The sequence below is a fragment of the Nocardioides sp. Z43_10 genome, from assembly GCF_059766615.1.
In genome coordinates, this window is the sequence record NZ_JCBAJY010000002.1 from 1 (window position 1) to 114,200 (window position 114,200).

General features: G+C 72.5%; 103 protein-coding genes. 42 read left to right on the top strand and 61 right to left on the bottom strand.

Annotated features, from left to right (window positions below; all coding sequences use genetic code 11):
* Positions 1–177: 177 nt before the first annotated feature.
* The 6 genes from purE to AC6EI4_RS03325 all read right to left on the bottom strand — a co-directional run bounded on the left by purE (position 178) and on the right by AC6EI4_RS03325 (position 4,643).
* A complete protein-coding gene (gene purE / locus AC6EI4_RS03300) occupies positions 178–801 on the bottom strand; it encodes a 5-(carboxyamino)imidazole ribonucleotide mutase (protein ID WP_498423527.1) in 624 nt (207 codons plus the stop codon).
* Positions 725–1,855, bottom strand: coding sequence for a 5-(carboxyamino)imidazole ribonucleotide synthase (locus tag AC6EI4_RS03305; RefSeq protein ID WP_498423529.1), 1,131 nt, complete (start codon positions 1,853–1,855; stop codon positions 725–727). Before AC6EI4_RS03305 ends, purE begins: the two co-directional genes overlap by 77 nt.
* A gap of 96 nt (positions 1,856–1,951) precedes the next feature.
* Positions 1,952–2,311: a winged helix-turn-helix domain-containing protein gene (locus AC6EI4_RS03310; protein ID WP_498423392.1), complete on the bottom strand. Its 360-nt coding sequence runs from the start codon at positions 2,309–2,311 to the stop codon at positions 1,952–1,954.
* 90 nt (positions 2,312–2,401) lie between these two features.
* Complete coding sequence (locus AC6EI4_RS03315; protein WP_498423394.1) at positions 2,402–3,385, bottom strand: adenylate/guanylate cyclase domain-containing protein; 984 nt, start codon at positions 3,383–3,385, stop codon at positions 2,402–2,404.
* Entirely contained in the window at positions 3,375–3,884 is a 510-nt protein-coding gene (locus AC6EI4_RS03320) for a PH domain-containing protein (RefSeq protein WP_498423396.1), read from the bottom strand. The genes AC6EI4_RS03315 and AC6EI4_RS03320 overlap by 11 nt, the downstream gene beginning before the upstream one ends.
* Before the next feature lie 12 nt (positions 3,885–3,896).
* The gene (locus AC6EI4_RS03325; protein WP_498450575.1) at positions 3,897–4,643 is read right to left on the bottom strand and encodes a biotin--[acetyl-CoA-carboxylase] ligase; all 747 of its coding nucleotides are present in this window, start codon (positions 4,641–4,643) and stop codon (positions 3,897–3,899) included.
* Between the two features lie 98 nt (positions 4,644–4,741).
* Between AC6EI4_RS03325 and AC6EI4_RS03330 the strand changes: the two genes are divergently transcribed.
* The 3 genes from AC6EI4_RS03330 to AC6EI4_RS03340 all read left to right on the top strand — a co-directional run bounded on the left by AC6EI4_RS03330 (position 4,742) and on the right by AC6EI4_RS03340 (position 7,273).
* The gene (locus AC6EI4_RS03330) at positions 4,742–6,349 is read left to right on the top strand and encodes an acyl-CoA carboxylase subunit beta (protein ID WP_498423400.1); all 1,608 of its coding nucleotides are present in this window, start codon (positions 4,742–4,744) and stop codon (positions 6,347–6,349) included.
* Positions 6,346–6,588 carry an acyl-CoA carboxylase subunit epsilon gene (locus AC6EI4_RS03335; protein ID WP_498450576.1) on the top strand — a complete coding sequence of 81 codons (243 nt, stop codon included), beginning with the start codon at positions 6,346–6,348 and terminating at the stop codon, positions 6,586–6,588. The genes AC6EI4_RS03330 and AC6EI4_RS03335 overlap by 4 nt, the downstream gene beginning before the upstream one ends.
* Before the next feature lie 85 nt (positions 6,589–6,673).
* A complete protein-coding gene (locus AC6EI4_RS03340; protein WP_498423403.1) occupies positions 6,674–7,273 on the top strand; it encodes a Maf family protein in 600 nt (199 codons plus the stop codon).
* Here AC6EI4_RS03340 and AC6EI4_RS03345 read toward each other — a convergent pair.
* Together AC6EI4_RS03345 and AC6EI4_RS03350 are read right to left on the bottom strand one after the other, a co-directional pair.
* Positions 7,203–7,775 carry a GtrA family protein gene (locus AC6EI4_RS03345; protein ID WP_498423404.1) on the bottom strand — a complete coding sequence of 191 codons (573 nt, stop codon included), beginning with the start codon at positions 7,773–7,775 and terminating at the stop codon, positions 7,203–7,205. The genes AC6EI4_RS03340 and AC6EI4_RS03345 overlap by 71 nt on opposite strands.
* Before the next feature lie 66 nt (positions 7,776–7,841).
* Positions 7,842–9,023, bottom strand: coding sequence for an acyl-CoA dehydrogenase family protein (locus AC6EI4_RS03350; protein ID WP_498423406.1), 1,182 nt, complete (start codon positions 9,021–9,023; stop codon positions 7,842–7,844).
* Positions 9,024–9,162: 139 nt separating this feature from the next.
* Here AC6EI4_RS03350 and AC6EI4_RS03355 point away from each other — a divergent pair, with 139 nt between their 5' ends.
* Entirely contained in the window at positions 9,163–9,549 is a 387-nt protein-coding gene (locus AC6EI4_RS03355; RefSeq protein WP_498450577.1) for a MerR family transcriptional regulator, read from the top strand.
* 13 nt (positions 9,550–9,562) lie between these two features.
* Here AC6EI4_RS03355 and AC6EI4_RS03360 read toward each other — a convergent pair whose 3' ends face one another.
* Positions 9,563–10,792: a glucose-1-phosphate adenylyltransferase family protein gene (locus AC6EI4_RS03360; protein WP_498450578.1), complete on the bottom strand. Its 1,230-nt coding sequence runs from the start codon at positions 10,790–10,792 to the stop codon at positions 9,563–9,565.
* A gap of 152 nt (positions 10,793–10,944) precedes the next feature.
* Between AC6EI4_RS03360 and AC6EI4_RS03365 the strand changes: the two genes are divergently transcribed.
* The 10 genes from AC6EI4_RS03365 (at position 10,945) to AC6EI4_RS03410 (ending at position 24,549) form a co-directional block, all read left to right on the top strand.
* The gene (locus tag AC6EI4_RS03365) at positions 10,945–13,212 is read left to right on the top strand and encodes a hypothetical protein (protein WP_498450579.1); all 2,268 of its coding nucleotides are present in this window, start codon (positions 10,945–10,947) and stop codon (positions 13,210–13,212) included.
* A 121-nt stretch (positions 13,213–13,333) separates the two neighbouring features.
* On the top strand, positions 13,334–15,118 hold the full coding sequence (locus tag AC6EI4_RS03370) for an acetyl/propionyl/methylcrotonyl-CoA carboxylase subunit alpha (protein WP_498450580.1): 1,785 nt from the start codon (positions 13,334–13,336) through the stop codon (positions 15,116–15,118).
* A 131-nt stretch (positions 15,119–15,249) separates the two neighbouring features.
* Positions 15,250–16,269 (top strand): hypothetical protein, encoded by a 1,020-nt coding sequence (locus AC6EI4_RS03375; protein ID WP_498450581.1) that lies wholly within the window; start codon positions 15,250–15,252, stop codon positions 16,267–16,269.
* Complete coding sequence (locus AC6EI4_RS03380; RefSeq protein WP_498450582.1) at positions 16,266–17,012, top strand: hypothetical protein; 747 nt, start codon at positions 16,266–16,268, stop codon at positions 17,010–17,012. The genes AC6EI4_RS03375 and AC6EI4_RS03380 overlap by 4 nt, the downstream gene beginning before the upstream one ends.
* Complete coding sequence (locus AC6EI4_RS03385) at positions 17,005–18,174, top strand: hypothetical protein (protein ID WP_498450583.1); 1,170 nt, start codon at positions 17,005–17,007, stop codon at positions 18,172–18,174. The genes AC6EI4_RS03380 and AC6EI4_RS03385 overlap by 8 nt, the downstream gene beginning before the upstream one ends.
* 204 nt (positions 18,175–18,378) lie before the next feature.
* On the top strand, positions 18,379–19,365 hold the full coding sequence (locus tag AC6EI4_RS03390; protein WP_498450584.1) for a TIGR03557 family F420-dependent LLM class oxidoreductase: 987 nt from the start codon (positions 18,379–18,381) through the stop codon (positions 19,363–19,365).
* Positions 19,366–19,402: 37 nt separating this feature from the next.
* On the top strand, positions 19,403–20,605 hold the full coding sequence (locus AC6EI4_RS03395; protein ID WP_498450585.1) for a hypothetical protein: 1,203 nt from the start codon (positions 19,403–19,405) through the stop codon (positions 20,603–20,605).
* On the top strand, positions 20,602–21,276 hold the full coding sequence (locus AC6EI4_RS03400; protein ID WP_498450586.1) for a hypothetical protein: 675 nt from the start codon (positions 20,602–20,604) through the stop codon (positions 21,274–21,276). Before AC6EI4_RS03395 ends, AC6EI4_RS03400 begins: the two co-directional genes overlap by 4 nt.
* A complete protein-coding gene (locus AC6EI4_RS03405) occupies positions 21,273–22,514 on the top strand; it encodes a hypothetical protein (RefSeq protein ID WP_498450587.1) in 1,242 nt (413 codons plus the stop codon). Before AC6EI4_RS03400 ends, AC6EI4_RS03405 begins: the two co-directional genes overlap by 4 nt.
* A 337-nt stretch (positions 22,515–22,851) precedes the next feature.
* Entirely contained in the window at positions 22,852–24,549 is a 1,698-nt protein-coding gene (locus tag AC6EI4_RS03410) for an FAD-binding dehydrogenase (protein ID WP_498450588.1), read from the top strand.
* Positions 24,550–24,556: 7 nt separating this feature from the next.
* Here AC6EI4_RS03410 and AC6EI4_RS03415 read toward each other — a convergent pair whose 3' ends face one another.
* Together AC6EI4_RS03415 and AC6EI4_RS03420 are read right to left on the bottom strand one after the other, a co-directional pair.
* Positions 24,557–25,168 carry a class I SAM-dependent methyltransferase gene (locus AC6EI4_RS03415; RefSeq protein ID WP_498423431.1) on the bottom strand — a complete coding sequence of 204 codons (612 nt, stop codon included), beginning with the start codon at positions 25,166–25,168 and terminating at the stop codon, positions 24,557–24,559.
* A gap of 62 nt (positions 25,169–25,230) precedes the next feature.
* Positions 25,231–26,241, bottom strand: a complete 1,011-nt coding sequence (locus AC6EI4_RS03420; RefSeq protein WP_498423433.1) for an SGNH/GDSL hydrolase family protein — start codon at positions 26,239–26,241, stop codon at positions 25,231–25,233.
* A gap of 88 nt (positions 26,242–26,329) precedes the next feature.
* Between AC6EI4_RS03420 and AC6EI4_RS03425 the strand changes: the two genes are divergently transcribed.
* The 5 genes from AC6EI4_RS03425 (at position 26,330) to AC6EI4_RS03445 (ending at position 33,556) form a co-directional block, all read left to right on the top strand.
* Complete coding sequence (locus AC6EI4_RS03425) at positions 26,330–29,707, top strand: pyruvate carboxylase (RefSeq protein WP_498423434.1); 3,378 nt, start codon at positions 26,330–26,332, stop codon at positions 29,705–29,707.
* Between the two features lie 44 nt (positions 29,708–29,751).
* Positions 29,752–31,845 (top strand): PAS domain-containing sensor histidine kinase, encoded by a 2,094-nt coding sequence (locus AC6EI4_RS03430; RefSeq protein ID WP_498423435.1) that lies wholly within the window; start codon positions 29,752–29,754, stop codon positions 31,843–31,845.
* Positions 31,846–31,956: 111 nt separating this feature from the next.
* Positions 31,957–32,463, top strand: coding sequence for a pyruvoyl-dependent arginine decarboxylase (locus AC6EI4_RS03435; protein WP_498423436.1), 507 nt, complete (start codon positions 31,957–31,959; stop codon positions 32,461–32,463).
* Positions 32,464–32,465: 2 nt separating this feature from the next.
* Entirely contained in the window at positions 32,466–33,080 is a 615-nt protein-coding gene (locus AC6EI4_RS03440) for a hypothetical protein (protein ID WP_498423437.1), read from the top strand.
* Positions 33,081–33,172: 92 nt separating this feature from the next.
* Positions 33,173–33,556, top strand: coding sequence for a response regulator (locus AC6EI4_RS03445; protein ID WP_498423438.1), 384 nt, complete (start codon positions 33,173–33,175; stop codon positions 33,554–33,556).
* A 1-nt stretch (position 33,557) separates the two neighbouring features.
* Here the strand turns inward: AC6EI4_RS03445 and AC6EI4_RS03450 are convergent, their stop codons facing one another.
* The 5 genes from AC6EI4_RS03450 to lpdA all read right to left on the bottom strand — a co-directional run bounded on the left by AC6EI4_RS03450 (position 33,558) and on the right by lpdA (position 39,144).
* Entirely contained in the window at positions 33,558–34,289 is a 732-nt protein-coding gene (locus tag AC6EI4_RS03450) for a hypothetical protein (protein WP_498423439.1), read from the bottom strand.
* On the bottom strand, positions 34,286–34,801 hold the full coding sequence (locus AC6EI4_RS03455) for a SigE family RNA polymerase sigma factor (protein WP_498423440.1): 516 nt from the start codon (positions 34,799–34,801) through the stop codon (positions 34,286–34,288). The genes AC6EI4_RS03450 and AC6EI4_RS03455 overlap by 4 nt, the downstream gene beginning before the upstream one ends.
* Before the next feature lie 86 nt (positions 34,802–34,887).
* Positions 34,888–36,162: a SpoIID/LytB domain-containing protein gene (locus AC6EI4_RS03460; RefSeq protein WP_498450589.1), complete on the bottom strand. Its 1,275-nt coding sequence runs from the start codon at positions 36,160–36,162 to the stop codon at positions 34,888–34,890.
* Positions 36,163–36,298: 136 nt separating this feature from the next.
* Positions 36,299–37,690, bottom strand: coding sequence for an NAD(P)H-quinone dehydrogenase (locus AC6EI4_RS03465; RefSeq protein ID WP_498423443.1), 1,392 nt, complete (start codon positions 37,688–37,690; stop codon positions 36,299–36,301).
* 56 nt (positions 37,691–37,746) lie between these two features.
* The gene (lpdA, locus tag AC6EI4_RS03470) at positions 37,747–39,144 is read right to left on the bottom strand and encodes a dihydrolipoyl dehydrogenase (protein ID WP_498423444.1); all 1,398 of its coding nucleotides are present in this window, start codon (positions 39,142–39,144) and stop codon (positions 37,747–37,749) included.
* 87 nt (positions 39,145–39,231) lie between these two features.
* On the opposite strand from lpdA, the gene AC6EI4_RS03475 reads away from it, so the two are divergent.
* A complete protein-coding gene (locus tag AC6EI4_RS03475; protein WP_498423445.1) occupies positions 39,232–39,684 on the top strand; it encodes a gamma-glutamylcyclotransferase family protein in 453 nt (150 codons plus the stop codon).
* Positions 39,685–40,089: 405 nt separating this feature from the next.
* Here the strand turns inward: AC6EI4_RS03475 and AC6EI4_RS03480 are convergent, their stop codons facing one another.
* On the bottom strand, positions 40,090–40,467 hold the full coding sequence (locus AC6EI4_RS03480) for a VOC family protein (protein ID WP_498423446.1): 378 nt from the start codon (positions 40,465–40,467) through the stop codon (positions 40,090–40,092).
* Positions 40,468–40,565: 98 nt separating this feature from the next.
* Here AC6EI4_RS03480 and AC6EI4_RS03485 point away from each other — a divergent pair, with 98 nt between their 5' ends.
* A complete protein-coding gene (locus AC6EI4_RS03485) occupies positions 40,566–41,360 on the top strand; it encodes a purine-nucleoside phosphorylase (protein WP_498423447.1) in 795 nt (264 codons plus the stop codon).
* Positions 41,361–41,371: 11 nt separating this feature from the next.
* The gene (locus AC6EI4_RS03490; RefSeq protein ID WP_498423448.1) at positions 41,372–41,938 is read left to right on the top strand and encodes a TetR/AcrR family transcriptional regulator; all 567 of its coding nucleotides are present in this window, start codon (positions 41,372–41,374) and stop codon (positions 41,936–41,938) included.
* 18 nt (positions 41,939–41,956) lie between these two features.
* Here AC6EI4_RS03490 and AC6EI4_RS03495 read toward each other — a convergent pair whose 3' ends face one another.
* The 6 genes from AC6EI4_RS03495 to AC6EI4_RS03520 are packed head-to-tail and all read right to left on the bottom strand — an operon-like array spanning position 41,957 to position 48,731.
* A complete protein-coding gene (locus AC6EI4_RS03495; protein WP_498450590.1) occupies positions 41,957–43,336 on the bottom strand; it encodes an HtaA domain-containing protein in 1,380 nt (459 codons plus the stop codon).
* Between the two features lie 39 nt (positions 43,337–43,375).
* A complete protein-coding gene (locus tag AC6EI4_RS03500; protein ID WP_498450591.1) occupies positions 43,376–44,662 on the bottom strand; it encodes a hypothetical protein in 1,287 nt (428 codons plus the stop codon).
* A complete protein-coding gene (locus AC6EI4_RS03505; protein ID WP_498450592.1) occupies positions 44,649–45,761 on the bottom strand; it encodes a hypothetical protein in 1,113 nt (370 codons plus the stop codon). The genes AC6EI4_RS03500 and AC6EI4_RS03505 overlap by 14 nt, the downstream gene beginning before the upstream one ends.
* Positions 45,758–46,570 carry a heme ABC transporter ATP-binding protein gene (locus tag AC6EI4_RS03510; protein WP_498450593.1) on the bottom strand — a complete coding sequence of 271 codons (813 nt, stop codon included), beginning with the start codon at positions 46,568–46,570 and terminating at the stop codon, positions 45,758–45,760. Before AC6EI4_RS03510 ends, AC6EI4_RS03505 begins: the two co-directional genes overlap by 4 nt.
* Entirely contained in the window at positions 46,567–47,607 is a 1,041-nt protein-coding gene (locus AC6EI4_RS03515; RefSeq protein WP_498423454.1) for a FecCD family ABC transporter permease, read from the bottom strand. The genes AC6EI4_RS03510 and AC6EI4_RS03515 overlap by 4 nt, the downstream gene beginning before the upstream one ends.
* A complete protein-coding gene (locus tag AC6EI4_RS03520; protein ID WP_498450594.1) occupies positions 47,604–48,731 on the bottom strand; it encodes a heme/hemin ABC transporter substrate-binding protein in 1,128 nt (375 codons plus the stop codon). Before AC6EI4_RS03520 ends, AC6EI4_RS03515 begins: the two co-directional genes overlap by 4 nt.
* A 176-nt stretch (positions 48,732–48,907) precedes the next feature.
* Here AC6EI4_RS03520 and AC6EI4_RS03525 point away from each other — a divergent pair, with 176 nt between their 5' ends.
* The 3 genes from AC6EI4_RS03525 to AC6EI4_RS03535 all read left to right on the top strand — a co-directional run bounded on the left by AC6EI4_RS03525 (position 48,908) and on the right by AC6EI4_RS03535 (position 51,463).
* The gene (locus tag AC6EI4_RS03525) at positions 48,908–49,564 is read left to right on the top strand and encodes a biliverdin-producing heme oxygenase (RefSeq protein ID WP_498450595.1); all 657 of its coding nucleotides are present in this window, start codon (positions 48,908–48,910) and stop codon (positions 49,562–49,564) included.
* Positions 49,565–49,592: 28 nt separating this feature from the next.
* On the top strand, positions 49,593–50,399 hold the full coding sequence (locus AC6EI4_RS03530; protein ID WP_498450596.1) for an NAD-dependent epimerase/dehydratase family protein: 807 nt from the start codon (positions 49,593–49,595) through the stop codon (positions 50,397–50,399).
* 65 nt (positions 50,400–50,464) lie between these two features.
* Positions 50,465–51,463 (top strand): aldo/keto reductase, encoded by a 999-nt coding sequence (locus AC6EI4_RS03535; protein ID WP_498450597.1) that lies wholly within the window; start codon positions 50,465–50,467, stop codon positions 51,461–51,463.
* On the opposite strand, the gene AC6EI4_RS03540 is transcribed toward AC6EI4_RS03535, so the two are convergent.
* Entirely contained in the window at positions 51,433–51,906 is a 474-nt protein-coding gene (locus AC6EI4_RS03540) for an SRPBCC family protein (RefSeq protein WP_498450598.1), read from the bottom strand. The two genes, AC6EI4_RS03535 and AC6EI4_RS03540, sit on opposite strands and share 31 nt — an antisense overlap.
* Before the next feature lie 51 nt (positions 51,907–51,957).
* Here AC6EI4_RS03540 and AC6EI4_RS03545 point away from each other — a divergent pair, with 51 nt between their 5' ends.
* From AC6EI4_RS03545 to AC6EI4_RS03570, 6 genes are all read left to right on the top strand, one after another.
* Positions 51,958–53,613: a phospho-sugar mutase gene (locus AC6EI4_RS03545; RefSeq protein WP_498450599.1), complete on the top strand. Its 1,656-nt coding sequence runs from the start codon at positions 51,958–51,960 to the stop codon at positions 53,611–53,613.
* A 52-nt stretch (positions 53,614–53,665) separates the two neighbouring features.
* Positions 53,666–54,655, top strand: coding sequence for a deoxyribose-phosphate aldolase (gene deoC / locus AC6EI4_RS03550; protein WP_498423463.1), 990 nt, complete (start codon positions 53,666–53,668; stop codon positions 54,653–54,655).
* Positions 54,656–54,660: 5 nt separating this feature from the next.
* Positions 54,661–56,103, top strand: a complete 1,443-nt coding sequence (locus AC6EI4_RS03555) for an aldehyde dehydrogenase family protein (RefSeq protein ID WP_498450600.1) — start codon at positions 54,661–54,663, stop codon at positions 56,101–56,103.
* On the top strand, positions 56,103–56,993 hold the full coding sequence (locus tag AC6EI4_RS03560) for an aldehyde dehydrogenase family protein (protein WP_498423465.1): 891 nt from the start codon (positions 56,103–56,105) through the stop codon (positions 56,991–56,993). The genes AC6EI4_RS03555 and AC6EI4_RS03560 overlap by 1 nt, the downstream gene beginning before the upstream one ends.
* Before the next feature lie 228 nt (positions 56,994–57,221).
* Entirely contained in the window at positions 57,222–57,821 is a 600-nt protein-coding gene (locus AC6EI4_RS03565) for a nucleoside/nucleotide kinase family protein (protein WP_498450601.1), read from the top strand.
* Between the two features lie 7 nt (positions 57,822–57,828).
* Positions 57,829–58,428 carry a hypothetical protein gene (locus tag AC6EI4_RS03570; RefSeq protein WP_498450602.1) on the top strand — a complete coding sequence of 200 codons (600 nt, stop codon included), beginning with the start codon at positions 57,829–57,831 and terminating at the stop codon, positions 58,426–58,428.
* On the opposite strand, the gene AC6EI4_RS03575 is transcribed toward AC6EI4_RS03570, so the two are convergent.
* Positions 58,400–59,506, bottom strand: coding sequence for an adenosine deaminase (locus tag AC6EI4_RS03575; RefSeq protein WP_498450603.1), 1,107 nt, complete (start codon positions 59,504–59,506; stop codon positions 58,400–58,402). The genes AC6EI4_RS03570 and AC6EI4_RS03575 overlap by 29 nt on opposite strands.
* A gap of 51 nt (positions 59,507–59,557) precedes the next feature.
* On the opposite strand from AC6EI4_RS03575, the gene AC6EI4_RS03580 reads away from it, so the two are divergent.
* Entirely contained in the window at positions 59,558–60,010 is a 453-nt protein-coding gene (locus tag AC6EI4_RS03580) for a MaoC family dehydratase (RefSeq protein WP_498423470.1), read from the top strand.
* Positions 60,011–60,092: 82 nt separating this feature from the next.
* Here the strand turns inward: AC6EI4_RS03580 and AC6EI4_RS03585 are convergent, their stop codons facing one another.
* The 10 genes from AC6EI4_RS03585 to AC6EI4_RS03630 form a co-directional block, all read right to left on the bottom strand.
* On the bottom strand, positions 60,093–61,376 hold the full coding sequence (locus AC6EI4_RS03585; protein ID WP_498450604.1) for a thymidine phosphorylase: 1,284 nt from the start codon (positions 61,374–61,376) through the stop codon (positions 60,093–60,095).
* Positions 61,373–61,804, bottom strand: coding sequence for a cytidine deaminase (locus AC6EI4_RS03590; RefSeq protein ID WP_498450605.1), 432 nt, complete (start codon positions 61,802–61,804; stop codon positions 61,373–61,375). Before AC6EI4_RS03590 ends, AC6EI4_RS03585 begins: the two co-directional genes overlap by 4 nt.
* Positions 61,801–63,075: an ABC transporter permease gene (locus tag AC6EI4_RS03595; protein ID WP_498423474.1), complete on the bottom strand. Its 1,275-nt coding sequence runs from the start codon at positions 63,073–63,075 to the stop codon at positions 61,801–61,803. Before AC6EI4_RS03595 ends, AC6EI4_RS03590 begins: the two co-directional genes overlap by 4 nt.
* Positions 63,072–64,163 carry an ABC transporter permease gene (locus AC6EI4_RS03600; protein WP_498423475.1) on the bottom strand — a complete coding sequence of 364 codons (1,092 nt, stop codon included), beginning with the start codon at positions 64,161–64,163 and terminating at the stop codon, positions 63,072–63,074. Before AC6EI4_RS03600 ends, AC6EI4_RS03595 begins: the two co-directional genes overlap by 4 nt.
* The gene (locus AC6EI4_RS03605; RefSeq protein WP_498450606.1) at positions 64,160–65,707 is read right to left on the bottom strand and encodes an ABC transporter ATP-binding protein; all 1,548 of its coding nucleotides are present in this window, start codon (positions 65,705–65,707) and stop codon (positions 64,160–64,162) included. The genes AC6EI4_RS03600 and AC6EI4_RS03605 overlap by 4 nt, the downstream gene beginning before the upstream one ends.
* A gap of 129 nt (positions 65,708–65,836) precedes the next feature.
* A complete protein-coding gene (locus tag AC6EI4_RS03610; protein WP_498423477.1) occupies positions 65,837–66,928 on the bottom strand; it encodes a BMP family lipoprotein in 1,092 nt (363 codons plus the stop codon).
* 171 nt (positions 66,929–67,099) lie between these two features.
* Positions 67,100–68,311, bottom strand: a complete 1,212-nt coding sequence (locus AC6EI4_RS03615; protein ID WP_498423479.1) for an amidohydrolase — start codon at positions 68,309–68,311, stop codon at positions 67,100–67,102.
* Positions 68,312–68,387: 76 nt separating this feature from the next.
* Complete coding sequence (meaB, locus tag AC6EI4_RS03620; RefSeq protein WP_498423480.1) at positions 68,388–69,389, bottom strand: methylmalonyl Co-A mutase-associated GTPase MeaB; 1,002 nt, start codon at positions 69,387–69,389, stop codon at positions 68,388–68,390.
* Positions 69,389–71,578 carry a methylmalonyl-CoA mutase gene (scpA, locus tag AC6EI4_RS03625; RefSeq protein WP_498423481.1) on the bottom strand — a complete coding sequence of 730 codons (2,190 nt, stop codon included), beginning with the start codon at positions 71,576–71,578 and terminating at the stop codon, positions 69,389–69,391. Before scpA ends, meaB begins: the two co-directional genes overlap by 1 nt.
* On the bottom strand, positions 71,575–73,392 hold the full coding sequence (locus AC6EI4_RS03630; RefSeq protein ID WP_498450607.1) for a methylmalonyl-CoA mutase family protein: 1,818 nt from the start codon (positions 73,390–73,392) through the stop codon (positions 71,575–71,577). The genes scpA and AC6EI4_RS03630 overlap by 4 nt, the downstream gene beginning before the upstream one ends.
* 144 nt (positions 73,393–73,536) lie before the next feature.
* Between AC6EI4_RS03630 and AC6EI4_RS03635 the strand changes: the two genes are divergently transcribed.
* From AC6EI4_RS03635 to AC6EI4_RS03645, 3 genes are read left to right on the top strand one after another with little or no spacing between them, the layout of a single operon-like run.
* The gene (locus AC6EI4_RS03635) at positions 73,537–74,232 is read left to right on the top strand and encodes a succinate dehydrogenase cytochrome b subunit (RefSeq protein ID WP_498450608.1); all 696 of its coding nucleotides are present in this window, start codon (positions 73,537–73,539) and stop codon (positions 74,230–74,232) included.
* Between the two features lie 14 nt (positions 74,233–74,246).
* On the top strand, positions 74,247–76,238 hold the full coding sequence (locus AC6EI4_RS03640; RefSeq protein WP_498423485.1) for a fumarate reductase/succinate dehydrogenase flavoprotein subunit: 1,992 nt from the start codon (positions 74,247–74,249) through the stop codon (positions 76,236–76,238).
* On the top strand, positions 76,235–76,978 hold the full coding sequence (locus tag AC6EI4_RS03645; RefSeq protein WP_498423487.1) for a succinate dehydrogenase/fumarate reductase iron-sulfur subunit: 744 nt from the start codon (positions 76,235–76,237) through the stop codon (positions 76,976–76,978). The genes AC6EI4_RS03640 and AC6EI4_RS03645 overlap by 4 nt, the downstream gene beginning before the upstream one ends.
* Before the next feature lie 74 nt (positions 76,979–77,052).
* Here AC6EI4_RS03645 and AC6EI4_RS03650 read toward each other — a convergent pair whose 3' ends face one another.
* The 7 genes from AC6EI4_RS03650 to AC6EI4_RS03680 form a co-directional block, all read right to left on the bottom strand.
* The gene (locus AC6EI4_RS03650; RefSeq protein WP_498423488.1) at positions 77,053–77,289 is read right to left on the bottom strand and encodes an SCO4848 family membrane protein; all 237 of its coding nucleotides are present in this window, start codon (positions 77,287–77,289) and stop codon (positions 77,053–77,055) included.
* Entirely contained in the window at positions 77,286–78,344 is a 1,059-nt protein-coding gene (locus AC6EI4_RS03655) for a YhjD/YihY/BrkB family envelope integrity protein (protein ID WP_498450609.1), read from the bottom strand. The genes AC6EI4_RS03650 and AC6EI4_RS03655 overlap by 4 nt, the downstream gene beginning before the upstream one ends.
* Before the next feature lie 16 nt (positions 78,345–78,360).
* Entirely contained in the window at positions 78,361–78,888 is a 528-nt protein-coding gene (locus tag AC6EI4_RS03660) for a 2'-5' RNA ligase family protein (RefSeq protein ID WP_498423492.1), read from the bottom strand.
* 10 nt (positions 78,889–78,898) lie between these two features.
* Entirely contained in the window at positions 78,899–79,978 is a 1,080-nt protein-coding gene (gene trpS / locus AC6EI4_RS03665; RefSeq protein WP_498423494.1) for a tryptophan--tRNA ligase, read from the bottom strand.
* 12 nt (positions 79,979–79,990) lie between these two features.
* The gene (locus AC6EI4_RS03670) at positions 79,991–80,674 is read right to left on the bottom strand and encodes a hypothetical protein (RefSeq protein WP_498450610.1); all 684 of its coding nucleotides are present in this window, start codon (positions 80,672–80,674) and stop codon (positions 79,991–79,993) included.
* A 62-nt stretch (positions 80,675–80,736) separates the two neighbouring features.
* Positions 80,737–81,987, bottom strand: coding sequence for an MFS transporter (locus AC6EI4_RS03675; RefSeq protein WP_498450611.1), 1,251 nt, complete (start codon positions 81,985–81,987; stop codon positions 80,737–80,739).
* Positions 81,988–82,098: 111 nt separating this feature from the next.
* On the bottom strand, positions 82,099–84,312 hold the full coding sequence (locus AC6EI4_RS03680; protein ID WP_498423499.1) for an NADP-dependent isocitrate dehydrogenase: 2,214 nt from the start codon (positions 84,310–84,312) through the stop codon (positions 82,099–82,101).
* 258 nt (positions 84,313–84,570) lie between these two features.
* On the opposite strand from AC6EI4_RS03680, the gene AC6EI4_RS03685 reads away from it, so the two are divergent.
* Positions 84,571–85,791 (top strand): MIP/aquaporin family protein, encoded by a 1,221-nt coding sequence (locus AC6EI4_RS03685; RefSeq protein WP_498450612.1) that lies wholly within the window; start codon positions 84,571–84,573, stop codon positions 85,789–85,791.
* Between the two features lie 36 nt (positions 85,792–85,827).
* Here AC6EI4_RS03685 and AC6EI4_RS03690 read toward each other — a convergent pair whose 3' ends face one another.
* The gene (locus tag AC6EI4_RS03690) at positions 85,828–86,544 is read right to left on the bottom strand and encodes a hypothetical protein (protein WP_498450613.1); all 717 of its coding nucleotides are present in this window, start codon (positions 86,542–86,544) and stop codon (positions 85,828–85,830) included.
* 139 nt (positions 86,545–86,683) lie between these two features.
* Here AC6EI4_RS03690 and AC6EI4_RS03695 point away from each other — a divergent pair, with 139 nt between their 5' ends.
* Positions 86,684–87,673, top strand: coding sequence for a malate dehydrogenase (locus AC6EI4_RS03695; protein WP_498423504.1), 990 nt, complete (start codon positions 86,684–86,686; stop codon positions 87,671–87,673).
* Between the two features lie 63 nt (positions 87,674–87,736).
* Here AC6EI4_RS03695 and AC6EI4_RS03700 read toward each other — a convergent pair whose 3' ends face one another.
* The 5 genes from AC6EI4_RS03700 to AC6EI4_RS03720 all read right to left on the bottom strand — a co-directional run bounded on the left by AC6EI4_RS03700 (position 87,737) and on the right by AC6EI4_RS03720 (position 92,602).
* Positions 87,737–88,162, bottom strand: coding sequence for a DUF3017 domain-containing protein (locus tag AC6EI4_RS03700; RefSeq protein WP_498450614.1), 426 nt, complete (start codon positions 88,160–88,162; stop codon positions 87,737–87,739).
* Complete coding sequence (locus AC6EI4_RS03705; RefSeq protein ID WP_498450615.1) at positions 88,159–89,016, bottom strand: bifunctional methylenetetrahydrofolate dehydrogenase/methenyltetrahydrofolate cyclohydrolase; 858 nt, start codon at positions 89,014–89,016, stop codon at positions 88,159–88,161. The genes AC6EI4_RS03700 and AC6EI4_RS03705 overlap by 4 nt, the downstream gene beginning before the upstream one ends.
* A 47-nt stretch (positions 89,017–89,063) precedes the next feature.
* The gene (gene purH, locus AC6EI4_RS03710; protein ID WP_498450616.1) at positions 89,064–90,680 is read right to left on the bottom strand and encodes a bifunctional phosphoribosylaminoimidazolecarboxamide formyltransferase/IMP cyclohydrolase; all 1,617 of its coding nucleotides are present in this window, start codon (positions 90,678–90,680) and stop codon (positions 89,064–89,066) included.
* Positions 90,673–91,299: a phosphoribosylglycinamide formyltransferase gene (purN, locus tag AC6EI4_RS03715; RefSeq protein WP_498423509.1), complete on the bottom strand. Its 627-nt coding sequence runs from the start codon at positions 91,297–91,299 to the stop codon at positions 90,673–90,675. Before purN ends, purH begins: the two co-directional genes overlap by 8 nt.
* Before the next feature lie 64 nt (positions 91,300–91,363).
* Positions 91,364–92,602 (bottom strand): cell division protein PerM, encoded by a 1,239-nt coding sequence (locus AC6EI4_RS03720; protein WP_498450617.1) that lies wholly within the window; start codon positions 92,600–92,602, stop codon positions 91,364–91,366.
* A gap of 125 nt (positions 92,603–92,727) precedes the next feature.
* Between AC6EI4_RS03720 and AC6EI4_RS03725 the strand changes: the two genes are divergently transcribed.
* Positions 92,728–94,581, top strand: coding sequence for a sigma factor-like helix-turn-helix DNA-binding protein (locus AC6EI4_RS03725; protein ID WP_498450618.1), 1,854 nt, complete (start codon positions 92,728–92,730; stop codon positions 94,579–94,581).
* A 274-nt stretch (positions 94,582–94,855) separates the two neighbouring features.
* Here AC6EI4_RS03725 and sucD read toward each other — a convergent pair whose 3' ends face one another.
* From sucD to AC6EI4_RS03740, 3 genes are all read right to left on the bottom strand, one after another.
* Positions 94,856–95,752: a succinate--CoA ligase subunit alpha gene (gene sucD / locus AC6EI4_RS03730; RefSeq protein ID WP_498423515.1), complete on the bottom strand. Its 897-nt coding sequence runs from the start codon at positions 95,750–95,752 to the stop codon at positions 94,856–94,858.
* Between the two features lie 10 nt (positions 95,753–95,762).
* The gene (gene sucC / locus AC6EI4_RS03735) at positions 95,763–96,923 is read right to left on the bottom strand and encodes an ADP-forming succinate--CoA ligase subunit beta (RefSeq protein ID WP_498450619.1); all 1,161 of its coding nucleotides are present in this window, start codon (positions 96,921–96,923) and stop codon (positions 95,763–95,765) included.
* A 181-nt stretch (positions 96,924–97,104) separates the two neighbouring features.
* Positions 97,105–97,494, bottom strand: coding sequence for a cobalamin B12-binding domain-containing protein (locus AC6EI4_RS03740; RefSeq protein ID WP_498424813.1), 390 nt, complete (start codon positions 97,492–97,494; stop codon positions 97,105–97,107).
* Between the two features lie 346 nt (positions 97,495–97,840).
* Here AC6EI4_RS03740 and AC6EI4_RS03745 point away from each other — a divergent pair, with 346 nt between their 5' ends.
* Positions 97,841–98,566 carry a M23 family metallopeptidase gene (locus AC6EI4_RS03745; RefSeq protein WP_498424815.1) on the top strand — a complete coding sequence of 242 codons (726 nt, stop codon included), beginning with the start codon at positions 97,841–97,843 and terminating at the stop codon, positions 98,564–98,566.
* Positions 98,567–98,651: 85 nt separating this feature from the next.
* Here AC6EI4_RS03745 and pcrA read toward each other — a convergent pair whose 3' ends face one another.
* The 9 genes from pcrA to AC6EI4_RS03790 form a co-directional block, all read right to left on the bottom strand.
* A complete protein-coding gene (pcrA, locus tag AC6EI4_RS03750; protein WP_498450620.1) occupies positions 98,652–101,138 on the bottom strand; it encodes a DNA helicase PcrA in 2,487 nt (828 codons plus the stop codon).
* A 46-nt stretch (positions 101,139–101,184) separates the two neighbouring features.
* The gene (betT, locus tag AC6EI4_RS03755) at positions 101,185–103,242 is read right to left on the bottom strand and encodes a choline BCCT transporter BetT (RefSeq protein WP_498450621.1); all 2,058 of its coding nucleotides are present in this window, start codon (positions 103,240–103,242) and stop codon (positions 101,185–101,187) included.
* Positions 103,239–105,017, bottom strand: a complete 1,779-nt coding sequence (gene betA / locus AC6EI4_RS03760; RefSeq protein WP_498450622.1) for a choline dehydrogenase — start codon at positions 105,015–105,017, stop codon at positions 103,239–103,241. Before betA ends, betT begins: the two co-directional genes overlap by 4 nt.
* Positions 105,014–106,543, bottom strand: a complete 1,530-nt coding sequence (locus AC6EI4_RS03765) for an aldehyde dehydrogenase family protein (RefSeq protein WP_498450623.1) — start codon at positions 106,541–106,543, stop codon at positions 105,014–105,016. The genes betA and AC6EI4_RS03765 overlap by 4 nt, the downstream gene beginning before the upstream one ends.
* Positions 106,544–106,658: 115 nt before the next feature.
* Positions 106,659–107,015 (bottom strand): hypothetical protein, encoded by a 357-nt coding sequence (locus AC6EI4_RS03770; protein WP_498450624.1) that lies wholly within the window; start codon positions 107,013–107,015, stop codon positions 106,659–106,661.
* 18 nt (positions 107,016–107,033) lie between these two features.
* A complete protein-coding gene (locus AC6EI4_RS03775; protein ID WP_498424825.1) occupies positions 107,034–107,516 on the bottom strand; it encodes a universal stress protein in 483 nt (160 codons plus the stop codon).
* A gap of 1 nt (position 107,517) precedes the next feature.
* Positions 107,518–108,975: an APC family permease gene (locus AC6EI4_RS03780; protein ID WP_498424826.1), complete on the bottom strand. Its 1,458-nt coding sequence runs from the start codon at positions 108,973–108,975 to the stop codon at positions 107,518–107,520.
* A gap of 68 nt (positions 108,976–109,043) precedes the next feature.
* On the bottom strand, positions 109,044–109,709 hold the full coding sequence (locus AC6EI4_RS03785; RefSeq protein ID WP_498450625.1) for a response regulator: 666 nt from the start codon (positions 109,707–109,709) through the stop codon (positions 109,044–109,046).
* Positions 109,690–111,060 carry an ATP-binding protein gene (locus AC6EI4_RS03790; protein ID WP_498450626.1) on the bottom strand — a complete coding sequence of 457 codons (1,371 nt, stop codon included), beginning with the start codon at positions 111,058–111,060 and terminating at the stop codon, positions 109,690–109,692. The genes AC6EI4_RS03785 and AC6EI4_RS03790 overlap by 20 nt, the downstream gene beginning before the upstream one ends.
* Before the next feature lie 165 nt (positions 111,061–111,225).
* Between AC6EI4_RS03790 and AC6EI4_RS03795 the strand changes: the two genes are divergently transcribed.
* The 3 genes from AC6EI4_RS03795 to AC6EI4_RS03805 all read left to right on the top strand — a co-directional run bounded on the left by AC6EI4_RS03795 (position 111,226) and on the right by AC6EI4_RS03805 (position 113,140).
* Positions 111,226–112,497: a PspC domain-containing protein gene (locus tag AC6EI4_RS03795; protein ID WP_498450627.1), complete on the top strand. Its 1,272-nt coding sequence runs from the start codon at positions 111,226–111,228 to the stop codon at positions 112,495–112,497.
* A 68-nt stretch (positions 112,498–112,565) separates the two neighbouring features.
* Positions 112,566–112,850: a hypothetical protein gene (locus AC6EI4_RS03800; RefSeq protein ID WP_498424832.1), complete on the top strand. Its 285-nt coding sequence runs from the start codon at positions 112,566–112,568 to the stop codon at positions 112,848–112,850.
* A complete protein-coding gene (locus AC6EI4_RS03805; RefSeq protein ID WP_498450628.1) occupies positions 112,847–113,140 on the top strand; it encodes a PspC domain-containing protein in 294 nt (97 codons plus the stop codon). The genes AC6EI4_RS03800 and AC6EI4_RS03805 overlap by 4 nt, the downstream gene beginning before the upstream one ends.
* Here AC6EI4_RS03805 and AC6EI4_RS03810 read toward each other — a convergent pair.
* A complete protein-coding gene (locus AC6EI4_RS03810; RefSeq protein WP_498450629.1) occupies positions 113,104–114,135 on the bottom strand; it encodes a glycerophosphodiester phosphodiesterase family protein in 1,032 nt (343 codons plus the stop codon). The genes AC6EI4_RS03805 and AC6EI4_RS03810 overlap by 37 nt on opposite strands.
* Positions 114,136–114,200 lie beyond the last annotated feature (65 nt).

Below are 114,200 nucleotides of genomic sequence, written 5' to 3' on the forward strand. Positions count from 1 at the left end.
CCTCGTAAGGCACGTACCGCTTCGCCATCCACAACACCACCATCAGTCAGCGTTGCTACGACCGATGGAGTCCGCGGTGATATTTCGCTGTGGCAGTGGGGGCATAACCCCGCGTTACAAGCGAGCGGGGGCGCAGGGCAGCGGCGCGGGACGGGCGCAGGGCGGGGCGGGGGCGGGTCAGAAGCCGAGGGGGCGGGAGGGGCGGGCCTCGCGGCGGACGGTCTCGCCCTTGGCCTGCGCGGACGACCGCAGCGACTCCTGGAACTCGACCATCCGCTGCTGCAGGGCCGGGTCGCCGGCCGCCAGGATGCGTACGGCGAGCAGCCCGGCGTTGCGGGCGTTGCCGATGGCGACCGTCGCGACGGGCACGCCGGCCGGCATCTGCACGATCGAGAGCAGCGAGTCCATCCCGTCCAGGTGCTTGAGCGGCACCGGCACCCCGATCACCGGGAGCGGGGTGAGCGCCGCCAGCATCCCCGGCAGGTGGGCCGCTCCCCCGGCGCCGGCGATGATCACCGACAACCCGCGGCCGGCGGCCTGCCGGCCGTAGTCCAGCATCTCCTCGGGCATCCGGTGCGCCGAGACCACGTCGGCCTCGTAGGCCACGTCGAACTCGGCCAGCGCGTCGGCGGCCGCCTTCATCACCGGCCAGTCGGAGTCGGAGCCCATCACGATGCCGACCCGCGGGCCGGTCCCCGGCCCGGTGGAGGGTGAAGTCACCTGGTCACTCACTTTCGTTGCCGAGTTCGCCGGCGAACCACGCGGCGGCGTGCCGCGCGCGCTCGAGGCAGTCGTCGAGATCGTCACCGTAGGCGTTCACGTGCCCGACCTTGCGGCCGGGGCGCAGGTCCTTGCCGTAGAGGTGGACCCGCAGCCGCGGGTCGCGCGCCATCGCGTGCGGGAACCCGTCGTAGAGCCGGCCGGCCTCGTGCGCGCCCCCGAGGATGTTCACCATCACCGTCCACCGCTCCCGCGGCGCCGGCGAGCCGAGCGGCAGGTCCATCACCGCGCGCAGGTGGTTCTCGAACTGCGAGGTGACCGCGCCGTCCTGGGTCCAGTGGCCGGTGTTGTGCGGGCGCATCGCCAGCTCGTTGACCAGGATCCGCCCGTCGACGGTCTCGAAGAGCTCGACCGCCAGGATGCCGGTCACGCCCAGCTCACCGGCCACCTGCAGCGCGATCCGCTGCGCCTGCCCGGCCAGCTCGGGGTCGAGGTCGGGCGCGGGCGCGACCACCTCCTTGCAGATGCCGTCGACCTGCGTCGAGGCGACCACCGGGTACGCCGCGGCCTGGCCGCTCGGGGACCGCGCCACCAGCGCGGAGAGCTCGCGGCGGAAGTCGACGAGCTCCTCGGCGAGGATCCGCACGCCGGCGGCCTCGGCCGCGGCGAACGGCTCGGCGCACTCCTGCGGCGCGGAGACCACCCACACGCCCTTGCCGTCGTACCCGCCGCGCGTCGTCTTCAGCACGCACGGGAAGCCGAACGCCTCCACCTCGGCGGCGCTGCTCACCACCGCGTGGCGGGGGCTGGGCACCCCCAGCTCGTCGAGGCGCGCGCGCATCACCGCCTTGTCCTGGGCGTGCACGAGGGCCTCGGGGCCGGGGCGCACGGCGTGGCCGGCGTCCTCGAGCGCGTGCAGGTGCTCGGTGGGGACGTGCTCGTGGTCGAAGGTGACCACCGCGCAGCCCTCGGTCACCGCCAGCAGGGTGTCGAGATCGCGGTAGTCGCCGACCTGCTGATCGGGGATGACCTGGGCCGCGGAGACCCCGGGGGCCTCGGCGAGCAGGCGCAGTGGCAGCCCGAGGGCGATCGCCGGCTGGGCCATCATCCGGGCCAGCTGGCCGCCGCCGATCACGGCGAGCGTCGGCGCACTCGCCTGGCCGGATCGGCTCGGCGCCCGCGCGGGGCTGGGGGCGGTGGAGGCAGCGGAGCGGGCGGACACGCGCTCAGACTAGCCGCGGGCGGCGGCGTCCTCGTGCTGGGCCGAGCCCGCGTGGACGGTGTCGGCGGGGTCGGAGGACTCGAAGCGCAGGCCCTTTCCCCGGTGCGTGCTGATCAACGCGGGATAGCGAGGGTCGTCGCCGAGCTTGCGCCGGACCCAGCCGAGGTGCACGTCGATGGTCTTCGACGAGGTGTAGAAGGAGGTCTGCCACACCTCGCGCATCAGCTCGTCGCGGGTGACGATCTGACCGGCCCGGGTGATCAGCGCGAGGACGAGCGCGAACTCCTTGCGGGAGAACACGATCTCCCGGTCGCCACGCCAGGCACGGCGGGCGACGGGGTCGACGTGGACGTCCTGAACGGTGATCACCCGGTCACGCTAGGCAACGAGTCGCCGCGTCCCCGGCGATGTGGCACTTCTGTGGCGGTGCTGTTCCTTAACCTTTTCCGGACCGCGCGCTCAGTGGCGTCGTACGGCGACCGGCTCGACCAGCCCGAAGCCGCGCACCGGCCGGGCCGGCAGCCGCCGAGTGTCGAAGGTGTCCGCCGGCAGCAGGGCGGCCGTCGCCGCGTCCACGATCACCCGGTTGCGCCGGGCGACCCCGGTCAGCCGGGCGGCCATGTTCACCGGCGGGCCGAACACGTCGCCGAGCCGCATCACCACCGAGCCGGTGGCGAGCCCCACCCGGACGTCGGGCATCCGCGGGTCACGCCCGATCACCGTGATGATCCCCTCGGCGATGTCGATCGCCTGGAGCGGCTCGTTGGCCACGAAGAGGACCGAGTCGCCGATGCTCTTGATGACCCGCCCGCGGTGGGTGGCCACGACGTCGTGGCAGCGCGACTCGAAGATCTCCACCATGTCGCCGATCCGGCTCTCGCCGATGTCGTTGGACAGCGCGGTGAAGGCCACGATGTCGGCGAAGCCCACGGTGATCTGCACGGTGTGCAGGTCGTCCTCCTCCGAGCCCAGCGCCTCGATCCGCGCCACCGCCGCGGCCAGGTGGCGACGCCAGGCGTAGACCATCAGCTGCTCGAACGGCGCGTTGAACTCCTGCACCAGCCGCAGCGCGGAGCCCAGCCGACTGCCGGTCGCCTCGTGGGAGGCCTCGAGCTCGTCCACCCGGGCCAGCAGCGTGCCGACCTCCCAGTCGGCGAGGCGGGCCATCGTCTGGCCCACCGCCCGGGTCAGGTTGAGGGCCGTCGGCAGGTCGAGCAGGCCCTCGGAGATCGCGGCGTTCAGGGTGGTCAGGGCCTCGAGGTCGCTCTCGGTGAAGATGACCTCGCTCTCGTTCTCGGGGAAGCCCAGCGAGCGCCACAGCCGCTTGGCCACCTCCAGGGGCACGCCTGCCTGCTGCGAGACCTGGCTCGAGTCGTAGGCGGGAGCGTCGTGCAGGATCGCGCGCTCGAGCTCCTCACGGGTGGTCGGCTGCTCAGCTGCCATCGTCGCCCTCGCGCACGCTGAGCCGATGCAGCTCGTCGGCGACCTGCAGCTGCACCTTCTCCACGTGCGGAATGTCGCGCAGCTCCACCCGGCCCTGCTCGCTGGCGTCGGAGACGACGAGCGTGCCGCAGCCGAGGAGCCGGTCGATCACGCCGATCTCGAAGTCCACGCCGCTGATCCGGTTGAGCGGGATCGTGCGTCCCGCCCGGGCGATCACCCCGGCGCGCTTGATGAAGCGGCGGTTCGTGAACGTGTAGCTGGTGGTCGCCCACAGCAGCAGCGGGCGCAGGAACCAGCCCACCACGACCACCGCGGCCAACACCCAGGCGCACCAGTGCAGGATCCGGGCGGCGTCACCGCTGCCGAGGGTGGAGACGAACGCGGCGACGGCCACGGCGAGCACCGCGACCAGCGTCGGCAGCAGCATCACCTTGGGGTGGGTGCGCGTAGACACCACGACCCGTTCGCCCTCGTTGAGGAGCTTCGCAGGAAAGGACACGGGGCGATCCTCTCATTGCCCCACCGGACGCACGTGAACCACGTCACCTGCGCTGACCGCCACCTCCCCGGTGCCGGTCGCCACCACCAGCCGTCCCTCGGCGTCCACGTCGCTCGCCTCACCCAGGAGGTCGGCACCCGAGGGGAGGTGCACCCGGACCGGCTGCCCGAGGGTGGCGCACGTGGCGGCGTACGCCTCACGCAGGCTCGCCGGGTCCGCCTGCCAGGTGGCGTACTGCGCGAACAGCGCCCGCAGGCAGGCCAGCAGCACCGCGGTCCGGTCCGGCTCCCGACCCAGGGCGATCGCCAGCGAGGTGGCGGTCTCGACGGGCAGCTCCTCGGGGCGGGTGGAGACGTTGAGGCCGATCCCGACCACCGCGGCCGCCCCGGCCGGCGACTCCACCCGCTCGGCCAGGATCCCGGCGATCTTCAGACCCCCGAGCAGCAGGTCGTTGGGCCACTTCACCTCCGCGGGCACTCCCTGTTCGCGCAGGCCGCGCGCCACGGCGTACCCGGTCAGCAGCGGCAGCCAGGGCCACGCCGAGACCGCCACCGTGGGCCGCAGCAGCACCGAGAAGGTGAGCGCCGCGCGGGGCGGTGTCTGCCAGCTGCGGTCCAGGCGTCCCCGGCCGGCGGTCTGGTGCTCGGCCACGACGACCAGCCCGGCGGGCTCCCCCGCCCGGGCCCGCGCGGCGACCAGCGCGTTCGTCGAGGGCGCCGCCTCGACGATCTCCACCCGCACCCCGGGGATGCCCGCCACCCCATCGACAAGACGAGTGTGGTCAAGTGGTGGGCGCGTCGCGTGGTCGTCGGTCACGGGCGATAGATTGCCGCACAGACCACGAGGAGGCCATACGCGTGAGCGCACATGTTGGCGAGGGGACCGAAGTCCCCACCGATATCAACATCCACACCACCGCGGGCAAGTTGCAGGACCTCGAGCGCCGGCTCGACGAGGCGGTCCATGCCGGCTCGGCCAAGGCGATCGAGAAGCAGCACGCCAAGGGACGCAAGACCGCCCGTGAGCGGATCGAGCTGCTCTTCGACGAGGGCTCCTTCGTCGAGCTCGACGAGCTCGCCCGGCACCGTTCGACGGCGTTCGGCCTGCAGGACAAGCGTCCCTACGGCGACGGCGTCATCACCGGCTACGGCACCATCGACGGCCGCCAGGTATGCGTGTTCTCCCAGGACTTCACCGTGTTCGGTGGGTCCCTGGGCGAGGTGTACGGCGAGAAGATCACCAAGGTGATGGACCTCGCGATCAAGACCGGCTGCCCGATCATCGGCATCAACGAGGGCGCCGGTGCCCGCATCCAGGAGGGTGTGGTCTCGCTCGGGCTCTACGGCGAGATCTTCCGGCGCAACGTGCACGCCTCGGGGGTGATCCCGCAGATCTCGATGATCATGGGCTCCTGCGCCGGCGGCCACGTCTACTCCCCGGCCGTCACCGACTTCACGATCATGGTCGACGGCACCTCCAACATGTTCATCACCGGCCCCGACGTGATCAAGACGGTCACCGGCGAGGACGTCACGATGGAGGAGCTGGGCGGCGCCCGGACCCACAACACCCGCTCGGGCAACGCGCACTACATGGCCTCCGACGAGGACGACGCCATCGAGTACGTCAAGGCGCTGCTGTCCTACCTGCCGCAGAACAACCACGACGAGCCGCCGGTCTTCCACGACCCGGCCGACCTCGACTTCTCCGAGCTCGACCTGGCCCTCGACACGCTGATCCCGGACAGCCCGAACCAGCCCTACGACATGCACACGGTCATCGAGACCGTGCTCGACGACGAGGAGTTCCTCGAGGTCCAGCCGCTGTTCGCGCCGAACATCCTGATCGGCTACGGCCGGGTCGAGGGCCGCCCGGTCGGGATCGTGGCCAACCAGCCGATGCAGTTCGCGGGCACCCTGGACATCGACGCCTCGGAGAAGGCCGCCCGCTTCGTGCGGACCTGCGACGCCTTCAACATCCCGGTGCTCACGTTCGTCGACGTGCCGGGGTTCCTGCCCGGCACCGACCAGGAGTACAACGGGATCATCCGCCGCGGCGCGAAGCTGATCTACGCCTACGCCGAGGCCACCGTCCCGCTGGTCACGATCATCACCCGCAAGGCCTACGGCGGCGCGTACGACGTGATGGGCTCCAAGCACCTCGGCGCCGACATCAACCTCGCGTGGCCGACCGCGCAGATCGCGGTGATGGGCGCGCAGGGCGCGGTCAACATCCTCTACCGCAACGAGCTCAAGGAGGCCGCCGACCCCGAGACGAGGCGCGCCGAGCTGATCTCGGAGTACGAGGACCACCTCGCCAACCCCTACATCGCCGCCGAGCGGGGGTACGTCGACGCGGTCATCACCCCGCACGAGACCCGGATGGAGATCGTGCGTGCGCTGCGCCTGCTGCAGTCGAAGCGGGAGACGCTGCCGCCCAAGAAGCACGGGAACATCCCGCTGTGAGCGACGGAGCCGAGCGAGGGACGAGCGAACAGTCCAGCGAGCCGCTGCTGCGGATCGCCCAGTCGGACGTCACGCCCGAGGAGGTCGCCGCCCTGGTGACGGTCTTCGGTGCGCTGGCTGCCGCGCAGGACGACCCGAACCCGCCGCCGAGCCCGGCCTGGAGCGCGCCGCACCGCAGGATCACGCCTGGGGTGCAGCACGGTCCCGGCGGCTGGCGAGCCAGCAGCCTGCCCAGCTGACCGGCCTCCCACAGGCCCAGCTCCACCGCCCGTCCGGGGTGGGGCTGGGCCTGTTCGGCGTTCGGGCGCCGTCTAGTCTCCTGCGGTGACCAGCTTCGTCCTCGCCTCCGCCTCCCCCGCCCGTCTCGCCACCCTGCGCTCGGCGGGCATCGACCCCGTCGTGATCGTCTCCGGCGTCGACGAGTCACAGCTCGACGGGCTCGCGCCGGCCGAGCTGGCCCACGGCCTGGCCCAGCTCAAGTGCCGGGCCGTGGTGGCCGGATCGCAGCTGCCGCCCGCGGCGCTCGTGCTGGGCTGCGACTCCGTGCTCGAGCTGGCGGGAGAGGCCCTGGGCAAGCCGGCCGACGCGGCGCAGGCCACCCGGCGCTGGCGCGAGATGCGGGGCCGCAGCGGCGTCCTGCACACCGGGCACCACCTCCATGACGTCGCCTCCGGCCGATCGCTCACCGCGACCGCCTCCACCACGGTGCACTTCGCCGAGGTGAGCGACGCCGAGATCGACGCCTACGTCGCGACCGGCGAGCCGTTGCACGTCGCCGGCGCCTTCACCGTGGACGGACTCGGCGGGGCGTTCGTGCGAGGCATCGAGGGCGACCACCACAACGTGGTGGGCGTCAGCCTCCCGCTCGTCCGTGAGCTGGCTGGCCGGCTCGGGCACGCGTGGCCCGATCTGTGGACCCGCTGAGCTCGACGGGGCCCTCCAGCCCGTCGATCTCCTCCGGCGCGTGGTGCAGGTGCAGCAGGTGCACCGGCCGGCGGAAGACGAAGCGCCGGAACAGGTAGAACCGGGCCCCCAGCCCCATCGACAGGCCGATCACGTTGGCCGAGATGTTGTCCGAGACCGGGTCGGCCAGCCCCAGCACTCCGCGACTGAAGGACAGGCACGCGATCGGCAGGGTCATCGTGACCACGTTGATGACGATGAACGCGGTGACGCCGCCGTCGGCGTGCACCGGCTCGCGCTCCTTGAACGCCCACTTCCGGCTGCCGCGGTAGCTGACGGCCATGCCCACCGTGTTGGCGATCACGTAGGCGAGGATCACCTGGTCGGCCAGCAGCGGCTCCGAGTCCGGGCGGTACCCGTGGACCAGGACGTTGAAGATGATCAGGGCCACCATGGTCGCGACGCCACCCACGGCGAGAAAGCGGCTGCCCTCGGTGAGGAGGCGCTGCCAGCGGGTACCCATGGCGGCAAGGCTAGACCCCCGCGGTCGGTACTCCCCCCTCGGGAGCACGCAGGGCCCGAAACCAGGCTACTCCACGGGCAGGCCGAGTCCGCGGGCGATCAGCATCCGCTGCACCTCCGAGGTGCCCTCGCCGATCTCGAGCACCTTCGCGTCGCGGTAGAAGCGGGCGACCGGGTACTCCTCCATGAAGCCGTAGCCGCCGAAGACCTGGGTGGCGATCCGGGTGGCCGTCACCGCCGACTCGGTGGCGTACAGCTTGGCCACCGAGGCGGCCTGCTTGAACTCGCGCACCGAGGCGCCGGCGTCCTTCATCGCCGCCGCACGGTAGGTGAGCAGGCGCGCGGCGTGCAGCATCACCTCGAGGTCGGCGATCTGGAAGGCCACGCCCTGCTTGCGCCCGATCGGGCCGCCGAAGGTCTGGCGCTCGCCGGCGTACTCCAGGCTCATCTCCAGGCAGGCCTGGATGCACCCGACGGCGAGGGCGGCGATGGCGACCCGGCCGTCGTCGAGGGTGGCCAGGAACTGCGCGTAGCCGCGCCCGCGCTCGCCGAGCAGGTTGGCCTCGGGGACCCGGACGTCCTCGAACGAGAGCGGGTGGGTGTCCGAGGCGTGCCAGCCCAGCTTGTCGTAGGCCTTCTCCGCGGTGAAGCCAGGCGTCCCGCTCGGCACCAGGATCGTGCTGATCTCGGCGGTGCCGTTCTCGCGGGTGCCGGTGCGCGCGGTGACGGTGACCAGCGAGGTGATCTGCGAGCCCGAGTTGGTGATGAACTGCTTGGACCCGTTGACGACCCACTGGCCCTCGGAGAGCTCGGCGCGGGTGCGCGTCGCGCCGGCGTCGGAGCCGGCGCCGGGCTCGGTCAGGCCGAACCCGGCGAGCCGCTCGCCGGCGACCAGGGCGGGCAGCCACTCCTGCTTCTGGGCCTCGGTGCCGTAGCTGAGGATCGGGTTGATGCCCAGCCCCACCGCGGCCTCGAGCGTGATCCCCATCGACTGGTCGACGCGGCCGATCTCCTCGATCGCCAGGCACAGCGAGGTGAAGCCGCCCTCCTCGCCGGCGAGCCCGGCGCCGCCGTACTCCTCGGGGGCGGTGAGGCCGAAGAGCCCGAGCTTGCCCATCTTGGCCACGACGTCGACGGGGAAGTGGTGCTCGCGGTCCCAGCGCGCGGCGTGCGGCTTGATCTCGGCCTCCGCGAACTCGCGGACGCTGCGTCGGAACTCCTCGTGCTCACGCGACAGCTCGAACGACATGCATCTCTCCTCGCGGTGACGGGCGGGGCGGACGGCACCCGCGGTTACGCTGACGTCAACGTAAGGCGCTTCCGTAGCGTCACCGCAAGCCCTCTCCCGACCCGAGCGAGCCGACCCGAGCGACCGATCCTGGAGCAGCATGGAACCGACCTGGTCGATCACCGAGCTGGCGCAGGAGTACGGCGTCACCCTGCGCACGATCCGCCACTACGAGGCGTTGGGGCTGCTGCATCCGCAGCGACGCGGCACCACCCGGGTGTTCCACCGGCGCGACCGGATCCGGCTCGAGCTGGTCCTGCGCGGGCGCCGGCTGGGCTTCGGGCTCGACGAGATCGCCCGCATCGTCGACATGTACGACGACCGCCCCGGCGAGGCGGGCCAACTGGAGTACCTGCTCGCGCAGATCGAGGTGCGCCGCGCCGACCTGGCCCGGATGAGCGCCGACCTCGCCCAGACCGAGCGAGACCTGGACGAGGTCGAGGCGCACTGCCGCGAGGCGCTGGGCGCCCTGCGCGAGGGCGGCTGAGGCGGGCGCGTGCTCAGGCAGTCGTGCCCGGTTCGAGACGGGCGCCCGGTTCGAGCCGGATCCCCTCCCCCACCGTCGAGGAGCGGCCCACCAGGATCACCAGGTCAGGGTCGGTGGTGGCGTCGACATCCGGGTCCCCGAGCACGGCGCCCGCGCCGATCACGCAGCCGGAGTCGACGACCGCCCCGTCCACGGTGGCGCCCGCTTGGATGACGCTGTCCCCGAACACGACGCTGTCGCGCACGACCGCGCCCTCCTCGACCACGGCGCCGGGACCGAGCACGCTGCGCAGCACGGTGCCCGACACCCGGCTGCCCGGGCTGAGCATGCTGTCGGCGACCTGGCCGCCGTCCAGCACGCGCGCGGGGGCGCGCGGCGGCTGGCGGGTGAGGATCGGCCACTCGGGCTGGGAGAGCACCCCGACGTCGTCGACGAGGACGTCGCGGTGCGCGCGCAGGTACTTGTGCGGCTGGCCCAGGTCGCACCAGTAGCCGCCGAGCGGGTGCACGTGCGCGCTGCCGCGCTCGACGAAGCGCGGGACCAGATGGTCCCCGAAGTCGCCCAGCCCGCTGTCGCCCTCCTCGCTGCCGGAGCTCAGCTCGCGGTGCAGCTGCTCCACGACCTCGATCAGCGCGTCCGGCTGGTAGGCGATCACCTCGGTGGCGACGGTGCCGCTGCTGGGGTCCTCCGGCTTGTAGGCGAACCCGGTCACCCGGCCGGACCCGTCGTGCTCGACGACGCCGTGGTCGCCGGCCTCCTCGATCGGCACGTCGGTCACCACCAGCGTGCACTCCGCGCCGGCCTCGCGGTGGGTGGCGACGAGGTCGCTGAAGTCGAGGCGGTAGACGTGGTCGGCGCTCAGCACGACCACCACGTCCGGGGCGAAGTCCCGGATCTGGTCACGGATGCGGAACAGCTCGTCGGCGTTGCCCTGGGCGAACCCGTCCTCCTCGTCGGTGCCGGTGCCCTCCTCGGGCATCAGCAACCGCAGACCGCCGCGGTTGCGGTCCAGGTCCCACGGGCGGCCGTTGGCGACCGGCTCCTCGAGCGTGGCCCCCTGGTACTGCAGCGAGAGCCAGACGTCGGAGATCCCGCTGTGGGCCAGGTTCGAGAGCGGGAAGTCGATCAGCTGGAAGACCCCGGCGAACGGCAGCGCCGGCTTCGCGCGCTCCCGGGTCAGGACGTCCATCCGACCGCCGGCGCCGCCGGCCTGGATGATGGCGAGGATGCGATCGCGAGGCATGCGATCGATCGTAGGCAGTGGGTGGTCGCTGGCGGGAGGTGGTGGTTTCCCCGGCCCCCGCCGGTACGGCGGGCCCGGGCCTCGACTCGGCGCGGAACTCGCCTGGCGGTTCCCCGGATCCGGGCGGATCTGCGTGGCACAATCCGCTGGCAATGACGACCGACACCTCGACTGGTGCCGCCTTCCGTGCCGGGGCAGCTCAGCTCGCCGCGCAGCTGCTCCCGCCCGCCGTCCTCGGCGGGGTGATGCTGCACGTGGCCACCCGGTTCGGCGTCTTCCCCGAGGAGCTCGGCCGGGCCCTGCTCGCCGTCGTGCTCGCGCAGGTGCTGCCGGGTGCGCTGATCTGGCGGCTCGTCCGGCCCGTGCACGGCTGGCTGCTGGAGGACCTGGTCCTCGGCCTCGCGATGGGCGCGGTGCTGTCCGTGCCCGCGCAGCTGCTCGCCGCCGCCACCGAGCTGCGGGCGCTGGCCTGGGGGGTGCCCGCCCTGGTCGCGGTCGGCATCCTCGCCGCACCGCGGTCCCGACGCCGGGTGCTGTCCCGGCGCTGGGACCCGCTGCCGTGGGGCTGGGCCGCGCTGGTCTGCACCGCCTGTCTGATCCCGCTGCTGCGGGTGCTCGAGATCTTCCGCCAGCCGGTGCGCTGGGACGGTTGGGCCACCTCGTACGTCGACGTGCACTTCCACATCTCCCTGGTCGGCGAGCTGCTCAACCGGTTCCCGCCGAACTACCCGCAGGTGGCGGGCGAGCCGCTCACCTATCACTGGTTCAGCTACGCCTGGGCGGCCCAGATCGCCGACCTCTCCGGCGCCGAGATCGACACGCTCCTGCTCCGCTTCGACCCAGTGCTGCTGCTCGTCGCGGTGCCCCTGGTCTCGGCGTTCGCGGGAGCGCGCGTGACCGGCTCGGTCTGGATCGGCGCCGGCGGCGCGGTCGCGGCGTTCCTGGTCCACGAGCTGCAGCCGTGGACCCTCGCCACACCCATCTCCACCCCGCTGCACGGGCCGCTCTCCCCCACCCAGCAGTTCGGCATGCTGGTGCTGATGCCCGCGGTGGCGCTGATCGGGCTGCGCTGGCGCGGCGAGGCGCCCCGCGGGACCGTCGTGCTGCTGGTCGCCGTGCTGGCGGCGGCGGGCGGCTCCAAGGGCAGCACCCTGCCGGTGGTCGTGGCGGGCCTGCTGCTGGCCTCGGTGATCGTCGTCCTGCTCCGAGCGGCCCCCGAGTTGCGCCGGATGGTCTGGACCGACACCGCCCTCGCCGGGCTCGTGCTGGTGGTCCTGCAGCGCACGATGTTCGGCGGCGGCGGCGGTGGCGTCGAGCTGCTGTCCCCCGAGGTGTACCTGTCCAGCCGCGTCGGGGTGACGACGGGAGGCGAGGTGGTCCTGGCGAGCCCGGCGGGGGTCGCGATGGCGGTGCTCGCGCTCTTCGCCCTGCTCTCGCCGTTCCTCGCGGTCGTGGTGCTCCTGATCAGCAGAGACGGCAGACGCGACCCGGCGGCGTGGCTGCTGACCGGGGCCGGGATCTCCGGCGTCTGCGCGCTGCTGCTGCTGGGCCACCCGGGCTCGAGCCAGTACTACTTCTACTTCTCCGCACTGGGCCCGGTGGGCATCGCGGTCGCCTGGGGGATCGCCACCGCGCTGCGGAGCGCGCCGGCACCGCGGGCCCGCCTCGTCCTCGGCGGCGTCGTCGGGATCGCCGCGATGCTGATCGCCCAGTGGCTCTTCGCGGTGGACGCCGACGAGCCGACCGACGTGGCGTCCGCGTACGTCGCCACCGGCGCCCTGCTGGGCCTGGCGCTGGCCGGGGCCCTCGCGATCGCGCTGGCGGAGCGGCGCCGGGCCACCTCGCCCCAGCCCCTGCTGCGCGCGGTGGCCCTGATCACCGTGATCGCCCTCGCCGGGGCCGGGCTGGTGCCCGACGCCCGGGCGCTGGCGAAGTGGAAGCCGCCCGCCAGCCCGGAGACCGCCGAGCAGATCCCCGGCCAGGTCCACTCCTCGCAGCTCGAGGCGCTGCGCTGGCTGCGCGACCACTCCGACCCCGACGACGTGGTGATCACCAACCGGCACTGCCGCGCCCAGGTCACCGAGGCCTGCGACTACCGCCGCTTCGCGGTCGCGGCCTACACCGAGCGCCGGGTCCTGCTGGAGGGCTGGGCCTACACCGACCGGGCCATCCGGGCCTGGGACCCCGACAGCGGCACACACTTCGCGGCCGCGCCGTTCTGGGACCCCGAGCTGCTGGAGCTCAACGACGGCTTCATCCGCGAGCCCACGGCCGAGGCGGCCGCGGACCTCTACGAGCTCGGGGTCCGCTGGGTGGTGGTCTTCGACCGGCCCCGTCACGCCCCGACCCTGGCGCCGTACGGCGTGCCCCGTCGTAGCGCGGTCGGCCTCACCATCTACTCGCTGTCCGCGCCGCAGTGAGCACGCCCGCCGGCACCGGCCGGGCGTGAGACCCGATCGAGGGGGCGCCGGCAGTGACGGTACGCTGCCGAGCGCAGAAGAACAGCACAGATCCTCCGAAGTTCAGAGCAGGAGTTACCGGGTGCCCCAGACACGTGCGTTGCAGAAGGTCCTCATCGCCAACCGAGGCGAGATCGCCGTCCGCGTGATCCGCGCGTGCCGCGACGCCGGCATCGGGAGCGTGGCGGTCTACGCCGAGCCCGACCGCGACGCGCTGCACGTGCGTCTGGCCGACGAGGCCCACTCGCTGGGAGGCAGCACCCCCGCCGACTCCTACCTGTCGATCGAGAAGATCATCGACGTGGCCAAGAAGACCGGGGCCGACTCCGTGCACCCCGGCTACGGCTTCCTCGCCGAGAACTCCGCCTTCGCCCAGGCCGTCATCGACGCCGGGCTGATCTGGATCGGTCCCCCGCCGGCCGCCATCGACGCCCTCGGCGACAAGGTGCAGGCCCGCCACATCGCCCAGAAGGTCGGCGCCCCCCTCGTCGCCGGCACCGCCGACCCGGTCGCGGACGCCGACGAGGTCCTCGCCTTCGCCCGCGAGCACGGGCTGCCGATCGCGATCAAGGCCGCCTTCGGCGGTGGCGGCCGCGGTCTCAAGGTGGCCCGCAAGGAGGAGGAGGTCGCCGACATGTTCGAGTCGGCGGTCCGCGAGGCCGTCGGCGCGTTCGGCCGCGGCGAGTGCTTCGTCGAGCGCTACCTGGACAAGCCGCGCCACGTCGAGACCCAGTGCCTGGCCGACCAGCACGGCAACGTCGTGGTGGTCTCCACCCGCGACTGCTCGCTGCAGCGCCGCCACCAGAAGCTCGTCGAGGAGGCGCCCGCGCCGTTCCTCACCCCCGAGCAGATGGAGACGCTCTACACCTCCTCCAAGGCGATCCTCAAGGAGGCCGGCTACGTCGGCGCGGGCACCTGCGAGTTCCTCGTCGGCCAGGACGGCGTGATCTCGTTCCTCGAGGTCAACACCCGCCTGCAGGTCGAGCACCCGGTCTCCGAGGAGGTCACCGGCATCGACCTGGTCCGCGAGATGTTCCGCATCGCCGCCGGCGAGGAGCTGGGCTACGACGACCCGCAGGTCGTCGGCCACTCGATCGAGTTCCGGATCAACGCCGAGGACGGCGGGCGCAACTTCATGCCCGCCCCCGGCACGCTCACCAAGTGGAACCCGCCGTCGGGTCCCGGCGTGCGCGTGGACGGCGGCTACGAGGCCGGCGAGACCATTCCCGGCGCGTTCGACTCGCTGGTCGCCAAGCTCGTCGTCACCGGTCGCGACCGCACCCAGGCCCTGGAGCGCTCGCGTCGCGCGCTGGGCGAGTTCAGCGTCGACGGCATGCCCACGGTGATCCCCTTCCACGAGGCGGTCGTGAACGACCCGGCCTACATCGGGGACGGCACCGGCTTCGGCGTCTACACCTCCTGGATCGAGACCGAGTTCGACAACCAGATCCAGCCCTACTCCGGCGAGCAGGGTGAGGGCGGGGAGCAGGGCGAGCGCCAGACGGTCACCGTCGAGGTCGGCGGCAAGCGCATCGAGGTCGTCCTGCCGGCCGGGCTCGGCGGCCTGGGCGGCGGGCTCGGACCGGTGACGACCTCCCCCACCGGCAAGCGGGTGCGCCGCGGCGCCAAGAAGTCCGGCGCCGCGGCGTCGGGCGACTCCGTCACCAGCCCGATGCAGGGCACGATCGTCAAGGTCTCCGTCGAGGAGGGCCAGAGCGTCGCCGAGGGCGACGTCATCATCGTCCTCGAGGCGATGAAGATGGAGCAGCCCCTCAAGGCCCACAAGGCCGGCACCGTCACCGGGCTCAAGGCCGAGGTCGGGGCCACGGTCACCAACGGTGCCGTGATCTGCGAGCTGAAGGACTGACCTCGCTGGAGGCCCTCCCCGGCCCCTCGACCGAGGAGTCCGGCCTGCAGGCCCGGACCGTCGCCGAGATCGCCGACGCTCTGGTCCAGGACTCCGTCCTGGTCCACCAGCTCCATGGCCAGGGCCGCACCGTGGACGTGGACGCCGACCTCACCGCTCTCGCGGCCGAGGTCGGCGTCCCCGTCTACGTCGCCCTGGTGGCTCACCCCGAGGACCTCTCGCCCGACCGGCCGGCCGACGAGCTGGTCCGCCTGCTGCACCTGGAGCTCGACGAGCCGGGGCTCTACCTGGCCGCGACCGACGCCCAGGACCTGAGCTGGGCGGTGTACGACGTCGAGATCGACGAGGACGCCCTCGGCATGGCCGTTCGCCTCGCCGAGGAGGAGCTGAGGGAGGGTGGGTGCTGCGTCACCCCCGCCGGTGAGGCGGCGCTGGCCCTGCACGGCGCGGACGACGGCGCCATCTCCGCGGGCGAGCTCGCCGAGGTCCGCGCCGAGACCTCCTTCGTCGCCGCACCCGACAACGACGAGTGGATCGCCTGGGAGCCCGACCCCTGGCAGCTCTACGCCTTCCCCGTCGCGCTGGCCCTGATCGCCGGGCTCGCGGCGTACGCCGCGGCGCGCAGCTGGCGCCGACCGAAGGCCCCGGCACCGAGGCTGGCGACCGCCACCGCGACACCGGCCCCGGGCGTGCAGCGCGCGGAGGTCCAGCGCGAGGTCAGGGCGCTGGCACGCAAGGTCGCCCGGGGCCGGGCCGACCGCCCCGGGCACACGCACGCGGCCGAGTGCCTGGCCCAGGCCGAGCGCCTGCTCGCCCAGCCGGACGACCTCTCCCAGGTGGGCGCGCTGACCCTGGCCCGCACCGGCACCCGCGCGCTCGTCGGCGGCGCGCCGTACCGGTGCTGCTTCTTCGACCCCCTGCACGGCGAGGCCACCGGCCGGGCCGCCTCGGCGGGGGTCTCGGTCCCCTGCTGCACCCGCTGCCGCAAGGACGCCGGCGCGGGCCGCTCTCCGGACTCGCTCACGGTGCCGCAAGGGTGGGGCAGGCGCCGCCCGTACTGGAAGCTGGACTCGGTGTGGTCGCGCACCGGCTTCGGCTGCCTGGTCGACGACTACGTCGATCAGGTCCGCGAAGCCCCGGTGCACACGTGAGCCGGCCGAGCCGGGGCGCCCAGCGCGGCGCGGATCGCGGCAAGGATCGCGGCGAGGAGCGAGTGCTCTCGCGGACCGCCGCGCTCGGCCTGGCCGTGGCGGCGGCGTCCCTCGGCGGCGCGGGCGGCTGGGGCATCGCCGTCCTGGGTGCCGACGACGGTGAGGCTCCCACGCTGGCCGCGAGCGACCGGGGCCGGGCCGCGGCTGAGGAGCTGCGCGAGGACCGGGTCTTCGTGACCGAGGAGGGCCGCCGGATGGTGTCCGTCGAGCAGGAGGCCCGGCTCGAGGCGGCCGTGGCCGCCGCCGACCCGGCCGTCCACCTCGTGGTGGGCCAGATGGCGCGGGTGGCCGGGATGCCGAGTCTGCACCCGACGGTCGAGGCGCTCGCCCACGACGTGGGCCGACCCGGCGTGTACGTCGTGTGGGAGGCCCCGACCGACGGCGTCGTGTGGGACCACGCCCTGAACATCCGCGGCGAGGTGAGCGAGGACTTCGTCGGCGACCCGACCACCCACCTGCTGGAGATGATCGCCCAGATCGAGGCCGCGGAGGTGGGACCCGACTACCGGGGCACCCCTGACATCGGCGCCGGCTGGGGCGTCGCCTACGGCATCATGGGCGGTCTCGCGATCGGGCTGCTGGCGATGCCGACGGCGGTGCTCGTCGCGAAGCTGATCCAGTGGCGCCTGGGCCGACGCAGGACGCGCGCGATCGACGCGCCAGGAGGGGGACACCGTGGGTGACGAGCTGGACCGGATCCAGGCCGACCTGGAGCAGGGCGGGGTCCACGTGCACCCCTCGGTGCGCCAGCACGTCGACGCGACCGAGCTGGCCGAGATCCAGGCCAACATCGCCGCCAGCGACGTGGCGATGTACGTCGTGGTCTACCCCTACGCCGCCGGCGACCCGTGGTCCGGCGAGCCCGAGGAGCTTCTGACCCGGCTGCACGATCGGTTCGGCGAGCCGGGACTCTACGTCTCGCACCGCGCGCTCGACGACGTCGAGGACTACGGCTACCAGCTCGCCATCCGCGACTACAGCGCCCCCGGATCGCGGACGGTCGATGCGTTCGAGGTGCAGCAGGCCCCCGAGGCGGAGCAGCCGGAGGACCTCGGGGCCGGGCTGGTCGCGCTGACCGAGATGGTCGCCACCGACACCGTCGCGGAGCGCTACGAGGCCACCGTGGACTCCACCGGCGCCGGCGGCGGCACGTCCTCGGCCCCCGACGAGGACGCGGCCATCGGCGGGGATCCTTCCGGCCTGCTGGTCGCCGGGCTGGTGTTCGCCCTGGTCGTCACCGCCGGCTGGGGCTGGTGGCGACGCAGGACCGGGGGCCGTCACGGCGGCGTGGTGCTGCCCGAGTCGACGCTGGACCGGATCCGCGACGCCCACGACCGCCAGCTCCTCCTGCGCGCCGAGCGCGAGGTCCTCGCGCTGGGCGAGGCGATCGACGCAGCCGACATCAGCCAGCACCACGACGCCGACGCCTGGCAGTCCGCGCTGGACCACTACGACGGAGCCAGACGCGTGCTGCGCCGCGGCACGCCCACTCCCGACGTGCTCGACGTGGTGGGCGCGATCGAGCTGGCCGGCCGGGGCGAGCTGACCCTCGCCGCCGCGCTCGCCGGCCGGACCCCGGAGCTGGCCCGCCCCTGCTTCCTCAACCCGCTGCACGGCCGAGCCACCGGGACCACCCCCGTTCAGCGCGGGGAGGCGACGGTCGAGGTCCCGCTGTGCAAGACCTGCCGGGCCGACCTCAAGGCCAAGCGCCGCCCCGACACCCTCGACGTACTGCGCCAGGGCCGGCCGGTGCACTACTTCGACACCTCCGACGAGCCCTGGGCCAGCACCGGGTACGGCGCCCTGGACCCCGACCTGCTGCCCCGCCTGCACGGCGCCCGCTGACCCCCCCGCCTCCCCGGTCGCCGTACCCGCCGCGACGGGCGCAGAGGGTCGCCGCGACGGGCGCGGAGGTCGCCGATTGGGCAGAGACGGGGGCCAGATCCCGGGATTCGCCGCCGTTGGGGACCAAACGGCAGCCTCCCGGCGCCCCGGCAGCCCCGGCAGCCCGCACGCATGGAACCCCACCGATCGGGACACCGTGCCCGCATGACCCGATTCGGCTACACCCTGATGACCGAGCAGAGCGGCCCCAAGGACCTCGTGCGCCACGCGGTGGCCGCGGAGCAGGTCGGCTTCGACTTCGAGGTCGCCAGCGACCACTACTTCCCCTGGCTCGAGGCGCAGGGCCACGCGCCGTACGTGTGGAGCGTGCTGGGCGCGGTCGCCCACGCCACCGAGCGCGTCGACCTGGCCACCTACGTGACCTGTCCGACGATGCGCTACCACCCGGCCGTGGTGGCGCAGAAGGCGGCGACGCTGCAGCTGCTCGCCGACGGCCGCTTCACCCTCGGCCTGGGCACCGGCGAGAACCTCAACGAGCACGTGATCGGCGAGGGCTGGCCGGCCGTCGATGTGCGCCAGGACATGCTGGTGGAGGCGATCGAGATCATCCGGCGGCTGCACTCCGGGGAGCTGGTCACCTGGGAGGGTCAGTACTTCCGCGTCGACTCGGCCCGCATCTGGGACCTGCCCGACGGCGGTGTCCCGCTGGCGGTGGCCGTCGGGGGCGAGAAGGCGATCGCGCGCTTCGCCCCGCTGGCCGACCACCTGGTCGCCACCGAGCCCTCCGCCGAGCTGATCCAGGCCTGGAACGCCACCGCCGGCGCGCCGACGATCGGCTCGCCGGCCAAGGCGCTGGGCCAGATCCCGATTTGCTGGGACCCCGACCAGGAGAGCGCCGTGCAGCGCGCGCACGAGCAGTTCCGCTGGTCCGCAGGGGGCTGGGCGGTCAACGCGGACCTGCCCACCACGGCCGGGTTCGCCGCCGCGACCAGCTTCGTTCGCCCCGAGGACATCGCCGCGCAGATCCCCTGCGGCCCCGACCTCGACGCGATCGTGGAGGCCGTCAGGCCGTTCTGGGAGGCAGGCTTCACCGACATCGCCCTGATCCAGGTCGGCGACGCCGGGATCGATCGGTTCCTGGCCGAGGCCGCCGAGCCGCTGCTGGCCAAGCTGCGCGCCGCCGCGGGCTGAGCCAGCCCCCGGCCTGCGGTTCGTCTAACCTGTGCCGGTGCCGACTGCTGCCCCGACCACGCGCGACGAGGCGCAGGCCCCCCGCACCGTGGACGAGATCCTCGACGCGCTGCGCGAGGACCCGGTGCTGGTCTCGAGCTCCATGGGCAACGGCGCCACCCCGGAGATCGACGCGGCGCTGACCGAGCTGGCCGCCGAGGCGAGCCAGGCCCACGGGCTGTCCACGTACGTCGTGCTGGTCGACCGGCCGCCGGGCCTCTCCGCGGACCAGCCCACCCGAGACCTGGCCCAGGTGCTGCACGCCCGGATGGAGCAGGCCGGCGCGGACCGGGACGCGCTCATCGTCGTCGGCTTCCCCCAAACGGGCGTCAGCCACTACATCTTCGGGCTTCCAGTCGAGCGCGAGCTCAAGGTGAGCCAGGCGGCGCGCACGGCCCAGGAGTCGGTGCGCCCGGCGCTCGAGGACACCACGGCGCCGGTGCCCTCGTCCGCAGCCACCGCGGCGATCGCGCTCGAGGCCCTCCTCGACCCCGAGGAGCCGCTCACCGCCGACGAGCACGCCCTGTACTCGACGAGCTCGCTGTGGACCAGTCCGCAGGCGCGCCCGGAGGTGGAGGCGCCCCTGCCCACGGGCTGGCTCGCGTTCGTGGCGGCGACCGTGGGCGTGAGCGTGTTCCTCCTCTGCCGGCGGGCGCTGCGCGCCTGGTCGGCCAGCCGCCCCCAGCCGGGGCCGGTGGTGAACCTCGCGCGGGTGCGCCTCGACGCACGGCACGCGGTGGAGCAGCTGGATCGCGCCCTGGCCCGCGGTCACGGCGCTGCCCACCTCGACGACGCGACCGGCTGTCGCGCCACGGCCGAGGAGCTGCTGGACTCCCCCGACCTCCTCGACGTCGTCGGTGCCCTGGTGCTCGCCCGGACCGGCCTGGCGCTGGTGGCCGGGCGCGCCGGCGAGCAGCGCTACCGCTGCTGCTTCTACAACCCCCTGCACGGCGAGGCCCGTCGCAGCGTCCAGGCGCCGGCCGGGCGCGCGTCGCTCCCGGTGCCGGTCTGCCGGCGCTGCGAGCGGGTCCACGACGACCCCGCCGAGTTCGTCCCGCTGCACGAGCCTCCCCGCGGCCGATGGGGCACCTCTCGCCCCTACTACACCGGGGACTCGGTGTGGGCGCAGACCGGCTACGGCGCCCTGAGCGACGACCTGTGGCGCGAGGTCGCCGACGAGCGGCGAGCGGTGGCGCGATGACCCGCGGGCAACGACCGGGCTCCCGCCTGCGCAACCTCGGCCTCGCGCTCGTGCTCGGCGCGGGTGCGGGGCTGGCGTCGGTGGCGGTCCTGCAGGCCCGGCACAGCGACGAGCTGGTCGTCGGCGACCGCGTCGCCGCCGCGGTGGCCGAGCTGCGCGAGGACCGCGTCCACGTGGCGCCGGACGGGCGGTCGATGCTCGCCGAGAGGGCCGAGGAGCGCCTCGAGGCGGCGGCCGCCGACGTCGACCCGGCGGCGTACGTCGTGGTCTGGGGCTCCACCCGTGAGGGTGGCTACCAGGGAGTCGGCCACGTGATCGACCAGCTCGCCCAGGAGCTCGGCGACGATGCCGCCTACCTGGTCTGGGAGCCCGGAGGCAAGGGCTGGCACGGCACCGCCGAGGGACACGTCCTCGCCACCGACGACAGCCCCGCCGAGTGGCTCGACCTGGTCGGGGACCCCGAGACCCGGATCACCGAGTGGTTGGCGCTCGTCGACGACTCCGAGGTGGTGGCGCTCGACTCGGACGACTGGGGCGGCCTCGGCGGGGGGCTCCTGCTGGGCACCCTGCTGGCCGGCGGCGGCTACCTGGCGCTGATGCTCCTGGTGAACCTGCTGCGGAGGCCCGGCCGCGACCGCGGCCCCTCCCGCACAGCCAAGGAGCGCGGATGACCGACGAGCTGAGCACCATCCAGTTCGCCCTCGAGCGCGACGGGGTCTTCGTGGGCCCGGGCATGGCGCGCCACGTCGACCCCGCCGAGCTCGCCCAGCTCAAGGCGGACCTGGCTCGTGCCGAGGCCCAGGGCACGCCCACCTACGTGGTGCTCTACCCCTTCCACCTCGACGATGCCTACGGTGGCGAGCCCGCGGACCTGCTGAGCCGCCTGCACGACGCGTCGGGAGAGCCGGGCCTCTACCTCGCCAACCAGCCCCTCTACGGTGAGGGCGACTTCCACCTCGAGGTCAACCAGTGGGACACCCTGGTCGAGGGCGAGCCCGACCAGACCTGGGAGATCACCGCGATCGGCCGCGAGCTCCACCCCGACGACCTCGGCGCCCAGCTGACCACGATCGCGTCGGCGATCGCCGACGGACGGGTCGCGCGGATCCACCAGAAGGCCGAGGCCCGTCGCGACGCCCGCCTGGCCGCGGAGGAGGAGGCCGAGACGGGCGGGGGCGCGGACGCGCCCGGCACCACCGCCCAGACCCAGCAGCCCAGCGGCTCCGCCGAGCCGGACGGACTTCCCGACGGTCTCGTCGTCGGTGGCGTGCTGCTGGCGCTGGTGCTGCTGGCCCTGCTGGTACGACGGCGCTCGTCGTCGCGGGCAGTCGGGCGCCGCGACGCGCCGTACGCGCTGCCGGCCTCGGCGCTGGACCGGGTCCGCGACGCCCACGACCAGCAGCTGCACCGGCGTGCGCACGCCGAGCTGCTCGCGCTGGGCGAGGACATCGACGACACCGACATCGAGCGGCACGGGGACCAGTCGGCCTGGCAGGCCGCCCTGGACCACTACGACCTGGCCCGCCGCGTGCTCGGGGAACGCAGCGTGGACGAGGTCGACGTGCTCGACAGCGTCGGCGCCCTCGTGCTGTCCAGCCGCGGCCGCCAGGCCCTGCGCGCCGCCCGCCGCGGCAGGGCGTTCACCCCCGAGACCACCTGCTTCCTCAATCCGCTGCACGGCGAGGCCAGCACGCACGGGACGCTGGCCCCGGGCGACGGCCCCGGCCGGGTCCCGCTGTGCGCCGCGTGCCGGCGGGCGCTGGGCGCGGGGGCGCGCCCCGACGTGCTCGACGTGGTCCGCGACGGGGTGCCGGTGCACTACTTCGAGACCGACGCGGAGCCATGGGCCAGCACCGGGTTCGGGGCGCTGGAGCCGGATCTGGTGCGGCGCCTGCACCGCCGGGCCTGAGCCGGCCGGTGGGTCAGGGGCGTTCTGATGTGGGGCGAACGGCCGTTGCTTTCACGAGTTAACTCGTGAAACCCGCACTTCCCACGTGAAGGAACACGTGGGAAGTGCGGGTTTCGTGTGGCCAGTTCCCGGGCTCGGGCCTCGGCGGCCCCACCGGTCCCAGAGGCCCCGTCCGGCACGGCTTTCACGAGTTAACGTGTGAAAGCCGCACCCGCCTCACCCAGAGACCCTGCTGCTGGCCCGGACGCTCGAGGACCTGCGCACCCACACCACCGGAGCCGCACCACCGGAGCCCCACCACCGGCGCCCCCGCCACCACCACCCCCGAGGAGAGCGCGTGACCCCCACCTTCGAGCCCGACGTCATCGTGGTCGGGGCCGGCCTGGCCGGCCTCGTCGCCACCCACGAGCTGGTGCAGGCCGGGCGCCGGGTGCTCGTCGTCGACCAGGAGAATCGCGCCAACCTCGGCGGTCAGGCCTTCTGGTCACTCGGTGGCCTCTTCCTCGTCGACTCCCCCGAGCAGCGCCGGATGGGCATCCAGGACTCCCCCGAGCTGGCGCTGCAGGACTGGCTCGGCTCGGCCGGCTTCGACCGCGAGGACGACGAGGACCGCTGGCCGCGGCGCTGGGGGGAGGCCTACGTCCGCTTCGCCGCCGAAGAGAAGCGGGACTACCTGCGCAACCTGGGGCTGCGGGTGATGCCGTTCGTCGGCTGGGCCGAGCGCGGCAGCGGCACCGCCACCGGGCACGGCAACTCGGTGCCCCGCTTCCACCTCACCTGGGGCACCGGCCCGGAGGTCGTCCGGGTGTTCGCCGAGCCGGTCGCGGCCGGCGAGCGGGCCGGGCTGGTCTCGTTCGCGTTCCGGCACCGCGTCGACGAGCTGGTCGTGCACGACGGTGTCGTCGTCGGCGTCCGGGGCACGGTGCTGGAGCCGAGCGACGCCGCCCGCGGCGAGGCCTCCTCGCGGGAGCGCGTCGGCGACTTCGAGGTGCGCGCCGACGCCGTGGTGGTGACCTCCGGCGGCATCGGCCACAACCACGAGCTGATCCGGGCCAACTGGCCCACCGAGCGGCTGGGCCCGGCTCCGGCGACGATGATCTCGGGCGTCCCCGCGCACGTCGACGGGCGGATGCTCGCGATCACCGAGCGGGCCGGCGGGCGGGTCGTGAACCGGGACCGGATGTGGCACTACACCGAGGGCATCCACAACTGGGACCCGATCTGGCCCGACCACGCGATCCGGATCCTGCCCGGGCCCTCGTCGCTGTGGCTCGACGCCACCGGCCGGCGGTTGCCGGCGCCCAACTTCCCCGGCTTCGACAGCCTCGGCACCCTCAAGGCGATCCTGGGCACCGGCCACGACTACTCGTGGTTCGTGCTCACCCAGTCGGTGATCGAGAAGGAGTTCGCGCTCTCGGGCTCCGAGCAGAACCCCGACATCACCGGCAAGGACGTGGGCGTGCTGCTGCGCGCGCGCCTGGCCAAGGGAGCTCCGGCCCCGGTGGAGGCCTTCAAGGAGCACGGCGTCGACTTCGTGGTCGCCGGTGACGTCGCCGCGCTGGTCGCCGGCATGAACCGGCTGGCGCGCGGCCCGGTGGACGGCGCCGGGAGCCCGCCGGTGATCGACCCGGCGTCGGTCGAGGCCGAGCTGGTCGCCCGCGACCGCGAGCTGGACAACGCCTTCTCCAAGGACCTGCAGCTGATGGCGATCGGCAACGCCCGGCGCAGCCGCACCGACCGGCTGATCCGGGTCGCGAAGCCGCACCGGTTCCTGGACCCCGCGCACGGGCCGCTAATCGCCGTACGGCTCAACATCCTGACCCGCAAGACCCTCGGCGGCCTGGAGACCGACCTCGACGCCCGGGTGCTGGGCCCCGACGGCTCCCCCATCCCCGGCCTGTACGCCGCGGGCGAGGTCGCCGGGTTCGGCGGCGGAGGCATGCACGGCTACAACGCGCTCGAGGGCACCTTCCTCGGCGGCTGCATCTTCTCCGGCCGCGCGGCCGGCCGGGCTCTGGCGCGCCGCCCCCGCTGAACGGACCTCAGGCGGCGCCGCGCCCCGGCTGACGGGCGACGACGCAGAACTCGTTGTAGGTGAACAGCCGCCCGGCCCGGCGCGGGAACGGGAAGCTGAACGACCGCTCGTGGGCCAGCCCGACGTCGCGGGTCAGCCTCAGCAGCGCCTCGAAGTCGGTGAACCGGACGTGCGTCGGGTCCGTGGCGTAGCCGCGCTCCTGAGGACAGATGAGGAAGACGCGGCCGCCCGGGCGCAGGAACCGGAGGTAGTCCTCCAGCAGCGTGCGCCCGGCGGCCTCGTCCATGTGCTCGATGACGTGGGCCAGCAGCAGGCTGTCGAACGAGCCGGGGACGGCGAGCGGGCTCTCCTCCCACTCCTCGGTGGTCAGCGCCTGCAGCCCCCGGCTGCGTGCCTCCTCGACCGAGGCGCGGTTGTGGTCCACGCCCACCGAGCCGGGCTCCAGGGAGCGCAGGTTGCGCCCGATGCCGCACCCGATGTCGAGCGTGCGCCCCAGGCCCTGGCGCCGCAGGTTCCACCGGTAGGGCCGCTGCACGTCGAGCAGCCGCTTCCACCACACGCCCTCGCGCTGCCGCAGACGCTGGGCGTAGGACTCGTCGCGGGTATCACTGCTCTCCATGCTGAAGCAAACTACGCGTCTCGGGTCCGGCGCGCACTCGCCGCGCCGGACCACGAGACGCTTCAGCGCGTGCGCTGGGAGCCCACCGGCGGCCGCGCGAACGCGTAGCCGGGGGCGGTGTGCCCCCCGGTCAGCTGCCGGTAGATCTCGCGGGCCGCCCCGCGCATCCCGATGCGGAACGGGTGGAGGTCGGCGGCCCGCAGCACGTTGAGCGTGCTGCCGTTGATCCAGGCCTGCCCGCCGGCGCAGGCGTCGTGGCCGCGCGAGACCGGGTAGAGGTCGAGGTAGCGCGCCCCGTTGTTGGCCGCGGCCTTGCGCAGGGAGAGGTTCAGCCGGCGCTCGACACGGTTGCCCCAGCGGAAGTCGCCGGCCGCGAACTTCACGGCCTTGCAGGTGCCCTTCTGGGGCAGCAGCCGGGGGTAGCCCACGACGTACACCTCGGCGTGGGGGGCCCGGCGCTGCACCGCGCGCAGCACCTTGCCGACGTCACGGCGGATCCGGTCGGCGTCGCGCAGCTTGGTGTCCACACCGCGCCGGGTGAAGTGCCGCTTGCACGGCGCACCCTTGGGGTCCAGCTCGGCGACGGCCTTGCAGACCTTGATCATCGAGCCGAAGAGCTCGTAGTCGTTGCCGCCGATGCCGATCGTCACCAGGTCGGTCTCCTTGCTGAGCGCCTGGACCTGCGGCGCCGGGGCGGGGCCCGGGATGATCGTGGTCTGGCGGCGCGAGAGCAGGTCGATCGTCTCGGCTCCCGAGCAGGTCACGTCGACGTAGCTCGCCACGTCGAAGTAGCCGGCCAGGTAGGCCGGGTAGTTGTTCGTCGAGCGCAGGCAGCCGCCGGCGTCGGCGCGCTGGGCCGGGACCAGCGGGCCGGCGCTGTAGGAGTCGCCGAGCGCGACGTAGTCGATCGGCTCGGAGCCGGTGACGACCTTGCTCGGCGCGGCGGCGCGGGCAGCGGCGGGCCCGTCCGCGGGGGCCGCGGAGACGGGCACCGAGCTCAGCGGCACCGCGAGCAGTGCCAGCGCAAGCGTGGAGGCGGCAGCGCGCGCGCGGCCGGACAGGACTGACTTCAAGGGGTTCCCTCCCGGGGGGACGTTCCGCAGAGCGGATGAGACGAGCGACACAGTATGGGCCGCACCCTAGTGGGGCTAGCCTCTGCGCATGTTCTCCAAGGTGCTGGTGGCCAACCGTGGCGAGATCGCGATCCGCGCTTTTCGTGCGGCCTACGAAGTCGGTGCGCGCACCGTCGCGGTGTTCCCCTACGAGGACCGCTGGTCCGAGCACCGGCTCAAGGCCGACGAGGCCTACGAGATCGGAGAGCGGGGACATCCCGTGCGCAGCTACCTCGATCCCGAGGCGATCGTGGCCGTGGCGCTGCGCGCCGGGGCGGACGCGGTCTACCCCGGCTACGGGTTCCTCTCGGAGAACCCCGCGCTGGCCGAGGCCTGCGCCAACGCGGGGATCACCTTCGTCGGTCCCACCGCCGAGGTGCTGACGCTGACCGGCAACAAGGCCCGCGCGATCGCGGCGGCCAAGCAGGCGGGGGTCCCCACCCTGGCCAGCGTGGAGCCCTCCACCGACGTCGACGAGCTCGTCGCCGCGGCCGCCGACATGCCCTACCCGCTGTTCGTCAAGGCCGTCGCGGGCGGCGGCGGTCGCGGCATGCGGCGCGTGGACGACCCCGCCCAGCTCCGTGAGGCCGTCGAGACCTGCATGCGCGAGGGCGAGGCCGCCTTCGGCGACCCGACCGTGTTCATCGAGCAGGCCGTGGTCGAGCCCCGCCACATCGAGGTGCAGATCCTGGCCGACGGCGAGGGCAACGTCATCCACCTCTTCGAGCGCGACTGCTCGGTGCAGCGTCGACACCAGAAGGTCGTCGAGATCGCGCCGGCGCCCAACCTCGACCCGGACCTGCGCCAGCGGATGTGCGACGACGCGGTGCGCTTCGCCCGCGAGATCGGCTACCGCAACGCCGGCACGGTGGAGTTCCTGCTCGACCGTGAGGGCAACTACGTCTTCATCGAGATGAACCCGCGCATCCAGGTGGAGCACACGGTGACCGAGGAGGTCACCGACGTCGACCTGGTCCAGTCCCAGCTGCGGATCGCCTCCGGGGAGACCCTCGCCGACCTCGGCCTGTCCCAGGACACCGTGAGCGTGCGCGGCGCGGCCCTGCAGTGCCGGATCACCACCGAGGACCCGGCCAACGGGTTCCGTCCCGACACCGGCAAGATCACCGCCTACCGCTCGCCGGGTGGGGGCGGGGTCCGCATCGACGGCGGCACCGTCTACACCGGCGCCGAGGTCAGCGCCCACTTCGACTCCATGCTGGTGAAGCTGACCTGTCGCGGGCGCACCTTCGACAAGGCAGTGGAGAAGGCCCGTCGCGCGGTCGCCGAGTTCCGCATCCGCGGCGTGGCCACCAACATCGCCTTCCTGCAGGCCGTGCTGAGCGACCCCGACTTCGCCGCGGGGCACGTCACCACGTCGTTCATCGAGACGCATCCGCAGCTGCTCAGGGCGCGCACCTCCGGGGACCGCGGCAGCAAGCTGCTGAGCTACCTGGCCGACGTCACCGTCAACCAGCCGCATGGCGCGGCGCCGGTCAGCCTCGACCCGGCCACCAAGCTCCCCCCGGTGGACCTGAGCGTGCCCGCGCCGGACGGCACCCGCCAGCAGCTGCTGAGCCTGGGCCCCGACGGGTTCGCGCGCCAGCTGCGCGAGCAGAACCGGGTCGCGGTCACCGACACCACCTTCCGCGACGCCCACCAGAGCCTGCTGGCCACCCGGGTGCGCACCCGCGACCTGCTCGCGGTCGCCGGGCACGTCGCCCGGACCACCCCGCAGCTGTGGTCGGTCGAGGCCTGGGGCGGTGCGACCTACGACGTGGCGCTGCGGTTCCTGGGCGAGGACCCCTGGGAGCGTCTGGCGGCGCTGCGCCAGGCGGTGCCCAACCTCTGCCTGCAGATGCTGCTGCGCGGGCGCAACACCGTCGGCTACACGCCGTACCCGACCGCGGTGACCAACGCCTTCGTCGAGGAGGCCGCGGCCACCGGCATCGACGTCTTCCGGATCTTCGACGCCCTCAACGACGTCGAGCAGATGCGACCGGCGATCGAGGCGGTGCGGGCGACCGGGACCACCGTCGCCGAGGTCGCGCTGTGCTACACCGGCGACCTGTCGAACCCCGACGAGCGGCTCTACACCCTCGACTACTACCTGCGCCTGGCCGAGCGCATCGTCGACGCCGGCGCGCATGTGCTGGCGATCAAGGACATGGCCGGGCTGCTGCGCGCCCCCGCGGCGCGGACCCTGGTCACCGCCCTGCGCGAGCGCTTCGATCTGCCCGTGCACCTGCACACCCACGACACCGCCGGCGGGCAGCTGGCCACGCTGCTGGCCGCGATCGAGTCCGGGGTCGACGCCGTCGACGCCGCCAGCGCCTCGATGGCCGGCACCACCTCGCAGCCGGCGCTCTCCGCGCTGGTCTCGGCCACCGACCACTCCGAGCGCGAGACCGGGCTCTCGCTGGCCGCGGTCAACGCGCTGGAGCCGTACTGGGAGGCGACCCGCCGCGTCTACGCCCCGTTCGAGTCGGGTCTGCCCTCGCCGACCGGCCGGGTCTACCGTCACGAGATCCCCGGCGGTCAGCTCTCCAACCTGCGCCAGCAGGCCATCGCCCTGGGACTGGGCGAGAAGTTCGAGCAGATCGAGGACATGTACGCCGCGGCGAACGACATCCTCGGCAACGTGGTGAAGGTGACGCCCTCCTCCAAGGTGGTCGGCGACCTGGCCCTGCACCTGGTGGCGGTCGGCGCCGACCCCGCGGAGTTCGCCGAGAACCCCGGCGCCTTCGACATCCCCGACTCGGTCATCGGCTTCCTCAACGGCGAGCTCGGCGACCCGCCCGGCGGCTGGCCCGAGCCCTTCCGCAGCAAGGCCCTCGAGGGCCGCACCTGGCAGGCACCCGCGGAGCAGCTGACCGCCGAGCAGGAGGAGGGCCTGGCCCGCGAGCCGCGCCAGACCCTCAACGAGCTGCTCTTCCCGGGACCGACCAAGAGCTTCCTGGAGGCACGCGCCAACTACGGCGACGTCTCGGTGCTGCCGACCCTGGACTACCTCTACGGACTGCGTCAGGGCGAGGAGTGCGAGATCGACCTCGAGGAGGGCAAGCAGCTCCTGGTCGGGCTCCAGGCGATCAGCGACCCCGACGAGCGCGGGCTGCGCACCGTGATGTGCACGGTGAACGGGCAGATGCGCCCGGTGAGCGTGCGCGACCGCAGTGTCGCCACCGAGGTCAGCGCCACGGAGAAGGCGGATCCGGGCAAGCCCGGGCACGTCGCGGCCCCCTTCCAGGGGGTCGTCACGGTCACCGTGGAGCAGGGCGCGAGGGTGAGCGCGGGCGAGACGGTCGCGACCATCGAGGCGATGAAGATGGAGGCCTCGATCACCGCGCCGGTGGACGGGGTCGTGGAGCGCGTCGCGCTCTCCGGGACCCAGTCCGTGGAGGGCGGAGATCTGGTGCTCGTTCTGGGCTAGCCCTTGGCACTTCCAAGGGTCTCTGACTGGTAGCGTCCGGGTCCATGGGAATCATGCCGTCGCTGGACGTCCAGCGACGGCGGTTCCGGGTCGCGGCACCGGCCGCCCTGGGCCTGGCGCTGCTCTTCGCACTGCTGCTCCAGCCGAGCGCGCCGGAGGGGGTCCGCCAGGCGGCGAGCTCCGCCGGACTCGTGCTCGCCGGACTCGTCGGAGCCGCCAGCTGCACCTACCGCGCCACGATCACCCGGGGACGACGCCGGCTGGCCTGGTCGCTGATCACCAGCGCCGGCGTGGTCGCGGTGGCCGGCAACATCTGGGCCGCCGTGGTCGGCGCCGACCCGGTGGACGCGCCGAGCACGTTCAACGAGGCGGCCCTCGCGGCCGCCCTGCTGCTGTCGATCGTGGCCCTGCTGAACTTCCCCAGCGTGCGCCGCCGCGGCTTCGACCTGCTGATGGTCGCCCTGGACGGACTCGTCGCCGGGGCGGCGGTGCTCATCATCTCCTCCGTGCTGGTCTACACCCAGCTGCTCACCTCCCGCGCCGAGGGCCTGAGCACCTACCTGATCGCGATGGCGCTGCCGGGGCTCGACGTGGTGCTGGCCAGCGTGGCGGTGCTGCTGGTGCTGCGCAGCGTGGGCAGCGACCGCCCCGCGCTGTCCCTGGTGGCCGCCGGCTTCATCGCCTACGCCGGCGCCGACCTGACCTTCGCCGTACTCGCCGGGCGCGGCGACTTCGCGTTCGGCAGCCTGCTGGATCTCGGCTGGATCGTCGGCTACGGACTGATCGGGCTGTCCGCGTGGTACCCCAGCGACACCGCCGACGTGCCCTCGGGGAGCACCGCGGTCTCCGACACGGTCGGCACGGTCACGGTCTTCACCGTGATGCTGGCCGCGGCGATCGTCCAGGCGGTCTTCGGAACCGCCGAGCGCATGCACGCCATCCAGGCCTTCCTGTGGCTCGCCCTGCTGCTGCTGATCGGGGTCCGCCAGACCCTGCTCACCCGCGACAACGCCGCGCTGCGCCGCGGCCTGGAGCGGCGCGTCCGTGACCAGACCGCCCACCTGCGCCACCTGGCCCGGCAGAACGAGGTGCTGCTGACCTCCGTCGGGGACGGCATCTACGGCGTGGACCACGCCGGGCGGATCACGTTCGTCAACCCCTCCGGCGCCGCGGCCCTGGGCTATGCCCCCGACGAGCTGCAGGGGCTTCGTGCGCACGACGAGTTCCATGCCGCCCGCAGCGACGGGCAGCCCTACCCGTTGTCCGGGTGCTATGTCACCGAGGCGATCCGCGACGGGCTGGTCTCCAGTGCCGAGGAGGACGTCTACGTCCGCGCCGACGGCACCTCGTTCCCGGTCGAGATCACCGCCAGCCCGCTTCTCGACGAGGACGAGGTCCGTGGCGCGGTGGTCGTCTTCCGCGACATGACCCAGCGCCGCGAGGTCGACCGGATGAAGAACGAGTTCCTCTCGGTGGTCAGCCACGAGCTGCGCACGCCGCTGACCTCGATCCGGGGCTCGCTGGGCCTGCTCGCGAGCGGCCGTCTGGGCGAGCTGCCGGAGCGGGCGATGCCGATGGTCACCATCGCCCTGGACAGCAGCCAGCGGCTGATCCGGCTGATCAACGACATCCTCGACATCGAGCGTCTCGAGTCCGGCACCGGCTCGAAGAACCTCGCCCCGCTCACCGCGCGCGAGCTCGTCGAGGGCTCCGTGCTGGAGATGGAGGGCTTCGCCACGGCGCGCGGAGTCAAGCTCTCCCTCCAGGAGTCCTCGGGCGACGTGATGGCGGACAAGGATCGGATCGTGCAGACGATCACCAACCTGCTGGCCAACGCGATCAACTACTCCGACGAGGGCAGCACGGTCGAGGTCGGCGCCACCATCGACGGCGGCGAGGTGCTGTTCACCGTGCGTGACGAAGGCCGCGGCATCCCGGCGGACAAGGTCGAGAGCGTGTTCGGCCGCTTCGAGCAGGTCGACTCCTCCGACGCACGCCAGAAGGGCGGCACCGGTCTCGGCCTGGCGATCTGTCGCGGCATCGTCGAGAGCCACGGCGGCCGGATCTGGGCCGAGAGCGAGCTCGGCGTCGGGACCACCGTGCTGTTCACCCTCCCCCGAACCAGGGAGACCACCTGAGCCACCCACCCCGGATCGCGCTGCCGCGCGGCCCGCGGACCACACGCCTGGAACGACACTCCCCCGGAAGAGCACGGCCCGAACGCGGCCGGAACAACAGAAGGAACGACGTTGAACGCTGATCGACCCGCTGATCCCCACCAGGCCGCGAGCCTGGACATCACCATCCGCACCGGCGTCGGGAAGGCACGCACGCCGCTGGCCGCCTTCGACCAGGCGCTGCTGAGCGCCGGTGTCGCGAACTTCAACCTGATCACCCTGTCGTCGGTGATCCCCCCGGGCAGCACCATCCGCCACGACACCTCGACCCTCGCCGGCAACCACGGCGACCGCCTGTACTGCGTGCTGTCCGCGGCGCACGCCGGCCAGCCGGGCGAGAGCGCCTGGGCGGGCATCGGCTGGACGATCGACCCGGTGACCGGGGGTGGGCTCTTCGTCGAGCACCACGCCGGCAGCGAGGAGTCGCTCGCCGAGCAGATCGAGCTGAGCCTGGAGGCCATGGTGCGCAACCGGGGTGGCGGCTACGGCGAGGTGCACAAGGCGATGACCAGCGTGCACTACGAGGACCAGCCGGCGTGCGCCCTCGCGTTGGCCGCCTACCGAGTCGTGGGGTGGTGAGCATGACGAACGAGCAGCCCCGCCCCGACGCGGCCTCGCCCCAGCCGGCGCTGGTCATCACCTGCGAGACCGCCGTCAGCGACGAGACGGCCGCGGAGTTCTACCAGCTGTACCGCCAGACCTTCGGTGAGCTGGAGACCAAGGCCGCCGCACGCCAGATCCTGCACGAGCACGAGTTCCTCGAGGAGATGACGGACCCCCGGGTGGAGAAGTACGTCGCCTGGGACGGCGACCGGATCATCGGCATCTCCACCCTGACCCGCGACCTCGACACCGTCCCGTGGATCAGCGCGGCCTACTTCGCCCACCACTTCCCCGAGCAGTCGGCCCGAGGTGCGGTGTTCTACCTCGGCTTCACCCTGGTGCACGGTGACTACCGCCAGGGCCGGATCTTCGAGGCGATGATCACGAAGATGACCCGGGTAGTCGCCGAGGCGCGAGGCCTGTGCGCCTGGGACATCTGCGCCTTCAACGACGCCTGGGGCTTCGGCGACGCGATCGAGCAGATGCTGCAGCGCAACGCGGACGTCAGCGTCAAGCCGATCGATCGCCAGACCTACTACGCGGTCAGCTTCGCCGAGCCCGTCATCGGTCTCGAGTTGGAACCCGACGCCTGAGCTGCACCAGCGCGGGAGTACCCTCCGTCTCGGGAGAAGCGGAGCACGGGGGTTGCCGATTCTCGGAATCGCCAGCTCTTGGGAGGAACTCTGTGGCGAAGCCTACGGTGCTCGTCGTGGACGACGACGACTCGATCCGCGAGATCGCTCAGCTCGCGCTCGAGCTGGTCGGCGGCTGGCAGGTGATCACCGCCGACGGCGGGATGGCGTGCCTGGAGATGGCGGCCCAGCACCTGCCCGACGCCGTGCTGCTCGACGTGATGATGCCGGACATGGACGGGCTCACCACCTTCCGACGGCTCCAGGCCGACCAGGCGCTCCAGCACATCCCGGTGATCCTGGTGACCGCCAAGGTGCAGGTCGGCAGCCGCCAGATGTGGGACGGGCTGCCGGTCTCCGGCGTCATCGCCAAGCCGTTCGACCCGATGACCCTCGCCGCCGAGGTGAGCGGCCTGCTGGGCTGGGACCAGAGCTGACCTAGCGGAGGGCTCCGGTCACCGAGACGGGAGCACCGCTCGACTCGGCCCCCAACTGAAGGTCGAACGCCACCTCGATGTGGGGAGTCGTCCCGCACGAGGCCTCCAGGATCTCCAGCCTGCCGACGGTCCGGGCCTCGTTGCTGCTGGCTTCACCGATCACCCGGTCGCCTGCCGGGTCGACCATCGCGGCGAAGACCATCAGGAACTCCGGGATCGCGGCAGCACCGGGACCGTACTCGTCCAAGGGGAAGGCGAAGACCGAACCCGGCCTCAGCTTGTCGACCGCACCCTGGAACTGCAGGTACGACTCGCCCTGCGCACCGCTCGCCCTCGCGGTCAGCACCTCCACCTCTCGGCCCTCGAAGTCGACCGGGGCGCAGCTCACCGTCACCGGGCCGCCGAGCTCGTGGCGCCGGCCCGACGCCGCGGTCAGCACCAACGCTGCCGAGTCCCCCGTCACCTTGCCGCCCCGTTCGGCTGGGCCCACCTCCCTGGTCGGCTTGTTCGTGTCGCCCCACGGCAGCTGCTCGACCCCGATCACAGCCCCCGCCGCTGCGCACCCGACCGCCGCCACCCCCAGCGCGATCCGCGTGCGGACCCGCCTGCGTCGCCTCGAGGCGAGTCGGTCGCGGACCCCCGCCAGCATCACCGACGACGCGGAGGCCGGGTTCTGGCTCAACCGCTCGTACGCCTCGCGGATCAGCAGCTCGCCACGGTCTTCGGAGTTCATCCTGGGGTTCCTTTCGAGGCCGTCCAGCCGAGCGGCAGCCGCTGCCTGAGCCGGGCGACGCCTCGCGAGAGCTGGCTCTTGACCGTCCCCTCGGAGGACCCGATCCGGTCGGCGATCTGAGCCACCGAGAGGTCTTCGACATAACGCAGGGCCAGCACCGTGCGTTGCTGCGGTGAGAGCGCGCTGAGCCCCTCAACCAGCCACCCGTCCAGCTCGCTCTCAGGCACGGGGACCTCGACCACCTCGAAGGCTGTCCTGGAGATCTCCCTGCGCAGACGCCGGGCCCGATCGACGTTGAGTCGCGCCATGACCGTTCGGGCATAGGCCGGCGGGGAGTCGAACCGGGTCCGCTCCCAGCGCTCCGCCATCCGGGTCAGCGTCTCTTGGACCAGGTCCCAGGCATCGTGCGGGTTGCCGGTCATCGCCTGTGCCAGGGCCAGCAGGGAAGGGGTCTGCGAGAGAGCGAACTCCTCGAACTCCGCCCCGGCATCGGAGCGCCTACTTGCTCGCACGTCGTTCCCGTCCCCCTGGCTGCGCTGTCACGGATATGACGGCGGCGGCGCCGAGAACGTTGACGGCCGCGTCCGGGGAATCTCCCCTAGCGCGCGCGGACGGCGAAGTTGACCCAGGTCGAGCGCAGGCCCATCACCGAGCGGAACGTGTCTCCGGAGACCGACACGGTCCCCTTGCTGCCCGACAGGCGCATCCGCCACACCCGGCCGCCCCACTGCCCGTTGCCGTCGCGCTCGGTGACCACGATCGCGCGCAGGTCGCCCACGGCCGGCCAGCGAGCCTCGATGGTGGCGTCGGTGACGGTGGTCGACCACTGGTGCACGGGGTTGCCGGCCCAGCCGTCGTAGCTGTCCTCGCGCGCCGGCATGTAGGGCACCGAGCCGGCCGAGGTCCAGCCGCCGCTGCTCGACCCGAACTGGGTGAACGCGGGCTTCCCGCCGTAGGTCAGCACCTGTCCCCGGGTGGCCGTGATGGCCTCGTTGGAGCGCGGGTGCTCGGCGTCGAAGCCGCCGTACACCTGGCAGGAGGTGGTGTCGCAGATCTGGTAGTGGCGCGCCTTGGGGTGACTGCGCTCGTACGTCGCGTAGGTGCGCGCGGCCACGGCCTGGGCGCGCACGGCCGCGGGGCTCCAGCTCGCCGGCATCTCGAGCGGGACCACGCCCTTGAGGTAGTTGTCGAGGGTCACCACGTTGACCGTGTCCTTGGCGCGGGCCCCCGGGGTCGGGGAGGCCGCCCGCAGCCTGCCGCGGAAGCGCTGCACGCCCTGGGGGGTGACCAGCGAGATGGCGCCGCCCCCGGCGAAGAACTGGCCGTCGCCGCGCAGCACCTTCCACCGCTTCCACCCGCCGGAGCGGTACGAGACCACCGTGCGGCCGGCGGCGTCCACCGCGAGCCGCCAGCGCTTGGCGCCGTTGGCCGGCAGGGCCCACGTCGTCCGCGCGGCGAGATCTCGCACGGTGAGGCGGGTGCGCGCCAGCACCACCACGTCGTCGGAGGTGTCGTCGCCGATCATCACCGAGACCGTGCCCCCGGCGCTCCCCCACTGGGCACCCGGGTAGTAGTGGGAGATGATCTGGCGGTGGGTCAGGCCGGCCCGCGCGGCGCCCTCCGCGCCGTACTGCGACATGCCGTGCCCGTGGCCGTAGCCGCGGCCGCGGATCGTGATCGACGCGCTGCCCGGCACCGCCCAGCGCTGCTCGACCCGGGCCGCCGCGGCCCCCACGCCGCGGGCCGGAGCGGACGCCGCTTCCGGGCTGGACGTGGGCGCCTCGACGGCGGCCACGGGGGCGGAGAGGCCGGTGAGGGCCAGCACCAGGCTGGACACCATCAGGGCAGGAGCCGTACGGAGGGGCGGACGCATGGTGTGACTCCCGGGAGCGATGGGGCGGTAGCGAATGATGTGTCAGTAGTGATGGCACCACGTTCCGACACCGACGGGCAAACGGTTCCGTCGAACCACGCGCGTGTAGTTCTCCCGGGTGAGCGAGCCCGGTGGCTCAGACCCGGTGCAGGCGGCGCGCCGCCTCGGCCACGGACCCGCTCATCGAGGGGTACACCGTGAACGCGTGCGCCAGCTGGTCGGCGGTGATCGACTCGGCCACCGCCAGGGAGACCGGGTGGATCAGCTCCGAGGCGCGCGGCCCGACCACGACGCCACCGACCACGATCCCCGTGCCCGGCCGGCAGAAGAGCTTCACGAATCCGTCGCGGACGTTCTGCATCTTCGCCCGGGCGTTGCCGGCCAGCGGCAGCATCACCACCTCGGCCTGCATCTCCCCGGCGTCGACGGCCTTCTGCGAGATGCCGACGGTGGCGATCTCCGGGGCGGTGAAGACGTTGGAGGAGACCATGGCCAGGTCGAGCGGAGCGACCGCGTCGCCGAGGAAGTGGTACATCGCGATCCGGCCCTGCATCGCGGCCACCGAGGCCAGCATCAGCACCCCGGTGCAGTCGCCCGCGGCGTAGACGCCGCGCGCCGAGGTCCGCGAGACCCGGTCGACGTTGATGAACCCGCCGTCCTTGAGGATCACCCCGGCCTCTTCGAGGCCCAGGTCCGCGGTGTTGGGCACCGAGCCGAGCGCCAGCACGCAGTGGGATCCCTCCACGCTGCGCCCGTCGGTCAGGGTCACCGTCACGGTGTCCCCCTCGCGGGTCACCGACTCCATCCGCGAGCGGGAGAGCAGCTTCATCCCCCGCCGCTTGAGGACCTCCTCGAGCACGGTGGCCGCGTCGGCGTCCTCGCCGGGCAGCACCCGGTCGCGCGAGGACACCAGCGTGACGTCGATGCCGAGCGCCAGGTAGGCGGAGGCGAACTCGGCACCGGTGACCCCGGAGCCGACGACGATCAGCTTCTCGGGGACCTCGGTCATGTCGTAGACCTGCTCCCAGGTCAGGATCCGCTCGCCGTCCGGCTGGGCGGTCGGCAGGGTGCGAGGCGCGGCGCCGGTGGCGACCAGCACGGCCCCGGCGTCGAGCACCTCCTCGCCACCGTCGGGGAGGCTCGCGACGACGCGCTGCGGGCCGTCGAGCCGCCCGCGCCCGCGCAGCACGCGGACGCCGTCCCGCTCGAGGCGGCGCAGGATGTCGCTCGACTGGTCCGCCGCCAGCTGCTTGACCCGCTCGTTGACCCGGCCCAGGTCGACACGGATCGCGGCGGCCGCGTCGCCCTGGTGGTCCTCGAAGTTGACGCCGAGCTCGGCGGCGCCTGCGACGTCGGTCATCAGCTCCGCGGTGGCGATCAGCGTCTTGCTCGGGACGCAGTCGGTGAGCACCGCCGAGCCGCCGATCCCGTCGGAGTCGACGACGGTCACCTCCGCTCCCAGCTGGGCTGCGACGAGTGCCGACTCGTACCCTCCGGGGCCACCACCGATGATGACGACGCGATCCACCCTGTTCACCTGTTCCTGTTCTCCGGGCCGGCCGGCCCCATGCTCGCGCTTGCGGTTCAGAAGTTGATCATGTGCCCAGCGATACCCTCGACGGCCTCCTTGACCGCCTCCGACAGCGTCGGGTGGGCGAACACGTTGCGCGCCACCTCGTCGGCGGTCAGGTCCCACTTCTGCGCCAGGGTCAGCACCGGCAGCAGCTCGGTGGCGTCGGGGCCGATGATGTGCGCGCCGATGATCTCGTTGTGCTCGGCGTCGGCGATCACCTTGACGAAGCCGACCGGCTCGCCCAGGCCGGCGGCCTTGCCGTTGGCGCTGAAGGGGAACGTCGACGTCTTCACGTCGTAGCCCTTCTCCTTGGCCTGGGCCTCGGAGTAGCCGAACGAGCCGATCTGCGGCTGGCAGTACGTCGCGCGCGGCACCATGTCGAAGTCGACCGGCATGGTCTCGGCGCCGGCGATCGTCTCGGCCGCGACGATCCCCATCGCCTCGGCGACGTGGGCGAGCATCATCTTGCCGGTGACGTCGCCGATCGCGTAGACGCCCTCGACATTGGTGCGGCCGAACTCGTCGATCGCGATGGCGCCGCGCTCGGTGAGCTCCACGCCGATGTTCTCCAGGCCGTAGCCCTCGGTGCGCGGCGCGAAGCCGATCGCCTGCAGCACCTTGTCGGTCTCCAGCACCTGCTGGTCGCCGCCGTTCGCCGGGCTCACCGTGACCTTGACCTTGTCACCGGAGTCGTCGATGGACTCGACCTTCGTCGAGAGCATCACCTTCACGCCCAGCTTCTTGTAGTGCTTGGCGAGCTCCTTGGACACGTCGGCGTCCTCGGTGGGGACCATCCGGTCCAGGAACTCCACGATCGTCACGTCGACGCCGAAGTTCTTCATCACGTAGGCGAACTCGACACCGATGGCGCCGGAGCCGGCGATCACGATCGAGCCGGGCAGCTCGGCGTCGAGGATCTGCTCCTCGTAGGTGACCACACGCTCGCTCAGCGACGTGCCCGGGATCAGCCGGGTGGTCGCGCCGGGGGCCAGGATCAGGTTGTCGCAGGTGTAGGAGGTGACGTTGCCGTCGCCGTCCTTGACGTCGATCGCCTTCGGGCCGGTCAGCGTCCCCCACCCGTTGATCTCGGTGATCTTGTTCTTCTTCATCAGGAAGTGGACGCCCTTGACGATGCCGGCCGAGACCTGGCGGCTGCGCTTGTGCGTCGGACCGAAGGACATCGTGGCGTCGCCCTCGATGCCGTACTTGGCCTTCTCATGGGTGAGGGTGTGCGCGAGCTCGGCGTTCTTGAGCAGCGCCTTGGAGGGGATGCAGCCGACGTTGAGGCAGACACCTCCCCAGTACTTGTCCTCCACCACTGCGACGGAGAGCCCGAGCTGGGCCGCACGGATCGCCGCCACGTATCCACCGGGGCCGGCACCAAGGACGAGAACGTTGAAGTGGGTCACGAGGCCAAGCCTAGGCTGTCGCTCCCGCCGCGCCCCAGTGGGCACCGGTGACGAGGGCTGGGGCCCGGAGCCGATAACGTGCCGCTTGTGACGCTCTACGCCGCCTACGGGTCGAACATGGACCCTGCCCGGATGAGCGAGCGCTGCCCCCACTCCCCGCTGCAGACCACCGGCTGGCTCCAGGGCTGGCGGCTGACCTTCGGCGGCGAGGAGCACGGCTGGGACGGCGCGCTCGCCACGATCGTCGAGGACCCCATCGAGCAGGTGTTCGTGGCGATCTACGACATCACCCCCGAGGACATGGCCGCCCTGGACGGCTGGGAGTCGGCCGACACCGGCCTGTTCCGCAAGACCAAGGTCCGGGTGGCCACGCTCACCGGCGATCTCGTCGTGTGGGCCTACGTCCTCGACGCCTACGAGGGCGGCCTGCCCTCCGCGTCGTACCTCGGGGTGCTCGCCGACGCTGCCGAGGCCGCCGACGCCCCGGCCGACTACGTCGCGGCCCTGCGCCGGCGCCCCTGCCGCTCGACCGGCCTCTAACCCGACGCCGAACCCCGCCCCCGCGCCCCTTACCCGCGGGTAACTGGAGGAACGCACGCACCAGGTGCACGGGATCCTCCAGTTACCCGCGAGTCACGCCTCATCTGCTCGCGCGCTGGGGCGCCCAGCCGCTTGGGTGCGGGGCCACGCCCATCCGCCTGCGCGCGAGTCACGCCCCTCCGGGCCATCGCGGCCAGGCGTACGTCGAGCCCCGGCGTGCGCCGTACGCCCCGCATCCCGCCGGCACACCCCGTCACGCCAAGCCCCGCGCACCTACCCTCAGGTAACTGGAGGATCGCACGCACCAGGTGCACGGGATCCTCCAGTTACCCGCGAGTCACGCCCATCGGGGCGGGCTGGCCGCGGCGTACGGCGCCCGCGCCGCAGGCGGCTCAGAAGGGGCGGTCAGTCGCCTTCGGACGCCGTGTGACAGACCGCCTCGACGTTGTTGCCGTCCGGGTCTCGCACGAACGCCCCGTAGTAGTGCTCGTGGTATTCCGGCCACAGCCGAGGCTCGTGCAGCGACTCCATGCCGGCCTCGACGGCGGCGGCGTGGAAGGCGCGGACCTGGGCGGCGTCGGTGGCCGTGAAGGCGACGTGCACCTCCCGGTTGGGGCCGGTCTCGGGCATCGCGCCCAGCCAGAACGCCGGCTGGTCGGTGCCGTAGCCGACCGCCACGTCGTAGTCCATCAGCCGGGTGTGCCCCAGGACGCCGAGGACCTTGTCGTAGAACGTCTTCGCCGCCTCGAGGTCGGCGCAGTTGATGCCGAAGTGGTCGATCATGGGACCAGCCTGGCGCGGTACGCGCGCACCCGCCAGGGGTGAGGACCTTGGTCCCGGGGATTCCCGGGGCCCGGCCCCCTCGGGTCTAGAGTTCGCCCGTGACCGAGAACCAGGAACTGGCCCGCCAGGCAGCAGCAGCACTCGCCGAGATCACCGGCGTCGAGAAGCACGACGTCGCGCTCGTGATGGGCTCCGGCTGGCTGCCCGCCGTCGACGCGCTCGGCGAGGCGACCGCGGAGATCCCCGTGACCGACCTGCCCGGCTTCGCGCCCCCGGCCGTCCAGGGCCACGCCGGCACGATCCGCTCGGTCCGCGCCGGGGACCGCAACCTGCTGGTCTTCCTGGGCCGCACCCACTTCTACGAGGGCCGCGGCGTGTCCGCGGTCGTGCACGGCGTGCGCACCGCCGCGGCGGCCGGCTGCCGCGCCGTCGTGCTCACCAACGGCTGCGGGGGCCTCAAGGACACCTGGGAGCCCGGCACCCCGGTGCTGATCAGCGACCACATCAACCTGACCGCCACCTCGCCCATCGAGGGCGCCAACTTCGTGGACCTGACCGACCTCTACTCCCGCCGGCTGCGCGAGCTGTGCCGCGAGCTCGACCCGAGCCTGGACGAGGGCGTCTACGTCCAGCTGCCCGGCCCGCACTACGAGACCCCCGCCGAGATCGGGATGATCCGCGCCATCGGCGGCGACCTGGTCGGGATGAGCACGACGCTGGAGGCGATCGCCTCCCGTGAGGCCGGCATGGAGATCCTGGGCATCAGCCTGGTCACCAACCTGGCCGCGGGCATCACCGGCGAGCCGCTGAACCACGCGGAGGTCCTCGAGGCCGGCCGCGCCGCGGCGTCGCGGATGGGCGAGCTGCTCGGCAAGATCGTCCCCCGCATCTAGCCCGACGCCCCGTGCCCAAGATCTCCGGCGCCACGCTCGCCCTCCACCGCGAGCAGGTGCGTCAGCACGTCTTCGACGCGTTCGCCGCGCTGATGGCCGAGCACAGCTTCGACGCGATCTCGATGGCCCAGCTCGCCGCCCGCGCCGGGCTGGGCCGCACCGCGATCTACCACCACTTCCCCGACAAGGAGGCGGTGGTGGTGGCCTACGCCTCCCACGAGACCGACCGCTACGTCGCGGAGCTGCGCCGGCTGCTGGCCGAAGCCGACGACCCGGTCGCCCAGCTGAGGGTCTACCTGCACCACCAGCTGCGCGCCGGCGAGCGGTTCCACATGGGCCTGGGCGTGCAGCTGGTCGGCATGCTCGGCCCCGGGGCGCGGCTGGCGATCCGCGAGCACGTGGTGGCCGTGGAGGACGTGCTCCGCGCGATCATCGCCGCCGGCGCCGCCGGCGGCGACTTCGTGGTGGACGACGTCGAGGCCACGATGTCGCTGATCCACGCGTGCCTCAGCCCGCGACACCTGCCGGCGGACGCGATCGAGCGCTTCGTCCTGCGTGGGCTGGGTGTCGCGGGCTGAGGATGGCCGAGTCGCCGGCTACTTCCTGATCCGCACGCGCACCGTCTTCGTGGTGGCGGTGTAGGCGGTGTCGCCGAGGTACCTCACCTTCAGGTTGCGCCAGCCGCAGGCGCCGCGCGGGACGGTCACGGTGACCTTCCCGGCCCGGTTGAGCCGGAGCACCCCGAGGCCCTTGACGACCTTCTTCTGGCGCAACAGCTGGACCCGCACCTTGCCGGTGGCCGCGCCACTGCGACCGGTGACCGAGATCGTGGCCCTGCCTGCCGCGCGGGTCGTCACCTGCTTGCGCATCCTCACGCTCACCACCGGCTTCACCCGGACCGCGGGCGCCTGCAGCGCGGACCAGTCGACCTGGACCGGGGTGATCGTGTCCTGGCCGGTGTTCGAGTGGGTGTGCGCCTGCCAGGTGTGCACCACGTAGCGGGTGCCGGGCTTCAGCCGCTCGGTCGGCGCGACCAGCGACATGGCGAAGTCACCGCCGGAGAAGCGGCTGGCCCGCACCCAGTCCACGCTCACGAACGCGGCCATCCCGTTCTCCCGGTCGGAGTAGTCGATCACCGCGTCCGCCGGCGCCAGGCCGACATAGACCCCGTCGTCACCGGGGTTGGTCCGCGGGTTGAAGCCGGAGCCGCGGACCGCGACGGTGAGCCCGTCCGCGTACGACGCCTCGGTCACGGTGGCGGTGACGCTCGGCACGGACCGGGCGGTGAGCAGCCCCGGGCTCTTCTTCGGGTCCGCGGTCGCCCCGCTGGCGTGGAAGTGGGCCCGCACGCCGGCCGTGAGCTGGGCGAGGAAGTCGGGGTGGAAGCTCTTGCCGTCGACCGGCTGGCCCTCCTTCAGGCCCAGCGTCGTCGCCGGCTGCGAGCCCGCCGGGAGCACGCCGGCCCAGTCGGGCGTCGCGCTGACGCCGGCGGCCGTGATCGCCGCGTCGGCGAACTCGGTCACCGTCACCCGCTTCGGCTCGGTGCCGCCGGCGGGGTTGCCCATCGCTGCCGCGTTGGCGGCGGAGACGACGGCGGTGACCGCTCCGTCGCCGTCCGGCTCGACGGTGACCTCGGGGTCGGCGATCGTGACCGCGTAGTACTCGGTCGTGCCCATCGCGAACGCGCCGCGCACGCTGCCGTCGTAGGAGTAGGTGACGTCACCGTTCATGGCCACCGAGGTCGACTCGCCGGGGAACGAGAACGCGCCCGTCTCGCTGTCGAACCCGGCGCCGTCGGAAAGCACGCGGGTGGAGAGGTGGTCGACGAACTGCTGGGAGATCGACCAGGTCAGCGACGCGGGCGCGGCCTCGGCGGCGTGGGCCGTCGGCACGGCCGCGACCGTGACGGAGGCGGCCAGCGCGGTGGCGAGCCCGGCGGCCGTGAGCCGCGCCCGCGAGCGGGTGGAGGGGGGCATGGAGGTTCCTTTCGTGGGTGACGCCGCAGGGCCGGAGCCCTAGGAGCCGGTGGGTGGGGAGGGGACGCGCGACGAGGGTCGGTGAGGCACCCGCAGCAGCAGCGCAGCGGCCACGAGCAGCAGCCCGGCGAGCCACCACAGTCCGTGGTTGCTCGGGCCGGCGGCAGATCGGGGCGGGTCCGCCGCCGCCGCGGCGAGCGCGACGTTCGTGGGCGCCTGCCGGATCCCCGGCTCGGCTGCGCCGGTCGGCATCGCTCCGGTCGCCGCCGGCGCACCGGCGGGCGACCGCGGCGCGTGGGCGGAGGGTGGCGGCGCGGGACTCGCGGGGACGGGAGGGTCGGTCGGCGCGGGGTTCACCTCGTTGGTGACGTCGGGCTCCGGGTCGGCGCCGCCGGTCGGTGACGGGGCCGCCACCTCCGTCGCCGACCAGCTCACGCTCAGCGGCAGCGCGGCCTTGGTCTCGTCCGAGCGCAGGCCGGTGGAGTACCAGAACTGGTCGATGCCGAGCTCGCGCAGGTAGCCCACGAACGATGCCGGGAACGCGCCGGCGTGCTCGCCGGCGAGGTCCTGGGGCTCGCTGCCCTGGGCGCGGACGCCGAGGTAGGCCGGCTGCGCGGTGAAGCCCAGCTCCTCCAGGGAGACCGCCGGGAGGTCGGCGAGGGTGACCCGCCGCGGGGTCGTGGGCACCCAGCTGCCGGTGTCGTCGCGATCGGCCGCGAACCCGCCGAGCACCGCGGTGACGCTCCCCCGCCCCTCGGCCACCTCCAGGCGTGGGTCGCTCACCGTGAAGATCGAGTTCCCGGCGTAGTAGACGACGGTGAAGGTGCCCTGCCAGGCGATGCTGGCGGTGCCGGCGGCGACGTCGACGGTGCCGGTGCCCGAGCGGATCGCGACCGTGTGCTCGCTGAAGGGGCCGTAGACCCCGATCGGCGCACCGGCGGGCGAGGTGCTCAGCCCCGACCAGGTGGCGCGTCGCCAGCCGGACCCGTTGCGCTTCTCGACGGTGACCGCGCCGGCGGCCGCGCGCCACTGCGACTGCTTCAGTACCGCTCCCCCACGGCCCGGGTCGGCGACCCCGGCGGCCAGGAAGTTGATCGCCGCGGGGTTGTGGGACCGGGCGTTGCTCTGGTTGCTCAGGCCCCAGCGGAACACCGCCGCGTCCACCTCGACGGCGGTGGTGGGCTCGCCCGTCGCGCTCGGCGCCGGGCTCGCGCTGGGGCTCGCGCTGGGATTCGCGGCGTGGCTCGCGGCGCCCGGAGCGAGGGCGAAGCCGAGGCAGACCAGCGCGAGCGCCAGCAGCGGCGCGGTGAGCTCACGGCGTGGCATGACGCCTCCTGACCAGCCGCGCGAGGGAGACGCCCCCGGAGACCAGGAAGAGCCCGGCCGCGACGCCCGCGAAGACCTTCGGCGCGGTGTCGTCCTGCGCGGCGACCGACGTGAGGGGCGCTGCGGCGTCGCCGGCCGAGGCAGGCGCATCGTCCGTGGCGGCGGGGGCGACCGCGAAGCGCACCGCGGGCGCCCGGGCGACCCCGAAGAGCCGGAGCTCGTGGGTGCCCGCGCCGAGGTCGGCGGGCAGGGAGACCACGCCGGCCAGCTGGCCGGTGTCGCCGACCACGAACGGGCCGCTCGCGGCCAGCCCGTCGTCGAGGACCACCGAGACCTGCTCACCGGGGACCAGCCTGCTCGCGCTGAAGGCCAGCACGTGCCCGGCGCGGGCCGACTCGCGGTCGATGCTCAGCTGCGGTCGGCCCCGCCCGGCCGCCCGGGCGCCCCGGGCGGCACCGGCGGTACGGGCGGCGCCGGCCGCCGCGCCGTCCCCGGCCGGCTCACCTGCCGCCGGCGTCCCGCTCGCGGGCCGCTCCCCCTCGCCGTGCAGGTCCTTGACCGCGACCGGCGTGAAGGTCTCGTTGGTGGCGTTCTTGATGCCGTGCGCCCCCACGGTGATCACCCCGCAGGTCACCTCGCGGCAGTCGACGGTGCGGGCCTTCCCGTTGCGCCCGACCGCCTCGAAGACCGGTCCGGGCACGACCAGCTCGGCCGAGAAGTCGCCGGCGTCGCTCATGGTGCCGCCGTTGGCGGAGCCGGCGGTGTCGGACCCGGGGAAGGCCACGAAGCGCTGGAAGCCCTGGTTGGCCTTCGCCTCGCCGTCGGGCACGTAGAGGTAGTCCTCGCCCGAGACGCCCCCCTGGCTGGGTCGCCAGCCGCTGCCGACGGTGCCGAACCAGACGTAGACGCCGCCGTGCCCGCCGCGCACCGACTGGAAGCCGCGCCCGCGCACCGTCAGCGTCGTGGAGTACGACGCGTCGATCGCCGCGCCGGCGCCGGAGGCGTCGACGCTCACCCGGGCGGCGGCCTGGGCCGGCGCCGGCGCCAGCCCCAGCGCGGCCAGCGCCACCAGGGCCGGGAGGAGGAAGCGGGCTCTCATGGGCACTCCTGAGGGATCGGGACCCGGGGACTGCGCACCGGGACGACGAGCAGCTGGTGACCGTGCGCGACGACGTCGACCCGGTACTGGTAGACCTCGCTGAGCAGGTCCGCGGTGAGCACGTCGCCCGGCGGACCGCACGCGCGGACCCGACCCTCGGCCAGCACGCACACGCGGTCGGCGTAGGCGGCGGCGAGCGAGAGGTCGTGCAGCACGACGACCACCGCGGCGCCCGCGTGGGCGCTGGCGCGGGCGACCTCGAGCAGCTGCTCCTGGTGCCGGATGTCGAGGGAGGCCGTGGGCTCGTCGAGGAGCATCACCGGCGCCTCCTGGGCCAACAGCCGGGCGAAGGAGGTCCGGGCCTGCTCGCCCCCCGAGAGGGTGGGGAACAGCCGGTCGGCGAGATGGGTGACGTCGCCGGAGTCCATCGCGGCCGCGACGACCGCCTCGTCGTCGTCGGCCCGCGCGGTGCGGTGCCAGGGCGTGCGTCCCATCTGCACCACCTCGTGCGCCCGGAAGCCGAACGAGAGCCCCTGCTTCTGCAGTAGCACCGCCCGCTCCCGGGCCAGCGCGCGGGCGCCGAGGCTGCGCAGGGGGACCCCGGCGAGCTCGACGCGGCCCCGGGTGGGGACGGTGTCCCCCGCGAGCACCGAGAGCAGCGTCGACTTGCCGGCGCCGTTGGGACCGACCAGGGCGAGCAGCTCGCCCTGGTGCACGTCCAGCTCCACGTCGCGCAGGATCGGTGCGCCGCCGAGCACCACGCCCACCTCCAGCGCGCGCAGGACGGTCCCGGCGGGCCGGCGGCTCACGCCCAGCCCCCCGCCGTACGACGGGCCCGGCGCAGCAGCCAGAAGAAGAACGGGCCCCCGACCAGCGAGGTCAGCATCCCGATCGGGAGGTCGGCGTAGGCGATGGCGGTGCGCGCCCAGAGGTCGGCGAGCACCAGCAGGACCGCTCCCCCCAGCGCGCTGGCCGGGATCAGCAGCCGGTGGCCGGGGCCGACGACCATCCGGACCAGGTGCGGCACGACGAGCCCGACGAACGCGATGACGCCGCAGAAGGCCACCGCACCGGCGGTCAGCACCGCGACCACCACGATGCTCATCAGGCGCAGCCGCTCCACGTCGACGCCGACGTGCCGCGCGGCGCGGTCGCCCAGGGCGAGCAGGTCCAGGCGGCGCGCCAGCACCAGCGCACCGGCCAGTCCGACCAGGGTGAGCGGGAGCGTCACCATCACGTGCTCGCCGCGCGAGCCGTTCAGGCTGCCCAGCTGCCAGAAGACGATCTCCTCGCGGGCCTGGGTGTCGCCGAGGAACATCAGGAAGGCCAGCGCGGCGCCGGTCATCGCGTTGATCGCGATCCCGGTCAGCACCAGCGTGACCACCTCGGTGCGCCCGGCGTCGCGCGAGAGGACGTAGACCAGCAGGGTGGTGACCAGTCCGCCGACGAAGGCGGCCAGCGCCACCGTCCAGGAGCCGGCGAAGGCCAGGTCGAAGACGATCACGCAGGCCGCGGCCACCGCGGCGCCGGAGGAGACGCCCACCACGCCCGGCTCGGCCAGGGGGTTGCCGAAGACCCCCTGCATCACCGCGCCGGCGGTGGCGAGCGCGGCCCCGGCGAGCACGGCCATCGCGACGCGCGGGAAGCGCACCTGCCACAGCGTGCTGTCGCCCTGGGGGTGGCTGGGCATCGGGCCGAGGTCGAGGCCGAGCCGGTGCAGCACCGAGCCGAGCACCTCGCTGGCCGGGATCGCCAGCTGCCCGTTGCCCGCCGAGGCCAGCACGGCGAGGAGCAGACCGCCCACCAGCAGCGCGTAGAGACCGGTCCGGGTCGCCAGCACGCTCACGACAGCGCGGCCGGGGCGTGCAGCGCGACGGCCAGCGCGTTCAGCACCTCGGCGGTGCGCGGGCCGTAGCCGAGGACCAGGGAGTCCTCCATGTCCACGAAGCGCTCGTTGCGCCCGGCCGGCGTCTGGGCGAGAGCCGGGAGACGCTCGAGCAGGCCGTCGACGCCGTCGGCGGACTCCAGCCCGTGGCTCATCATCACGATCACCTCGGGCTGCGCCGCGATGAGCCCCTCGTCGGTGACCGGCTTCATGCCCGACCAGCCGATCTCCTCGGCCACGTCGTAGGCGCCGACGGCGTCGAAGAGGGAGTCGGCCGCCGACCCGGTGCCGAACATGTAGTAGACGCCGGCGTTGCCACGCACGTAGAGGAAGACCGCGCGGAGCCGGTCGGTCTCCTCGGCGGGAGCGACCTCCTCGATCTGGGCCACCACCTCGTCGACCGCGTCCGAGGTCCGCTCCACGAGGCGCCGCCCGGCCGCCGGCACGCCCATCGCCTCGGCGGTCTGCTCGATCAGCGAGCCGACGTTGTCCAGGGACCGCTCGCCCTCGACCACGACCACCGGGATCCCGGCGTCGCGCATCTGCAGCACGACGTCCCAGGGGCCCAGCGAGGTGTCGGTGATGATCAGGGTGGGGTCCAGCGCGAGGATCGCCTCGGCGTTCAGGTCGTGCCCACCCTGCGTGACCAGCGGCAGGTCGGCTGCCTCGGGGAACTGGGTGGAGACGTCGCGACCCACCAGGCGATCGCCCATCCCCAGCTCGAACACCGTGCGCGCCAGGGTGCCGTGGACGTCCAGGGCCAGCACCCGCGACGTGTCGCGCACCGTCACCCGCGTGCCTTGGGCGTCGGTGAGCGTCACCGGCAGCTGCGGCGCGGCGCCCGCGACGGGGTCGACCGGGGTTTGGGCGACGCCGGCGGTGACGGCGCCCTGCCAGTCGCGGGGGTCGGTGAGCGGCTCGACCGAGGACAGCTCGGGCGCGGCCGTCGCGGCAGTCTGCGCGGACCCCTGCGCAGGGGCGGAGCCGGTGTCGAGGCCACAGCCGGTGCCGAGCAGCAGAGTGCTCGCCAGCACGGCGAGCAGCGCCCGCCCACGCGGGGACCGGACGCGGGAGAGGGACGGCACTGACTTGCTCCTCGCAGACGGATGAGACGACCGAGACCCAGGGGGTCGAATTAGGTTAACCTAACATTACTTAGGTGAGCCTTCCCTAATGTCCAGACATTTGCTGACGCTATGTCAATATCCACCGGGTGTCGTGTCACCATGAACGCCCACCGACCCCTGCCCGGGAGCCGCGCATGAACGTCCTCGACCCCGTCGTCCCCCTCTCCGTCGCCATGCGCGAGGGCTCCCAGGCCCAGCACACGGCCGCGGAGAGCGCGTCGTTCACCTCCGAGCTGTTGGAGGGGCGAATCAACGAGCGGGGCTACGCCGACTACCTGCTGCGCCTCGCGCAGGTCTACGACTCCCTCGAGTCCACCGGCCGGGCGCTCGCCGGCGACCCGGTCGCCGCCGCGGTGCTCGACGCCGACCTGGACCGCACCGCCGCGATCCGGGCCGACCTCGAGTACTGGCTGCCGGCCGCCGGGGGCACCGCAACCGACGGCCCGGCCGCCGCGGCGTACGCCGAGCGGGTGCGGGCCTCGGCGTCCTCGCCGCTGCGCTTCGTGGCCCACCACTACACCCGCTACCTCGGCGACCTCTCCGGCGGACAGGTGATCGGCCGCGTCCTGGACCGGGCGTTCGGCCTGCAGGGGCGCGGCGTGGCGTTCTACGAGTTCGCCGCCATCGCCAAGCCGAAGCCCTACAAGGACGGCTACCGCGCGCGCCTCGACGCCCTCGCCCTCAGCGCCGAGGAGCGCCAGGTGGTCGTCGACGAGGTGAAGGTAGCCTTCCGCCTCAACCAGGACCTCTTCGAGGAGCTGGGCCGCAACATGGACGCCTACCGCCGCTGACCCAGGGTCACGGCACGAGAGGGCAGCGATGAGGATCCTCGTCACCGGAGCCGCCGGCAGCATCGGGCAGGTCCTCATGCCCGCGCTGTGCAACGCCGACCACGAGGTCGTCGGCCTCGACCTGCTGCCCGCGCCCGAGGGGTACGACGGGGCGTGGCACACCGCGGACGCCGTCGACGCCGACGCCGTGCAGGCAGCGGTCGGCGCCCAGCCCCTCGACGCGATCGTGCACCTGGCCGGGATCCCCGACGAGACCGATCTCCCCGGGGCGCTGGCCAGCCATGTCGTGACCACCGCCGCGCTGCTCGACGCGATGGTGACGCACGCGGTGCCGCGGATCGTCTACGCCTCCTCCAACCACGCGGTGGGGCGCACCCCGCGCCGGCCCGACACCGACCTGCTCGGCGTCGACGCCCGCCCGCGCCCCGACACCTTCTACGGCGTGGGCAAGGTCGCGGCCGAGGCTCTGCTCAGCCTGTACGCGGACCGCTACGCGCTGGACACGGTCGCCTGCCGGATCGGCTCCTTCCTCCCTCAGCCCCAGACCCGCCGGCACCTGTCCACGTGGCTGTCCCACGACGACTGCGTGCGGATGGTGGACGCCGCGCTGACCACGCCGGCGCCGGGCTTCGCGGTGCTCTACGGCATCTCCGCCAACACCCGCGCCTGGTGGGACCTGGCCCCCGGACGGGCCCTGGGCTACGAGCCCCGCGACGACGCCGAGCGCTTCGCCGCCGAGATCGCGGAGTCCCCCGACGACGCCGACGAGGCGGCCTACGTCGGAGGCCCGTTCGCCGGCGCCGCCTTCTACCGCAACGCGCTGCCGCCGGCCTGACTCGGAGTCCCGGCTCGCGGGCCGGAGGTCTTGAAGTGCGCCGGCCACCGGCGTTGACTCGGCCCATGACCTCCCTCGGCACCCGCGTCCTCGGCCACGCCAGCCCCCTGACCGTCTCCACCCTCGGCCTCGGCTGCATGGGGATGTCGGAGTTCTACGGCACCGGCGACGAGGCCGAGGCGCTCGCCACCATCCGCCGCGCGCTCGACCTGGGCGTGACGTTCCTCGACACCGCCGACATGTACGGCCCCTTCACCAACGAGAAGCTCGTCGGCAAGGCGATCGCCGGACGCCGCGACGAGGTCCAGCTGGCCACGAAGTTCGGCAACGAGCGCCTCCCGGACGGGACCCGGGTGGGCATCAACGGGCGCCCGGACTACGTGCACCGGGCCTGCGACGCCTCGCTTCAGCGGCTCGGCGTCGACCACATCGACCTCTACTACCAGCACCGCGTGGACCGCAGCGTGCCCATCGAGGAGACCGTGGGCGCGATGGCCGAGCTGGTCGCCGCCGGCAAGGTGCGCCATCTCGGGCTCTCGGAGGCCTCCGCGCAGACGATCCGCCGCGCCCACACCACCGCGCCGATCACCGCCCTGCAGACCGAGTACTCGCTGTTCACCCGCGACCTCGAGGACGAGATCCTGCCGACGATCCGCGAGCTCGGCATCGGCCTGGTCCCCTACTCCCCGCTCGGTCGCGGGCTGCTCACCGGCGCCATCACCAGCCAGCAGCAGCTGAGCGAGGACGACTCGCGACGGACCTCCTACTTCCCCCGGTTCCAGGCGGAGGCGCTGGAGCACAACCTGCGGCTGGTCGCCCGGATCCGCGAGCAGGCCGACGCGCTCGGGCTCACCCCGGGCCAGCTGGCGCTCGCCTGGGTGCTCGCGCAGGGCGACGACGTGGTGCCGATCCCCGGCACCAAGCGGGTGCGCTACCTCGAGGAGAACGCCGCCGCGGCCACCGTCGATCTGGACGCCGATGTGCTCTCCACCCTGGCGGACGCGGTGCCCCGCGAGGCCGTGATCGGCGCGCGCTACGGCGACATGTCGTCGATCGAGGCCTGAGCGGGCTCCGCCAGTCTCCGCCGCAGACCGGTCAGGCAGCCGGCCATCATCCGGTCGTGGTTCCAGCGCAGCACCGGCCGCGCGACGTACGACGCGAGGCCGAGCAGCGTGCCGGTGACGCGCACGTCCTGCTCGAAGTCGACCCGCGTCCCCCCGTCCTGCTCGGCGAGCCGGAAGCGCACCGAGCCCTCGAGGTCGCCGGAGATCGTCGTCTCCAGCAGCGGCGCCTCGCGGTGCACCGCGGTCAGGCGCAGCTCCAGGGTGTAGGGCAGCACCGAGCGGCACAGCACCAGCGCGTCGTCGGGACCGAGCCGGGCGACGGCGAGGATCTGCGGCCACCACCCCGGGTAGTGCTCGAGATCACTGAGCGGGGCCGCCACCGACCGCACCGGATGCGGCAGCCACCAGGAGTCACGAAACGAGTAGGTCACCACGGGCGCCATCCTGCCCGCACCCCCGGCGCAGCGCACCCGCGCAGGGGCTACCGTGCGGTCATGAGCACAGTCGACCTCTCGAACCTGCTGAACCTCGCGCGCGCCTGGATCGCGGAGGATCCCGACGACCAGACCCGCGCCGAGCTCGAGCAGGCCGTCGCCGCGGCGCAGGCCGGGGGCGACCCGGCGGACCTGGCCGACCGGTTCGCCGGCACCCTGCAGTTCGGCACCGCGGGGCTGCGTGGCGCGCTGGGCGCGGGGTCCAACCGGATGAACCGCGTCGTGGTGACCCGCGCCGCGGCCGGCCTGGCGGCGTACCTGCGCGACAGCGGGGTGCCCGCCGACTCCAGCGTGGTGATCGGCTTCGACGCCCGCCACAACTCCGACGTGTTCGCCCGCGACACCGCCGAGGTGATGACCGGCGCCGGCCTGCGCGCGCTGGTGCTCCCCCGCCCGCTGCCGACGCCGCTGCTGGCCTTCGCCATCCGCGAGCTCGGAGCCGTCGCCGGGGTGATGGTCACCGCCAGCCACAACCCGCCCCAGGACAACGGCTACAAGGTCTACCTCGGCGACGGCTGCCAGATCGTGTCGCCGGCCGACCAGGAGATCGCCACGCGGATCGCCGCGGTCGGCGCCCTCGCCGACGTGCCCCGCGGCGCGCCCGGCGAGGTCCTCGACGAGCAGATCGTGGACCGCTACCTGGACACCGTCGCAGGCCTGGCCGCCGACGGGCCGCGTGACCTCGAGATCGTCTACACGCCGCTGCACGGCGTCGGCGCCACGTCGGTCATCCAGGTGCTGGAGACGGCCGGCTTCAAGGCCCCGCACGTGGTCGCCGAGCAGGAGCTGCCCGACCCCGACTTCCCCACCGTCGCCTTCCCGAACCCCGAGGAGCCCGGCGCGATGGACCTCGCGCTGGCCCTGGCCCAGCGCACCGACGCCGACCTCGTGGTGGCCAACGACCCCGACGCCGACCGGTGCGCCGCGGCGGTGCCCGGGCCGCACGGCTGGCGGATGCTGCGCGGCGACGAGGTGGGCGCGCTGCTCGCCAAGCACCTGCTCGACAGCGGACGCACCGGCGTCTTCGCCACCTCCATCGTCTCGTCCTCGCTGCTGGGCAGGATGGCGGCGGCCGCGGGTCAGGCGTACACCGAGACGCTGACCGGGTTCAAGTGGATCGGACGCATCGAGGGCCTGGCCTTCGGCTACGAGGAGGCGCTTGGCTACTGCGTCGACCCCGAGCACGTCAAGGACAAGGACGGCGTCTCCGCGCTGCTGCTGCTGTGCGAGCTCGCCGCGTCGGTCAAGGCGCAGGGCCGCACGCTCACCGACGTCCTCGACGACATCGCCCGCGAGCACGGCCTGCACGCCACCGACCAGCTCTCGGTCCGGGTCAGCGACCTCGCCGAGATCGGACGTGCGATGCAGCAGCTGCGCACCACTCCCCCGGTGTCGCTGGGCGGCCTGGCCGTCGAGGGGATCGACGACCTGTCCCTCGGCTCCCCGCAGCTTCCCCCCACCGACGGGCTGCGCTACCGGCTGGCCGGCGGGGCCCGGGTGATCGTGCGCCCGAGCGGCACCGAGCCCAAGATCAAGTGCTACCTCGAGGTGGTCGTCCCGGTCGAGGCCGGCGAGGGAGTCGACGCCGCACGGATCGCCGCGGCGGGCCGGCTCGACGCCGTGCGCAACGACATCAAGGCCGCCGCCGGGCTGTGAGCCCGGGTGGGGGTGCCGCTCACCGACGAGCCGGTCGGCCTATGCTTGCTCGGTGACGAGCACCCCCATCAACGCTGCCGCAACGGCCGTTCCCGCAGCAGGTCCGACGGGAGGGGACTTCTTCGACATCACCGGCTCGGAGTCCTCGCTGCGCCGCTTCCTGCACGGGCTTCCCGGCGTCGACCAGGTCGGGGCCGATGCCCGGGCCGCAACCCTGGGTTCGCGCTCCATCAAGGCCGCCTCCAAGGCCTACGCCCTGGACCTGGCCATCCGGATGGTCGACCTGACCACGCTCGAGGGGCAGGACACCCCGGGCAAGGTCCGGGCACTGTCGGCCAAGGCCCTGCGCCCCGACCCGGCCGACCCGACCTGCCCGAGCACCGCGGCGGTCTGCGTCTACCCGGACATGGTCGCGCACGCCAAGGAGGTCGTCGGCGACCGGGTCAACGTGGCCGCCGTCGCCACCGCGTTCCCCAGCGGCCGGGCCGCGCTCGACATCAAGCTCGCCGACACCCGTGACGCGGTCGAGGCCGGCGCCGACGAGATCGACATGGTCATCGACCGCGGCGCGTTCCTCAGCGGGCGCTACCTCGACGTCCACGACGAGATCGTGGCCGTCAAGCAGGCCTGCGGCGACGCGCACCTCAAGGTGATCTTCGAGACCGGCGAGCTGCAGACCTACGACAACGTACGACGCGCCTCGTGGCTGGCGATGATGGCCGGCGCGCACTTCATCAAGACCTCCACCGGCAAGGTGCAGCCGGCCGCCACCCTGCCGGTCACGATGATCATGCTCCAGGCGGTGCGCGACTTCCGCGCCGCCACCGGCCAGATGGTCGGTGTCAAGCCGGCCGGCGGCATCCGCACCGCCAAGGACGCGATCAAGTACCTGGTGACCGTCAACGAGGTGGCCGGGCCGGACTGGCTGGACCCGCACTGGTTCCGCTTCGGCGCCTCGAGCCTGCTCAACGAGCTGCTCATGCAGCGCACCAAGATGAGCACCGGCCGCTACAGCGGTCCCGACTACTTCACGCTGGACTGAGGACGATGACCTTCGAGTACGCCCCCGCCCCCGAGTCGCGCAGCATCGTCGACCTGCAGGAGTCCTACGGCCTCTTCGTCGACGGCGCCTTCGGCGACGGCCACGGCACACCGTTCAAGACGATCAACCCCGCGACCGAGGAGGTGCTGGCCGAGGTCGCCGAGGCCGACGCCGCCGACGTCGACCGCGCGGTCAAGGCGGCCCGGCGCGCCTACGACCGGGTCTGGTCGAAGATGCCCGGCCGCGAGCGCGCCAAGTACCTCTACCGCATCGCCCGGCTGATCCAGGAGCGCAGCCGCGAGCTGGCGGTGCTGGAGACCCTCGACAACGGCAAGCCGATCCGCGAGGCCCGCGACGTCGACGTGCCCACCGCCGCGGCGCACTTCTTCTACTACGCCGGCTGGGCCGACAAGCTCGAGTACGCCGTGGCCCAGCCGCTGGCCGACGGCCGCACCCCGCAGCCGGTGGGCGTCGCCGCGCAGGTCATCCCGTGGAACTTCCCGATGCTGATGCTGGCCTGGAAGGTCGCCCCGGCGCTGGCCGCCGGCAACACCGTCGTGCTGAAGCCGGCCGAGACCACCCCGCTGACCGCGCTGCTCTTCGCCGAGATCTGCCAGCAGGCCGGCCTCCCGGCGGGCGTCGTCAACATCGTCACCGGCGCCGGGGAGACCGGGCGCGCCCTGGTCGAGCACCCGGACGTCGACAAGGTCGCCTTCACCGGCTCCACCGCCGTCGGCCGCGAGATCGCGAAGACGGTCGCCGGCTCCCGCAAGCGGGTCACCCTGGAGCTGGGCGGCAAGGCCGCCAACATCGTCTTCGACGACGCCCCGATGGACGAGGCGATCGAGGGCATCGTCAACGGCATCTTCTTCAACCAGGGCCACGTGTGCTGCGCCGGCTCCCGGCTGCTGGTGCAGGAGTCGGTCCTCGACGACGTCCTCGACCGGCTCAAGCGCCGGATGGCCACCCTGCGGGTGGGCGACCCGCTCGACAAGAACACCGACGTCGGCGCGATCAACTCCGCCGAGCAGCTGGCCCGGATCCGCGACCTCTCCGCCATCGGCGAGGCCGAGGGCGCCGAGCGCTGGGCCCCCGCCTGCGACCTGCCCGAGCGCGGCTTCTGGTTCCCCCCGACGCTGTTCACCGGCGTCACCCAGGCCCACCGGATCGCCCGCGACGAGATCTTCGGCCCGGTGCTGTCGGTGCTGACCTTCCGCACCCCCGCCGAGGCGGTCGAGAAGGCCAACAACACGCCGTTCGGGCTGTCGGCAGGCGTGTGGACCGACAAGGGCTCGCGGATGCTGTGGATGGCCGACCGGCTGCGCGCCGGCGTGGTGTGGGCCAACACGTTCAACAAGTTCGACCCGACCAGCCCCTTCGGTGGCTACAAGGAGTCCGGGTACGGCCGCGAGGGCGGCCGGCACGGGCTGGAGGGGTACCTCAAGTGATGAAGCGCGACAACTCGCAGTCCACGCGGATCGAGGTCCGCAAGACCTGGAAGCTCTACATCGGCGGGGCCTTCCCCCGCTCGGAGTCGGGCTACTCCTACCTCGTCAACGACGCAGAGGGGAACTTCGTGGCCAACGCCTCGCTGGCCAGCCGCAAGGACGCCCGCGACGCCGTCGTGGCGGCCCGCAAGGCGTTCGGCGGCTGGGCCGGCCGCACGGCGTACAACCGCGCGCAGATCCTCTACCGCGTCGCCGAGGTGATGGAGGACCGTCGCCCGCAGTTCGTGCACGCCGTGCGCCAGGCCGAGGGCCTCGACGAGGCGGCGGCCGAGGCCGTCGTCGACGAGGCGGTCGACCGGCTGGTCTGGTACGCCGGCTGGGCCGACAAGATCGGACAGGTCGTCGGCAGCGCCAACCCGGTGGCCGGGCCCTACTTCAACCTCTCCAGCCCGGAGCCGACCGGCGTCGTCGCGGTGCTGGCCCCGCAGGGCTCGTCCCTGCTCGGGCTGGTCAGCGTCCTGGCCCCGGTGATCGTCACCGGCAACACCGCGGTCGTGGTCTCCTCCCACCAGCGTCCGCTGCCGGCGATCACCCTCGCCGAGGTGCTCGCCACCTCCGACGTGCCCGGTGGCGTGGTGAACCTGCTCACCGGGTCCGCCGCGACGATCGGCCCGTGGCTGGCCTCGCACATGGACGTCAACGCGATCGACCTGACCGGGGTGGCCGGCGACGCCGAGCTGGCCACCGCGCTCGAGGTCGGGGCCGCGGAGAACCTGAAGCGGGTCCGCCGGGCCCCGGACGCCGAGCCGGACTGGAGCGTCCGTCCCTCGCTGGATGCGATGACGGACTTCCTCGAGATCAAGACGGTCTGGCACCCGATCGGGATCTGAGCGGCTGGTTTGTCGGCTTCCGTGGGCGGGAGTGCACGTCGGCCTCGATGACCCTGTCGAGCGGGTCTTCGAGTTGGCTGTAGTCGGTCATCGGGTGGACCAGGAGGACGCCTTCCACCGTTTGCGGCAGGCGCGCTCCGGAGGCCATCGAGCAGGTCCGCGACGCGCAGCCCGGCTACTGACCTCCCCTGGTCCCGGAGCGCGGACCGCCTGCGGCAGAATGATCCGGTGCGCGCTCGAGTGATCGTCCTGGCCGGGCCGTCGGGCTCCGGCAAGTCCCGGCTCGCCGAGCGACTCGGGCTCCCCGTCCTCCGGCTCGACGACTTCTACCGTGACGGCGGCGACGCCGACCTGCCGCGCATCGAGCAGGGCGCCAACGCCGGCATGGTCGACTGGGACGACCCCGCGTCCTGGCTGCACGACGACGCGCTCGAGACCCTCGAGACCCTGTGCCGCGAGCAGCGGGCGGAGGTGCCGATCTACGAGATCGCCCAGGACGGCCGCTGCGGATCGCGGCCCCTCGACCTCGGCGATCACCGGCTCTTCGTGGCGGAGGGCATCTTCGCGCAGGAGATCGTGCCGGCGGCTCGTGCCCGCGGCCTGGTCGCCGCGGCGTACTGCGTGCACCACCATCCGCTGGTGACCTTCTGGCGCCGGCTCACCCGGGACCTGCGCGAGCACCGCAAGCCCCCGCTGGTCCTGGTGCGCCGCGGCGCGGCGCTGATGCGCGACCAGCGCCGCGTGGTGGACCACGCGGTGGCGCTGGGCTGCACGCCCCTGCGGCCGCACGACGCCTACGACGCCATCCAGTCGCTCGTCCACGGCTGAGCCTCCCGTGGACCAGGCGCTGCCCTTCCCCACGGGCCTGGTCCAGCCCGACCAGACGACCTGCGGGCCGGCGGTCGCCGTCACCGCGCGGATGCTCCTCGATCCGCCGTACCGCGCGTGGGTCGCCGCGGGCACTCCCCCGACCACGCGGTTCGCCCACGAGGTCGCGTCCACGCACGCCCGGCTCGCCTCGTGGCTGGGTCCGGACGGCCGGCCACAGCTCCCGTGGCCGCGAGCGCTCGGCACCGCTCCCTGGGCGCTGGCGCGGCTGCTCGGCTCCCCCAGCGGCCGCCCCGCCACGTCGTACGGCGTGCGGGCGGTCTGGCCCAGCAGGCGCGGGCGCGCTCGCGCCTTCGACCGGCTGGTGGACGCGCTGGCCGGCCGCGCCCCGGCGCCGCTCTACGTCGGCAACCGCCGGGCCCCGCGCCACGTGGTGCTCGTGGTGGGTGCGGAGCCCGGCCGGCTGCGCTGCTACGACCCGGCCCGGGGACGGCCCGTCGACGTCTCGCGCGCCGCCTTCGTGGACGGCCCGCTGCGGGTGTCGGGCTGGCGGGTCCCCTGGCTGGTGGTGGTGCCGGTCAGGACGGGTCGGCGTACCAGGGCTTGATCACGTCGTTGATGATCGCCAGCCGCTCGTCGAAGGGCAGGAACGCCGACTTCATCGCGTTGATGGCGAACCAGCGCAGGTCGTCGAGGGTGTAGCCGAACGCCTCGACCAGCGACCACATCTCCGCGGTCATCGAGGTGCCGCTCATCAGCCGGTTGTCGGTGTTCACCGTGACCCGGAAGCGCAGGTCGTTGAGGACCCCGATCGGGTGCTCCGCGATCGACTTGGCCGCCCCGGTCTGCACGTTGGAGGCGGGGCACATCTCGAGCGGGATGCGCTTGTCGCGCACGTAGGCCGCGAGCCGGCCCAGCTCGACGGAGCCGTCCTCGTGCACGGTGATGTCGTCGATGATGCGCACGCCGTGGCCCAGCCGGTCGGCGCCGCACCACTGGATCGCCTCCCAGATCGAGGGCAGCCCGAAGGCCTCCCCGGCGTGGATGGTGAAGTGGGCGTTCTCGCGCTGCAGGTACTCGAACGCGTCGAGGTGGCGGGTGGGCGGGTAGCCGGCCTCCGCGCCGGCGATGTCGAAGCCTGCGACGCCGCGGTCGCGCCAGGCCACCGCCAGCTCGGCGATCTCGCGCGAGCGGGCCTGGTGTCGCATCGCGGTGAGCAGCTGGCGCACCACGATCCGGCCCTGGGCCGCCTCGGTGCCCGCGTCGAAGCCCCGCTGCACCGCGGCGACGACCTCGTCGAGGCTGAGACCGCCCTCGACGTGCTGCTCGGGGGCGTAGCGGATCTCGGCGTACACCACGCCGTCGGCGGCCAGGTCCTCGACGCACTCACGCGCCACCCGGGTCAGCGCGTCGGCGGTCTGCATCACCGCGACGGTGTGGTCGAACGTCTCCAGGTAGCGCGGCAGCGAGCCGGAGTCCGCCGACTCGGTGAACCACCGGGCCAGGGACTCGGCATCCGGGGCGGGCAGCTCGTGGCCGATCTCCGCGGCCAGCTCGACGATGGTCGCAGGCCGGAGCCCGCCGTCCAGGTGATCGTGCAGCAACACCTTGGGAGCGCGGTGGACCTGCTCCCACGTGGGCGTCGTTGCGGCGGTAGGTTCGGCGAGGGAGTGGGACGTCGTCATGCACGTCATTGTCCCACCGGACCCTGACGTCCCAGACCAAGGAGCAGACGAATGCGCGTGTTCACCACCCTCGACGAGGTCGCCGCCGCTGTCGGCGAAGAGCTCGGCACCACCGAGTGGGTCGAGATCGACCAGGACCGGGTCGACAAGTTCGCGGAGGCCACCGGCGACCACCAGTGGATCCACGTCGACGTCGAGCGCGCGAAGCAGGGGCCCTTCGGCGGCACCATCGCCCACGGCTACCTGACGCTCTCGCTGGTCCCCTGGCTGGGCACCCAGGTCTTCGACCTGGCCACGCCCGGCGCCAAGCTGAACTACGGCGTCAACAAGGTGCGCTTCCCCAACCCCGTGCGGGTCGGCTCCCGGGTGCGGGCCACCGTCTCGGTCGCCGACGTCACCGACCTCCCGGCCGGCAAGCAGCTGACGCTGAAGTACGTCGTGGAGATCGAGAACGAGACCAAGCCCGCCTGCGTCGCCGAGACCGTGGTCCTGCTCCTGCCCTGACCCGGACGCACGACCGCCGTCGCGCAGGCTCCTCTCGGAGCGTGCGCGACGGCGGTGGTGACCGGCTCTGCGGTGCGCCCGGTCAGGAGATCCGGTCGATCACCAGCGACTGGGGCGTGTACGACGCCGCGTCACCGATGTCGTAGCCGCCCTCGAGGCTGGCCAGCGCCCGCTCGAAGCGGTCCGGCTCGTCGGTCAGCAGGGTGAACAGGGGCTGGCCCTGCTCCACCCGGTCGCCGGGGCGGGCGTGCCACACCACACCGGCGCCAGCCTGGACCGGGTCCTCCTTGCGACCGCGCCCGGCACCGAGACGCCAGGCCGCCAGGCCCACCGCCATCGCGTCGAGCCGGGTCAGCGTCCCGCTGACGGGCACCGTGACGACGTGCTCCTCGCGGGCGCGCGGCATCGCTGCGTCGGGGTCGCCGCCCTGGGCGCTGATCATCCGGCGCCAGGCGTCCATCGCCGAGCCGTCGGCGAGCTTGTCGGCCGGGTCGACGTCGTCGCGCCCGGCGCCGGCGAGCATCTCCCGGGCCAGGGCCAGGGTGAGCTCCACGACGTCGGCGGGGCCGCCGCCGGCCAGCACCTCCACCGACTCCGCGACCTCGATCGCGTTGCCGGCGGTGCGCCCCAGCGGGGTGGCCATGTCGGTGAGCAGCGCGACCGTGCGCACGCCCGCGTCCTTGCCCAGCGCGACCATCGTCTCGGCCAGCTCCCGGGCGCGCGCCTCGTCCTTCATGAAGGCACCGCTGCCCACCTTCACGTCGAGGACCAGCGAGCCGGTGCCCTCGGCGATCTTCTTGGACATGATCGAGGAGGCGATCAGCGGGATCGCCTCGACCGTGCCGGTGACGTCGCGCAGCGCGTAGAGCTTCTTGTCGGCCGGGGCCAGCCCGGTGCCGGCGGCGCAGATGACCGCGCCCACCGACTCGAGCTGCTCGAGCATCGCCTCGTTCGACAGCGACGCCTGCCAGCCGGGGATCGCCTCCAGCTTGTCCAGCGTGCCGCCGGTGTGGCCGAGGCCGCGCCCGGAGAGCTGCGGCACCGCCACCCCGCAGGCCGCGACGAGCGGCGCCAGCGGCAGCGTGATCTTGTCGCCGACACCGCCGGTGGAGTGCTTGTCGGCGGTCGGGCGGGACAGCGAGGAGAAGTCCATCCGCTCCCCCGACGCGATCATCGCGTTGGTCCAGCGGGCGATCTCGCGACGACCCATGCCGTTGAGCAGGATCGCCATGGCGAGGCTCGCCATCTGCTCCTCGGCCACGGCACCGTGGGTGTAGGCGTCGATCACCCAGTCGATCTGGCTGTCGCTCAGCTCACCCCCGTCACGCTTGGCGGTGATCACCTCGATGGCGTCGTGCTTGCTCACTGATCTCTCCCTTCGAGTGCTTCCGGTCCGAAGGCGTCCGGCAGTACCTGGTCCATCCGGCGGATGCCGGAGACCGTCTGTAGCAGCAGTTCGGGCCCACCGTGCTCGAAGAGCAGCTGGCGGCACCGGCCGCACGGCATGATCACGTCCCCGTCCTCGCGCACGCAGACGAAGTGCGTGAGCCGGCCCCCGCCGCTGGCGTGGAGCTGCGAGACGAGCCCGCACTCCGCGCAGAGCGCCACGCCGTACGAGGCGTTCTCGACGTTGCAGCCGACGACGATGCGACCGTCCGCGACCCGGGCCGCGGCCCCGACCCGGTAGCCCGAGTAGGGCGCGTAGGCCTGCGCCGTCATGGCGCGAGCGGCCTGGCGGAGCTCCTCCCAGCCCGGGTCGACGCCGGCTGGGTCGGCGCCGTCGGCGGTGCTCATCCCGCCGAGCCCTTGCGGTAGACCTGACCGGCGGTCGCCGGCATCCGCAGCGACTGCGAGGCGAACGCGAGCACGAACAGCGTCGCGACGTACGGCGTCATGCTGGAGAAGTCCGGCGGGATCCGGTCGGTGAGCGCCCACCACACGACGAACACCGCACCCAGCCCGGCGAAGACGACCGCGCGCGTGGAGACACCGGTGCGGCGCAGCTGCAGGGCGCCGAGGATCAGCAGCACCACGCCGACCAGCAGCAGCAGGGCGTGCACCGACTCGCTGCCGCCGCGCAGCTCGAGCGCGGTGGAGTAGCCGAAGAGGCCTGCGCCCAGCAGCAGGCCGCCGGGGCGCCAGTTGCCGAAGATCATCGCGGCGAGGCCGATGTAGCCCAGCCCGCCGGTCATCCCGTTCTGGTAGCCCGAGGAGGCCACCAGGGCCAGGTAGGCGCCGCCCAGACCGGCGAACATGCCGGAGATGGTGACCGCGATGACCTTGTAGAGGTAGACGTTGACGCCCAGCGACTCCGCGGCGCTCGGCGACTCGCCCACCGAGCGCAGACGCAGGCCGAACGAGGTGTGCCACAGGATCCAGGCGGTGAACCCGAAGAGTGCGAAGACCAGCAGGGTCACCACCGACATGCGGTCGGTGAGGGCGGCCACGACCGAGAAGAAGTCCGAGACGAAGAACCAGTGCCGCTCCTCCATGTCCTTGGCGAACTCGACGACCGGCTCGATCGTGATCGTCGGGGTGCGCGGCAGGGTCGGGGACTGCGTCGGGCCGCCACCGGGCAGCCCGGTGAAGAACGCCTCGGCCAGGAAGCCGGCCACGCCGACCGCGATGATGTTGATCGCGACACCGGAGACGATGTGGTCGACGCCGATGATCACGGTCGCGTAGGCGTGGATCAGGCCGCCGATGGCGCCGAAGAGGATCGCGCCGAGCAGACCGACGCCGACCCCGTAGTGGTAGGTGAAGTAGCCGGCACCCAGGGTGCCCGCGATCATCATCCCCTCGAGGCCGATGTTGACCACGCCGGCCCGCTCGCACCACAGGCCGCCGAGGCCGGCCAGCGCGATCGGGACCGAGGAGATGATCGCGGCGCGCAGCGCGCCGGCGGAGTCGATGCCGTCGACCCCGGTCACGATGCGCACCAGGGAGATCAGCATCAGCCCCCCGGCCACCATCAGCATCCAGCGGAGCGGAGTGGAGGTCTTCCACCGCGCAGCGGGGGTCGCGGACCTGTGGGTGAGGCCGGCCGGCGAACGGGTGTCGCTCATGCCTTGACTCCTTCGGGCTGGGCGCTGGCGATCTGCTGCGCGACGCTCTGTTGCTCGAGACGGACCCGGTAGCGCCGCACGACCTCGTAGGCCACGACGACAGCGAGCACGATGATGCCTTGGGTGACCGAGACGATGTCCGGGGAGACCCCGACCAGGATGTTGAGCAGCGCTCCCTGGTCGTTGAGGAATGCGAAGATCAGGGCGCCCAGGGCGATGCCGAGGGGGTGGTTGCGTCCCAGCAGCGCGACCGCGATGCCGGAGAAGCCGAGGCCGCTCTGGAACGACGAGCCGTAGCTGTGCGCCTCGCCGAACAGGACCGGCATCCCGATCAGCCCGGCGATCGCGCCGGAGATCAGCATCGTGACGACGATCATCCGCTTCACGTCCACGCCGGCGGCCTTGGCGGCCGTCTCCGAGGCTCCCGTGGCGCGCAGCCCGAAGCCGAAGCTGGTGCGGCTGAGCACCACCGCGTAGACGACGCCGACCACGACGGCGAGGATCGAGAGTCCGTAGACCTCGTTGGCCGCGTCGGGCAGCAGCGAGAAGCCGCCCACCCAGCTCTCCTCGGGTACCGGCTCGGTGGCCCGCGAGTTGCCCGTGCTGACGCCGACCTTGCGCAGGTAGTACCCGACGAGCAGCCCGGCGATCGAGTTCAGCATGATCGTGGAGATCACCTCGCTGACCCCTCGGGTCACCCGGAGCACGGCGGCGATGCCGGCCCACAGGGCGCCGGCCACCATGGCCAGCACGATCGCGAACACGGTGTTCGCGGCCCCGGGCAGCCAGGCCTCGCCGGCCACGTAGGCCGCCACGAACGAGCCCACGCGGTACTGGCCCTCCACGCCGATGTTGAACAGGTTCATCTTGAAGCAGATGGCCGCGGCGACGCCTGCGAGGTAGAGGATCGCGGCGCCGTTGATGATGTTGGTGAGCTGTCGCGGCTCGGGCCACGCCAGCAGGGTGCGCCAGAACAGCCCGACGTCCGCGTCCGTGCTCAGCAGGATCGCGGAGGCGATCAGCCCGGCCAGCGCGAAGGCCAGCACGGGGGCGGCCAGGTTGAGTCCGATTCGTCGTACGGCGTTCATGGGGTCGGGGACTCCTTGCCGGCTCCGGTCATCGCCGAGCCGAGTTCTTGGGCCGTCACCTGCTGTGGGTCGAGCGGTTCGCTGAGCCGGCCTCGCAGGATCACACGGATGGTGTCGGACAGTCCGATCAGCTCGTCGAGGTCGGCCGAGATGAGCAGGACTGCCAGCCCGCTGCGGCGGGCCTCGCGGATGTGGTCCCAGATGGCGGCCTGGGCCGCCACGTCGACTCCGCGGGTCGGGTGCGCGGCGATCAGCAGGTCCGGCCCGGAGCTCATCTCCCGCCCGACGATGAACTTCTGCTGGTTGCCGCCGGAGAGGGCACGCGCGGTGGTCTCCTCGCTGGGCGTGCGCACGTCGTAGTCGGCGATGATGCGGCGCGCGGACTCGCGGGCGACCTTGCGGTTGATCCAGCCGCGGCTGACCAGCGGCCGGCGGGTCTGGTGGCCCAGGATGCGGTTCTCCCACAGCGGCGAGTCCAGCAGGAGGGCGTGGCGGTGGCGGTCCTCGGGGACCACCCCGATGCCCAGCTCGCGGCGACGCCGCACGGACAGCGCGGTGATGTCGCGCTCGCCGAGGTGGATGGTGCCGCCCGTGAGGCTCACCATGCCCATGATCGCCTCGACCAGCTCGGTCTGGCCGTTGCCCTCGACGCCGGCGATGCCGACGACCTCGCCGGCGTGGACGACGAGGTCCACGTCGGTGAGCACGGTGCGTCCGGTGGAGTCGGTGCAGGTGACCCGGTCGACGACCAGGCGGCGCACGTCGGTGACGGTGGACTCCTCGGTCGCCGGCGAGGGGAGCTCGCTGCCGACCATCAGCTCGGCCAGCTGGCGCGAGGTGATGCCCTGCGGCTTCACCGAGGCGACCGTGGTGCCGCGCCGCATCACCGTGATGTCGTCGGCGATGGCCCGGACCTCGTCGAGCTTGTGACTGATGAAGACGATGGTGTGGCCCTCGGCCTTGAGGGTGCGGAGGTTCGCGAAGAGCGCGTCCACCTCCTGCGGCACGAGCACTGCGGTCGGCTCGTCGAGGATGATGATGCGGGCACCGCGATAGAGGACCTTGAGGATCTCCACGCGCTGCCGCGCACCGACTCCCAGCCGCTCGACCAGCAGGTCGGGATCGAGGTCGAAGCCGTACGCCTCGGAGATCCGCACGATCTCCGCGCGGGCGGCGGCGCCGATGCCGTGCCGCTTCTCCGCGCCCAGGACGACGTTCTCGAGCACGGTGAGGTTGTCGGCCAGCTGGAAGTGCTGGAACACCATGCCGATGCCGTGGTCGATCGCGTCGGAGGGCGAGCTGAAGCTGACCTGCTCGCCGTTCACCTCGATCGTGCCCTCGTCCGGCTTCTGCACGCCGTACAGGATCTTCATCAGGGTGGACTTGCCGGCACCGTTCTCGCCGATCAGCGCGTGGACGGTGCTCTGACCGATCGAGAAGCTCACGTCGTGGTTGGCCACCACGCCCGGGAAGCTCTTGCCGATGCCCTCAACCCTCACCGCAACCGCCCCTGGCGGGACGACCGGCTCGGTCGTGTCTGTCACGAAACTTCCTCCTGTGTGATCCGCCGGCGCGCTGCCGCTGGACGCAGATGGGCCCGGACCGGCCCGCGGGGGATGGCCGATCCGGGCCCGGAACTCACGGGGCAAGAGCCCGCAAGGTGGTGCGCACGATCAGGGTGCCGTGGGAACCTTGATCTCGCCGTTGGCGATCTTCTCGCTGTAGCCGTCGATCTGCTCGGCGATGTCGTCCACGAAGCCGCCGGAGGTCGAGTAGCCGACACCCTCCTTGGAGAGGTCGTACTTCACGAAGCCGTTGGGCACCTCGTCGTTGGCGACCGCCTGGGCGAAGTCGAAGACACCGGTGTCGATGCGCTTGAGCATCGAGGTCAGGATGTGCGCCTTCTGGTCGTCCGAGGCAGTGAGGTACTGGTCGGAGTCGACGCCGATGGCCCACTTGCCGTCCTGGCCGGCGACGGCCTGGAAGAGGCCGAGGCCCGACTTGCCGGCGGCGTGGTAGATCACGTCGACGCCCTTGTCGAGCATGCCCTCGGCAGCGGTGCGCGCACCGGGCGAGTTCTCGAAGCCGCCCTCACCGTCGTCCGGGTCCTGGGTCAGGTACTGGACCTCGACCTTCATCTGCGGGTCGACCGCCTTGACACCGGCGACGTAGCCGGCCTCGAAGCCCTTGATCAGGTCACCGGGCGTGCCGCCGATGAACCCGACGTGCTTGGCCTCGCTCTTGAGCGCGGCGGCCACGCCGACGAGGTAGGAGCCCTCGTTGTCCGCGAAGGTCAGGTCGGCCAGGTTGTCGGCCGGGGCGACCGAGCTGGCGAAGCCGTCGATGACGGCGAAGTTCGTGTCCGGGAACTCGGCGGCGACCTCGGCGGCGGCCGGCGAGTAGATGTAGCCGACGGCGATGATCGGGTTGAAGCCCTGCTCGGCCAGCGTCCGCAGGCGGTTGCCGCGGATGGTGTCGGTCTCGCCGGTGCCGGCCTCGGCCTCGACACAGGTGGCGTCGAGCTCCTCGACGGCCTTCTCCAGACCGGTGTAGGCGGCGTCGTTGAACGACTGGTCGCCACGGCCACCGACGTCGTAGGCGACGCCGATCTTGGGGCCGTCACCGTCGGCGGTCTTGCAGACCGCCTCGTCGCCACCCTTGGAGCCCTTGGCCTCCTTGGTGTCGTCGTCGCCGCCACCACCACAGCCGGTCAGTGCCAACGTGCTCGCCGCGACGACCAGCGTAATCCTGCGAAGCTTGCGCAAGACTCCTCCTCAGTTCCGTATCGGCTCCGCCAGCCGACGAAACCCGTGAGAACAGTAAGCCTCCCCGAGGCGTGTCCGCTGGCGGACCAGATGACTTGCAATAAACGTTACCGACCGGTTATCTTCCCCGGTCGTCCGCCCGCGTGGGGGGCTCTGACGTGGTGGCGCAGGTCACTGCCGAAGATCGGTTCCGACACCGGCCAGGCCCGCGTTCGCGAGCACTCGGGCGGCGATCGGGACGGCGCGCTCGTCGATGCGCAGGTCGCCTTGGTGCAGGTCGTAGGAGGCGCCCCCGGGGGTGCGGGTGCCGAGCCGGGCCATCGCGCCCGGGACCCGGTCGAGGTACCAGCCGAAGTCCTCGCCGCCCAGGCTCTGCTGGGTCGGCACGCGACCGGCTGCGCCGAGCACGAGCTCGACCGCATGGCCGAGCATCCGCGTCGAGTCGGGCTCGTTGACCACCGGCGGGACACCACGCTGGTAGGTCACCTCGGCGCTCACGCCGTAGGGCGCGATGATCTGGTCGACCGCCTCGCGCACCAGCCGCTCCGCCTCCCCCCAGGCCACGGCGTCGAGCATCCGCACCGTGCCGGAGACCCGCCCGGAGGCCGGGATGACGTTGCGTGCCGCACCGGCGCGCACCAGGCCCCAGACCACGCTCGCGCCGGCCCGGGGGTCCAGGCGTCGCGACAGGATGGCGGGGAGCTCGGTGACCAGCTTGCCGAGCGCGAAGGTGAGGTCCTCGGTCAGGTGGGGCCGCGAGGTGTGGCCGCCCTTGCCGCTGAGCCGCACGTCGACTGCGTCGGCTGCGCCGGTCAGTGGTCCCTCGCGCAGTCCCACCACGCCGACGTCGAGGCTGGGGTCGCAGTGCAGACCGAAGATCCGGTCGACGTCGTCGAGCCGGCCTTGGGCCAGCACGTCCAGGGCGCCGCCGGGCATCACCTCCTCGGCCGGCTGGAACACCAGCCGGACCCGTCCGGGCAGCAGGCCCGCGGCGTGGGTGGCGGCGAGCGCCAGCCCGGCGCCGAGCAGGCCGGTGACATGGACGTCGTGCCCGCAGGCGTGGGCGACACCGGGCACGGTGCTCGCCCACGGGTCCCCGGTGCGGTCCTCGACCGGCAGCGCGTCGAGGTCCGCGCGCAACGCGACCAGGGGGCCGCCGGTGCCGATGTCGGCGGTCAGGCCGCTGCGCGGCAGCAGCGAGACCTCGACCCCGGCCTTCTCGAGGCGCTCGGCCACCAGACGGGTCGTGCGCTCCTCGTGCCACGACAGCTCCGGGTGCGCGTGCAGGTCACGACGGAAGTCGATCAGCTCGTCGTGCAGGTCCCCGATGACGGCGTCGACCATCGCGGTCGCACCAGAGCGGATCGGGAAGAGGGCTGCCATCACCTCCCAGCCTAGTGACATGCAGGAGGCAAGGAGAAACCAACGGCGTGTGGCGATGACAACGCCGACCCGGCGGTCAGCCGTCGTAGGCCGCGAGGATCCGGTCCGCCGCCTCGGGGGCGGCCATCTCGCCGGCCAGCACGGCCCCGCGGATCTCCTCGCGCACCGCGGCCACCGCGGCCGAGCGCCGCAGCCGCTGGTCGAGCTCGTCACGGACCAGCGCCCAGGTGAACTCCAGCTGCTGGCCGGCCCGCTTGCGGGCCAGCCCCCGCTCCCCCAGGTGGTCGCGGTGCGCCAGCACCCGCTCCCAGAGCTCGGGGACGCCGGTGCCCTCCAGGGCCGAGCAGGTCACCACCGGCGGCGCCCACTCCCCCTTGCCGTGCACGAGCCGCAGCGCACCGGCCAGCTCACGGGCGGCCCCGCGCGCCTCGGCCTCGCGGTCGCCGTCCGCCTTGTTGACCGCGATCACGTCCGCGATCTCCAGGATGCCCTTCTTGATCCCCTGCAGCTGGTCGCCGGTGCGCGCCAGGGTCAGGAAGAGGAACGTGTCGACCATGCCGGCCACGGTCACCTCCGACTGGCCGACGCCGACGGTCTCGACGAGCACCACGTCGTAGCCGGCGGCCTCGAGCACGATCATCGCCTGGGTGGTCGCCCGGGCGACGCCGCCGAGCGTGCCGGCCGACGGCGAGGGGCGGATGTAGGCGTTCGGGTCCGCGCCCAGCCGGGCCATCCGGGTCTTGTCGCCGAGCACGGAGCCGCCGGTGCGTACCGAGGACGGGTCGACGGCGAGCACCCCGACCCGCTTGCCCGCCGCGGTCAGCTCGCTGCCCAGCGCCTCGATGAACGTGGACTTGCCGACCCCGGGCACCCCCGAGATGCCGACCCGGATCGCACCCCCGGCGTCCGGGGTGAGCTCCGCGAGGAGCTCACGCGCGGCGGCGCGGTGGTCGACGCGCGAGGACTCCACCAGGGTGATCGCCCGTGACACGTCGGCGCGGCGCCCCGCACGGATCCCCGTGCGGAGCGCTGCCACGTCGACGGCGCGCGAGCGCCGGGCGGGGCTGTCGCCCGCCATCAGTCCGCGAGCTGCGCAGACAGCTTCTCGAGCAGGTCGAGACCGGCCTCGGCGATGACCGTACCGGGCAGGAAGACCGCGGCGGCGCCCATGTCCTTGAGCGTCTGCACGTCGTCGGGCGGGATGACGCCGCCGATGACGATCATGATGTCCGGTCGGCCCTGCTCGGCCAGGGCTGCCTTCAACGCAGGCAGCAGCGTGAGGTGGCCGGCGGCCAGCGACGAGACCCCGACGATGTGCACGTCGGCGTCGATCGCCTGCTGCGCGACCTCCTCGGGGGTCGAGAAGAGCGGCCCCACGTCGACGTCGAAGCCCATGTCGGCGAAGGCGGTCACCACGACCTTCTGGCCGCGGTCGTGGCCGTCCTGGCCCATCTTGGCCACCAGGATGCGGGGGCGGCGGCCCTCCTGCTCCTCGAACTTGGCGGTCGCCTCCTGCACGGCGGCGAGCTTGCCGTCGCCGGCGTCGGAGGATGCGTCGCGGTACACGCCACTGATCGTACGGATCACCGCCTGGTGACGCCCGTAGACCTTCTCCAGCGCCTCGGAGATCTCCCCCACCGTCGCCTTCGCCCGGGCGGCGTCCACGGCCAGCTTGAGCAGGTTGCCGTCCAGCGAGCCACCCTCCTGGTGCCCGGCCGCGGCGGAGGCGGTCAGCGCGTCCAGGGTGCGGCGCACCTCGTCGTCGTCGCGCTCGGCACGCAGCCGCTCCAGCTTGGCGACCTGCTGGCGGTAGACGTCGTCGTTGTCGACGCGCAGCACGTCGAGCTTGTCCTCCGCGGCCGGGCGGTAGGTGTTGACCCCGATCACCTTCTGCGCCCCGGAGTCGATGCGCGCCTGGGTGCGCGCGGCGGCCTCCTCGATGCGCAGCTTCGGGATGCCCTGCTCGATCGCCTTCGCCATCCCGCCGGCGGCCTCGGCCTCCTGGATGTGCGCCCACGCCTTCTCGGCGAGGTCGTGGGTGAGCCGCTCCACGTAGTAGGAGCCGGCCCAGGGGTCGATGACCCCGGTGGTGCCCGACTCCTGCTGCAGCAGCAGCTGGGTGTTGCGCGCGATGCGGGCCGAGAAGTCGGTCGGCAGCGCGATCGCCTCGTCGAGGGCGTTGGTGTGCAGCGACTGGGTGTGGCCCTGAGTCGCGGCCATCGCCTCGATCGCGGTCCGCTGGACGTTGTTGAACACGTCCTGGGCGGTCAGCGACCACCCGGAGGTCTGGCTGTGGGTGCGCAGGCTCAGCGACTTGGGGTTCTTCGGGTCGAACTCGCGCACCAGCCGGGCCCACAGGGCGCGGGCCGCGCGCATCTTGGCGACCTCCATGAAGAAGTTCATCCCGATCGCCCAGAAGAAGCTCAGCCGGGGAGCGAACTTGTCGATGTCCAGGCCCGCGGCCAGCCCGGCCCGGATGTACTCGACACCGTCGGCGAGCGTGTAGGCGAGCTCGAGGTCGGCGGTCGCCCCGGCCTCCTGGATGTGGTAGCCGGAGATCGAGATCGAGTTGAAGCGCGGCATCTTCGCCGAGGTGTAGGCGAAGATGTCGGAGATGATCCGCATCGACGGCAGCGGCGGGTAGATGTAGGTGTTGCGGACCATGAACTCCTTGAGGATGTCGTTCTGGATGGTCCCCGTGAGCTGCTCCGGCTTCACCCCCTGCTCCTCGGCCGCCACGATGTAGAGGGCGAGGACCGGCAGCACCGCGCCGTTCATCGTCATCGACACCGACATCTCGTCGAGCGGGATGCCCTCGAAGAGGGTGCGCGCGTCGTAGATGGAGTCGATGGCCACGCCCGCCATGCCCACGTCGCCGCGCACCCGGGGGTGGTCGGAGTCGTAACCGCGGTGGGTGGCCAGGTCGAACGCGACGCTGAGCCCCTTCTGGCCGGCCGCGAGGTTGCGGCGGTAGAAGGCGTTGGACTCCTCCGCGGTCGAGAAGCCGGCGTACTGGCGCACGGTCCACGGCTGCGTGGTGTACATCGTCGGGTAGGGACCGCGCAGGAACGGGCTCAGGCCCGGCCAGGTGTCGAGGGCGTCCAGGCCCTCGAGGTGCTCGGGGCCGTAGACCGGCAGGATGTCGATGCCCTCCGGGGAGGGCCAGGGGGAGGTCCCCGGCTCGACGGCCGGCTTCTCCCCGGCCGAGCCGGTGACGGCCCGCTCACCCTCGAGCGGCAGACCCGCGAAGCTCTTCGGAATGCTCATGCCAGCTTGCCTCTCGTCCGGGTGAGGAACGCGAGCGCGTCCACCCCGATGGAACAACTGTCGTCGACCGCGAGCCCGTCTCCGACGGCCTCGGGCTTGCCTGCCAGGACCACCCAGCGGGCTCCGGCCTCGCGCAGCGCGGGCACCAGCTCGCCGGCCCAGGCGGCGTAGGTCTTGTCGGCGCCGGCCAGGCACACCACCGGCTGCCCGGCGTAGGCGGCCAGCACGTCGGCGACCCCCTGGGTCGCTCCGGCCTGCGCCACCCGGATGCCTCCGGCGGCGAACAGGTTGGTGGCGAAGGTGGCGCGTGCGGTGTGCGACGCGATCGTGCCCATCGTCGCCAGGAAGACCGGCGTGCTCGCCGGCTCGTCGCGCAGCGCCTCGAACGGCGCGGCGTAGCGGCGCACCGCGTCCGCGGCCGGGCTGGGCTGGCGCTCGGGCAGCACCTCGTCGAGGTTGGGGAACTCGCTGACGCCGGTGATCGGCCGCTTGCGGCGCGCGATGTCGGCGTCTCGCTTGGCCACCACCTCGTCGATGCGGGCGCGCAGGGACCCGTCGGCCAGCGCGGCCTCGATGCCGCCGGCCTCCTCGATGCGGCCGAGCTCCTCCCAGGCCGCGCGGGCCAGGTCGTCGGTCAGCTTCTCCACCGCGTAGGCACCACCGGCGGCGTCGGTCACCTTGGCCACGTGCGACTCCCAGATCAGCAGGGAGGAGGTGTTGCGCGCGATGCGCCGGCCGAACTCGTCGGGCACGCCGAGGGTCGAGTCGAAGGGCAGCACGGTGATCGCCTCGGCCCCGCCGATGCCGGCGGAGAAGGTCGCCACGGTGGTGCGCAGCATGTTGACCCAGGGGTCGTACTTGCTCATCATCGGGCGGCTGGTCACCACGTGCTGGCGCTGCCCGCCGGCGTCCGGGGACGCGCCGCTGAGCTCGGCCACCCGGGCCCACAGCCGGCGAGCGGCGCGGAGCTTGGCGATGGTGGGGAACTGCTCGTCGGTGGCGGCGTAGCGGAACTCGATCAGGCCGAGCGCCTCGTCGACGCCGATCCCGGCGGCCTCCAGGGCGCGCAGGTACGCCGCGCCGACGGCGAGGCTGTAACCGAGCTCCTGGCCGTCGGAGGCGCCGAGGTCGTGCACGGCGCTCGCGTCGACCACGAGCCCGAGCACACCGGCGCCGCGAGCGAGCTCCGCCGCGCGGGCGAGGACCGAGAGGTCGCCCGCACCGGTGCCGCGCAGAGCGGCGGCGACCGGGTCCACCCCCAGGTTCGTGCCCTCGGCCGGTTCCAGGCCGCGCTCGCGCAGTACGGCGACGAGCGCCTCGGCGGCGCCCAGCGGGTCGCCGGGGGCGTCGAGCACGACGGGCGCGAGGTCGAGCAGGACGCCGTCCAGGACGGTGCCCAGCTCGTCGGCGGACAGGCCCTCGCCGAGCGCGACCCACACCGAGGTGGCGCCGTTCTCGAGGTCGACCAGGACCGCCTCGTTGGCCGCCTTGGCCGACGGGCCGTCCACCTGGACGCGGATGTCCCACCCGGTCTCCGGGCGGGTCACCACCCGTCCACGGGTGAAGGGGGCCGCGCCCGCGTCGCCGAGGGCGGGCAGCCCCGCGGCCGTCTCGGCGGTCCCGATCGGGCCGACGGAGATCCCGTCGAGGGTCGTGCGGGAGAGCTTGTCCCACACTGCGGAATCGGGGTCATCGGTGCCCAGGCGTCCCGACTTGCGCAGCACGGCGGCGGCCAGCTTCTCCCACTCCGCCGCACTGTGCCGATCCTCGGGTGACGCCAGCGCGAGCCGGTCCTGCTCGGAGCCAGAGGTCATGGGTTCCACAATAGAACAGCCCTGCACAGCCTCCGCACGAGTCCGAGTCGTGGGGCCGACGGCCGGGGTGACCGGCGGGTAACAAGGCGTATGTCACACCGGCCCACGAGCGGGCACTCGACTAGTGGCGATACTGTGACCTACGTGGCAACCCCGACACTCGTAAAAAGCAGCCGGTCGACGCGCTCCACCGTGGCCCTGAAGATCCTGATGGCCGTCACCGGCCTCATCTTCATCGGCTACCTGCTGCTGCACATGTACGGCAACCTCAAGGTCTTCAACGGCGAGACGGCGTTCGACGAGTACGCCCATCACCTGCGGACCTTCGGGGAGCCGATGCTTCCCTACAGCGGTCTGCTGTGGGCGTTGCGCGTCGTGCTGATCCTCGCCCTCCTCGGGCACGCCTACTCGGCGTTCCACCTGTGGGCTCGGGCGAAGAAGGCGCGACCGAACAAGTACGTCATGAAGAAGGCCGTCGCGGCCACGCTCTCCTCGCGGATGATGCGCTGGGGCGGCGTCGCGCTGCTGCTCTTCGTGGTGTTCCACATCCTCCACCTGACCACGCACACCATCAATCCGGGCGGCAAGCACGACTCGCCGTACCTGAACGTGGTGGAGTCGTTCCAGGTGTGGTGGGTGACCGTCATCTACCTGCTGGCGCTGGTGGCGCTGGGGATGCACCTGCGCCACGGCGTGTGGAGCGCGGCCCAGACGCTCGGCTTCACCAACACCGCCCGTTCCCGCGCCCGCGCGAACTTCGCCGGGGTGGCCGTCGCGGTCATCATCGCCGGTGGCTTCGCCCTGGTGCCCCTGGCCGTCGTCTTCGGCCTCGTTGACTAAGGGTTATTCCAGCCATGACAACACTCAAGGACTCCGACCTCGTGTCTGATGCAGCCGGGTACTTCACCCTGGGCGAACCGATCTTCGACACCAAGGCACCCGCCGGGCCCCTGCCCGAGAAGTGGGACAAGCGCAAGTTCGAGGCGCGCCTGGTCAACCCGGCCAACCGCCGCAAGATGTCGGTGATCATCGTCGGCACCGGCCTGGCCGGCGGCGCGGCCGCCGCGACGCTCGGCGAGGCCGGCTACGTGGTCAAGTCGTTCTGCTACCAGGACTCCCCGCGCCGCGCGCACTCGATCGCCGCGCAGGGCGGCATCAACGCCGCCAAGAACTACAAGGAGGACGGCGACTCCATCGAGCGTCTCTTCTACGACACCGTCAAGGGCGGTGACTACCGCGCCCGGGAGACGAACGTCTACCGGCTGGCGGAGGAGAGCGTCAACATCATCGACCAGTGCGTCGCGCAGGGCGTCCCGTTCGCCCGCGAGTACGGCGGTCTGCTCGACAACCGCTCCTTCGGCGGCGTGCAGGTCTCGCGCACCTTCTACGCCCGCGGCCAGACCGGCCAGCAGCTGCTGATCGGGGCCTACCAGGCCCTCGAGCGCCAGGTGGCGGCCGGCACCGTCAAGGACTACACCCGCCACGAGATGCTCGAGCTGGTGATGGTCGACGGCAAGGCTCGCGGCATCATCGCGCGCGACATGGTGACCGGCGAGATCCAGACGCACCTCGCCGACGCCGTGGTGCTCGCCACCGGCGGCTACGGCAACGTCTTCTTCCTCTCCACCAACGCGATGGGCTCCAACGTCACCGCGTCCTGGCGGGCGCACCGCAAGGGCGCGCTGATGGCGAACCCCTGCTACACGCAGATCCACCCGACCTGCATCCCGGTCTCGGGCAGCCACCAGTCGAAGCTGACGCTGATGAGCGAGTCGCTGCGCAACGACGGACGGATCTGGGTGCCCAAGCGCGCCGAGGACTGCACCAAGGACCCGCGCGACATCCCCGAGGAGGACCGCGACTACTACCTGGAGCGGATCTACCCGGCCTTCGGCAACCTGGTGCCCCGCGACATCGCCTCGCGCCAGGCCAAGAACATGTGCGACGAGGGTCGCGGCGTCGGCCCGGAGGTCGACGGCGTGCGCCGCGGCGTCTACCTGGACTTCGCCGAGGCCATCGGCCGGCTGGGCAAGGCCGCCGTCGAGGCCAAGTACGGCAACCTCTTCGACATGTACGCCCGGATCACCGGTGAGGACCCCTACACCTCGCCGATGCGGATCTACCCGGCCGTGCACTACGTGATGGGCGGCCTGTGGGTCGACTACGACCTGCAGTCGAACATCCCGGGCCTGTTCGTGACCGGCGAGGCCAACTTCTCCGACCACGGCGCGAACCGCCTCGGCGCCTCGGCGCTGATGCAGGGCCTCGCCGACGGCTACTTCGTGCTGCCCAACACGATCCGCGACTACCTCGCGGACGCGCCGTTCCCCAAGGTCGACGAGAACCACCCCGCCGTCCTCGAGGCCCGCGCCTCGGTGGAGTCGCGGATCGCGCAGTTCCTCAACGCCAGCGGCACCCGCAGCGTCGACAGCTACCACCGCGAGCTCGGCAACATCATGTGGGAGTACTGCGGGATGGAGCGGACCGCGGAGGGCCTGAAGAAGGCCATCGGCCTGATCCAGGCGCTCAAGGAGGACTTCTGGAAGAACGTCAAGGTGCTCGGCACCGCCGACAGCCTCAACCAGTCGCTCGAGCGGGCCGGCCGCGTCGCCGACTTCATCGAGCTCGGTGAGCTGATGTGCATCGACGCGCTCAACCGGCGCGAGTCCTGCGGCGGCCACTTCCGCGCCGAGTCCCAGACCGAGGACGGCGAGGCGCTGCGCGACGACGAGCACTTCGCCTACGTCGCCGCCTGGGAGTGGGGCGGCGACGACGGCCAGCCCGTCCTGCACAAGGAAGACCTGGTCTACGAAGCCATCGAGATGAAGCAGCGGAGCTACAAGTGAGACTGACCCTCAACATCTGGCGCCAGGCCAACTCCTCGTCGCCGGGCAAGATGCACACCTACGCCCTCGACGAGGTCTCCGAGGACATGTCGTTCCTCGAGATGCTCGACGTGCTCAACGAGGACCTCAACGCCAAGGGCGAGGACCCGGTGGCCTTCGACTCCGACTGCCGCGAGGGCATCTGCGGCACCTGCGGGCTGATGATCAACGGCCAGGCTCACGGCCCGGAGGTCACCACGACCTGCCAGCTGCACATGCGCTCGTTCAAGGACGGCGACGAGATCACCATCGAACCCTGGCGCGCCGAGGCGTTCCCGGTGATCAAGGACCTCATCGTCGACCGTGGCGCGCTGGACCGGATGATCCAGCAGGGCGGCTACATCTCGGTGAACACCGGGGCGGCCCCCGAGGCGCACGCCACGCCGGTGCCGAAGAAGAACGCCGACCGGGCGTTCGACGTCGCCACCTGCATCGCCTGCGGCGCCTGCGTGGCCGCCTGCCCCAACGGCTCGGCCTCGCTGTTCCTCGGCGCGAAGATCACCCACCTCGGTGAGCTCCCGCAGGGACAGCCGGAGCGCGACACCCGCGTGGTGAAGATGGTCGCCCAGCACGACCACGAGGGATTCGGTGGCTGCACGAACATGGGCGAGTGCACCGCCGCGTGCCCCAAGGAGATCCCGCTCGACGTGATCTCCCAGCTCAACAAGGACCTGCGCACGGCCATGAAGCACGGCCTCTGAGCAGTCCCGCAGCAGACCAGAGCCGCCCGGAGTCCATGACTCCGGGCGGCTCTCGTCTTGGGTGCGGCGCCTGCTCAGGCAGAACGAGCCGAGCGGGTGGAGCGCCAGGCCTTGAGGCCCAGGGAGCCCAGCAGCCCGGCGATCACGAAGTTCACCACGATCAGGATGCTGTGCGCGACCCAGTACCCGCCTGCCCGGTCCTCCCCCGCCTGGTAGGCCTCGAGCAGGTTCTTGGCGAAGTTGCCGAACGAGAAGACGTTCCAGACGGCGACGGCCAGCAGCAGGATCGCGTGCTTGCGCTCGAACTTCACAGGGGTGGTTCCTTTCGACGGAGTACGGCGACCAGCGCCAGGGTCGCGGCCGCTCCGGCCGCGAAGATCCTGCCCCGCTCGGCCAGCGACGGCCGGCGAGGTCCGGGGAGCTTGCGCAGCTCGACCCGAGTGGCTGCGACGCGGGCGGCCTCGCGCTCGTGCTCCCTCTCCCGACGGTAGCGCGCCCGCTTCGCGGTGTGCGCCCAGGCGGCGGCCAGCAGCACGATCCGCGAGAAGTAGTTGATCCACACCACCACGATCAGGGCGATCCCGAAGGCCTGGAAGGCGGGCTCGCTGCGGGTGCTTGCCAGCAGCAGCCCGGACAGCTCCTTGAGCAGCTCGAAGCCGACAGCGCCGAGCAGGGCGCCCTTCCACAGCGCCACCCGGGGCGTTCGGGGCTCGGCCAGCAGCCGGAACAGCAGGAAGAACAGGAGCGCGCTCGCCGCGACCCCGACGACGATCGTCAGCACCATCAGCAGCGGCGCCAGCTCGCGGTCCAGGTCGACCAGCTCCAGGGCCTGCTCGGAGAAGCGCCGCACGAAGCTGGAGACGCTGACGCTCACGATCAGCGTCGTCCCGGTCACCACCAGCGTGAGCAGGTCGCGCAGCTTGCCCAGCGCGAAGTTGGGCTGGTCCCGGGCGGGCATCTCGAAGACCGTGAGCAGCCCGTTGCGCATCGCCGAGAGCCAGCCCAGCCCGGTGTAGAGACCGGCCACGAAGCCGACCAGCCCGACCGCACCGGCCGCGTCCTCGATGTCGGCCAGCGACACCTCGCCCTCGCCGTTGCCCAGGATCCCCGGCAGCACGTCGTTCAGGGCGCGGACCAGCTCGATGCGCAGGTCGGGGTAGATCCGGGACAGGAAGCCGACCACGAAGAACGAGAGCGCCAGGATCGGGAAGAACGACAGGAACCCGTAGTAGCCGATGCTGGCGGCCAGGATGTTGCCCTTCACCGCCGCGTAGTGCTGGCCCATCCGCACGGCGTGGTCCACCACGGGGCGCCGCAGCCGCGCGGTCCGCACCCAGCGGGAAGCGCGGCTGGCGAGGGCGCTCATCGCTCGCCGGAGCTGTTCAGCACGAGGTGACGGACGCCTGGAGGGGGAAGTCCTCGGTCGGGTGCCATCCCACCGCGTCCTCGTGCACGTAGAGGTGGAACTGGCGCGCCTCGAAGACGCACTCGAAGTCGGCCAGCTCCTTGAACGCCTGGTCCAGGGCGGCGTCGTCGAGGTGGTGCGCCACCGTCACGTGGGGGTGGTAGGGGAAGTCCAGGTCGACGGCCAGCGGCCCGCACCGTACGGCGAGCGCGAGCTGCTCGCACTCGGAGATGCCCTCGGCGACCATCACGAAGACCACCGGCGACACCGGGCGGAAGGTGCCGGTGCCGCGCAGCCGGACCTCGAAGGCGTGTCGACGCTCGGAGACGCCGCGCAGGTGGGCGACCACCGCGTCCAGGTCCTCGTCGGGCACCTCGGTGGGCGGGATCAGCGTGATGTGGGTCGGGATCTTCGCCGCGGTGGTGTCGCCGATCGAGGTGCGGTAGTCCTGGAGCTGCTGGGCCCAGGGCTCCGGCAGGGCAAGCGCTACTCCGATGGTGGGCACGCCGACGACCCTACTGTGCCGCGGGCGGCACGAAGCCGACCCGGTCGTAGACGTCGCGCAGCGTGGCCTCGGCCACCGCGCCGGCCCGCTCGGCGCCCTGGCGCAGGACCTTGTCGAGCTGCGCGCGGTCGTCGAGCAGCTCGAGGGTGCGGTCCCGGAAGGGCGTCACGAACTCGACGACGACCTCGGCGAGGTCCTTCTTGAGGTCTCCGTAGCCGTGCCCCTCGTACTGCTGCTCCAGGGCCTCCACCGGGCGCCCGGAGAGGGCGGAGTAGATCGTGAGCAGGTTGCTGACGCCGGGCTTGTGCTCGGGGTCGAAGCGGATCACCGCCTCGGAGTCGGTGACGGCCGACCTGATCTTCTTGGCGCTCACCCGCGGGTCGTCGAGCATGTCGATGATGCCGGCCGGCGACGACGCCGACTTCGACATCTTCGCGGTCGGCTCCTGCAGGTCGGTGATCTTGGCGGTCGACTTGAGGATGTAGGCCTCGGGCAGCCGGAACGTCTTCTTGTAGCGGTGGTTGAACCGCTGCGCGAGGTCGCGGGTCAGCTCGAGGTGCTGGCGCTGGTCCTCCCCCACCGGCACGTAGTGCGGCCGGTACAGCAGGATGTCGGCCGCCTGCAGGATCGGGTAGGTGAACAGCCCGACGCTGGCCGCCCCCTCGCCGCCCTTGGCGGACTTGTCCTTGAACTGGGTCATCCGCCGCGCCTCGCCGAACCCGGTCAGGCACTGCAGCACCCACCCCAGCTGGGCGTGCGCGGGCACCTGGCTCTGCACGAAGATCGCCGAGCGCTCGGGGTCCACCCCGGCGGCGATCAGCTGGGCGGCCGAGCGCAGGCAGCGCTCGCGCAGGACCTTGGGGTCCTGCTCCACGGTGATCGCGTGCAGGTCCGCGATGAAGAAGAACGGCTCGTACTCCTCCTGCAGGTCGACCCACTGGCGCACGGCACCCAGGTAGTTGCCGAAGTGGAAGGAGTCGGCCGTGGGCTGGATGCCGGAGAGCACCCGGGGGCGGGCTCCGCCGGCGCCCTGCTGAGGCGCCGCCTGGGTGGCGGTCTGGTCAGGCACGGGGGCAGCTGCGGTCGACATGCGGGAATTGTTTCATTCCCCCTCCGTCTCCGACGGGTCCGGGTACGACGGGCCGCGCAGGCGCCGCACCACGCCGTACTGACGCACGCCGGCGGGCTCGTGGCGCACCGGGTCGAAGCGGAGGTCCGGGTCGTCGTCGCCGGGCTCGGCGACCTCGAGGAACCCTCGCCGCGTCCAGGGGCCACCCGGACGCGAGGTGGACAGCTCGAAGCGCCGGAGGGCGCCGGCCGGTGACGCGGCGGGGGTCAGGGCGAGCAGCAGCGCCCCGGTGGCGGTCGAGACCGGCAGCAGCGAGCTGAGCGGCCCGTCCTCGAGGGCGCGACGCGGCACCAGCACGTGGCGTGTGGCCGGGCCGAGGCCGGTGCCCGCCACCAGCAGGTCCACCTCGCGCCCGGTGGCCGGGTCGGGGACGCGGATGGCGAGCCCCCAGATGTCGGGGACGGGCGCCGGCAGCCCCACCGCGCGCGAGATCCGGACCCGGCACGGGTGGGAGCCGGGACGGTCCAGCAGCGCGACGCCGGTCGGGCTGCCGGCGGCCTCGATCACCAGCGTCGCGTCGGCGACCTGGCCGCGCGGGTGCAGCGCCCTGCCCTGGGCGAGGCGTCCGCGCAGCGCTCCCAGCACCGTGAACGCCCCGCGCAGCCCGGCTCCGAGCAGGCGCGTGGGGGCGGTGACGTCGAGCGTGGGGCCGGTCATCGGGCGCTCCTGGGGTCGGTGTGGGTGCCGAGGGTGGTACCCCGCGCCCGTGCGGTCACACCTCAGGCGTGGCTGCGGCGCTCACGCTGGTGCAGCCAGGCGGAGACCAGCAGCACCAGCAGGCCCACCACCGACAGCCCCACACCCACCAGCGCGGGGGCCCGGTAGCCGAGCCCGGCGGCGATCACCAGCCCGCCCAGCCAGGCGCCCAGGGCGTTGGCGAGGTTGAGCGAGGCGTGGTTGAGGGCGGCGCCCAGGGTCTGGGCGTCCCCGGCGACGGCCATCAGTCGCAGCTGCAGGTTCACCACCAGCACCGAGCCGGCCACCGAGACCGCGAAGACCGCGCCGATGGCCCACCAGCCGAAGGGCGCCAGCAGCGCGAAGAGCAGCAGGACCAGGCCCATCGCCACCGACGACAGCAGCAGCGTGCGGAACACCGACCAGTCCGCGAGCTCGCCGCCCAGCCAGGTCCCGGCGGTCATCCCGAGGCCGAAGGCGAGCAGGAAGACCGGCACCGCGGAGGAGCCCAAGCCACCGACCTCGGTGATCGTCGGCGAGATGTAGGACAGCACCGCGAACATGCCGCCGAAGCCGACCGCGCCCACCCCCAGGGTCAGCCAGACCTGGGGCCTGGCCAGGGCGCCCAGCTCCCGGCGCCCGGTGGCGGCGCGGTCCCCGGTCACCGACGGCACGCACAGCAGCACCAGGAGCACGGTGAGCGCCCCGAGCACGGTCACCGCCCAGTACGCCGAGCGCCAGCCGAGGTGCTGGCCCATCCAGGTGGCGGCCGGCACCCCGGCGACGTTCGCCACCGACAGGCCCATCATCACCCCGGCCACCGCGCGTCCGCGCCGCTCGGGCGCGACCAGGCTGGCGGCCAGCAGGGAGGCCACCCCGAAGTAGGCGCCGTGCGGCAGGCCGGCGAGGAAGCGGGAGACGGCCAGCGACGCGAAGCCGGGCGCCAGCGCGCTCGCCGCGTTCCCCACCGCGAAGGCCGCCATCAGCCCGACCAGCACCCCGCGGCGCGGCAGCCTGGCCAAGAGGAACGCGAGCAACGGGGCCCCGACCACGACGCCCAGGGCGTACGCCGAGATCACGTGGCCGCTGGTCGGGATGGAGACCCCCACCCCGTCCGCGATCTCGGGGACCAGCCCCATCGTCACGAACTCGGTCGTGCCGATCGCGAACCCGCCGGTGGCCAGCGCGAGCAGGGCCAGCCCGAGGTGCCGCGTGCGCACCGGGGCGTCGCCCGCGAGGTGGTCACGGTCGTCGGGCGGGGCAGCGGTGGTCGAGGAGTGCACGATCTTGGACAACCACCGGCGCCGGGACGCTATTCCGCGCCGGCAGATGACGAACGCCCCCGCCCCGTGACCCCGGCAGGGGTCTCGGGACGGGGGCGTCGGATCAGCCGGTGCCGGGCCGGGTCAGGCCAGCTGGGCGAGCGCCGCGTTCAGCGTCGCCGAGGGCCGCATGACGGCGGCGGCCTTCTCCGGGTCGGGCTGGTAGTAGCCGCCGATGTCGGCCGGCGAGCCCTGGACGGCGAGCAGCTCCTCGTTGATCTTCTCCTCCTGCTCGCCGAGGGTCTCGGCGAGCTTGGCGAAGGCGGCCGCGAGCTCGGCGTCGTCGCTCTGGGCGGCGAGCTCGCGCGCCCAGTACAGCGCGAGGTAGAAGTGGCTGCCGCGGTTGTCGATCTGGCCCGCCTTGCGGCTGGGCGACTTGTTCTCGCTCAGGAACGTCGCCGTCGCCCGGTCGAGGGTGTCGGCCAGGATCTGCGCCCGGGCGTTGTCCGAGGTCTGCGCCAGGTGCTCGAAGCTGACCGCCAGCGCGAGGAACTCGCCCAGGCTGTCCCAGCGCAGGTGGTTCTCCTTGACCAGCTGCTGGACGTGCTTGGGGGCCGAGCCGCCGGCGCCGGTCTCGAACAGGCCGCCGCCGTTGATCAGCGGGACCACCGACAGCATCTTGGCGCTGGTGCCGAGCTCGAGGATCGGGAACAGGTCGGTGAGGTAGTCGCGCAGCACGTTGCCGGTCACCGAGATGGTGTCCTCGCCGCGGCGGATCCGCTCCAGGGAGAACTTCGTCGCCTCGACCGGGGACATGATCTCGATCTGCAGCCCGTCCAGGTCGTGCTCGGGCAGGTACTGCTTCACCTTCGCGATCAGGTTGCGGTCGTGGGCGCGGGTGTCGTCGAGCCAGAACACCGCCGGGGAGCCGGTGGCGCGGGCACGGGTGACAGCCAGCTTGACCCAGTCGCGGATCGGGACGTCCTTGGTCTGGCATGCGCGCCAGATGTCGCCGGGGGCGACCTGCTGCTCGAGCAGCACCGCGCCCGAGCCGTCGAGGACCTGGACGGTGCCGGCGGCCGGGATCTCGAAGGTCTTGTCATGGCTGCCGTACTCCTCCGCGGCCTGGGCCATCAGCCCGACGTTGGGGACCGAGCCCATCGTGGTCGGGTCGAAGGCCCCGTTGGCCCGGCAGTCGTCGATGACGACCTGGTAGACGCCGGCGTAGCTGCTGTCCGGGATCACCGCGAGGGTGTCGGCCTCGTTGCCGTCGGGGCCCCACATGTGGCCGGACGTGCGGATCATCGCGGGCATCGAGGCGTCCACGATCACGTCGCTGGGCACGTGCAGGTTGGTGATGCCCTTGTCGGAGTCGACCATGGCCAGCTTCGGGCCCTGGGCGAGGTCGCGGTCGACGGCGCTCTTGATGGCGTCGGCCTCCGGCAGCTTCGCGGCGGCGTTGAGCAGGGCTCCGAGGCCGTTGCTGGAGCTGACCCCGGCGGCCGCGAGCTGCTCGCCGTACTCGGCGAAGAGCTGGGGGAAGAAGGTCTCCACGACGTGGCCGAAGATGAGCGGGTCGGAGACCTTCATCATGGTGGCCTTGAGGTGCACCGAGAAGAGGACGTCCTCGTCCTTGGCGCGGGCGATCTGGGCGGCGAGGAACTCGCGCAGCGCCGCCACCCGCATCACGGTGGCGTCGATGACCTCACCGGCCAGCACCGGGGTCGACTCCTTGAGCACGGTGGTGGTGCCGTCCTCGCCGACCAGCTGGATCTTGAGGGTGTCGTCGGACTCGATCACCACGGACTGCTCGTTGTGGCGGAAGTCGTCGCCCGACATGGTGGCGACGTTCGTCTTGGAGTCGGCCGACCAGGCACCCATCGAGTGGGGGTGGCTGCGGGCGTACTGCTTGACCGAGGCGGGCGCGCGGCGGTCGGAGTTGCCCTCGCGCAGGACCGGGTTGACCGCGGAGCCCTTGATCTTGTCGTAGCGGGCACGCGCCTCCTTCTCCTCGTCGGTGGACGGGGAGTCGGGGTAGTCGGGCAGGTCGTAGCCCTTCTCCTGCAGCTCGGCGATGGCCGCCTTGAGCTGCGGAATCGAGGCGCTGATGTTGGGCAGCTTGATGATGTTGGCCTCAGGCTGCTTGGCCAGGGCGCCCAGCTCGGCGAGGGCGTCGCTGATGCGCTGCTCCTCGGTGAGGCGCTCGGGGAAGCTGGCGATGATGCGCCCGGCCAGCGAGATGTCCCGGGTCTCGACCTCCACGCCGGCGGTCGAGGCGTAGGCCTCGACGATCGGCAGGAAGGAGTAGGTGGCCAGCTGCGGCGCCTCGTCGGTGAGCGTGTAGATGATCTTGGCCATGGGTGCGGCGACTCCTGGAATCGGGGACGCCTCGCCTTGGGGTGCGAGGCGGAGCGTCGGTGCGTGCCTGCAATTTCGCTTGACGTCAAGATACCTGACGTGGCTTCACCGGCCAGCCTCGCATCCGCCACTCGCCGCGGCAACGTGAGGCGGGGGCGCGCCGGCGAGGGGGTTTCGCCTGCCCCGGGCCAGGGAAGGCGTGGGCAGCACGCGTGCGGTGACGCTCGCGCCCGAAAACCTGAAGGGGTACTGGAAGACATGTCAGATACAGCATCGGCCACGGTGGACACCCCCACCGTGCTGCAGAAGGTCGCGGCGGAGGCATTGGGCACGTTCGTGTTCGTGCTGCTCGGCTGCGGCGCCTTCGCCATCGCCGGCCTCGGGGACTCGATCAGCGGGATCACCTCGGTCGCGCTCACCTTCGGCTTCGTCTACGCCGCCCTGATCTACGCCTTCGGCCGGATCTCCGGCGGCCACTTCAACCCCGCCGTGACGCTCGGCGCGGCGCTGGGAGGACGCCTCCCCTGGCGCGAGGCAGGCATCTACATCGGCGCCCAGATCGCCGGCGCGATCCTCGGTGCGCTCACGCTCTTCATCCTGCTCCAGGGCTTCGAGGGCTTCGAGGCCGAGGGCGCGATGGGTCAGAACTACTTCGGTGACGACTTCAGCGGCTACGCGTGGTGGGCGGCGTTCCTGCTCGAGATGCTGCTGACCGCGCTGCTGGTCTACGTCGTGCTCGCGGTCAGCGACGTCCGCAACGACCACCCCGCGCTGGCCCCCCTGGCCATCGGCCTCACCCTGGTCGCGCTGTACATGTTCGCGCTGCCGGCGACCGGCGGCTCGTTCAACCCCGCCCGCTCGATCGGTCCCGCCCTGTTCGCCGGTGGAGACTCCATCGTCCAGCTGTGGCTCTTCATCCTCGCGCCCCTGCTCGGCGGCGCGATCGCCGGCTTCACCTACCCGCTGCTCTTCGGCCGCGACCGCGAGCCGGTCGCCGGGTCGGGGCTGAACTTCGCCCGCTCCCCCAAGGCCGCGACGCCGGGCTACGGGGCGCCGGACGCCTACCAGCAGCAGTGGAACCAGAACGAGCCCTACGCGCAGTACGGCGGCGCCGGCCAGGGCCAGCAGCAGGGCTACCCGCAGGGTGAGCAGCCGCAGCAGGGCTACCCGCAGCACTACCAGCAGCAGTCCTGGGAGCAGGCTCCCGAGCAGCAGGCCCCTGCCCAGCCGGGCACGTGGGAGCCCCAGGCCCAGCAGTGGCAGCCCGAGCAGCCCGCGCCGCAGGACTCGCAGGGTCAGCAGTGGGACCCCGCGGGCTACCCGCAGCCCGAGCAGCCGCAGCCGCAGCAGCCCCAGCAGTGGGAGCAGCAGTGGGACCGCCCCCCGGGCCAGCCCGCGCCGGGCGCTCAGCCGCCGGTGAACCCGGCCGGACCGGACGACGACGAGGGCCGCACCCAGATCCGCCCCTCGGGTCACTGACCCCCGGGCCGCGGCCCACTCCGGTGGCGTGACCCCTCAGGGACGCTCCACCGAGACCAGCTCCATCGTGCGTACGCCGCCGGTGACGTCCTGCTGTGCCAGCAGGCCCGTCCCGGCGGCGTACCACGCCGTGGAGGTCCCCGCCTCGTCGTCGCTGCGCGACTCGGTCTCCAGCAGGTCGCTGAACGCGCCCGCCGGCACGGTGCGCGCGGCGTCCAGGGCGACGACGCTCACCCGCACGTCGGCCACGCCCGGCACCAGAGACTCCCAGAAGCCGTCGCCGACCCGCGGCCGCGCGGGCATCAGCAGACCGGCCTGCGCGCCGGCCACCCCGGCCTGCCACGACCCGCTGCGCCCCATCAGCCACACGTTGCCGTCGACGTCCTGGGCCAGCCAGATCTCGCCCTGCTCGACGCGCGCTCCCCGCGGGCCCGTGAGCCTCGCCTCGACGATGGTCGCGTCGATCCCGGCGACCGTGCGGGTGCGACCGGGCACGGTCACCGTCAGCGTCCGCTCAGCCGATCCGGCGCTCGGGTCCTCGACCTCGTAGGTCCAGACCGCTCCCGGCTCCAGGGCGAGCCAGGGATTGTCCACCCCGGTGACGAAGTCCGCCGCGTGCGGGGACGGCGTGGGGATCTCCAGCCCGTCCACTCCCGCGGGCGGGCTGGCCTCGGGCGACGACCCGCACCCGGCCAGCACGGTGGAGGTCAGCCCCAGCACGGCGACCAGGGCCAGGGCGGGCAGGCGATGCATCCGGTCAGCATGTCAGCCTGCGGGGCGGCGACCGCGCGGCGGTCCGCGGCGCGTACCCGCTCTCGTGACTTCGCGTAACCGCTGCTAGCGTCGGATCGGAGATCCATACCCCAAGAATTTTCTTCTGCTAGGAGTCCTCGTGAGCCCTACTCCCCTCAAGGTCGCCGTCACCGGCGCCGCCGGCCAGATCGGCTACAGCCTGCTGTTCCGCCTCGCGAGCGGTGCGCTGCTGGGCCCCGACCGGCCGATCGAGCTGCGCCTGCTGGAGATCACTCCCGCTCTGAAGGCGCTCGAGGGCGTGGTCATGGAGCTCGACGACTGTGCGTTCCCGACCCTGGCCGGTGTCGAGATCGGTGACGACGCCGAGAAGATCTTCGACGGCGTCAACCTCGCGCTGCTGGTCGGCGCCCGCCCGCGTGGCCCCGGCATGGAGCGCGGCGACCTGCTCTCGGCCAACGGCGCCATCTTCACCGCCCAGGGCAAGGCCCTCAACAAGGTGGCCGCGGACGACGTGCGCATCGGTGTGACCGGCAACCCGGCCAACACCAACGCGCTGATCGCGATGACCAACGCGCCCGACATCCCCAACGAGCGGTTCTCGGCGCTAACCCGCCTCGACCACAACCGGGCGATCTCGCAGCTGGCCGCGAAGACCGGCGCCTCGGTCACCGACATCCACAAGATGACGATCTGGGGCAACCACTCGGCCACCCAGTACCCCGACCTCTTCCACGCCGAGATCGGCGGCCGCAACGCCGCCGAGGTCGTCGGCGACCAGGCCTGGATCGAGAACGACTTCATCCCGACCGTCGCCAAGCGCGGCGCCGCCATCATCGAGGCCCGCGGCTCGTCCTCGGCCGCCTCGGCGGCCTCGGCCACCATCGACGCGGCCCGCGACTGGCTGACCAGCAGCGCCGAGAACGACTGGGTCTCGATGGCGGTCGTCTCCGACGGCTCCTACGGCGTCCCCGAGGGCCTGATCTCCTCGTTCCCCGTCACCACCAACAACGGTGACTGGGAGATCGTCCAGGGCCTGGAGATCGACGACTTCTCCCGCGCCCGCATCGACGCGTCGACCGCCGAGCTGGCCGACGAGCGCAACGCGGTGACCGAGCTCGGCCTGATCTGAGGCACTCCCCCGGCAACACCACGACGCCCCCGTCCTCGGACGGGGGCGTCGTCGCGTCCGGGCTCAGACCGGCTGGTCGGGGATCGTCAGGGCCAGGAAGATCAGCAGCCCGCCCACCACGGCCAGCATGGTCACGTCCACGAGGCGGTTGCGCACCGCGAGCATCCCCGCGTCCCGCCCGCGCAGCACCGAGCGCACCAGCGCCGCGAAGATCAGCGCGCCGCCCACCCAGCAGACCCCGTCGCGCCACGAGCCCAGGCTGACGATGCCCAGACCGATCAGGGTGGCCGCGAGCACCACCAGGTAGAGCATCCCGCCGAGCGTCCGGGGGTAGCGTCGCGGCTCCTCGGGCTCCTCGGGCTCCTCGGGCTGCGCGGGCTCCTCAGCCGGCTGCTCCGGGGGTCCCTCGGGGCGCTCCTGGTCGCCGCGGGTGCCGTCGTCGCCCTCCTGGGGCTCCTCGGGCGGGCGACCCAGCGGCTCGGAGGTCACGAGCCGCTCGCGGCGCTCTCGGCGATGGAGACGATGTTGGACAGCAGCATCGCCCGGGTCATCGGGCCGACGCCACCGGGGTTCGGCGAGACCCACCCCGCAACGTCCCACACGTCCGGGGCCACGTCGCCGGCGAGCTTGCCGTCGACGCGCGAGACCCCGACGTCCAGCACCGCGGCACCGGCCTTGACCATGTCGCCGGTGATGATCCCGGGGACGCCGGCCGCGGCCACCACGATGTCGGCTCGGCGCACGTGCGCGGCCAGGTCACGGGTTCCGGTGTGGCACAGGGTGACGGTGGCGTTCTCGCTACGGCGGGTCAGCAGCAGCCCCAGCGGACGGCCGACCGTCACGCCGCGGCCCACCACGACCACCTCGGCGCCCGCGATCTCCACCCCGTGGCGGCGCAGCAGCTCGACGATGCCGAACGGCGTGCACGGCAGCGGGGCGTCGTGGCCGAGGACCAGCCAGCCCAGGTTCGTCGGGTGCAGCCCGTCGGCGTCCTTGGCCGGGTCGATCAGGCCGAGCACCCGGTTCTCGTCGCGGCCCTTCGGCAGCGGCAGCTGGACGATGTAGCCGGTGCAGGAGGGGTCGTCGTTGAGGCTGCGCACCGCCTCCTCGATCTCCTCCTGCGACGCCGTGGCCGGCAGGTCCACCCGGATCGACTCGATGCCGACCTCGGCGCAATCCTTGTGCTTGCCGTTGACGTACCACCGCGATCCCGGGTCGTCACCCACCAGGATCGTGCCCAGCCCCGGGACCACACCCTGCTCGCGCAGCGCCGCCACCCGAACGCCCAACTCGTCCTTGATGGCCTTCGCGGTGGCGGTTCCGTCGAGCTTCTGTGCGGTCACGGGTGGTTCTCCTCGGGGTGCGGTCGGCCGGTCCGGGACGGGCGGGTTCAGTGCGCGAAGTGGCGGGTGCCGGTGAAGTACATCGTGACGCCGGCGCTCGCCGCGGCGGCGATCACCTCCTGGTCGCGGATCGACCCACCGGGCGCCACCACCGCCTTGACCCCCGCGTCGAGCAGGATCTGCAGGCCGTCGGCGAACGGGAAGAAGGCATCCGAGGCGGCGACCGCGCCACGGGCGCGCTCCTCGCCGGCCCGCGCGACCGCGAGCTGGCAGGAGTCCACCCGGTTGACCTGGCCCATGCCCACGCCGACCGAGGCGCCGCCGCGCGCGAGCAGGATCGCGTTCGACTTCACCGCCCGGATCGCGCGCCAGGCGAACTGCAGGTCGGCCAGGGTCGCGTCGTCGGCGGCGTCACCGGCCACCAGGCGCCAGCGCGAGGCGTCGTCGCCAGTGGGGTTGCCGTCCTGGTCGGTCCCCTCGGCGTCGATCGCGTCGCGGCTCTGCACGAGCATCCCCCCGGAGATCGGACGGGTCTCGATGCCGCCGAGCGCCGGCGGGTCGGCGACCAGCAGCCGCAGGTTCTTCTTGGCGGTGAGGATGTCGAGGGCCGCGGAGTCGAAGCCGGGCGCCACCACGACCTCGGTGAAGATGTCCTTCACCGTCTCGGCCATCTCGGCGGTGACGTTGCGGTTGGCGGCGATGATGCCGCCGTAGGCCGAGACCGGGTCGCAGGCGTGCGCCTTGCGGTGTGCCTCGGCGATCCCCTCGGCCTCACCGGCCACCGCGATCCCGCACGGGTTGGCGTGCTTGATGATCGCGACCGTCGGCTGGTCACCGTGGTCGTACGCCGCGCGCCAGGCCGCGTCCGCGTCCACGTAGTTGTTGTACGACATCTCCTTGCCGTGCAGCTGGCGGCCCTGGGCCAGCCCGGGCCAGCGCTGGAAGCCGTTGGTGTAGAGGGCGGCGCTCTGGTGCGGGTTCTCGCCGTAGCGCAGCGGGCTGGCCAGCGTCCAGGTCGCGCTCATCCACTCGGGGAAGCCGGTGCCCCCGGAGCTGTCGGTGAGCACGTTGTTCATCCAGCTCGCCACCGCCACGTCGTACGTCGCGGTGTGGACGAAGGCCTCGGCGGCCAGCTCGCGTCGCTGCGCCAGCGTGAAGCCGCCGGCGGCGACGGCGCGCAGCACGTCGTCGTAGCGCTCCGGCGAGGTCACGATCGCCACCGACGGGTGGTTCTTCGCCGCCGCGCGCACCATCGACGGACCACCGATGTCGATCTGCTCCACGCACTCGTCGGGAGAGGCCCCCGAGGTGACGGTCTGGGTGAACGGGTAGAGGTTGGAGACCACCAGGTCGAAGGGCTCGATGCCGAGGTCGGCGAGCTGCTGGACGTGGGAGTCCAGGCGCCGGTCGGCCAGGATGCCCGCGTGCACCCTCGGGTGCAGGGTCTTCACCCGCCCGTCGAGGCACTCGGGGAACCCGGTCAGGTCCTCGACCTTGGTGACGGGGATGCCGAGGCTCTTGATCAGCGCCGCCGAGCCGCCGGTCGAGACCAGCGTCACCCCGGCCGCGTGGAGCCCGCGCGCCAGCTCCTCCAGGCCGTCCTTGTCGTAGACGGACACCAGGGCCCGGCGGATCTCGATGCGTGCTTCCTGCTGCTCAGTCACGGCCGAACCGGACCTTCCTGTCGGAGATGGAGAAGCCTTCGCGGGCCATCCGGCCCACGTTGTCGACGAGCATCCGGCGCTCGGCGACCTTGATCCGCTCGTGGAGCGAGGCGACGTCGTCGTCATCCTCCACCGGCACCACGCACTGGGCGACGATGGGTCCGGTGTCGACCCCGGCGTCGACCACGAACAGGGTCGCACCGGTGACCTTGACGCCGTACGCCAGCGCGTCGGCGGGCCCCTGGGTGCCGGGGAACGAGGGGCACAGCGCGGGATGGGTGTTGACCACCCGGTGCTCGAAGCGGGCGAGGAACTCCGGGCCGACCAGCTTCATGAAGCCGGCCAGAACGACCAGGTCGGGCTCGAAGCCGGCGACGGTGTCGGCCAGCGCGTGGTCCCAGCGGTCACGACCGGTGAACTGCCGCACGCTCTTGACGAAGGTCGGCACCCCGGCCCGGTCGGCCCGGGCCAGCCCCTCGATGCCGTCGCGGTCGGCGCCCACGGCCACCACCCGGGCGCCGAAGGCGGGGTCGGCGGCCGCGTCGAGCAGCGCCTGCAGGTTGGTGCCCGAACCGGAGACGAGCACCACGAGTCGCGCGGGACGGGGGCGGGAGGACACGGGCGCAGTCTAGCGACGGCAGGGCTCCGCGTTCGCCCCGTGCCCGGCGGTGGTCAGGGGCGCGCTACGCGCCGACGGCGCGCCGCTGCCACCAGGTGATGGCCAGGCCCCCGACCAGGCCGCCGAGCCCGAACGCCGGGACCGCGTGGACGAGGGTGTCCATGGCCAGCGGCCCCACCTCGCTCATCCGGCCGGGACCGACCGCCCCGCCGGCGAGTCCGGACAGCGCTCCGACGCACACGCCCGCCAGAACACCGCCGGCACCGCCGCGCAGCGCGCCCTGGTCCCAGCGCAGCGTGGGGTGGCGGCGCTGGTTGCGGACCACCGCCAGCGCCGCGATCAGGGCGGGCAGCGCCACCAGGGAGGCGACCAGAGCGCTGGTCTCGCCGTCGTCGGGGAGCGCGGCCAGCAGGGGGAACAGGGGCAGCGGCCCCAGCACCACCAGCCCAGGCGAGACCAGGGTCTGGGCGCCGACGAGGAAGCCGGGCCCGAGCAGGTAAGAGCCCGCGAACAGGGTCGCGTTGGGGAGCAGCAGCGCGCCTGCGGCGGTGATGGTGGCGGTGTCGCCGGCGTCGGCGTGCAGCCGCTCGTAGACGTTGGCCGCCTCGCCGAGGTCGAGCAGGAGGGCGCCGAGGAGGAGGAGGAACGACACGGCCAGGAAGGTCCGCACGATCCGGGCACAGGCGGCGAGGGTCACCGCTACCGTCTCCGGGAGGTGGCCGGCCCAGATGGCGGCGCGTCCGGAGCCCGCCGCGATCCCCGGCGCTCCGAGCAGCAGGGTCAGCACCAGCGACCAGCCGAGGGCGCGTCCCGAGGAGAGCCCCACGTCGTCGCCCGCCGCCAGCGTCGCGGTCACCGCGACCACGACCGCGTAGCCCGCCGCGAACAGCACCGAGGTCAGCGCGACGGTCCAGTCCCGCTCCCCGTCGGCGATCCGTGCTGCGTCCGGCCCGTGCCCCGAGACCGCCTCCCCCGCGCGATGTCCCAGGCGCCAGGTCGCCCACGCGGCCAGCGCGGTGATCGCCAGGGGCAGCACCGTGATCGCGACGCCCTGGACGACCAGCCCCGAGCCGTGACCGGCCAGCCACCCCAGGGCCCCCACGCGCAGACCGCCGCGGGGGGTGCCGTGGGCTCCGGCGTCGGTGAGGAACCAGCCGACCACCCCGAGGGCGAGGCACACCACCAAGGTGGAGACAGCGGCGAGCGCGCCCGCGCAGACGGCGATCAGAGCGAGCGGACGGTGCCGGCCCGAGTCGCGGGGACGACTCGACGGACGACTGGGCGGCGACAGCAACGAGGTCATGACCGGGCAATCATCACCCGCCTCCAGGGCCCGCGCGGGCTCCCACGCCGAGCGGGCTTCCCGCCCGAGCGCCGCCGGACGGAGGTTCGCCCCGCCGGGGCGCTCTCACGTACGGTGGACAGGTCATGAGGCCCCCCGACGACTTCGACGCGTTCTACACCGACGCCCGGGAACGGCTGCTGCTGCAGACCTACTCCCTGACCGGCGACCTGCCGGCCTCGCGCGCAGCGGTGCGCGAAGCGTTCGTCGGGGCCTGGCAGAACTGGCGCAAGGTGTCGCGGCTGGAGGACCCGGAGGCCTGGGCCAGGCCTCAGGCCTGGGCCCACGCGCAGCGCCGGCACGCCACCCGCCCCCTGCACCGCGACAAGACCCTCGACGAGGACGGCCGCGCCACTCTGGAGGCGCTGAGCAAGCTCTCCCAGCAGCAGCGCCGCATCCTGCTCCTCGACCAGCTCGTCGGCCTCCCCCACGAGCAGATCGCGCGCGAGGCCGGCGTGCGGCCGGAGGTGGTCGAGCGCGACCTCCGCGCCGCGCAGATCAAGGTGGCCGACCGGCGCGAGATCCTGGCCAGTGAGGTCGCGACGCTGTTCGCTGCGCTGGAGCACGCGGTGCGCGACGAGCAGTGGCCGCCGGCCGCGGACCTGCGCCGCTCCGGCGCCACGCGACGCCGTACCCGCACCGCCGTCGGCGTGGCCGTCGTCGGCGTGGCCCTGGTCGTCAGCGGCGCCCTGGTGACCCAGCGCGACGGCGTCCGCCCGTCCCTGGCCGACGAGCGCCTCACCGGCACCGAGGGGCCCAGCGCCGACACCGCGGCCCCGGGGACCTACGTGGACGCCGACCGGCTGCTCAGCGCCGAGCAGGTGGCCCGTGTCGACCCCCGCCGGACCTGGCGCGAGCCCCGCACCGACGACAACACCAGCGGCGACGGCCTGGTGCTGCCCTGCCAGCAGCAGCGCTTCGCCGACCCCGACGGCACCGCGGCCCTCTTCCGGACCTTCCCCAGCCGGGGACCCGCGAACGGTCCGCGGATGACGGTCACCCAGGCCACCGAGCTCTCCGGCGACGCGGCCAGCGCGGAGCAGGCCTTCCAGACGACCCTCGGCTGGTTCGGCGGCTGCCTCGACGAGCGCGCCCAGGTCCTGGACACCTACTCCCTGCCCGGCGTGGGCGACGAGTCCACCATGGTGGTGCTGCGCGACTGGGCGCGACCGGTCTCCACGATCACCGTCGCCGTGGCACGCACCGGGCGGTTCACCACGGCTGTGGTCCGGCAGGTCGCCGACGCCCGCGCCGCCGACGTGACCCCGGTCGCCTCCCTGGTCGCGGCGGCGGTCAACGCGATGTGCGGCACCCCCGGCACCGGTGCCTGCGCCGCCCCGCCCCAGCCCCGCCGGGTCGCGCCGCTGCCGACCGGCGAGGCCCGCGGGATGCTCCACGAGGTCGACCTCCCGCCGCTGCCCGGCGTCGCGAAGCCCTGGGTGGGCACCGACGCCGAGCGCGCCACCCTCAACGTCGCCTCGACCCGCTGCGACGAGACCGACTTCAGCAAGGCGCCGGTGCGCCGCGGCACGACGCGCAGCTTCCTGGTGCCCGAGGCACGCCTGGCCGACGAGTTCGGCCTCACCGAGACGGTGGGCGTGCTCCCCTCGCCCCAGGCCGCGCGCGCCTTCGTGGCCAAGGTCCGCAACAAGATGCGCACCTGCGACGACAAGGACCTGGCCTCCGAGGTGACCCAGGTCTACCAGCGGGTCGGCAAGCAGCGCGAGACCACCGTGTGGCGGGTCGCGACCGAGGTCTCCGACCGCCGTACGGTCGAGTTCCTGATGGCGATCGTGCGCGAGGGCGCCACCGTCGCCCAGGTCGGCTTCGTTCCCAGCGGCAAGGTCACCGTCTCACCGCAGGACTTCACCGCCCTGGCCGAGCGCGCCCGCGAGCGCCTGCCGGAGTTCACCGCCGGTGGTGGCGGGGCGGCTAGCTGACGCGGGTCCCAGGGGCCTCGGCTTTCACACGTTAACTCGTGAAACCCGCGCTTCCCACACGTTGCAACACGTGGGAAGTGCGGGTTTCGTGTGGCCAGTACGGCGCCGGGCGGGCGCGGCGGCGCCTCGGTGGCCGGTACGGCGCGGCGCGGCGCGGCGGCGGGCACGCTCGGTGTTCAGCACCGCATCCGCGGGCCCGGGAAATGCACGACGCGGTGGCGGCGACGCAGAGATGCGTCGCGGCCACCGCGTCGGTTCAGACCGGTGAGGAGCCTCAGAGGCCCTGCAGGATCTCCCGCATCAGGGCGGCGGTCTCGGACGGCGTCTTGCCGACCTTGACCCCGGCGGCCTCGAGGGCCTCCTTCTTCGCCTGCGCGGTGCCCGAGGAGCCCGACACGATGGCGCCGGCGTGGCCCATGGTCTTGCCCTCCGGCGCGGTGAAGCCCGCGACGTAGCCGACGACCGGCTTGGTCACGTGCTCCTTGATGTACGCCGCGGCGCGCTCCTCGGCGTCTCCGCCGATCTCGCCGATCATCACGATCGCCTTCGTCTCCGGGTCGGCCTCGAACGCCGCGAGGGCGTCGATGTGGGTGGTGCCCACGATCGGGTCACCGCCGATGCCGATGGCCGTGGAGAAGCCGTGGTCGCGCAGCTCGAACATCATCTGGTAGGTCAGCGTGCCCGACTTCGAGACCAGGCCGACCGGGCCCTTGCCGGCGATCGTGGCGGGCGTGATGCCGGCCAGCGCCTCTCCGGGGGAGATGATGCCGGGGCAGTTCGGACCGATCATCCGGGTCTGCTTGCCGTCCAGGTAGGACCAGACCTCGGCCGTGTCCTGCACGGGCACGCCCTCGGTGATCACCACGAGCAGGCCGATGCCGGCGTCGATGGCCTCGATGCAGGCGTCCTTGGTGAACGCCGGCGGCACGAAGGCGACCGAGACGTCGGCGCCGGTCTCGGCCATCGCCTCCTTGACGGAGCCGAAGACGGGGAGCTTGACGCTCTCGCCGTCGGCGTTGACGTGGGTGACCGTGGTTCCGGCCTTGCGGGCGTTGACGCCACCGACGACCTGCGTCCCCGACTTGAGCATCAGCGCGGTGTGCTTGGTGCCCTCACCGCCGGTGATGCCCTGGACGATGACCTTGGAGTCCTTGTTGAGGTAGATAGACACAGTCAGTCCCTTACGCGTTCGCGAGCTCGGCGGCCTTGTCGGCCGCTCCGTCCATCGTGTCGACCAGCGTCACGAGCGGGTGGTTCTTCTCGTTGAGGATGCGACGACCCTCCTCGACGTTGTTGCCGTCGAGGCGGACGACGAGCGGCTTGGTGGCCTCGTCACCCAGGATGTCGAGGGCGCCGACGATGCCGTTCGCGACGGCGTCACACGAGGTGATGCCACCGAAGACGTTCACGAAGACGCTCTTGACCTGCTCGTCGTTGAGGATCACGTCGAGGCCGTCGGCCATCACCTGCGCCGAGGCGCCGCCACCGATGTCGAGGAAGTTGGCGGGCTTGACCCCACCGTGCGCCGCGCCGGCGTAGGCGACCACGTCGAGCGTCGACATGACCAGGCCCGCGCCGTTGCCGATGATGCCGACGGCACCATCGAGCTTGACGTAGTTCAGGCCCTTGGCCTTCGCCTTCGCCTCGAGCGGGTCGGCCGCGGCCTTGTCCTCGAACTCGGCGTGCTCGGGGTGACGGAACTCGGCGTTCTCGTCGAGCGAGACCTTGCCGTCGAGCGCCTCGAGCTTGTCGCCGGCCAGCCGCGCCAGCGGGTTGACCTCGACCAGCGTGGCGTCCTCCTCGACGAAGACCTTCCACAGGTTCAGGACCGTCTGCACGGCCTGCTCTGCGAGGACCTCGGGGAAGCCTGCCTCCGCGACGATGGCGCGCGCCTTCGCCTCGTCGACACCGGTGCCCGGGTCGATGGCGATCTGCTTGACGGCGTCGGGGTTGGTCTTCGCGACCTCCTCGATCTCGACACCACCCTCGACGCTGGCGATGCAGAGGTACTGGCGGTTCGCACGGTCGAGCAGGAAGGAGAAGTAGTACTCCTCCTCGATGCTCGCGGCCGGCGCGATCAGGACGCGGTTGACCCGCAGCCCCTTGATCTCCATGCCGATGATGTTGGTTGCGTGCTCGAACGCCTCGTCGGGCGTCTTGGCCAGCTTGACGCCGCCGGCCTTCCCTCGGCCACCGGCCTTGACCTGGGCCTTGACCACGCAGACACCGAGCTTCTCGGCGGCGGCGCGGGCCTCTTCGGGCGTGTTGGCGACGATGCCGGGAGCCCCCGGCACGTCATGCTTGGCGAAGAGCTCCTTCGCCTGGTACTCCATCAAGTCCACGATCCACCCAGTCCTTTTTTCACATCGACAGTCAGGGGATTCCTCCCGCACCCTAGACCTGACACGACGCTCTTGCCCACGCCGTCCCAGGCCCGTGCACCCTTCGTGACGCAGCCCACACTCGCGCTGCCGGGTCGCCTCCACAGCGACACCCGGTGCGCGGTACCCGACGGGGGACGTCCTAGGCGTCGGCGAACTGCTCGGCGACCCAGTGGGTGATCTCGGTGGTCGACGCTCCGGGGGTGAAGACCTTGGCCACGCCGAGGTCCTGCAGCACCGGGATGTCCTCCTCGGGGATGATCCCGCCACCGAAGACCACGATGTCACTGGCGTCGCGCTCGGCCAGCAGCTCGAGCAGTCGCTTGAACAGGGTCATGTGCGCCCCGGAGAGCACGGAGAGCCCGATCAGGTCGGCGTCCTCCTGCAGGGCCGTCTCCACGATCTGCTCAGGGGTCTGGTGCAGGCCGGTGTAGATGACCTCGTGACCGGCGTCGCGCAGCGCCCGAGCGACGATCTTGGCCCCGCGGTCGTGACCGTCCAGACCGGGCTTGCCGACGACGATGCGAATCATGGGGGCAGGCTAGCGGAGATCGTGAGTTCCCCCACAGCAATGTCCGGGAACCTCGCGGGATCAGGCGGAGAAACGGCCTCCGGTCTGGACTGAATCCACAGTTTCAGGAACTTCGATTAGAGCCGTCGATAACGATCCGTTACAGTTCGAAGCCGTCACAGATCCCCCACGTCGAGGTCGTACAACCATGGGCAATCACCGCGCAGAACGCAGCGCCACGCGCCGCAGTCCCTCGGTGACCCCTCAGAGCCTCTCCTCTGCTGTTGTACCCACTTCTACGGCAGGTAAGCGTCGGGCCGTCAAGCAGCCCTCGGCGCGCCGCCCCGTGTTCCGCGGCCTTCCCTCGATGCCGGTCCTGGTCGGTGTCGCCGCGATGGCCGTCTCGGCCGCCGGCGCGGTCACCGCAGCAGACGGGAACCTGCAGGACGCGAGCAGCGAGACCGGCAGGATCAGCGCCGCGAGTGCCCTGAGCGGGTCGAGCCAGGTCGGCACCGCGAACCTGCTGGAGGCCCGCCAGGCCGCCGTCAGCCGCGACTCGCGTCGCGACGCCCTCGAGGACGTCGCCGACGAGGAGCTGCTCAAGATGGCCGAGGCCCAGGCCCAGCAGCGCAACGCGGCCCTGGCGCAGTTCGCCAAGCAGGCCGAGAAGCAGGCCGCCAAGATCGCGCTCAACCAGTGGGTGATGCCGGTCGAGGGCTACCGCCTCACCAACCGCTTCGGCGCCGCACGCTCGTACTACTCCTCCGGCTACCACACCGGTCTGGACTTCGCGGCTCCCAGCGGCACCCCGATCAAGGCGGTGGCCAACGGTGTGATCACCGAGGTCGGCTACGACGGCGCCTACGGCAACAAGACCGTGCTCACCCTCGAGGACGGCACCGAGATCTGGTTCTGCCACCAGACGTCGTACACCGTCTCGGTCGGCGACACCGTCCGTGCCGGCGAGGTGATCGGCTCCGTCGGCAGCACCGGCAACAGCACCGGCCCCCACCTCCACCTCGAGATCCGCCCCGGCGCCGGCGACCCGGTGGACCCGTACGCGGCCCTCCAGGCGCACGGCATCGTTCCCTGACCCTGAGCCCCGACCGCTCAGCCGTCCCTCAGAGCCTCTCCCCCGCTCAGTCGCGCCTCGGCGGCGCGCGCCGGGCGCAGCCGCCTCAGAGCTTCTCGACAGGCGCGTAGCGCAGCAGCAGCCGCTTGACGCCCTCGGAGCCGAAGTCGACCGAGGCCACCGCCTTGTCGGCCACGCCCTCCACCGACACCACCGTGCCCATCCCGAAGGTGTCGTGCACGACCCGGTCGCCCGCGTCCAGGCTGGGGATCGGTCGGGCCTTCTTGGCGCGGGCCGCGGCATCCGCACGGACGGCCGCGGAGGAGAAGTTGCGCCGCCCGGCGGCCGTCGGGGTGCCGAGGCCGATCGAGGCCGGCGAGGAGCTACCCACGTCGGAGCGGGTCCAGCTGGTCTGCGCGGCCTCCAGCCGGCGCCAGTCGACGAGGTCCACCGGCATCTCGTCGAGGAACCGGGAGGCCGGGTTGTGCGACGGCGCCCCCCACGCGGAGCGGACCACGGCGCGGGTCAGGTACAGCCGCTCACGGGCCCGGGTGACCCCGACGTAGGCGAGGCGGCGCTCCTCCTCGAGCTCGGTGCGGTCGCCCAGCGAGCGCATGTGCGGGAAGACGCCGTCCTCGAGGCCGGTCAGGAACACGACGGGGAACTCCAGCCCCTTCGCGGTGTGCAGGGTCATCAGCGTGACCACCCCGGAGTCCTCCCCGTCGGCGTCGGGGATCTGGTCGCTGTCGGCGACCAGCGCGACCCGCTCGAGGAAGTCGCGCAGGGTCACCGCGACGGTCCCCTCCTCCACCTCGGCGGGGTCGGCGGAGGGTCCGGCGACCGGGTCGTCGGAGAACTCCCGGGCGACGGCGACGAGCTCGGCGAGGTTCTCCACCCGGGTGTCGTCCTGCGGGTCGTCGGAGGCCTCGAGCTCGGCGAGGTAGCCGGAGCGCTCGAGCACCGACTCCAGCACGACGTCGGCGCGCTCGCCCGCCTCCACCATCGACTGCAGCTCCTCGACCATGGCGACGAAGCCGCGGATCGCGTTCAGCGAGCGGGTGGCGATGCCCGGCGCCCGGTCGGCGCGGCGCAGCGCCTCCCAGTACGTCGTGCCCTCCTGCTCGGCGAGCACCTGGACGCAGGCCTCGGCGCGATCGCCGATGCCGCGCTTGGGGGTGTTCAGCACCCGGCGCAGGGAGATCTCGTCGGCCGGGTTGACCAGCATCCGCAGGTAGGCCAGCGCGTCGCGCACCTCCTTGCGCTCGTAGAAGCGCACCCCGCCGACGACCTTGTACGGCTGGCCGGTGCGGATGAAGACCTCCTCGAAGACCCGGCTCTGGGCGTTGGTGCGGTAGAACACCGCGACGTCCCCGGGGCGTACGCCGGCCTCGTCGGTCAGCTTGTCGATCTCCTCGGAGACGAAGCGGGCCTCGTCGTGCTCGTCGTCGGCGACGTAGCCGACGATGCGCTCGCCCTCCCCGGCGTCCGACCACAGCCGCTTGGCCTTGCGGCCCTGGTTGTGCCCGATCACCTGGTTGGCGGCGTTGAGGATGGTCTGGGTGGAGCGGTAGTTCTGCTCGAGCAGGATCGAGGTGGCGTTGGGGAAGTCCTGCTCGAAGTCGAGGATGTTGCGGATGTTGGCGCCGCGGAAGGCGTAGATCGACTGGTCGGCGTCGCCGACCACCATCAGCTCGCTGGGCGCGACGCGCTGCTCGGCGGACTCCGCCGGGAGGCCGGCGCCCGCCTCGACCGCGTGCGCGTCGCCCTCCGGGTCCTCGGCGCACAGCTGGTGGATGAGCGCGTACTGCGCGTGGTTGGTGTCCTGGTACTCGTCGACCAGCACGTGCCGGAAGCGCCGGCGGTAGACCTCGCGGACGTCGGGGTGCAGCTGGAAGAGCCGCACGGTCATCATGATCAGGTCGTCGAAGTCGAGCGCGTTGGCCTCACTCAGGCGGCGCTGGTACACCGCGTAGGCCTTGGCGTAGACCTCCTCGGTGGAGTTGGCGGCGTCCTTGGCCGCGTCGTCGGGGTCCTTGAGCTCGTTCTTGGCGTTGGAGACCCAGTTGAGGATCGAGCGCGGCTGGTAGGCCTTCACATCGAGATCGAGGTCCTTGCAGACCAGCGTCATCAGCCGCTTGGAGTCCGCGGCGTCGTAGATCGAGAAGCTCGACTTGTAGCCGAAGCGGTCGATCTCCTTGCGCAGGATGCGCACGCAGGCGGAGTGGAAGGTCGAGACCCACATGATCCGGGCCCGGCGCCCGACCAGCTCCTCGACCCGCTCCTTCATCTCGGCGGCCGCCTTGTTGGTGAAGGTGATCGCCAGGATCGAGCCGGGGTGCGCGTGGCGCTCGGAGATCAGCCAGGCGATCCGCCGCGTCAGCACCCGGGTCTTGCCCGAGCCCGCCCCGGCCACCACCAGCAGCGGCGCCCCGGCGTGCACCACCGCGGCGCGCTGCGGCTCGTTGAGACCCTCCAGCAGCTCCTCGCGCGAGGGTCCGCGCCGGGCGGGTCCGCTCGAGCCGGCTCCCGCCGGGGAGGTCGCTGAGGAGGGCTGGAGGTGCTCGAGGCCGGGGATAGCGAAAGGGGTGCTCATCTCGCCGACAAGCCTACGTCGCGCCACCCCCGGCCTCGCAGCCCACTCAGACGCCGGTGCCCTCCGCCAGGCGCAGGAACTCCAGGTGCCGCTCGTACTGGTCGAGCACGTCGTCGATCAGCTGGTCGCGGGTGTAGCCCATCACGTCGTACCCCTGGCCGCCTTGGCTGAGGTGCACCTCGAGGCGGGAGTAGACGTCGGTCTTCGTCGAGGCCAGGCCGCCGTACCCGGGCATCGGCACCTCGCGGTGCTGCACCCGGTAGCAGAAGGCGCGCTCCTCCTCGCCCAGACCGGCGGTGAGCTCGACGGCCCGCATCCCCTCCTCGTCGGCGGTCTCGACGACCTCGGTCGTGGCTCCCTGCCCGGAGAGCTCGCGGGCGACCTCGGTGAGGGCGGACAGCACCACGGTGTCCAGGAACTCCAGGGACCGGGTGCGCGAGGGGAACGTCATCATCCGCCGGACCCGCGACTGCCACGTCGCGTGCGGTACGCCGCGTGGCGCGCCGCTACGACCCGACAGCACGCCCGGCAGCGCGCCGGCTCGGCTGTCCTGCAGGTGGGCCTCGACGCGTAGCGCCTTGTGCAGCCCGGCCATCACCAGCACCATCACGAAGGCGAACGGCAGCCCCATGATGATCGTGGCGTTCTGCAGCGCGGTGATGCCGCCGACGCTGAGGATCCCCATCGTCAGCAGACCGGTGGCCACCGCCCAGAAGATCCGCGGCATCTTGGCCGCGTCCTGGGTGGGGTGGCTCAGCCGCGAGGACAGGTTCGCCATCACCAGGGCACCGGAGTCCGCGGAGGTGACGTAGAACAGCAGCCCGACGAACGTCGCCACGGAGGCGATGAACGTGAACCCCGGGTACTGGGCCAGCAGCGTGTAGAAGCCCTCCTCCGGGCGCAGCGAGGCGGCCTCGCCGAAGGTCTGGTTGCCGCTGCGGACCAGGTCGATCGCGGAGTTACCGAAGATCGAGACCCACATCAGGATGTAGGTGAACGGGATGATCAGCGTCCCGGCGACGAACTGGCGGATCGTGCGCCCACGCGAGATGCGGGCCAGGAACAGCCCGACGAACGAGGCCCAGGCGATCCACCACGCCCAGAAGAACAGCGTCCAGCCGCTCATCCACGTCCCGGTGTCCTCGTGCGCGAAGGTCTGCAGCGTCATCTCCGGGAAGAGCCGGATGAAGTCGCCGACGTTGAGCACGGCCGCGTTGAGCAGGTAGAGCGTCTTGCCGGTGACCAGGACCCACAGCGCGAGCCCGATCGCGAGCAGCACGTTGAGCTGGGAGAGCCGCTTGATGCCCTTGTCCACGCCGCTGACCGCCGAGATGGTGGCCATCACGATGGCGAGCACGATCAGCGCGAACTGAGCGCCCAGACCCTGCTTGACGCCGAACAGCTCGTGCAGCCCGAAGTTGAGCTGGACGACGCCGATGCCCAGCGAGGTCGCCACCCCGAAGATGGTGCCGATGATCGCGGCCAGGTCGACCGCGTCCCCGATGCGCCCGTCCACCCGGTTGCCCAGGATCGGGCGCAACGAGGAGCGGATCGCCAGCGGCAGGCCAAGACGGTAGGCGAAGTAGGCCAGCGCCAGGCCCATCAGCGCGTACATGCCCCACCCGCTGATGCCGTAGTGGAACAGCGTCCACACGGTCGCCTCGCGGGCCGCCTCGACCGTCTCGGCCTCGGTGCTGGGCGGCGCGAGGTACTGCGTCACCGGCTCGGCCACGGAGAAGAACATCAGGTCGGTGCCGATACCGGCGGCGAAGAGCATCGCCGCCCACGAGAACGTGCTGTACTCCGGCTCGGAGTGCTCGGGACCGAGCTTGATCCGGCCGTAGCGTGAGCTGCCCACGAAGACCACGAAGACCAGCACCATCGTGGCCAGCAGCACGTAGAACCAGCCGAACCCGTCCGCGGCCCAGGTGGCCACCTGCCCGATCCGCGTGTTGGCGCCGTCGGGGTCGACCATGCACCACAGCGCCACGGCGAGGGTGCCGATGGCGGCACCCAGGAAGACCACCCGGTTGAGCCGGGGTCCCGCCTCCTCGCTGGTCGCCGTGCTCGGCGGACTGGGGGGACTGGTCGTCGGTGCGCTCATGCGCGGCCTCCTGGCTGGCCCTGGTTGATGGTGCCGGGGGCCGCGTGGTTGCGGGGGTCCCCCTCGGGCCACAGCGGCATCTGGGCGCCGTGGCGGTAGTACGGGACGTCGAGCGGCGGCAGCATCTCATTGCCGAGGATCAGGTCGCTGGCCCGCTCGGCGAGCATCATCACCGGAGCGTAGATGTTGCCGTTGGTGACGTAGGGCATCACCGAGGCGTCCACCACGCGGAGCCCGTCCACCCCGTGCACCCGCATCGAGGACGGGTCGACCACGCTCATCTCGTCGGTGCCCATCCGCGCGGTGCACGAGGGGTGCAGGGCGGTCTCGGCGTCCGCGGCGACCCAGTCGAGGATCTCCTCATCGGTCTGCACCGACGGGCCGGGCGAGATCTCACCGGCGCTGAACGCCGCGAACGCCGGCTGCTCCAGGATGTGGCGGGCGGCGCGGATCATCTCGATCCACTCGCGTCGGTCGTTCTCGGTGGACAGGTAGTTGAACTGCAGCGCCGGGTGCTCGAAGGGGTCGGTCGAGCGGATCTTCACGTGCCCGCGCACGTCGGAGTACATCGGCCCGATGTGCACCTGGTAGCCGTGCCCGAACGTCCCCGGGGCGTTCGCCGGCTGCGAGCCGTCGTAGCGGATCGCGATCGGCAGGAAGTGGAACATCAGGTTCGGGTACTCCACCCGGTCGTTGCTGCGGATGAAGCCGCCCGCCTCGAAGTGGTTGGAGGCCCCCACGCCGCGGCGCAGGAACATCCACTCCGCGCCGATGCGCGCCTTGTGCCGGTGCCGCAGCCACGGGGCGATCGAGACCGGCTGCTTGCTGGCGTGCTGGATGTACACCTCCAGGTGGTCCTGGAGGTTCTCCCCCACGCCCTTGAGGTCGACGAGCGGGTCGATGCCCAGCGCGCGCAGCTCCTCGGCGTTGCCGATCCCGGAGAGCTGCAGCAGCTGCGGGGTGTTGATCGCGCCGCCGCACAGGATCACCTCGCCGGCCTCCACGCTGCGGCGCAGCCGGCCGCCGCGCAGGTAGTCGACGCCGACGACGCGGTTTCCCCCCTCGGCGGTACGACGCGTGCGCAGGCCGGTGACGTGCGAGAGCGTGTGCACGGTGAGGTTCTTGCGCTGGCGCACGGGGTGCAGGTAGGCGCGCGCCGCGCTGAGGCGACGGCCCCGGTGGACGTTGCGGTCGAACGGCGCGAAGCCCTCCTGGCGGTAGCCGTTCACGTCGTCGGTGAGCGGGTGACCGGCCTGCTGCACGGCCTCGAAGAACGCGCCGAAGAGCGGGCTGTTGGCCGGGCCCTGCTCGAGCACCAGCGGTCCCGACCCGCCCCGCCAGGCGTCGGCACCGGCCGTGCCGTCGGCGAGCAGGCGGGTCTCCATCCGCTTGAAGTACGGCAGGCAGTGGGCGTAGTCCCACTCCTCGAGCCCCGGCTCGGCCGCCCAGCGCTCGTAGTCCAGCGGGTTGCCGCGCTGGAAGATCATCCCGTTGATGCTCGAGGAGCCGCCCAGCACCTTGCCGCGCGCGTGCGCCACCCGGCGACCGCCCATGTACGGCTCGGGCTCCGACTCGTAGCGCCAGTCGTAGAGCGGGCTGCCGATCGGGAACGGCAGCGCGGCGGGCATGTGGATGAACGGGTCGAGCTTGAAGTCGCTGTGCCCGGCCTCCAGCACCAGGACGCGGTTGGCGGGATCGGCGCTGAGCCGGTTCGCGATCACCGACCCGGCCGAGCCACCCCCGACGATCACGTAGTCGTAGCGCTCGGTCCTCACTGGTGTCCTCCTTCCGTCGTGGCGGCGGAGTCCACCGGCGGAGCTCCGAACCATCCCTGGGGACCGGGCCGGGTGTTGTGCCAGATGTGCTTGGTCTCGCGGTACTCCTCGAGCCCGGCCAGGCCCAGCTCGCGACCCACGCCGCTCTGCTTGTAGCCGCCCCACTCCGCCTGGGCGACGTAGGGGTGGTAGTCGTTGATCCAGATCGTGCCGTGGCGCAGCCGCGCCGCGACCCGCTCGGCGCGTCCGGCGTCGCGGGTCCACACGGCACCGGCCAGGCCGTAGATGGTGTCGTTGGCGAGGGAGACCGCGGCCTCCTCCAGCCCGGCCCCGTCCGGGGCGCTGAAGGTCTCGACGGTCATCACCGGCCCGAACGACTCGTCCTGCACGCAGGACATGTCGGCCGAGCAGCCGTCCAGGATCGTGGGCAGGTAGTAGAACCCCGCGTCGTACGCCGCACCCTGGGGCCGCCCGCCACCGGTGCGCAGCACGGCACCCTCCGCGAGCCCGGCCGCGACGTACGCCTCGACCTTGTCACGGTGGGCGGCGCTGATCAGGGGGCCGGTCTCGGCCGCCTCGTCGAAGGGGCCACCGAGGCGGATCTGCTCGGCACGGCGGACCAGCTCATCGACGAACTCGTCGTGGATCGACTCCTCCACGATCAGCCTGGCGCCTGCGGAGCAGACCTGGCCGGAGTCGAGGAACACGGCCGTGAGAGCCATGTCGAGGGCTGCTTCGAGGTCGGCGTCGGCGAAGACGATGTTGGGGTTCTTGCCACCCAGCTCGAGAGCCACCTTCTTCACCGTGGCGGCCGCGGAGGCCATGATCGAGCGCCCCGTCACCAGGCCCCCGGTGAAGGAGACCAGGTCCACCTCGGGGGCCGTGGTCAGCGTCGGGCCGACCCGGTCGCCGGCGCCGAGCACGAGGTTGGCGACGCCGTCGGGCAGGCCCACCTCCTGCAGGGCACGCATCAGCCAGATCGCCGTGTGCGGGGTGAGCTCGCTGGGCTTGAGCACGAACGTGTTGCCGGCGGCCAGGGCCGGGGCGACCTTCCACGAGGTCTGCAGCAGCGGGTAGTTCCAGGGCGTGATCAGCGAGCAGACGCCGACCGGCTCGTGGACCACGCGGCTGACCACGTCGGGCTGGCCGGTGTCGACCACGCGACCGCCGTCGGCCTGCGCGAGCGTGGCGTAGTGGCGGAAGACGGACGCGATGTCGTCGACGTCGAGGCGGGACTCGACCAGTCGCTTGCCGGTGTCGAGCGACTCCAGCCGGGCGACCTCCTCCTTGTCGTTCTCCAGCCGGTCGGCCAGCCGGTTCAGCAGCGCGGCGCGCTCGGGGGACGGCGTCCGCGGCCAGGGGCCGTTGTCGAACGCGCTGCGTGCGGACAGGACCGCCGCCACCGCGTCCGCGGCGTCGCCCTCGGAGACGGTCGCCACCAGGCTGCCGTCCGCCGGACAGCGGATCTCTCGGGTGGAGCCGTCGGCGGCATCGCGCCAGGCTCCGTCGATGAACAGTTCGGGCATGGATCCACCTTCCAACAGGGAAGGGTCGCGCTCGGGGGTGCGCGACCCGGAGTCTGCTGGCCGCCGAGCGCAGCGGTGGACGCGCGGGCCGACCCGTGCGGGCCGGCCGGGCTGCTCACACGTGCGCGGGCGACCAGAAGACGGCTACGGCGATCGTCACCGTGGTCAGCCCCAGCAGTCCCAGGTAGAGACCGTTGGGGATGCGCGGCTTCCTCAGGTTCGCCATCACCAAGACTAGAATGACCAGCGCGAGAGCGAACTTGACCCCGATCTTGGCGTGGTTGACGTCACCATCCCCGCCCTCGAGGACGCCCACCAGCAGCAGCCCGGCCAGGAACGCCGTGCCGGCGCCGTCGCGCATCGCGCCGTTGACCACCTTCTCCGAAGATCGCAGCTGCACGAAGAGGCCCCCGAAGAGGGCGGCGAAGCCGAGGATGTGCACGAAGAGCAGGATCAGGCGCAGGGTTTCCATGGGGCCGGAGCGTAGCGCTCAGGAGCTGCGCCGAGACGACCGGCGTCGGTTACGTGGCGCGGGTCGCACGACCAGCACCGGGCACGGAGCGTAGTGCTGCACCTTCTGGGCGGTGCTGCCGACCAGCACGGTGTCGCTGACGCCGCGACCTCCCGAGGCGACCACCACCAGGCCGACGTCGAGCTGGCCCGCAGCCTTGATGATCTCGTTGGCCGGAGAGCCGCTGCGGATCCGCTTGTGCACCTTGGGGCCCCAGCCCTTGAACTCCTCGGCGATCACGTTGAGCGCCCCCTGCGCGGCCTCGCGGAAGCTGACCACCTGGTGCTCGGCGTCCCCCCGCGCCGGCGGCGAGAGCTCGTCGGCGAAGGAGACCGCCGCCAGCGGCCGGATCACCGCGACCAGCGACACGTCGGTGACCTTCGTGGGGTCCGCGAAGGACTTGAAGTGGCGGGCCGCGGCCAGGGACTGCTTGGAGCCGTCGGTGGCGATGAGCACGTGCATGTCAGGCTCCTGAGGTGGTGGTGGGCGGCGTTGCTCCGGCGCGCCTCGAGGCGAGCTGCTGAGCCACGAACAGGACTCCCCCGAGTGCCAGCAGGCCGGCGCACCAGAACAGGGAGGCGGGGTCGTCGATGACGACGTAGACCAGCAGCACCGCGTTGCCGAGGATGCCGAGGTAGAGCAGGGGGGTCCAGGCCCGGAAGGTGTCCTCGCGCTCGCCGGTGCCGCGCAGCTTGAGAGCGGCGACGATCACCAGCAGGTAGATGAACAGCGTGAACACGACCGTGACCAGCGCAAGCCGTTCCACCACGTCGACCCCGACGCCGGCCCGGTTCAGCGCCCATCCGGTGAGCAGCAGACCGCACACCACGACCGCCGCGAAGATCAGCGCGAACCAGGGGCTGCGACGGCTCTGGTGGATGCGCCCGAAGATCCCCGGCACCACGTCCTCGCGGGCCATGCCGTAGAGGATCCGCGACTCGGTGACCACCGCGACCAGCGTGGTGTTCGTGATCGCCACCATCGCGATCACCGCGAACAGGATCGTCATCACGCCCACCGGCACCGGCAGGATGCCCGTCTTGACGACCTCGAGCAGGGCCGCGTCGCTGTCCTGCAGCGTCCCGACCGGCACGGTCAGCGCGGCGGTGGCGGCCACCAGCACGTAGATGACGCCCGCGGCGACCATGCCGCCGACCAGGGCGCGGGGGAAGGTCCGGCTCGGGTCCACGGTCTCCTCGGCCACGTTGGCGGCGTTCTCGAACCCGGTCATCGCGAAGAACGCCAGGGCCACGCCGGCGATCACCGCCCACACCGGGCTCACGTCGCTGCGGGTGGTGAAGTCGGTGAGCACCGCGAAGTCGGCCTTGCCCTGGGCGACGTAGACGATGCCGATCACCAGGATGATCACCAGCCCGGCGATCTCCACGAACGTCATCACCATGTTGGCGACCACGGACTCGGTGATGCCGATGAAGTTCACCACCGCCAGCACGACCACGAAGGCCAGGGTGACCAGCAGCGCCGGCGGCAGCGCCCAGATCTCCTCGAAGTACGACGCGAAGCCGGTCGCCAGCGACCCGGCGGCCGCGAAGCTCGCGGACAGCATGCAGACGGTGATCAGGAAGGTCAGCGGCCGGTTGCCGAAGGCCTTGTTGATGTAGAGCGCGGCCCCGGCGGCCTGGGGGTACTTCGTCACCAGCTCGGCGTAGGCGAGCCCGGTGATCGTCGCGACGGTGACGCCGACGGCGAACGCGATCCAGAAGGCGCCTCCGACGGCACCGGCCACCAGGCCGATCAGCACGTAGATGCCGGAGCCCAGGACGTCGCCGAGGACGTAGAAGAACAGCAGCCGACCGGTGATCCCGCGCTTGAGATCGCTCTCGTCGGTGTCCACGCCGGCCTCCGGGTCGGGGCCGGGTGGCTGGACGCCGCTGGCGTCGGAAGCGGGCGAGTCGGCCACGAGGGTCACCTTCGGGTGGGTGGGCAGTGCGGGGCGGATACCCCGTGGCAGCCCGACCGAAACGCGACTCAGAGCAGCCGGCGCTCCGAGGCCCACCGGGTGAGCTCGTGGCGCGAGGAGAGCTGCAGCTTGCGCAGCACGCTCGACATGTGGGTCTCCACGGTCTTGATCGAGATGAACAGCTCCCTGGCCACCTCCTTGTAGGCGTACCCGCGCGCGATCAGCCGCATCACCTCCCGCTCGCGCTCGGTGAGCCGGTCGAGGTCCTCGTCGACGGCGGCGACCTCGATGGAGCCCGCGAACGCGTCGAGCACGAAGCCCGCCAGGCGCGGGGAGAACACGGCGTCGCCCTCGGCCACCCGACGGATCGCGTCGACCAGCTCGGGGCCGGTGATGGTCTTGGTGACGTAGCCGCGCGCGCCTGCCCGGATGGTGCCGATCACGTCCTCGGCGGAGTCGCTCACCGACAGCGCCAGGTAGCAGGTGCGCAGCTGGCGCGCGGCGAGCCGGCGCATCACCTCCCCGCCTCCCCCACCGGGCAGGTGCACGTCGAGCAGGACGACGTCGGGGTGCTGCTCGGCGATGGCCCGGACCGCCTCGTCCACGTCCGCGGCCTCGGCCACGACGTCGACCGCGGTCCCGATCTCGGCGCGCACCCCCGTGCGGAACATCGCGTGGTCGTCGACGACCACCACCCGGACCTGGCCGGTGCGCTCAGCTGTGGGGGTGCTCATCGGGCTGCTCCTCGAGGGACGGATCGCGATGGGATGCATCGGCGTGGGAGGGATCGGCGTGGGAGGGATCTGGTTGTGCCTGGGTCGGCACGGGCATGTGCAGGCGGACCTCGGTGCCCTCGCCGGGGGCGCTGCGGACCTCGGCCGTGCCACCGTGGCGCACCATCCGGCCCAGGATGCTGTGGCGCACGCCGTACCGGTCGTCGCAGACGTCGTCGAGGACGAACCCGACGCCCCGGTCGCGGACGAACACGTCCACGGCACCCGGGCCCACCTCGGCGTAGACGTCGACGCTGGCGACCCCGGCGTGCTTGGCGGCGTTCGTCACCGCCTCGCGGGTGGCCGCCACGACCGGCTGGAGACGCTCGGAGAGCGGACAGTCGCCGACCCCGACGACGGTGACCGCGATTCCGTAGCCGTCCTCCACCTGGGCGACCACCTCGCGCAGGGCCCCTACCAGCGTGGAGGCGTCGGCGGCCTCGGCCGCGTAGAGCCAGGCGCGCAGCTCGCGCTCCTGCGCGCGGGCCAGCCGGGCCACGGTGGGGCCGTCGTCGGCGCTGCGCTGGATCAGCGCCAGCGTCTGCAGCACCGAGTCGTGCAGGTGCGCGGCGACGTCGGCGCGCTCCTGGGTGCGGATCCGCTCCTCGCGCTCGGCGGTCAGGTCGGAGGCCAGGCGGAAGATCCACGGGCCGGCGACCAGCCCCACGCCGAGCACGCCGAGTCCGCCGGCCATCAGGAGCCCGCTGCCCTGGTCGAGGGAGGCCCGGTCGAAGCCGATCAGGAGCAGCGCGGCGATGACCAGCACCATGCCGAGCGCGATCCGCGCGTACGCCGCCCAGCCACCGCTGCCGAAGACGACCCGGACCGGGTCGATGCGTCCGCTGGTGTCGAGCCAGCGCTCGCGCTGCGCCTCGTCGGCCTGGCGCCACAGCAGGGTGAGGCCGCCGCCGCCCAGCACGATCGGCCAGAGCACGGCTCCTCGTCCGAACGCCGCCTCCAGGACCAGGACGGCCCCGAGGACCAACGCGCCGAGCACGACCGCCGGCCCGGCGTCGCTGATCCGTGCCGCGCGCCCGGGTCGCCGGCCAGCGCGGGTGTGGCTCTCCAGCCCCGGTGACTGGGCGTGGCGCTCCTGGTCGGCCGGCAGCACCAGCCACAGGCCTGCGTAGAGCACGGCACCGAGACCGCCGATGCCGCTCAGCACGAGGAACGCGGCGCGCACCCAGGTGATCGGCACCGCCAGGTGCCGCGCCAGCCCGGCGGCGACGCCGCCCAGGACGGGTTCGCGCAGGTCCCGCAGGGCGCGGCGCGGGCCAGGATGGCCGGCGAGGGAGGCATCGGGCGTGGACATGGCCCCTCCATCGTCACACAGCGCGGGGGTCGCAACCATGAGGTCGGACCCTGAGAACCCCCTGGTTCCTCGCCACCGGGGCACCCGTCCCTCTCGGGGTCGCGTCGTGCGGAACCGGGGGTGTCCCCGATGGCGGCGGCCCGCCGGGCGGAGCAGGCTGGAGCCATGACCACCACACCTCCCGCCGGCGGCGGTTCCCCGGAGAGCCCGACCGGCGGGCCTCCCCCCGACGCCCCCCACGACGACGGCCCCCGGGTCACCCGCGACCAGGTGGGCGACCTCGCCCGGCTGCGCCGTACGACCGGCGGGCAGCGCCACGTCGCCGGCGTGGCCGGCGGCGTGGCCCGCCACCTCGACATCGACCCCGCGATCGTCCGGGTCGTCCTGGTGGTGCTCGCCTTCTTCGGCGGCGCGGGCGTCATGCTCTACCTGGCGCTGTGGCTGCTGATCCCCGAGGACGGCAGCGACGCCGCGATCGTGCCGCTCGACGACGGTGCCCGCAGCGCCGGGGTGATCGCGGTGGGCGTGCTCGCCGCCCTGATGCTGCTCGGCGACACCTGGGGCCCCTGGGGAGGTGGCTGGTTCCCCTGGCCGCTGGCCGTGGTCGCGGTGGTGGTCGCCTACGTGCTGAGCAAGCGCGGCTCCGCTCCCGGCGGCAGCCCCGGCGCACCGACCGGTCGCCCGGCCAGCGGTGCGCCCTACGCGCCGGGCACCGGCGTCTCGTTCACCAAGGACGGGCCCCAGGTCCACCAGCCGCCGTCTGCGTACTCCGCACCCCCGGGGCAGATGGCCTACGCGCCCGTCGCGCCGGTGCCGCCCCGGCCGCCGCGCCGGGGCCCGATCCTGATCGGCTGGACGCTCGCGCTGCTGGCGCTCGGGCTCGGCGTGCTGTCCCTGATCGACCTGGCGGGCGCCTCCGTGCCCGACTCCGCCTACCCGGCGCTGGCGCTGGGTGTGATCGCCGCGATGCTGCTGCTCGGAGCGTGGTTCGGCCGGGCCGGCGGGCTGGTCACGCTCGGCCTGATCGCCGCCCTGGCCCTGGCCTTCACCACCGCCGCCGACGAGTACGACGAGACCGCGGTCCGCGCCACCCCGACGGCCGCCGCCGACGTCGAGGACCGCTACGACGTCGAGGTGGGCGAGCTGTACCTCGACCTGTCGCAGGTCGCCGACCCCGAGACGCTCGCCGGGCGCACGATCCAGGTGGAGGGTGACGTCGGGCGACTCGAGGTGACGGTGCCCGACGGGGTCGACGTGCGGGTGGAGACGGCCGTCGACGGACTCGGCAGCCTCTCGGTCTTCGGCACGCACGCCGCGGGCGTCGACCTCGCCGAGCAGGCACTGCGCGAGACCTCGGACGGCGACGCCACCTCCCCCGGGCAGCTGACGATCGACGTCACGCTCGCGGTCGGCGTCATCGAGATCCACGAGCCCTGAGCCATGACCCCCACCACTCCCCGCGCACCTCGCCTCCAGCACCCCGCCTCTCACCAGGGAGAACGCCGATGAGCACCGACCCGACCGCCACCCGCCAGCCCCGACGCCACCCGGTGGAGGTCGGCTACCTGGTGATGGGGCTCGCCTTCCTCACCATGGTGGGGATCTGGGCGCTGCTGGTCAGCGACGTCGCCTCGGGTGACGACCTGCGCTTCCTGCTCCCGGTGCCCTGGGTGCTCGGCGGCGCCGCGGGCCTGCTCGCGCTCGGCATCCGCGCCGCGCGGCGCAACCGCGCCGCCGCTCCCCCTGCCTTCCCCGACCACGAGACCGCCGACACCGAGGAGTTCCGATGAGCACGCTCCCTCCGCCCGACCCGGGCCAGCAGCCCGGCCAGCAGCCGCTCGGCCAGTCCCCGGGCGAGCAGCCGCCTCCCGGTGACCGGGCCTCCCGGCCGTGGTCCGGGCGCCGCCTGGTGCGCCGCAGCGACGACCGGATGATCGCGGGCGTCTGCTCCGGGGTGGCCGACTACCTCGGCGTGGACGTGACCGTGGTGCGGCTGGTCACGGTGCTGGCCGCGATCTTCGGGCTGGGCAGCCTCGTCATCGCCTACCTGGTGGCCTGGGCGCTCCTGCCCGAGGAGTGAGCCGCGGCGCGGCTCGGGTCGACCAGCAGGGCCGGGTGGTCGGTGATCAACCCGTCCACTCCGCCCGCGGTGAGCGCACGCGCCTCGCCGACCAGGTCCCCGTGCGCGTCCGGCGCCGGCCCACGGCGCAGCTGCCGGGGCAGGAAGCGGTTCTCCGCGCGCAGCGTCCAGACGTGGACCGCCAGCCGGCGCCGGTGAGCGTCGTCGACCAGCGCCGTGGGGGCCAGGCCGGCGCCGGTCCGGTCGCGGGGCACCACGAGCTCCTTGTGCGGCCCGATCGCCTCGGCGTACCCGTCGATCCAGGACAGGCCCGCCACCGTCGCCAGGTCGGCGTAGCTGCGCCGGTCGCCGGCGAGGACCAGGTCCGCCGGGTGCCGCTCGGGGCGATCCAGCAGTTGGACCAGGCCGAGCGTGGTGCGCCGCGAGAGCCGCCGCAGCACGGTGGTCTCGAAGGACATCACCCGGACCCCCGAGCCGTGGTGGTCGAGGTGGTAGCGGCGCAGCACGTCGAGGACCAGGTCCTCCAGCGGCAACCCCAGCGCCGCGTAGTACGAGGGGTGCTTGAGCTCCAGCAGCAGGCCGACGCGGCGCCCTCGGCGCACCGACTCGGCCCGGACCAGCCCGAGCACATCCTCCAGCGTCGGCACGCCCTCCCGTCCGTCGTGCGCCGCACTCGCCGTCCTGGTGAGCCGGTGGCGCTCCCGGGCGCGCAACGTGCGCACCTGCGCCAGCGTCAGGTCCTCGACGAACCAGCCGGCCAGCGGGCGTCCGTCGATCAGCTTGATCGTGCGCCACTCCCGCAGCTCGGCCCGGCCGGCCACGTCGGTGGTGAGGCTGAGCTCGCTGTCGTGCCGGGCCACCAGGACGGCGTCGGCGGTGGGGACGAGGTCGACCTCGAGCGCGTCGGCTCCCCCCTCCAGGGCGGCCCGGTAGGCGGCCAGGGTGTGCTCGGGTCGGTCCCCGCAGGCGCCCCGATGGGCGACGATGGTGGTCATGACCCCACCCGAGCAGCCCGACGCGTCAGCGCGGCGCCCTGCGGGTGGCCGCCAGGTGAATGGTC

Excerpts from the sequence above, each read along its gene's own strand:
- AC6EI4_RS03590 (WP_498450605.1), bottom strand. The coding sequence starts at position 61,804 with ATGAGCACCGCCGACGGCGCCGACCCAGCCGGCGTCGACCCGGGCTGG.
- scpA (WP_498423481.1), bottom strand. The coding sequence starts at position 71,578 with ATGAGCATTCCGAAGAGCTTCGCGGGTCTGCCGCTCGAGGGTGAGCGG.
- AC6EI4_RS03630 (WP_498450607.1), bottom strand. The coding sequence starts at position 73,392 with ATGACCTCTGGCTCCGAGCAGGACCGGCTCGCGCTGGCGTCACCCGAG.
- AC6EI4_RS03500 (WP_498450591.1), bottom strand. The coding sequence starts at position 44,662 with ATGCCACGCCGTGAGCTCACCGCGCCGCTGCTGGCGCTCGCGCTGGTC.
- AC6EI4_RS03450 (WP_498423439.1), bottom strand. The coding sequence starts at position 34,289 with ATGAACTCCGAAGACCGTGGCGAGCTGCTGATCCGCGAGGCGTACGAG.
- AC6EI4_RS03580 (WP_498423470.1), top strand. The coding sequence starts at position 59,558 with ATGCGCGTGTTCACCACCCTCGACGAGGTCGCCGCCGCTGTCGGCGAA.
- trpS (WP_498423494.1), bottom strand. The coding sequence starts at position 79,978 with ATGTCGACCGCAGCTGCCCCCGTGCCTGACCAGACCGCCACCCAGGCG.
- AC6EI4_RS03415 (WP_498423431.1), bottom strand. The coding sequence starts at position 25,168 with ATGGAGAGCAGTGATACCCGCGACGAGTCCTACGCCCAGCGTCTGCGG.
- AC6EI4_RS03810 (WP_498450629.1), bottom strand. The coding sequence starts at position 114,135 with ATGACCACCATCGTCGCCCATCGGGGCGCCTGCGGGGACCGACCCGAG.
- meaB (WP_498423480.1), bottom strand. The coding sequence starts at position 69,389 with ATGGCGGGCGACAGCCCCGCCCGGCGCTCGCGCGCCGTCGACGTGGCA.
- AC6EI4_RS03350 (WP_498423406.1), bottom strand. The coding sequence starts at position 9,023 with ATGTCGTTCGAGCTGTCGCGTGAGCACGAGGAGTTCCGACGCAGCGTC.
- AC6EI4_RS03315 (WP_498423394.1), bottom strand. The coding sequence starts at position 3,385 with ATGGCAGCTGAGCAGCCGACCACCCGTGAGGAGCTCGAGCGCGCGATC.
- AC6EI4_RS03770 (WP_498450624.1), bottom strand. The coding sequence starts at position 107,015 with ATGGAAACCCTGCGCCTGATCCTGCTCTTCGTGCACATCCTCGGCTTC.
- AC6EI4_RS03495 (WP_498450590.1), bottom strand. The coding sequence starts at position 43,336 with ATGCCCCCCTCCACCCGCTCGCGGGCGCGGCTCACGGCCGCCGGGCTC.
- AC6EI4_RS03360 (WP_498450578.1), bottom strand. The coding sequence starts at position 10,792 with ATGCCTCGCGATCGCATCCTCGCCATCATCCAGGCCGGCGGCGCCGGC.
- AC6EI4_RS03795 (WP_498450627.1), top strand. The coding sequence starts at position 111,226 with ATGACCACCACACCTCCCGCCGGCGGCGGTTCCCCGGAGAGCCCGACC.
- AC6EI4_RS03365 (WP_498450579.1), top strand. The coding sequence starts at position 10,945 with ATGACGACCGACACCTCGACTGGTGCCGCCTTCCGTGCCGGGGCAGCT.
- AC6EI4_RS03390 (WP_498450584.1), top strand. The coding sequence starts at position 18,379 with ATGACCCGATTCGGCTACACCCTGATGACCGAGCAGAGCGGCCCCAAG.
- AC6EI4_RS03440 (WP_498423437.1), top strand. The coding sequence starts at position 32,466 with ATGACGAACGAGCAGCCCCGCCCCGACGCGGCCTCGCCCCAGCCGGCG.
- AC6EI4_RS03460 (WP_498450589.1), bottom strand. The coding sequence starts at position 36,162 with ATGCGTCCGCCCCTCCGTACGGCTCCTGCCCTGATGGTGTCCAGCCTG.
- AC6EI4_RS03560 (WP_498423465.1), top strand. The coding sequence starts at position 56,103 with ATGAAGCGCGACAACTCGCAGTCCACGCGGATCGAGGTCCGCAAGACC.
- AC6EI4_RS03640 (WP_498423485.1), top strand. The coding sequence starts at position 74,247 with ATGACAACACTCAAGGACTCCGACCTCGTGTCTGATGCAGCCGGGTAC.
- AC6EI4_RS03765 (WP_498450623.1), bottom strand. The coding sequence starts at position 106,543 with ATGCCCGAACTGTTCATCGACGGAGCCTGGCGCGATGCCGCCGACGGC.
- AC6EI4_RS03545 (WP_498450599.1), top strand. The coding sequence starts at position 51,958 with ATGAGCACAGTCGACCTCTCGAACCTGCTGAACCTCGCGCGCGCCTGG.
- AC6EI4_RS03535 (WP_498450597.1), top strand. The coding sequence starts at position 50,465 with ATGACCTCCCTCGGCACCCGCGTCCTCGGCCACGCCAGCCCCCTGACC.
- AC6EI4_RS03655 (WP_498450609.1), bottom strand. The coding sequence starts at position 78,344 with ATGAGCGCCCTCGCCAGCCGCGCTTCCCGCTGGGTGCGGACCGCGCGG.
- AC6EI4_RS03775 (WP_498424825.1), bottom strand. The coding sequence starts at position 107,516 with ATGCACGTGCTCATCGCCACCGACGGCTCCAAGCAGTCCCTGGCCGCG.
- AC6EI4_RS03615 (WP_498423479.1), bottom strand. The coding sequence starts at position 68,311 with ATGGCAGCCCTCTTCCCGATCCGCTCTGGTGCGACCGCGATGGTCGAC.
- AC6EI4_RS03800 (WP_498424832.1), top strand. The coding sequence starts at position 112,566 with ATGAGCACCGACCCGACCGCCACCCGCCAGCCCCGACGCCACCCGGTG.
- AC6EI4_RS03790 (WP_498450626.1), bottom strand. The coding sequence starts at position 111,060 with ATGTCCACGCCCGATGCCTCCCTCGCCGGCCATCCTGGCCCGCGCCGC.
- AC6EI4_RS03720 (WP_498450617.1), bottom strand. The coding sequence starts at position 92,602 with ATGACCTCGTTGCTGTCGCCGCCCAGTCGTCCGTCGAGTCGTCCCCGC.
- AC6EI4_RS03400 (WP_498450586.1), top strand. The coding sequence starts at position 20,602 with ATGACCCGCGGGCAACGACCGGGCTCCCGCCTGCGCAACCTCGGCCTC.
- AC6EI4_RS03530 (WP_498450596.1), top strand. The coding sequence starts at position 49,593 with ATGAGGATCCTCGTCACCGGAGCCGCCGGCAGCATCGGGCAGGTCCTC.
- AC6EI4_RS03745 (WP_498424815.1), top strand. The coding sequence starts at position 97,841 with ATGCCGGTCCTGGTCGGTGTCGCCGCGATGGCCGTCTCGGCCGCCGGC.
- AC6EI4_RS03725 (WP_498450618.1), top strand. The coding sequence starts at position 92,728 with ATGAGGCCCCCCGACGACTTCGACGCGTTCTACACCGACGCCCGGGAA.
- AC6EI4_RS03805 (WP_498450628.1), top strand. The coding sequence starts at position 112,847 with ATGAGCACGCTCCCTCCGCCCGACCCGGGCCAGCAGCCCGGCCAGCAG.
- AC6EI4_RS03480 (WP_498423446.1), bottom strand. The coding sequence starts at position 40,467 with ATGATCGACCACTTCGGCATCAACTGCGCCGACCTCGAGGCGGCGAAG.
- AC6EI4_RS03600 (WP_498423475.1), bottom strand. The coding sequence starts at position 64,163 with ATGAACGCCGTACGACGAATCGGACTCAACCTGGCCGCCCCCGTGCTG.
- AC6EI4_RS03685 (WP_498450612.1), top strand. The coding sequence starts at position 84,571 with ATGTCAGATACAGCATCGGCCACGGTGGACACCCCCACCGTGCTGCAG.
- AC6EI4_RS03595 (WP_498423474.1), bottom strand. The coding sequence starts at position 63,075 with ATGAGCGACACCCGTTCGCCGGCCGGCCTCACCCACAGGTCCGCGACC.
- AC6EI4_RS03430 (WP_498423435.1), top strand. The coding sequence starts at position 29,752 with ATGGGAATCATGCCGTCGCTGGACGTCCAGCGACGGCGGTTCCGGGTC.
- AC6EI4_RS03405 (WP_498450587.1), top strand. The coding sequence starts at position 21,273 with ATGACCGACGAGCTGAGCACCATCCAGTTCGCCCTCGAGCGCGACGGG.
- betT (WP_498450621.1), bottom strand. The coding sequence starts at position 103,242 with ATGAGCGCACCGACGACCAGTCCCCCCAGTCCGCCGAGCACGGCGACC.
- AC6EI4_RS03505 (WP_498450592.1), bottom strand. The coding sequence starts at position 45,761 with ATGAGAGCCCGCTTCCTCCTCCCGGCCCTGGTGGCGCTGGCCGCGCTG.
- AC6EI4_RS03785 (WP_498450625.1), bottom strand. The coding sequence starts at position 109,709 with ATGAGCACCCCCACAGCTGAGCGCACCGGCCAGGTCCGGGTGGTGGTC.
- AC6EI4_RS03355 (WP_498450577.1), top strand. The coding sequence starts at position 9,163 with ATGGAACCGACCTGGTCGATCACCGAGCTGGCGCAGGAGTACGGCGTC.
- AC6EI4_RS03345 (WP_498423404.1), bottom strand. The coding sequence starts at position 7,775 with ATGGGTACCCGCTGGCAGCGCCTCCTCACCGAGGGCAGCCGCTTTCTC.
- AC6EI4_RS03555 (WP_498450600.1), top strand. The coding sequence starts at position 54,661 with ATGACCTTCGAGTACGCCCCCGCCCCCGAGTCGCGCAGCATCGTCGAC.
- AC6EI4_RS03690 (WP_498450613.1), bottom strand. The coding sequence starts at position 86,544 with ATGCATCGCCTGCCCGCCCTGGCCCTGGTCGCCGTGCTGGGGCTGACC.
- AC6EI4_RS03525 (WP_498450595.1), top strand. The coding sequence starts at position 48,908 with ATGAACGTCCTCGACCCCGTCGTCCCCCTCTCCGTCGCCATGCGCGAG.
- AC6EI4_RS03680 (WP_498423499.1), bottom strand. The coding sequence starts at position 84,312 with ATGGCCAAGATCATCTACACGCTCACCGACGAGGCGCCGCAGCTGGCC.
- pcrA (WP_498450620.1), bottom strand. The coding sequence starts at position 101,138 with ATGAGCACCCCTTTCGCTATCCCCGGCCTCGAGCACCTCCAGCCCTCC.
- AC6EI4_RS03670 (WP_498450610.1), bottom strand. The coding sequence starts at position 80,674 with ATGACCGGCCCCACGCTCGACGTCACCGCCCCCACGCGCCTGCTCGGA.
- AC6EI4_RS03740 (WP_498424813.1), bottom strand. The coding sequence starts at position 97,494 with ATGATTCGCATCGTCGTCGGCAAGCCCGGTCTGGACGGTCACGACCGC.
- AC6EI4_RS03575 (WP_498450603.1), bottom strand. The coding sequence starts at position 59,506 with ATGACGACGTCCCACTCCCTCGCCGAACCTACCGCCGCAACGACGCCC.
- AC6EI4_RS03540 (WP_498450598.1), bottom strand. The coding sequence starts at position 51,906 with ATGGCGCCCGTGGTGACCTACTCGTTTCGTGACTCCTGGTGGCTGCCG.
- AC6EI4_RS03425 (WP_498423434.1), top strand. The coding sequence starts at position 26,330 with ATGTTCTCCAAGGTGCTGGTGGCCAACCGTGGCGAGATCGCGATCCGC.